The 108,171-nt window shown below is 66.7% G+C and carries 98 protein-coding genes and 2 pseudogenes (1 of these 100 only partly in view); 38 read left to right on the top strand and 62 right to left on the bottom strand.

From position 1 onward, the window contains the following. Positions 1 to 10 precede the first annotated feature (10 nt). The 3 genes from RJ1_RS02735 to RJ1_RS02725 all read right to left on the bottom strand — a co-directional run bounded on the left by RJ1_RS02735 (position 11) and on the right by RJ1_RS02725 (position 2,192). On the bottom strand, positions 11 to 541 hold the full coding sequence (locus RJ1_RS02735) for a flavin reductase family protein (protein WP_073358347.1): 531 nt from the start codon (positions 539 to 541) through the stop codon (positions 11 to 13). 137 nt (positions 542 to 678) lie between these two features. Next, entirely contained in the window at positions 679 to 1,902 is a 1,224-nt protein-coding gene (locus RJ1_RS02730; RefSeq protein WP_240319780.1) for a CaiB/BaiF CoA transferase family protein, read from the bottom strand. 5 nt (positions 1,903 to 1,907) lie between these two features. Beyond that, complete coding sequence (locus RJ1_RS02725; RefSeq protein ID WP_073358345.1) at positions 1,908 to 2,192, bottom strand: hypothetical protein; 285 nt, start codon at positions 2,190 to 2,192, stop codon at positions 1,908 to 1,910. Positions 2,193 to 2,694: 502 nt separating this feature from the next. Between RJ1_RS02725 and RJ1_RS02720 the strand changes: the two genes are divergently transcribed. From RJ1_RS02720 to RJ1_RS02675, 8 genes and pseudogenes are all read left to right on the top strand, one after another. Continuing rightward, positions 2,695 to 3,786: an LLM class flavin-dependent oxidoreductase gene (locus RJ1_RS02720; RefSeq protein ID WP_073358344.1), complete on the top strand. Its 1,092-nt coding sequence runs from the start codon at positions 2,695 to 2,697 to the stop codon at positions 3,784 to 3,786. A gap of 530 nt (positions 3,787 to 4,316) precedes the next feature. Further along, positions 4,317 to 5,738 carry an aldehyde dehydrogenase family protein gene (locus tag RJ1_RS02710; protein ID WP_073358342.1) on the top strand — a complete coding sequence of 474 codons (1,422 nt, stop codon included), beginning with the start codon at positions 4,317 to 4,319 and terminating at the stop codon, positions 5,736 to 5,738. A 718-nt stretch (positions 5,739 to 6,456) separates the two neighbouring features. After that, complete coding sequence (locus RJ1_RS02705) at positions 6,457 to 7,188, top strand: sulfite exporter TauE/SafE family protein (protein WP_073358341.1); 732 nt, start codon at positions 6,457 to 6,459, stop codon at positions 7,186 to 7,188. A gap of 155 nt (positions 7,189 to 7,343) precedes the next feature. Then, positions 7,344 to 7,442: a hypothetical protein gene (locus RJ1_RS48770; protein WP_073358340.1), complete on the top strand. Its 99-nt coding sequence runs from the start codon at positions 7,344 to 7,346 to the stop codon at positions 7,440 to 7,442. 276 nt (positions 7,443 to 7,718) lie between these two features. Continuing rightward, positions 7,719 to 7,958, top strand: a pseudogene (locus RJ1_RS47245) (IS3 family transposase); the annotation flags it as partial. Between the two features lie 148 nt (positions 7,959 to 8,106). Beyond that, positions 8,107 to 9,392, top strand: a pseudogene (locus tag RJ1_RS47240) (IS30 family transposase). Between the two features lie 27 nt (positions 9,393 to 9,419). Then, positions 9,420 to 9,929, top strand: a complete 510-nt coding sequence (locus tag RJ1_RS45735; protein ID WP_143048898.1) for a hypothetical protein — start codon at positions 9,420 to 9,422, stop codon at positions 9,927 to 9,929. A 75-nt stretch (positions 9,930 to 10,004) separates the two neighbouring features. Then, complete coding sequence (locus RJ1_RS02675; protein ID WP_073358337.1) at positions 10,005 to 10,697, top strand: hypothetical protein; 693 nt, start codon at positions 10,005 to 10,007, stop codon at positions 10,695 to 10,697. 134 nt (positions 10,698 to 10,831) lie between these two features. On the opposite strand, the gene RJ1_RS02670 is transcribed toward RJ1_RS02675, so the two are convergent. Genes RJ1_RS02670 through RJ1_RS02660 form a run of 3 tightly spaced genes read right to left on the bottom strand, consistent with a single transcriptional unit; the run spans position 10,832 to position 14,353 of the window. Next, a complete protein-coding gene (locus RJ1_RS02670; RefSeq protein WP_083400512.1) occupies positions 10,832 to 12,274 on the bottom strand; it encodes an amidase in 1,443 nt (480 codons plus the stop codon). A 28-nt stretch (positions 12,275 to 12,302) separates the two neighbouring features. After that, positions 12,303 to 13,097 carry a hypothetical protein gene (locus RJ1_RS02665; RefSeq protein WP_073358335.1) on the bottom strand — a complete coding sequence of 265 codons (795 nt, stop codon included), beginning with the start codon at positions 13,095 to 13,097 and terminating at the stop codon, positions 12,303 to 12,305. Beyond that, complete coding sequence (locus RJ1_RS02660) at positions 13,094 to 14,353, bottom strand: YlbE family protein (protein WP_073358334.1); 1,260 nt, start codon at positions 14,351 to 14,353, stop codon at positions 13,094 to 13,096. Before RJ1_RS02660 ends, RJ1_RS02665 begins: the two co-directional genes overlap by 4 nt. 230 nt (positions 14,354 to 14,583) lie before the next feature. Here RJ1_RS02660 and RJ1_RS02655 point away from each other — a divergent pair, with 230 nt between their 5' ends. Further along, positions 14,584 to 15,498 carry a LysR family transcriptional regulator gene (locus RJ1_RS02655; protein WP_083400513.1) on the top strand — a complete coding sequence of 305 codons (915 nt, stop codon included), beginning with the start codon at positions 14,584 to 14,586 and terminating at the stop codon, positions 15,496 to 15,498. A gap of 4 nt (positions 15,499 to 15,502) precedes the next feature. Here RJ1_RS02655 and RJ1_RS02650 read toward each other — a convergent pair whose 3' ends face one another. After that, complete coding sequence (locus RJ1_RS02650) at positions 15,503 to 16,147, bottom strand: FadR/GntR family transcriptional regulator (protein WP_074872977.1); 645 nt, start codon at positions 16,145 to 16,147, stop codon at positions 15,503 to 15,505. A gap of 128 nt (positions 16,148 to 16,275) precedes the next feature. Here RJ1_RS02650 and RJ1_RS02645 point away from each other — a divergent pair, with 128 nt between their 5' ends. Beyond that, the gene (locus RJ1_RS02645) at positions 16,276 to 17,064 is read left to right on the top strand and encodes an IclR family transcriptional regulator (protein ID WP_073358332.1); all 789 of its coding nucleotides are present in this window, start codon (positions 16,276 to 16,278) and stop codon (positions 17,062 to 17,064) included. Between the two features lie 42 nt (positions 17,065 to 17,106). Here RJ1_RS02645 and RJ1_RS02640 read toward each other — a convergent pair whose 3' ends face one another. From RJ1_RS02640 to RJ1_RS02595, 10 genes are all read right to left on the bottom strand, one after another. After that, positions 17,107 to 17,502, bottom strand: coding sequence for a RidA family protein (locus RJ1_RS02640; RefSeq protein ID WP_083400515.1), 396 nt, complete (start codon positions 17,500 to 17,502; stop codon positions 17,107 to 17,109). Positions 17,503 to 17,505: 3 nt separating this feature from the next. After that, positions 17,506 to 18,273: a cyclase family protein gene (locus RJ1_RS02635; RefSeq protein ID WP_073358331.1), complete on the bottom strand. Its 768-nt coding sequence runs from the start codon at positions 18,271 to 18,273 to the stop codon at positions 17,506 to 17,508. 77 nt (positions 18,274 to 18,350) lie between these two features. Beyond that, positions 18,351 to 19,586 (bottom strand): MFS transporter, encoded by a 1,236-nt coding sequence (locus tag RJ1_RS02630; RefSeq protein WP_143048900.1) that lies wholly within the window; start codon positions 19,584 to 19,586, stop codon positions 18,351 to 18,353. 202 nt (positions 19,587 to 19,788) lie between these two features. Beyond that, positions 19,789 to 21,027, bottom strand: a complete 1,239-nt coding sequence (locus RJ1_RS02625; protein ID WP_073358329.1) for an NAD(P)/FAD-dependent oxidoreductase — start codon at positions 21,025 to 21,027, stop codon at positions 19,789 to 19,791. Further along, complete coding sequence (locus RJ1_RS02620; RefSeq protein WP_073358328.1) at positions 21,020 to 21,217, bottom strand: ferredoxin; 198 nt, start codon at positions 21,215 to 21,217, stop codon at positions 21,020 to 21,022. Before RJ1_RS02620 ends, RJ1_RS02625 begins: the two co-directional genes overlap by 8 nt. A 113-nt stretch (positions 21,218 to 21,330) precedes the next feature. After that, positions 21,331 to 22,119: an SDR family NAD(P)-dependent oxidoreductase gene (locus RJ1_RS02615; protein ID WP_073358327.1), complete on the bottom strand. Its 789-nt coding sequence runs from the start codon at positions 22,117 to 22,119 to the stop codon at positions 21,331 to 21,333. Continuing rightward, the gene (locus tag RJ1_RS02610; RefSeq protein ID WP_073358326.1) at positions 22,116 to 23,099 is read right to left on the bottom strand and encodes an ornithine cyclodeaminase family protein; all 984 of its coding nucleotides are present in this window, start codon (positions 23,097 to 23,099) and stop codon (positions 22,116 to 22,118) included. The genes RJ1_RS02615 and RJ1_RS02610 overlap by 4 nt, the downstream gene beginning before the upstream one ends. Next, entirely contained in the window at positions 23,087 to 23,401 is a 315-nt protein-coding gene (locus RJ1_RS02605) for a dihydrodiol dehydrogenase (RefSeq protein WP_338049570.1), read from the bottom strand. Before RJ1_RS02605 ends, RJ1_RS02610 begins: the two co-directional genes overlap by 13 nt. Further along, positions 23,401 to 23,943, bottom strand: a complete 543-nt coding sequence (locus tag RJ1_RS02600) for an aromatic-ring-hydroxylating dioxygenase subunit beta (protein WP_073358325.1) — start codon at positions 23,941 to 23,943, stop codon at positions 23,401 to 23,403. The genes RJ1_RS02605 and RJ1_RS02600 overlap by 1 nt, the downstream gene beginning before the upstream one ends. Continuing rightward, a complete protein-coding gene (locus RJ1_RS02595; protein WP_073358324.1) occupies positions 23,937 to 25,205 on the bottom strand; it encodes an aromatic ring-hydroxylating oxygenase subunit alpha in 1,269 nt (422 codons plus the stop codon). Before RJ1_RS02595 ends, RJ1_RS02600 begins: the two co-directional genes overlap by 7 nt. A 473-nt stretch (positions 25,206 to 25,678) precedes the next feature. On the opposite strand from RJ1_RS02595, the gene RJ1_RS02590 reads away from it, so the two are divergent. From RJ1_RS02590 to RJ1_RS02580, 3 genes are all read left to right on the top strand, one after another. Further along, the gene (locus RJ1_RS02590; protein ID WP_073358323.1) at positions 25,679 to 26,695 is read left to right on the top strand and encodes a dihydrodipicolinate synthase family protein; all 1,017 of its coding nucleotides are present in this window, start codon (positions 25,679 to 25,681) and stop codon (positions 26,693 to 26,695) included. Between the two features lie 63 nt (positions 26,696 to 26,758). Then, entirely contained in the window at positions 26,759 to 28,204 is a 1,446-nt protein-coding gene (locus RJ1_RS02585; RefSeq protein ID WP_073358322.1) for an NAD-dependent succinate-semialdehyde dehydrogenase, read from the top strand. Positions 28,205 to 28,243: 39 nt separating this feature from the next. Continuing rightward, positions 28,244 to 29,176, top strand: a complete 933-nt coding sequence (locus RJ1_RS02580) for a VOC family protein (protein WP_073358321.1) — start codon at positions 28,244 to 28,246, stop codon at positions 29,174 to 29,176. A 16-nt stretch (positions 29,177 to 29,192) separates the two neighbouring features. On the opposite strand, the gene RJ1_RS02575 is transcribed toward RJ1_RS02580, so the two are convergent. After that, the gene (locus RJ1_RS02575; protein WP_073358320.1) at positions 29,193 to 32,624 is read right to left on the bottom strand and encodes a serine/threonine-protein kinase; all 3,432 of its coding nucleotides are present in this window, start codon (positions 32,622 to 32,624) and stop codon (positions 29,193 to 29,195) included. 178 nt (positions 32,625 to 32,802) lie between these two features. On the opposite strand from RJ1_RS02575, the gene RJ1_RS02570 reads away from it, so the two are divergent. Next, complete coding sequence (locus RJ1_RS02570) at positions 32,803 to 35,127, top strand: ATP-binding protein (protein ID WP_073358319.1); 2,325 nt, start codon at positions 32,803 to 32,805, stop codon at positions 35,125 to 35,127. On the opposite strand, the gene RJ1_RS02565 is transcribed toward RJ1_RS02570, so the two are convergent. Together RJ1_RS02565 and RJ1_RS02560 are read right to left on the bottom strand one after the other, a co-directional pair. Further along, positions 35,128 to 37,260, bottom strand: coding sequence for a S9 family peptidase (locus tag RJ1_RS02565; protein WP_073358318.1), 2,133 nt, complete (start codon positions 37,258 to 37,260; stop codon positions 35,128 to 35,130). It abuts the gene before it with no gap. 3 nt (positions 37,261 to 37,263) lie between these two features. Further along, positions 37,264 to 38,148 carry a phosphoribosylaminoimidazolesuccinocarboxamide synthase gene (locus RJ1_RS02560; RefSeq protein ID WP_073358317.1) on the bottom strand — a complete coding sequence of 295 codons (885 nt, stop codon included), beginning with the start codon at positions 38,146 to 38,148 and terminating at the stop codon, positions 37,264 to 37,266. A gap of 133 nt (positions 38,149 to 38,281) precedes the next feature. Between RJ1_RS02560 and RJ1_RS02555 the strand changes: the two genes are divergently transcribed. Both RJ1_RS02555 and RJ1_RS02550 read left to right on the top strand, forming a co-directional pair. After that, complete coding sequence (locus RJ1_RS02555; protein WP_073358316.1) at positions 38,282 to 39,727, top strand: MDR family MFS transporter; 1,446 nt, start codon at positions 38,282 to 38,284, stop codon at positions 39,725 to 39,727. Next, positions 39,724 to 40,764, top strand: coding sequence for an NAD(P)-dependent oxidoreductase (locus RJ1_RS02550; RefSeq protein WP_073358315.1), 1,041 nt, complete (start codon positions 39,724 to 39,726; stop codon positions 40,762 to 40,764). Before RJ1_RS02555 ends, RJ1_RS02550 begins: the two co-directional genes overlap by 4 nt. A 16-nt stretch (positions 40,765 to 40,780) precedes the next feature. Here RJ1_RS02550 and RJ1_RS02545 read toward each other — a convergent pair whose 3' ends face one another. The 3 genes from RJ1_RS02545 to RJ1_RS02535 all read right to left on the bottom strand — a co-directional run bounded on the left by RJ1_RS02545 (position 40,781) and on the right by RJ1_RS02535 (position 43,635). Continuing rightward, a complete protein-coding gene (locus tag RJ1_RS02545) occupies positions 40,781 to 42,124 on the bottom strand; it encodes a diacylglycerol/lipid kinase family protein (RefSeq protein ID WP_073358314.1) in 1,344 nt (447 codons plus the stop codon). 94 nt (positions 42,125 to 42,218) lie between these two features. After that, a complete protein-coding gene (locus RJ1_RS02540; protein WP_073358313.1) occupies positions 42,219 to 42,533 on the bottom strand; it encodes an amphi-Trp domain-containing protein in 315 nt (104 codons plus the stop codon). Between the two features lie 187 nt (positions 42,534 to 42,720). Further along, positions 42,721 to 43,635 carry a LysR family transcriptional regulator gene (locus RJ1_RS02535; protein WP_073358312.1) on the bottom strand — a complete coding sequence of 305 codons (915 nt, stop codon included), beginning with the start codon at positions 43,633 to 43,635 and terminating at the stop codon, positions 42,721 to 42,723. Positions 43,636 to 43,847: 212 nt separating this feature from the next. Between RJ1_RS02535 and RJ1_RS02530 the strand changes: the two genes are divergently transcribed. The 4 genes from RJ1_RS02530 to pyk all read left to right on the top strand — a co-directional run bounded on the left by RJ1_RS02530 (position 43,848) and on the right by pyk (position 49,170). Continuing rightward, the gene (locus RJ1_RS02530) at positions 43,848 to 44,942 is read left to right on the top strand and encodes a tartrate dehydrogenase (RefSeq protein WP_073358311.1); all 1,095 of its coding nucleotides are present in this window, start codon (positions 43,848 to 43,850) and stop codon (positions 44,940 to 44,942) included. Between the two features lie 129 nt (positions 44,943 to 45,071). Further along, positions 45,072 to 46,502 carry a C4-dicarboxylate transporter DctA gene (dctA, locus tag RJ1_RS02525; protein WP_073358310.1) on the top strand — a complete coding sequence of 477 codons (1,431 nt, stop codon included), beginning with the start codon at positions 45,072 to 45,074 and terminating at the stop codon, positions 46,500 to 46,502. Positions 46,503 to 46,555: 53 nt separating this feature from the next. Then, positions 46,556 to 47,686: a glycerate kinase gene (locus RJ1_RS02520; protein ID WP_073358309.1), complete on the top strand. Its 1,131-nt coding sequence runs from the start codon at positions 46,556 to 46,558 to the stop codon at positions 47,684 to 47,686. Further along, positions 47,683 to 49,170, top strand: coding sequence for a pyruvate kinase (pyk, locus tag RJ1_RS02515; protein WP_240319782.1), 1,488 nt, complete (start codon positions 47,683 to 47,685; stop codon positions 49,168 to 49,170). Before RJ1_RS02520 ends, pyk begins: the two co-directional genes overlap by 4 nt. Positions 49,171 to 49,330: 160 nt before the next feature. Here pyk and RJ1_RS02510 read toward each other — a convergent pair whose 3' ends face one another. From RJ1_RS02510 to RJ1_RS02495, 4 genes are all read right to left on the bottom strand, one after another. Further along, entirely contained in the window at positions 49,331 to 50,758 is a 1,428-nt protein-coding gene (locus RJ1_RS02510; protein ID WP_073358308.1) for an amidase family protein, read from the bottom strand. After that, positions 50,755 to 52,227, bottom strand: coding sequence for a sodium:solute symporter family protein (locus RJ1_RS02505; protein WP_073358307.1), 1,473 nt, complete (start codon positions 52,225 to 52,227; stop codon positions 50,755 to 50,757). The genes RJ1_RS02510 and RJ1_RS02505 overlap by 4 nt, the downstream gene beginning before the upstream one ends. After that, a complete protein-coding gene (locus RJ1_RS02500) occupies positions 52,227 to 52,502 on the bottom strand; it encodes a hypothetical protein (protein WP_073358306.1) in 276 nt (91 codons plus the stop codon). The genes RJ1_RS02505 and RJ1_RS02500 overlap by 1 nt, the downstream gene beginning before the upstream one ends. A gap of 151 nt (positions 52,503 to 52,653) precedes the next feature. After that, positions 52,654 to 53,604 (bottom strand): Lrp/AsnC family transcriptional regulator, encoded by a 951-nt coding sequence (locus RJ1_RS02495; RefSeq protein WP_073358305.1) that lies wholly within the window; start codon positions 53,602 to 53,604, stop codon positions 52,654 to 52,656. 262 nt (positions 53,605 to 53,866) lie between these two features. On the opposite strand from RJ1_RS02495, the gene RJ1_RS02490 reads away from it, so the two are divergent. The 3 genes from RJ1_RS02490 to RJ1_RS02480 are packed head-to-tail and all read left to right on the top strand — an operon-like array spanning position 53,867 to position 57,460. Further along, positions 53,867 to 55,009: an isochorismate synthase gene (locus RJ1_RS02490; RefSeq protein WP_073358304.1), complete on the top strand. Its 1,143-nt coding sequence runs from the start codon at positions 53,867 to 53,869 to the stop codon at positions 55,007 to 55,009. Then, positions 55,006 to 55,776, top strand: a complete 771-nt coding sequence (locus tag RJ1_RS02485; protein WP_073358303.1) for an SDR family oxidoreductase — start codon at positions 55,006 to 55,008, stop codon at positions 55,774 to 55,776. Before RJ1_RS02490 ends, RJ1_RS02485 begins: the two co-directional genes overlap by 4 nt. 31 nt (positions 55,777 to 55,807) lie before the next feature. Beyond that, the gene (locus RJ1_RS02480; protein ID WP_073358302.1) at positions 55,808 to 57,460 is read left to right on the top strand and encodes a (2,3-dihydroxybenzoyl)adenylate synthase; all 1,653 of its coding nucleotides are present in this window, start codon (positions 55,808 to 55,810) and stop codon (positions 57,458 to 57,460) included. A 10-nt stretch (positions 57,461 to 57,470) separates the two neighbouring features. On the opposite strand, the gene RJ1_RS02475 is transcribed toward RJ1_RS02480, so the two are convergent. Genes RJ1_RS02475 through RJ1_RS02465 form a run of 3 tightly spaced genes read right to left on the bottom strand, consistent with a single transcriptional unit; the run spans position 57,471 to position 59,591 of the window. Beyond that, positions 57,471 to 58,289 (bottom strand): ABC transporter permease, encoded by an 819-nt coding sequence (locus tag RJ1_RS02475; protein ID WP_073358301.1) that lies wholly within the window; start codon positions 58,287 to 58,289, stop codon positions 57,471 to 57,473. Then, entirely contained in the window at positions 58,249 to 59,094 is an 846-nt protein-coding gene (locus RJ1_RS02470; protein ID WP_073358300.1) for an ABC transporter ATP-binding protein, read from the bottom strand. The genes RJ1_RS02475 and RJ1_RS02470 overlap by 41 nt, the downstream gene beginning before the upstream one ends. Continuing rightward, positions 59,091 to 59,591, bottom strand: coding sequence for a MarR family winged helix-turn-helix transcriptional regulator (locus RJ1_RS02465; RefSeq protein ID WP_073358299.1), 501 nt, complete (start codon positions 59,589 to 59,591; stop codon positions 59,091 to 59,093). Before RJ1_RS02465 ends, RJ1_RS02470 begins: the two co-directional genes overlap by 4 nt. A gap of 98 nt (positions 59,592 to 59,689) precedes the next feature. Here RJ1_RS02465 and RJ1_RS02460 point away from each other — a divergent pair, with 98 nt between their 5' ends. Then, a complete protein-coding gene (locus tag RJ1_RS02460) occupies positions 59,690 to 60,454 on the top strand; it encodes an NRDE family protein (protein WP_073358298.1) in 765 nt (254 codons plus the stop codon). Positions 60,455 to 60,482: 28 nt separating this feature from the next. Here RJ1_RS02460 and RJ1_RS02455 read toward each other — a convergent pair whose 3' ends face one another. The 3 genes from RJ1_RS02455 to RJ1_RS02445 all read right to left on the bottom strand — a co-directional run bounded on the left by RJ1_RS02455 (position 60,483) and on the right by RJ1_RS02445 (position 63,047). Beyond that, positions 60,483 to 60,896 carry an HIT family protein gene (locus tag RJ1_RS02455; protein WP_073358297.1) on the bottom strand — a complete coding sequence of 138 codons (414 nt, stop codon included), beginning with the start codon at positions 60,894 to 60,896 and terminating at the stop codon, positions 60,483 to 60,485. Positions 60,897 to 60,973: 77 nt separating this feature from the next. Further along, the gene (purB, locus tag RJ1_RS02450; RefSeq protein ID WP_073358296.1) at positions 60,974 to 62,395 is read right to left on the bottom strand and encodes an adenylosuccinate lyase; all 1,422 of its coding nucleotides are present in this window, start codon (positions 62,393 to 62,395) and stop codon (positions 60,974 to 60,976) included. 22 nt (positions 62,396 to 62,417) lie between these two features. Next, complete coding sequence (locus tag RJ1_RS02445; RefSeq protein ID WP_073358363.1) at positions 62,418 to 63,047, bottom strand: TetR/AcrR family transcriptional regulator; 630 nt, start codon at positions 63,045 to 63,047, stop codon at positions 62,418 to 62,420. A gap of 99 nt (positions 63,048 to 63,146) precedes the next feature. On the opposite strand from RJ1_RS02445, the gene RJ1_RS02440 reads away from it, so the two are divergent. Further along, positions 63,147 to 64,682 (top strand): alpha/beta hydrolase, encoded by a 1,536-nt coding sequence (locus RJ1_RS02440; RefSeq protein WP_083602234.1) that lies wholly within the window; start codon positions 63,147 to 63,149, stop codon positions 64,680 to 64,682. On the opposite strand, the gene RJ1_RS02435 is transcribed toward RJ1_RS02440, so the two are convergent. The 6 genes from RJ1_RS02435 to RJ1_RS02410 all read right to left on the bottom strand — a co-directional run bounded on the left by RJ1_RS02435 (position 64,669) and on the right by RJ1_RS02410 (position 69,102). Then, the gene (locus tag RJ1_RS02435; RefSeq protein WP_073358295.1) at positions 64,669 to 65,346 is read right to left on the bottom strand and encodes a DUF998 domain-containing protein; all 678 of its coding nucleotides are present in this window, start codon (positions 65,344 to 65,346) and stop codon (positions 64,669 to 64,671) included. The genes RJ1_RS02440 and RJ1_RS02435 overlap by 14 nt on opposite strands. Before the next feature lie 93 nt (positions 65,347 to 65,439). Further along, positions 65,440 to 66,036: a PepSY domain-containing protein gene (locus tag RJ1_RS02430; RefSeq protein WP_073358294.1), complete on the bottom strand. Its 597-nt coding sequence runs from the start codon at positions 66,034 to 66,036 to the stop codon at positions 65,440 to 65,442. 107 nt (positions 66,037 to 66,143) lie between these two features. Then, positions 66,144 to 66,560: a DUF1707 SHOCT-like domain-containing protein gene (locus RJ1_RS02425; RefSeq protein ID WP_073358293.1), complete on the bottom strand. Its 417-nt coding sequence runs from the start codon at positions 66,558 to 66,560 to the stop codon at positions 66,144 to 66,146. Positions 66,561 to 66,614: 54 nt separating this feature from the next. Continuing rightward, complete coding sequence (locus RJ1_RS02420) at positions 66,615 to 66,902, bottom strand: PLDc N-terminal domain-containing protein (protein ID WP_073358292.1); 288 nt, start codon at positions 66,900 to 66,902, stop codon at positions 66,615 to 66,617. A 101-nt stretch (positions 66,903 to 67,003) separates the two neighbouring features. Beyond that, entirely contained in the window at positions 67,004 to 68,170 is a 1,167-nt protein-coding gene (locus RJ1_RS02415) for a pyridoxal phosphate-dependent aminotransferase (RefSeq protein WP_073358291.1), read from the bottom strand. 23 nt (positions 68,171 to 68,193) lie between these two features. Next, complete coding sequence (locus tag RJ1_RS02410) at positions 68,194 to 69,102, bottom strand: LysR family transcriptional regulator (RefSeq protein ID WP_073358290.1); 909 nt, start codon at positions 69,100 to 69,102, stop codon at positions 68,194 to 68,196. Between the two features lie 131 nt (positions 69,103 to 69,233). Here RJ1_RS02410 and RJ1_RS02405 point away from each other — a divergent pair, with 131 nt between their 5' ends. Together RJ1_RS02405 and RJ1_RS02400 are read left to right on the top strand one after the other, a co-directional pair. Next, positions 69,234 to 70,607 (top strand): MFS transporter, encoded by a 1,374-nt coding sequence (locus RJ1_RS02405; RefSeq protein ID WP_073358289.1) that lies wholly within the window; start codon positions 69,234 to 69,236, stop codon positions 70,605 to 70,607. After that, positions 70,604 to 71,356, top strand: coding sequence for a 3-hydroxybutyrate dehydrogenase (locus tag RJ1_RS02400; protein WP_073358288.1), 753 nt, complete (start codon positions 70,604 to 70,606; stop codon positions 71,354 to 71,356). The genes RJ1_RS02405 and RJ1_RS02400 overlap by 4 nt, the downstream gene beginning before the upstream one ends. Positions 71,357 to 71,427: 71 nt before the next feature. Here the strand turns inward: RJ1_RS02400 and purD are convergent, their stop codons facing one another. Then, positions 71,428 to 72,681, bottom strand: coding sequence for a phosphoribosylamine--glycine ligase (gene purD, locus RJ1_RS02395; RefSeq protein WP_073358287.1), 1,254 nt, complete (start codon positions 72,679 to 72,681; stop codon positions 71,428 to 71,430). Positions 72,682 to 72,819: 138 nt separating this feature from the next. On the opposite strand from purD, the gene RJ1_RS02390 reads away from it, so the two are divergent. Beyond that, positions 72,820 to 73,905, top strand: a complete 1,086-nt coding sequence (locus RJ1_RS02390) for a serine hydrolase (protein WP_073358286.1) — start codon at positions 72,820 to 72,822, stop codon at positions 73,903 to 73,905. Further along, positions 73,902 to 74,375: an ArsR/SmtB family transcription factor gene (locus RJ1_RS02385; protein ID WP_073358285.1), complete on the top strand. Its 474-nt coding sequence runs from the start codon at positions 73,902 to 73,904 to the stop codon at positions 74,373 to 74,375. The genes RJ1_RS02390 and RJ1_RS02385 overlap by 4 nt, the downstream gene beginning before the upstream one ends. Before the next feature lie 21 nt (positions 74,376 to 74,396). On the opposite strand, the gene RJ1_RS02380 is transcribed toward RJ1_RS02385, so the two are convergent. Continuing rightward, positions 74,397 to 75,725 carry an FAD-dependent oxidoreductase gene (locus RJ1_RS02380; protein WP_073358284.1) on the bottom strand — a complete coding sequence of 443 codons (1,329 nt, stop codon included), beginning with the start codon at positions 75,723 to 75,725 and terminating at the stop codon, positions 74,397 to 74,399. A 190-nt stretch (positions 75,726 to 75,915) separates the two neighbouring features. On the opposite strand from RJ1_RS02380, the gene RJ1_RS02375 reads away from it, so the two are divergent. Further along, positions 75,916 to 77,076, top strand: coding sequence for an ABC transporter substrate-binding protein (locus tag RJ1_RS02375; protein ID WP_073358361.1), 1,161 nt, complete (start codon positions 75,916 to 75,918; stop codon positions 77,074 to 77,076). Positions 77,077 to 77,151: 75 nt separating this feature from the next. Here RJ1_RS02375 and RJ1_RS02370 read toward each other — a convergent pair whose 3' ends face one another. From RJ1_RS02370 to RJ1_RS02355, 4 genes are all read right to left on the bottom strand, one after another. After that, complete coding sequence (locus tag RJ1_RS02370) at positions 77,152 to 77,949, bottom strand: SDR family NAD(P)-dependent oxidoreductase (RefSeq protein WP_073358360.1); 798 nt, start codon at positions 77,947 to 77,949, stop codon at positions 77,152 to 77,154. 95 nt (positions 77,950 to 78,044) lie between these two features. Further along, complete coding sequence (locus RJ1_RS02365) at positions 78,045 to 80,594, bottom strand: branched-chain amino acid ABC transporter ATP-binding protein/permease (protein WP_073358283.1); 2,550 nt, start codon at positions 80,592 to 80,594, stop codon at positions 78,045 to 78,047. 4 nt (positions 80,595 to 80,598) lie between these two features. Further along, positions 80,599 to 81,468, bottom strand: coding sequence for a branched-chain amino acid ABC transporter permease (locus tag RJ1_RS02360; RefSeq protein ID WP_073358282.1), 870 nt, complete (start codon positions 81,466 to 81,468; stop codon positions 80,599 to 80,601). A gap of 105 nt (positions 81,469 to 81,573) precedes the next feature. Next, positions 81,574 to 83,508, bottom strand: coding sequence for an oxidoreductase (locus tag RJ1_RS02355; RefSeq protein WP_073358281.1), 1,935 nt, complete (start codon positions 83,506 to 83,508; stop codon positions 81,574 to 81,576). Between the two features lie 109 nt (positions 83,509 to 83,617). Here RJ1_RS02355 and RJ1_RS02350 point away from each other — a divergent pair, with 109 nt between their 5' ends. The 6 genes from RJ1_RS02350 to RJ1_RS02325 all read left to right on the top strand — a co-directional run bounded on the left by RJ1_RS02350 (position 83,618) and on the right by RJ1_RS02325 (position 90,036). Beyond that, positions 83,618 to 84,313, top strand: coding sequence for an alpha/beta fold hydrolase (locus RJ1_RS02350; protein ID WP_073358280.1), 696 nt, complete (start codon positions 83,618 to 83,620; stop codon positions 84,311 to 84,313). 87 nt (positions 84,314 to 84,400) lie between these two features. Beyond that, entirely contained in the window at positions 84,401 to 85,438 is a 1,038-nt protein-coding gene (locus RJ1_RS02345; protein WP_073358279.1) for an ABC transporter substrate-binding protein, read from the top strand. Further along, positions 85,435 to 86,211, top strand: coding sequence for an SDR family NAD(P)-dependent oxidoreductase (locus RJ1_RS02340; RefSeq protein ID WP_073358278.1), 777 nt, complete (start codon positions 85,435 to 85,437; stop codon positions 86,209 to 86,211). Before RJ1_RS02345 ends, RJ1_RS02340 begins: the two co-directional genes overlap by 4 nt. A 148-nt stretch (positions 86,212 to 86,359) precedes the next feature. Next, a complete protein-coding gene (locus RJ1_RS02335) occupies positions 86,360 to 87,526 on the top strand; it encodes an ABC transporter ATP-binding protein (RefSeq protein ID WP_073358277.1) in 1,167 nt (388 codons plus the stop codon). Beyond that, entirely contained in the window at positions 87,526 to 89,226 is a 1,701-nt protein-coding gene (locus tag RJ1_RS02330; RefSeq protein WP_073358276.1) for an ABC transporter permease, read from the top strand. The genes RJ1_RS02335 and RJ1_RS02330 overlap by 1 nt, the downstream gene beginning before the upstream one ends. Positions 89,227 to 89,271: 45 nt before the next feature. Beyond that, complete coding sequence (locus RJ1_RS02325) at positions 89,272 to 90,036, top strand: SDR family NAD(P)-dependent oxidoreductase (RefSeq protein WP_073358275.1); 765 nt, start codon at positions 89,272 to 89,274, stop codon at positions 90,034 to 90,036. Positions 90,037 to 90,103: 67 nt separating this feature from the next. Here the strand turns inward: RJ1_RS02325 and RJ1_RS02320 are convergent, their stop codons facing one another. The 15 genes from RJ1_RS02320 to RJ1_RS02250 form a co-directional block, all read right to left on the bottom strand. Continuing rightward, complete coding sequence (locus RJ1_RS02320) at positions 90,104 to 91,135, bottom strand: NADP-dependent oxidoreductase (protein ID WP_073358274.1); 1,032 nt, start codon at positions 91,133 to 91,135, stop codon at positions 90,104 to 90,106. A gap of 68 nt (positions 91,136 to 91,203) precedes the next feature. After that, on the bottom strand, positions 91,204 to 92,220 hold the full coding sequence (locus RJ1_RS02315; protein WP_240319784.1) for an MBL fold metallo-hydrolase: 1,017 nt from the start codon (positions 92,218 to 92,220) through the stop codon (positions 91,204 to 91,206). After that, positions 92,217 to 92,552, bottom strand: coding sequence for an EthD family reductase (locus tag RJ1_RS02310; RefSeq protein WP_073358272.1), 336 nt, complete (start codon positions 92,550 to 92,552; stop codon positions 92,217 to 92,219). The genes RJ1_RS02315 and RJ1_RS02310 overlap by 4 nt, the downstream gene beginning before the upstream one ends. A gap of 75 nt (positions 92,553 to 92,627) precedes the next feature. After that, a complete protein-coding gene (locus tag RJ1_RS02305) occupies positions 92,628 to 93,236 on the bottom strand; it encodes a TetR/AcrR family transcriptional regulator (RefSeq protein WP_083400518.1) in 609 nt (202 codons plus the stop codon). An 87-nt stretch (positions 93,237 to 93,323) separates the two neighbouring features. Then, positions 93,324 to 94,826, bottom strand: a complete 1,503-nt coding sequence (locus RJ1_RS02300; protein ID WP_073358270.1) for a class I adenylate-forming enzyme family protein — start codon at positions 94,824 to 94,826, stop codon at positions 93,324 to 93,326. Positions 94,827 to 94,901: 75 nt separating this feature from the next. Next, positions 94,902 to 95,933, bottom strand: a complete 1,032-nt coding sequence (locus tag RJ1_RS02295; RefSeq protein WP_073358359.1) for an NAD(P)-dependent alcohol dehydrogenase — start codon at positions 95,931 to 95,933, stop codon at positions 94,902 to 94,904. Positions 95,934 to 95,954: 21 nt separating this feature from the next. After that, the gene (locus tag RJ1_RS02290; protein ID WP_073358269.1) at positions 95,955 to 96,716 is read right to left on the bottom strand and encodes an SDR family NAD(P)-dependent oxidoreductase; all 762 of its coding nucleotides are present in this window, start codon (positions 96,714 to 96,716) and stop codon (positions 95,955 to 95,957) included. A 35-nt stretch (positions 96,717 to 96,751) separates the two neighbouring features. Next, the gene (locus RJ1_RS02285) at positions 96,752 to 97,513 is read right to left on the bottom strand and encodes an SDR family NAD(P)-dependent oxidoreductase (protein WP_073358268.1); all 762 of its coding nucleotides are present in this window, start codon (positions 97,511 to 97,513) and stop codon (positions 96,752 to 96,754) included. Continuing rightward, positions 97,510 to 98,712, bottom strand: coding sequence for an acyl-CoA dehydrogenase family protein (locus tag RJ1_RS02280; protein ID WP_073358267.1), 1,203 nt, complete (start codon positions 98,710 to 98,712; stop codon positions 97,510 to 97,512). The genes RJ1_RS02285 and RJ1_RS02280 overlap by 4 nt, the downstream gene beginning before the upstream one ends. Positions 98,713 to 98,728: 16 nt before the next feature. After that, the gene (locus RJ1_RS02275) at positions 98,729 to 99,691 is read right to left on the bottom strand and encodes a phosphotransferase family protein (protein WP_073358266.1); all 963 of its coding nucleotides are present in this window, start codon (positions 99,689 to 99,691) and stop codon (positions 98,729 to 98,731) included. Next, the gene (locus tag RJ1_RS02270) at positions 99,688 to 100,893 is read right to left on the bottom strand and encodes an acyl-CoA dehydrogenase family protein (RefSeq protein WP_174694935.1); all 1,206 of its coding nucleotides are present in this window, start codon (positions 100,891 to 100,893) and stop codon (positions 99,688 to 99,690) included. The genes RJ1_RS02275 and RJ1_RS02270 overlap by 4 nt, the downstream gene beginning before the upstream one ends. Before the next feature lie 9 nt (positions 100,894 to 100,902). Continuing rightward, the gene (locus RJ1_RS02265) at positions 100,903 to 102,051 is read right to left on the bottom strand and encodes a thiolase family protein (RefSeq protein WP_073358265.1); all 1,149 of its coding nucleotides are present in this window, start codon (positions 102,049 to 102,051) and stop codon (positions 100,903 to 100,905) included. Then, positions 102,051 to 102,428, bottom strand: a complete 378-nt coding sequence (locus RJ1_RS02260; protein ID WP_073358264.1) for a Zn-ribbon domain-containing OB-fold protein — start codon at positions 102,426 to 102,428, stop codon at positions 102,051 to 102,053. The genes RJ1_RS02265 and RJ1_RS02260 overlap by 1 nt, the downstream gene beginning before the upstream one ends. Positions 102,429 to 102,465: 37 nt before the next feature. Then, positions 102,466 to 103,254, bottom strand: a complete 789-nt coding sequence (locus RJ1_RS02255; protein ID WP_073358263.1) for an enoyl-CoA hydratase/isomerase family protein — start codon at positions 103,252 to 103,254, stop codon at positions 102,466 to 102,468. A gap of 122 nt (positions 103,255 to 103,376) precedes the next feature. After that, complete coding sequence (locus RJ1_RS02250; protein WP_073358262.1) at positions 103,377 to 104,516, bottom strand: acyl-CoA dehydrogenase family protein; 1,140 nt, start codon at positions 104,514 to 104,516, stop codon at positions 103,377 to 103,379. Between the two features lie 106 nt (positions 104,517 to 104,622). Between RJ1_RS02250 and RJ1_RS02245 the strand changes: the two genes are divergently transcribed. Both RJ1_RS02245 and RJ1_RS02240 read left to right on the top strand, forming a co-directional pair. Next, positions 104,623 to 105,006 carry a nuclear transport factor 2-like protein gene (locus RJ1_RS02245; RefSeq protein WP_073358261.1) on the top strand — a complete coding sequence of 128 codons (384 nt, stop codon included), beginning with the start codon at positions 104,623 to 104,625 and terminating at the stop codon, positions 105,004 to 105,006. After that, positions 104,990 to 105,388 carry a hypothetical protein gene (locus RJ1_RS02240; protein WP_073358260.1) on the top strand — a complete coding sequence of 133 codons (399 nt, stop codon included), beginning with the start codon at positions 104,990 to 104,992 and terminating at the stop codon, positions 105,386 to 105,388. The genes RJ1_RS02245 and RJ1_RS02240 overlap by 17 nt, the downstream gene beginning before the upstream one ends. Before the next feature lie 60 nt (positions 105,389 to 105,448). Here RJ1_RS02240 and RJ1_RS02235 read toward each other — a convergent pair whose 3' ends face one another. Together RJ1_RS02235 and RJ1_RS02230 are read right to left on the bottom strand one after the other, a co-directional pair. Beyond that, positions 105,449 to 107,536, bottom strand: a complete 2,088-nt coding sequence (locus tag RJ1_RS02235; RefSeq protein ID WP_073358259.1) for an ArnT family glycosyltransferase — start codon at positions 107,534 to 107,536, stop codon at positions 105,449 to 105,451. Beyond that, positions 107,533 to 108,171 carry the 3' portion of a bifunctional glycosyltransferase family 2/GtrA family protein gene (locus RJ1_RS02230; RefSeq protein WP_073358258.1) on the bottom strand. It continues 606 nt past the right edge of the window, so the window shows 639 of its 1,245 coding nt (coding positions 607–1,245); its start codon lies beyond the right edge, outside the window — the gene reads right to left on this strand; it ends in the stop codon at positions 107,533 to 107,535. The genes RJ1_RS02235 and RJ1_RS02230 overlap by 4 nt, the downstream gene beginning before the upstream one ends.

The following is a 108,171-nucleotide window of genomic DNA, read 5'->3' as shown; positions in this document are numbered from 1 at the left end:
TGAAGCGTGGTCATTGTTCGCTCCTGACCGAGGGGAGTGGCGCACAAGAGAGGTCGGAGCCGTCGAAGAACTCGCCCGCACGGTAGACGAGCGCGGGTCGATCCGAGTAAACGGCGCCCACCACCTGGGCGATGAACGCGGTGTGGGTGCCAAAGTCCAGTCGCTCACAGACTTCCGCTTCCATCCACGCGCAAGCGCCGGTGAGAACGGGTGACCCGTGCTCGGCCCGTTCCCAGGCAATGGTCGCGAACTTGTCGGCACCCTTGCTCGCGAACACTGCTGCCGTCGAACGTTGATCCGCGGCGAGGATGTTGATGCCCAAATGGGTGGAGTGCAACAGCGGGTCGTGAGTGGCGGAGGACTGCTGGACACATACCATGACCAGCGGTGGTTCCAGCGAGATGCTCGTGAAGGCGTTGACCGCCAGGCCTTTCGGTGTGTCCTGATCTGTGGTTGTCACGACGGTGACGCCGGTGACGAAGGTGCGGTGAACGCCGCGCATGGTGGCGTCGTCGACAGTGGGGGCGGGTTGGGTGATCATTTCTGCTCCTGGCGTGCTGGGTGTGGGCGGGGAAGTCGACCAGCCCGCACCCTCGGGTGCGGGTCAGTCCCTCGGTGCGATTCAGACCGACTTCTCTTCGGTGAACTCGTCGAGTCCGGAGCCGCCGAGAGGGTCGATCATGAAGGGATCCTTTTCGGGGAACGTCGATGGACTGCGGACGCGCCTGCGGCGCGGCTGTCGAGGAGGTCGGCGACTTCGTTGTCGGTGTAGCCGAGTTCAGAGAGGACGGCGACGGTGTGCTGGCCCACGAGGGGCGCCGCGACGGAGGTGGTGCGGCGACGGCCGTCGAGGGTGAAGGCCAGGCCCGGACTGGTGTACGAGCCGTCGCCGTCGGTTGCGGCGACGTCGACGAGGATCTCGGACGCCACGACGTCCTTGTCCTCCGCGATATCGTCGAACGATCGAACTGCGCCGCAGACGATCTGGGCGGAGAGCAGTCGCTCGATCGCCTGGGCCCTGGTCATCGCACCGAACGCCTCGGACAGAGCAGCCAACAGCTCCGGGCGGTGCGCCACCCGAGCAGGATTGTCGACGAACCGCGGGTCGTCGATCATCTCCGGACGGTCGATGAGAGTGCACAGCGCAGACCATTTCTCGGTGGTGTAGGCCGACAGCACGATCTTCCCGTCGGCCACGGTGACGATGTCGGCGGCGGGCGCGGCGAGGGCCTGGCCGTTGCCCTTGCGCCGTGGAGCCCGGCCGGTAAGCGCGTACTCGCCCCAGTTGAAAGCCTGCATCGACAACGTCGCCTCCATGAGCGAGGTCTGGACGTGCGCCCCGCGCCCGGTCGACGTCCGTTGGTACAGCGCCGCAAGGATTCCGGTGGCGAGCGCGTTGGCCGCGGTGACGTCGGCGACGGGCAGACCCAGCCGTTGCGGTTCCCCGTCCGCTTCACCGTTGGCGTGCATGAGCCCGAACTCCGCCTGAGCGGCGATGTCAAGTCCCGGACGGGCACTCGACGGCCCGTTGGTCCCGAACCCGGTCACGCTGGCGTACACCAGCCGGGGGTAGCGCCTACTCAGCTCGTCTGGGCCGATGCCCAGGCGTTCGGCCGAGCCGTGGCGAAAGTTCTGTACCAGCACATCCGATTCCGCCAGCAGCTTGTGCAGGATCACCCGGGCTTCGTGGTGGCGGAGATCGAGGGCGATGCTGCGTTTGTCCCGGTTGTAGGCGTGCACCATCGCTTCGCCGAACGTGCCGATGGCACGGGCCTGGTCGCCGCTCAGGCTCTCCACCTTGAGCACGTCCGCGCCGAGGTCCGCCAGGGTCTGGCCCGCGCTGGGGCCGGCGATGTACTGGCCGAGATCGAGCACCCGGATGCCGGTCAGAGGTCCGCACATTGTGTTCACCGTGCCTCTCGTGCCGCGCGCTCGGCGGTCAGCTGCTCGGCCCGCGCCTTGGCCTTCTCCGGGTTGCGCATCAGGCTGCCGATGACGCCGAGCACACACACCGTGATGCCGACGAACATGAAGCCGGGCGAATAGCCCAGCGCCGCGCTCGGTGCATGCTCGACGATGAACCCGATAACGTACGGCGCCAGGATGACTGCGCCGCTGGTGATGGCGAACGCGGAGATCGCTAAGACCAGCTGGTGTCCGGTATCGCCCGGACGTGTTTCGATGGTGACCATAACTATCCTCCGGAATGAGTTCTCGGGCAGCGAATGCCCTGGGGTGTCGGGCCGGGAACAGGCCTTCCGGCAGACGGACGACCACGCCGTAGTCGACCAGGGTCTGGGCCAGGCGGTACACCGGTGGACCCGGGGGCAGGTTCAGCGCTTGTGCTGCCTCTGCCATGCCGATGGGCTTCTCGGTCTGCGCGATGAGAACAGCAGGTCCAACGCGCGCACCGCTGCCTGGCGGAGCCATCGGGATCGACGTCGTTCATGCGGCTGCACCTCTCGCAATGTCCATCATGTGGACGTATGTCTACCTACTGGACATCGACTCTCGTCACATCACGGGGGGTTGTCAAGCCCTAGCGCCGTTGCAGTGCAACATTCGTCGCATGACGCCCGGGGGTTGCGGACGTACGGTTCAACGCTTTATGGTTCGTCCATGCTACAAACAGTTGTCCACTGAATGGACAGGCCGAGGGGCACTCGCCCCACCCCCGACCAACAAGGAGCTCGTATGTCGACACCGACTCACCACCCGGACCTTCACTTCGGATGGTTCCTCCCGACCAACGGGGACACCACTGCGTTCGGGGATCCGGACAAGTCAACTGCCCCCAGCCTGGAACTCTTCGAGAGGGTCGCCAAGGCCGCCGAGGCGGCCGGTTTCGAATACGCCCTGGTGCCCGTGCAGACCGCGTGCTACGAGGCGTGGATCTCCTGTGCGATGGTCGCGGCTCGTACCGAGCGCCTCACGCTTCTCGTGGCCGCCCGCCCCGGCGTGATCGCGCCGACGGTCACCGCCAAAATGATCAGTACCTTCGACCAGCTCTCCGGCGGGCGCGTCGCGATCAACCTAATCGCCGGCGGTTCCCCCACCGAAATGGCCGGTGACGGACTCTTCCACGATCACGACGCGCGTTACCGGCTGATGGACGAGACCGTCGAGATCATGAAGCGGGTGTGGACCGAGCGCAGTCCCGTCACCCACCGCGGTGAGCACTTCACGGTGGAGGGCGCCGTCGTCCGGCCCCGCCCGTTGCAGAAGCCGTACCCCGAGTTCTACCTCGGTGGCATGTCCGACGCCGCCGTCGACGTGTGCGCGAAACACGCAGACGTGTACCTCTTCTGGGGTGACCGACCCGAGTCGATCGCGCAGAAGATCGCCGAGGCCAAAGAGCGCGCCGCGCTGTACGGCCGCGAGGATCAGATCCGTTTCGGCATGCGCCTGCAGGTCATCGTCCGCGACACCGAGGCCGAGGCGTGGAATGCCGCCGAGGCGCTGATCGCCAACGCCGACAAGCAGAACGCCCGCACCGACGACTGGACGGAGTCGAAGGCACAAGACCGCATGCAGGAACTCGTGCAAGCCGAGAATTACCGTCTCGGCGACCACCTCTGGAGCGGGATCACCACCGTGCGGCCCGGTGCCGGCGTCGCAGTCGTGGGCGACCCCCAGCAGGTCGCCGACACCTTGTCGAAATTCGTCGACGTCGGCTGCACGTCGTTCTGCCTCTCCGGCTACCCGCACGACGAGGAAGCCACCCGGTTCGGCCGGGATGTCATGCCACTCATGCGCCAGCGTGCTTCGGTGGTCGCGGCGGGCTGACTCGGCCAGGCAACGGGATCGAACCGGAGGAAACGGACAGGGGTGAGCGCACGAGGCGCGACATCTCATAAGCACCCATCCCCGATCTAGAAGTTTTGACCGACGTGAGCGACACCGCCAAGATCAAGGTGATCATTCTCCCGATGGGAACCATGCACGCCGATCTCGTGTGGTTGCTCATCGACCCGAGCCGAATGGCGACTCGCTCGACCCCACAGATACAACGTGACTGGGTCGAACTCCACCCACCTACTCGGTCCAATTTGAGCACCCGGACGGCAGAAGTTGCTCTGGGGCGCGGGCATGCCCCGTGACTGGAAATCGCGTTGGGCACCTCCCGGACTGAACGAGGCATTCCCGGTCGACACGGTAACCGAAGATATGCGGCTCGATTCCCAGACAGTCTCGGCAACCGGACCATAGTGACGCTGCTCTGTCCTGAGACTTCACCACACAGCGAGAGCGACCGCGCCCTTTGTCCGCCCGTTGGCGTGCGATCGACCCCACCCTGCATTGAGCGAGGAATACAAGTGAGCAAAAAAATCCAATGGTTCGTCGACGGCGGCTGGGTTGCGCCGGATACAACAGACCAGACCATCGAGATCTACAATCCGACGACCGAAGAGCTGATCGGAACGGTGCCGGCGAATACCGCCGAGGACGTGGACCGTGCAGTGCAGTCGGCGAAGGCAGCCTTCCGAACTTGGTCTCAGACGACGTACCCCGAGCGCGCCACATACCTGCGGAAACTCCGTGACGGGTTGGCTGCCCGCGCGGAAGAGATCGCGAGCGCCATCACCGCCGACGTCGGCACGCCTCTTCGCATCGCCACGCGCATTCAGGCCGCCCTCCCGGTCACTGACATCGAGACCTACATCGAACTCCTCGAGGCAGGCATCGGCGACAGTAGGGTCGGAAACTCAGTCGTCGTGGCCGAACCGATCGGGGTGGTCGCCGCAATCACCCCGTGGAACTATCCGCTTCACCAGATCACAGCGAAGCTGGCGCCGGCGCTTGCCGCGGGCTGCACCGTCGTGCTCAAGCCCAGCGAGGTGGCGCCGATGGTGATCGAGCACCTCGGGGAAGCGCTTATCGAGGCGGGGCTGCCGGCGGGAGTGGTCAATATCGTTCACGGGTATGGATCAGAGGCCGGCGAAGCACTCGTGACACATCATGACGTGGACGCGGTCTCGTTCACCGGTTCGGTAGCCGCCGGCGCTCGCGTGGCTGCGCTTGCCGCCGCGTCCATCAAGAAGGTCACGCTCGAACTCGGCGGCAAATCCGCGAATGTCGTGCTCGCCGACGCGGACCTGAAGACCGCCGTCAAGGTCGGTGTGTCCAATGCCTTCCTCAACAGCGGCCAGACGTGTATCGCATGGACTCGGCTGCTGGTGCCTGCGAATCGACACGACGAGGCCGTCGAACTCGCGGTCAATGTCGCCGAGGCGATGACCGTCGGCGACCCGGCCGATCCGGGAACCAAGCTCGGCCCGTTGGTGTCCGCCGCCCAACGCGACAGGGTCCGCGCGTACATCGACAAGGGCATCGCTGAAGGAGCCCACTTGGCCACCGGAGGTGTCACCGTTCCAGACGGCATCGACAAGGGCTTCTTTGTCGCACCAACCATTTTCGCCAACGTGGACCCGGACTCTACGATCGCCCAGGAAGAGATCTTCGGCCCGGTACTCTCGATCCTTCCGTACGTCGACGAGGAGCAGGCACTCGAGATCGCGAACGGTACCAACTACGGCCTGCACGGCTGTGTGTGGTCCGCAGACCCTGCACGCGCCGAAGACTTCGCGCGTCGGATGCGGACCGGTCAGGTTGACGTCAACGGTGCCCCACACAACCCCAGAGCACCGTTCGGTGGCTACAAACACTCCGGGGTGGGCCGTGAGTTCGGTCGCGAAGGGCTCCTCGAGTTCCAAGAGATCAAGTCGATCCAGCTCTAATCACTTCACGATGGATCGCGCTGCTGCCAGTGGCGCGATCCGGTCCTCCCATGGCCGCTCGCCACCCCAAGCAACACTGCATGAGCGTCCAAACAGTCCCAACTATGCCAGGGGAGGCTTCGGGCTCGGCGGTCGAGCGACATTCTCGAGAAGAGTGGCGCTAAGCGAATCCAAGGAGAATGGTTGCGGCGCGGTAGGTGATTGCCGCCACATTCGATACCGAGTAGGCCGCATACAGGTAATTAATCGTGCGCACACTTAGCAAGATGATCTCCCACGCAGTCGCGAACCCGAAACTGATTAGCCAGTTCCTCGTCCGGTGCCGCTGGGCGGCCCGGCAGTGAGGGGGACGCCGCGAGCGCTGCGACCTTCCTGTCGCCCCGGCCCGCACCTTCCCTGAGCAGCTATTGAAACTGTTCCACGATGTCGTTCCCCGTGGGCCGCTCAATGCGGAAGTCGGACGAGGGTCTGCAAGTCGCGAGACTGATCGTGAATTCCGATGTGGCGATGGAGGTCTAACGACCGCGTGTCGCCGAACGACCAGGGCGCGAACGTGAGGATCTGCGAACACAGCATCCGACGATGATCACCGCACCGGTGCCCGTTCTGATGTCGCGAACTTCGCGACGGAGGAGTCGCTACGTACCACCAGGGCGAGGACGGGATCACCAACCGCGGCAGTTCATTTCACCAACCGATCCGAACGAAAGGACTCTCGATGACGATGCTCGTCATGGGTGCCGTATGTATCGGCTTTGCCTCGGTCATCGGTGGCGCCACCGGTTTCGGAGCCGCACTCATGGCGACGCCCGCCATGTTGATGGTCGGATTCGATGTTCCCGAAGTCGTGTTCGTCAACCTGGTCGCCGGCCTGGTCACCCGCCTCAACATGGCGTACCAACTTCGGAACCAGATCAACTGGCGCCGAGTGGCGCTACTGGGCGGTGGCAGCCTGCCCGGCGCTTGGCTCGGTGCGGTGACGCTGAACATGCTGCCGGAGCAGTACTTGAAACCGGCGGCGGGGGCGCTGGTGATGCTGTGCGGAATCGCCATGACTCTCCCGGTCCGGACGACAACGCCCCGAAATCCACCCGCTGCAGCGCAGGCACTCACCGGCGTCGTCGGCGGCTACCTCGCAACCACGACATCCCTCAACGGTCCGCCTCCGGTTCTGCTCCTGATGCGTGCGCGGGTGCCACCACTGTCTTTCATCGCTGATCTCGCAGGCTATTTCATCGCTGCCAACATCACGGCGGTCGGGATACTGTGGATACGCGACGAGATCACAGAGTCGATGATCTGGCCGCGTCTACCAATCTTCGTGGTGGCCGCGGTGGTCGGCAACCTCGTCGGACTGTCGATCGCCCGCCGGCTGCCAGCAGAGGTGTTTCGGACTGCCGTCATCGTGTTAGTGATCGCCGCCGGCGCGGTGACTCTCGCCGCCGGATAGGAATCCGGCAGAGAGGGAGCGGTTAGCATTTTATCCTCCACTCGACGCATGAGGGGTACCAGTTCGCGCAAGCCGCCGACCGATTCGGATATCCACCGGGACTGATCGAGTCGGGCTGCCTCGCCAGCATTGATGTGCGGTAGACGGAGTACTTTCTGGCGGTGGTGGACAACGTAGGCATCAACAGGGCAGCGGTGGCGCTCCGCGTCGCTCAGCCATCACATTCTCAATCCATTCGCAAAGCTCGAGAGTGAGTTGAAGACGGAGCTGCTCCAGGGTCGGCCGGGGGCTCGCGCTCGCTCCGGCCAGGCGAGTGGGTTGAGGGTGATGAAGACCGCACAGGCGGCACTTCGTGAGGCCCGCGAGGTCAGACGGGTACGGATCGACATCGCCGCGCTCTCGGACATGTTGACCGGCCGACTTCCTCGTGGGACACGCGTTTTCGCGGCAGACTTCTTCACGTGCGCGTGCGGGCGGAGGAGCACGATGTTGTGCCCCGACCCTGGTGGAGGCTTTCATCACACGGAAGGATGAAAGTCATGGTTGCACCGAAGAAGTACCCGGACGAGTTGCGGGCACGAGCGACGAGGACGCCGTCGCGCCGGACCATCCGTCACGCCGAGCTCACGAAACGGATCGTCCGCACTCATCGCGACAACTACGGGGTCTACGGCGCCCGGAAGGTGCACGCGACCTTGCAGCGGGAAGGCGTACCGGTCGCTTGGTGCACCGTCGAACGGTTGTTGCGCGCCGCCGGTCTGCGCGGGATCTCCCGTCGTCCGGGGCCTCGCACCACCCGGCGGGCACCGCCGCAGCACCATCCCGGCGACCTGGTGGGCCGTCGCTTCCGCGCCGATCGACTGAACAGGTTGTGGGTCGCCGACATCGCGTACTGCCGAACGTTCTCCGGGTTCGTCTATGCGGAGTTCGTGCTCGATGTGTTCTCCCGGAGGGACCGCATGCGGCGTGTCGGGGCCGGTGGCGACCCGGTGGTTCCGCCACGCTGGTGGATGCCACCGATCGAGTTGACCCCGGTCTCGGGGAGGTACCTGTCGTTCACCGAACGCGAGGATATCGCGCTGTTGGGAGCCAAGGGTATGAGTATGCGCGGCATCGCTGACCAGATCGGACGATCCCCGTCGACGATCTCGCGGGAGTTGCGGCGCAACGCCGCCACCCGCAATGGGCGGCTCGAGTACCGGGCGTCGACCGCCCAGTGGAAGGCCGACCTCGCCGCGAGGCGCCGATGCCGGCGAAGCTCGCCGAACACGATCGGTTACGAGAATATGTGCAGCACAATCTGTCCGGAGTGATTCGTGCCGAAGATGGAACCGTGGTGGCAGGACCGGATACAGGCTGGACGGGCCGAAACAAGCCTCGGCGCGGTGATCGTCGGTGGGCGACCGCGTGGAGTCCGGAGCAGATCTCGAATCGCCTGCCGATCGACTATCCGGATGACATGTCGATGCGCGTTTTGCATGAGGCGATCTACCAATCGCTCTACATCGAGGGTCGCGGCGGCTTGGAGCGGGAGCTCGTCGCGTGCTTGCGCACCGGCCGGGCGCTACAAAGGCCTCGTGCCCGAGCGTGGAACAGCGCACCGGATTCATCACCGACGAGGTGACCATCAGCGCCCGTCCCGACTAGGTCGAGAGCCGGAAGACGCCGGGGCATTGGGATGGCGACCTCATCATCGGTCTGACTCAGTCCGCGATCGGCACGCTGGTCGAGCGCACCAGCAGATCTACTACCCTACTACACCTGCCGCGCCTGAAAGGCGATGGAACATCGGCGATGGTGAAGAACGGGCCGGCACTGTCCGGATATGGTTCGGAGTCCGTCCGCGATGCGCTCGCCACAACACTGACACCGCTGCCCGAACACCTACGCAAAACCGTGACATGGGATCGCGGAAAGGAACTCGCGCGCCATGCCGAGCTGACCGCCTCTACCGGTATTCGTGTCTACTTCTGCGATCCGTACAGTCCATGACAGCTCGGAACGAATGAAGACACGAATGGTCCGCTGCGGCAGTATTTTCCGAAGGGAACTGATCTGTCCCGACACAACTTCCGTGAACTTCAGGCGGTCGCCGATGCGCTCAACAACCGGCCCCGAGAAGTCCACGGTTGGAAACCTCAGCGGAAGTCTTTGCCGAACAGGTACACTCGTCCTCACGGCACGGTGTTGCGACGACCGGTTGAATCCGCTCCGCGGTGGCGTGGGCGAACGTGTCACTGCACCAGTCCGCCGCGGCGCAGGCGGCGCTGAACCGTATCGACACCTTCCTCGCCCGCACACCACCACCCGAGGCGGAGAAGATGCTGGCCGGAGGCGGACGTGCTCCGCGGCGTCCTCGCCGACCACACCGACGGGGTGGAGGAGTTGGTCACCCCACGCCTGACCAGCCGGATGACCACAGCCCATGGCTGGTCTCGGTGGCGGCGAATCTGTCTTCCTTTGTGAAGATCCACCGATTCGAGTTCGACGAGGCGCGAGCGCTGCAGCGGTGGGCGGCTCCATACCATCACCGTTCCAACGGCCCGTTCAGTGCGGTCTACGGATCCTCCTATGCAGGCCTGGCTGCCACCGAGCAACTCGCCGGCGCCGAGGAGAGCTATCAGCACGCGTTGCAGGTCGCGAGGGAATCGATGGGCACCCGATCGCATGCGGGACGGATGGCCAGCGCCCTGCTCGGTGGCGTGCGCTATGAGCAGAAAGCTCGATGGTGTGGGCATTGAGGATCGGATAGCGTACCGGAAAGGCTCAGGCCTTGACATGCCACAGTCAAGCACCGCCTGGACGAGGCGGAGCGCTTGCTCGACGAGAGCCGCGAGTTGGGATCGGAAATCGCGCTCGTCGACGTCATGATCGCCATCTATGTCATCGGTTCTCGTGTCAAGCACCTCACCGGCGACACGGCGTCGGCGACCGCCCTGTTGACCCAAGGGGGCGACATCGCACAGACCATGTCACTTCCACGACTCGCGGCCCGAGTCGACGACGAACGAGTCCGGCAGGCTCTCACTTCCGATCTCCCCGAGGGGTTCGACGTTCGGGAACAGGGCCAGCCCCCGCCGGCGACAGCCCCACGAACCGCCCAGGCGAACGGAATCGCGACGATCACGGCACGGACGAAAGAGGCCTCCGCGATCCGGCTGTTTCTCGCCGACCACACCAACGCCCAGGCGGAGGTTACCGGTTCCCGGGCTCGGGCACTGGTGCAGGCCACCACCGCACAGGGTCGGCCGCGGGCACTGGTGCAGGCGAACGTGCTGTTGACGGCGTGCCTCGCCGCAGCCGGAAGGATGCCCGAGGCAGAACAGGTGCTCGCTCCGGCCGCGGCGACCTGCTCGAGGCTGCATCTTCCCCGACTCCTGCTGGACGCGAGTCCGCCCGTACGATCGGTGGCTGCATCCCTTCGCGACGCCCAACGCGGCGGCCGCTGGCGGGCGCAGTGGCCGACCATTGCACCCGAATTCCTCGACACGGTGGCGCACCCGGTCTGAGGGTTCTCGCGGCGGGTTCTAATTCTCGGGGGGAGGGTTGGGCCGCCGACGCAGGGGTCCACCGATTCCGAAATATAGTGAATTCCAACCGAATACCTTGATCATTCGAGGTGACTCGCTACCGCACGGTGCCTTCAGTCGCCCGGTGGCCGACCCGGGGGAATGGCCAGCGTGGGTCTGATCGAAGCGTGCTGAGTTCTGTGTTCGAAATCCTTGGCCATGCCGAGCAATTGGTCCTCGGCGCGGTGCCGCCCGACGAGCTGGACTCCGAGTGGGGTCCCGGATTCGCTGAAGCCCGCCGGCAGCGCGATGACGGGATGGCCGGTCACCGTGACGTGGCAGGCCGTCTCCATCCATCCGAGGTAGTCCGGCTGCGGTACGCCGCACACGGACTCGGGGTACTGCAGGGTGACGTCGAATGCGGGTAGCGGTGCCACCGGGAGAAGCAGTCCGTCGTACGTGTCGAGGAACTCGCGCATTCGATGGAAGAGTCCGGTTCTGAGCAGTGCCGCCCGGCCGACGTCGCGCCCGGCCAACTGCCGGCCAGCGATCATGTTCTCGTACAGGCTGGGCCGGACCAGATCCTTGTTCGCATCGAAGAGTTCACCGAACGCCGCTTCGAACTGCCACGCCCGAAGGATTCGGAAGCACTCTCCGGCCCCGTCGAAGCTCGGACATGCCTCCTCGACGACCGCTCCGGCCTCCTGGCACGTGCGCGCGGCCTGTTCGACCACTCGACGTACCTCCGGTTCCACCGGGACGCTACCGCCCAGATCCACGGAGAACGCAATTCTTCGACCGTGCAGACCGTCTTCGGCGACGGTGGCGAACCGGGATCCGTCCTCCTCCAGGCTGATGGGTGACCGGCGGTCGGGGCCCGCGAGGACGGACAACAACAACGCGACGTCGTCGACGCAGCGCGCCATCGGCCCTGGAACGGACAGCCCGCACCACCCGTCCGCCGCCGGGTACGTGGGTACACGCCCCGCGCTGGGACGCAGCCCGACCACGTTGCAATATCCGGCGGGCAGACGAAGTGATCCGCCCATGTCGTTGCCGTCCGCGATCGGATGCATCCCCGCGGCGAGTGCCGCTGCGGCGCCGCCGGACGAACCACCCGCGGTAACCTCGAGATCGTACGGATTCCTTGTCGCACCGAAGAGTTCGTTGAAGGTATGCCCACCGGCGACGAACTCCGGAACATTGGTCTTACCCAGCGTCACGACTCCGGCCGCTTTCATGCGTTCCACGACGAGATCGTCACGGTCGGGAACATACTGTGCACGGATGCGCGACCCGAAGGTTGTCCGCACTCCCCTGGTGAGGTGGTTGTCCTTGTGCGCCACTGGAATGCCGTGCAGAGGGCCGTCCCACCCCCCGGCCGCGAAGCGTTCGTCGGCAGCTGCCGCCTGTGTCATCGCGAGGTCGGGAATGTACGTCACGACGGCGTTGACGGCAGGGTTGACCTCCTCGATCCGCGCAAGATGCGCTGACACGGTTTCACGGGCGGACAGCTCACCTGCACGCATGAGCCGGGACAGCTCGGTCGCACTGCGGTAGTACAACGGCTCCGACATCAAGGACCTTTCTTCACAGTCTGGGGCATCAACGCGGGCCATCCGAGATGTCCAGGTTCGCGATCAGATCTCGCGCTTCCCGGGACAGCACCCCGGCTTCTCCCGGTTCCGGAAGTTCGAACCACAGTTGCAACAGTCCTTGTTCCACAATCAATCGATAGGTCCGTGGGCGATCCGGAACCGGTGAGCGCTGAGGACGGCGGTCGACGAAGCCGGCGTCCTGTGCGGCGCCGCAGTCGTCGAACAGCCTCGCCGTCCGACGACCGTGCGCCCAGTCGGGCAGATCGACCCGGTCGAGTTCGCGTGCAATCATCTGGCCGATCTTTCCCGCGCCGGGTCGCGGTGGTGCTCCCGCCTGCAGAAGGCTGTTCCGGAGATTGTCCGAAGTGACACGCAGGACCCAGGATGCGCCGATCCTCGTAGGAGTGTGGAGCTGAAACCCCGGCCAATCCGCATGCGCGATGGAGTGCAGCACCGTACTGCCGTCGCATCCCAGCTGGGTAACCGACCTTCGCGAATAGGCGATCCCTCGGGCCACCGGATCACTCAGGCCCAACTCGCCGAGCAGTGTCAACGCCCGGCTCGGCGCCGCTCCTCCGTATCCGACGTCCACTTCGTCGACCGCAATGACGTCTCCACTGTCCACTTCCCACAGCATGTGCGGAACGATCAGAGATCCCGATGTATTGGTGAGGAACCACCCCGGGTCACAACCGGACGACCAGAAGACGTCGCTTGCCGCGAAGCCGGCAACGATGCGAGTGACTCGTGCCTCGAGCTTCTCGACGTGGCGCAGGGCGTTCGCAGGCCGCGCCCAGATCATTCACCCCACCGCCTTCCCGCTGAAGCCATCCAGTCGCCCGCACCCAGATCCAGTAGGGCGTTGTGCGCGGCGACGAAGGGTTCGATGGGAAGTCTCGTGATTCCCGCACCGACCTGCCCGATTCCTGCGGACCGGTGCGCAAATCCGTTGTTCACGACCGGAGCGATTCCTGTTCGCGCGACAGCTTCGACGTCAATTCCCATCGGCGTGCCCCGAAACTCCTCGTCCGGGATGAGGAACCGACTACTGCCGCCCCGGGTGATCTGCCGCATCTCCGCCACATAGTCCTTCAGCGCGCTGGGATTGCCTCCGATATAGGAGCTGATTGCCGGCGCGGCGGACAATGCGAAGGCACCGAGACCGATCACCTCGGTCACGAGGGAATCACCCATCATCGGACAGGCATCATCGAAGGTGAATCCATCGAACAACTTCGGATCTCCCACCGGCGCGGGCGCCGTGATCCACGAGTCGAGACCGCTCACGCGAATCCCCATCCGCCGCCCGTTCCCTGCGATCGCGGTCACCAATCCCCTTGTTCCACAGCGGTGGGCGGCATCGGCGACCAGTTTCGCGCCCGCCATGGAGAACGACAGGAAGGAGTGTGGATTGCCGCCGAGGAACTCGATGATCGCCGCCGCGGTCTTCGAGTCCGGGGCATGTTCGATCACTCTGGGTGCAAGCCTGATCGTGAGCGCTGCCGTCGACGCGACGTTCCGATTGTGGCATTCATCGCCCCGCCGAAGCCCCTCCGCCTGCAGCGCAGTGATGTCGATACCGCCCATCGACCTCAGAGCGTCGTCGAGTACCGGCGCCAGAACGACACTCATCCACCGAAGGCGCTCGATGACCCCGGCGTCGTTGGCACCGAATCGAAGTGCCCGGCCGAGTCCTTCGTTGAGCGGTGCGAATGCCTTGTGACCGTTCTCCGCTTCGACAACCACCACCGGGGTGCTCGGAGAGACGACACCGGCCATCGCCCCCACGGCGGACGCCGAATGACACGGCCGCAGATCGACCTCCCCGGCGTCGAAAAGTTCGGCTGCAGCGTCGAGATCGGGAGCCTCCCCCTCGAGCACCAACGCCCCGAGAATCGCGCCCCTCATCGGACCGACGACCTCGCCGGGCTCTACCTGCGGCCCGGCGTGCAGATACGAGCGCCGACCCACCGCATCGATGACGTCCCCCGCCCGTCTCACGCCGACGGCGTTCGCCGTCGCGGTGTCGAGCACCGCCCAACCATCCCTTACAGTCATGACAACTCCAATGAAAGTCGCGAACGACGCGTCCGGCCGGTTGGATGACCGGCCCACGGACGGCGTCTACAGATCGTGGTGAGCCGGCGTGCGCATCGACTCACCTGATTGCCCCAAAGATACCGAGACACAGCCCATTCAGCGAGATCAGGCTGGCCACATCTTTCCGATGGCAGGTATCATTTCGAATGATGATCGACTGCCGGCGACGGCGGGAGAGGTGACGAGAGTTGCGAACGAAACTGAACCGAATCGACTTGAACCTTCTCGTCGGCCTGGACGCCCTCCTGTCGGAGCGAAGCGTGTCGCGCGCCGCGAAGCAACTCTCCGTCGGACAACCGGCGATGAGTGGCACTCTGTCCCGGCTACGAAAATTGTTCGACGACCCCCTACTCGTCCGTGACGGGTCATCGATGACGTTGACGCCACTCGCAGAGTCCCTCACCTACCTGGTCCACGACATACTCGGATCGATCGAGACACTGGTGGCCGTTCGTGCCCCGTTCGACGCGGCCACTGATACCCGCACCTTCACGATTCATGCAAGCGACTACGTCACGCTCGTGCTACTTCGTTCGTTCATCAGAACGGCCGCCGACCAAGCGCCGAACGTACGGATCAATATCGCTCCCCCGCAGGCGAATTACTTCGATCCACTGCGTGAGGCGCAGGCCGATCTGGTGATCATCCCGCGAGAGATCGTCGGTCACGGGGGAACCGCCTACGCCGGCACTCCCCTCTTCACCGACCGGCACATCTGTGTGGTGGCGACGGACCATCCCGTTGTGGGTGACGTGATGTCGAGAGAGCAGTTCAGCGCGCTTCCCCACCTGTCCGCCACCGGCGGCATCCCGCCGTCCTTCGCAGAGACCCAGCTCGACGCCATCTCGCTGCCCTTACGTATCGAAGCGTCGACGACCAGTTACCTCGCCGCACCGTTCCTACTGGAAGGAACGCAGATGGTCGCGGTGCTGTACGAGCGTCTGGCACGAGCGCTCCGCGACAGCGCAGGTATTCGACTGCTCGAGCCGCCGGTCCCGCTGGCTCCGATCACCGAGATGATGTACTGGCATCCACGCCATTCCGACGATCCCGGGCACCGATGGCTTCGCCGCGAAGTTCGCCGACTGGCGGAGCAACTGTGAGTCGTCATCGATCCGGCGAGTGGTCGGCAGGGCACATCAGCGATGCACCTTCCCCCGCCACCGCGATGCGGTCACCGGAGAACAGCGCTGTCAGCATTCCCTGAAATGCGCGCTCGATTTCCCCTGTCGGCGAGATCCACAGTTCGCGGTCGGAAATGTACGGTAATTCGTCGAACACGCTCAGCGTCGCCTGATTGCGGGTACTCACAACAATTGCTCGAGATAGTATGTCACCGGCGTCCGCTACCGGATGAATAACTTCGATGGACGCCGCCCACTCCGTATATATTCGACGGAGTGTTTCGATATTCTCGGTAACTCCGCGCATCGCGTTCGCCACGCACGCCGAATAGACGAGAAGCCGTTTCAATTCCCGGACGTCCCCGGGTGGTGCCGCGCCGAATCCCGGCGCCGTTGCCGGCATGCATCGTCGGGGCGACAACACGTAGGTGCCCGAACCCTGCCGTCGCTCGAGGATCCCCGAATGCGCCAGAACTTGCACGGCCTCCCGCACGGTGTTTCGGCCGGTACCCACCATCTCGGCCAATGCCGGCTCGGGTGGGATCCGGCTTCCTACCGCCCACCGTCCCGAGACGATCTCGTCCTCGAACCGATCGATCAGCTGAGCGACCAACCCCTTACGGTCCACCGTTTTCAATTCTTTTCTCTTTTCTCGAACACAGCGCCCCACCCGGAGCGGATATTCACGTGGTCGATTAATCCCCGCCCTAGTGAACCGGGGCCGATTCCGAAACCCGGGCATGGTATATTTCGGGTGTGAGCAGCGCGCACGAGCCCGAGAAAAAGTCCGAGAACTCCACGATGCAGAGCATGCATCGTGGAATGCAGATGCTCGAATTACTCGCGGAACAACCGATGCGCGCGAAAGAACTCGCCGAAGCCACCGGGGCGAAATGGGCAACCGCGCACCGCACGCTGACGTATTTGCGTGACAATGGCTTCGTCCGTCGTGACGACACAACCGGTCTGCACTACGTCGGCCGTCGGATGTTCGCCATCGGGTCCGCCTACCTCGGCGATCATCCCCTGTTCACGACGAGCGAACCGCTGATGCGGACGGCGGCCGACCGGATCAGCGGCTTCGTTCAGATCGCCGAGCGTGACGGGCATTCGTCGGTGGCCATTGCCAGCGTCGAACCTCGTGTTCCCGTTCCCACCCTGTCCTACGCGAATACGTACCGTGCCTATCCTCTCCACACGGGGGCCCGCGGACTGGTTCTGCTCGCATACTGCCCCGACGAGTTCATCGACTCCTACGTAAAGGGACCGCTTCGTTCGTTCACCGAGTACACGATCACGGACCCCGACGCGTTGCGGGCCAAGCTGAACCAGATCGTGGCCGATGGCTATGCCTCCAGCGACCGGGATGTCACCACCGCCACGTGTGGAATTGCGGCCCCGATCCGGAATGCGGCGGGCGAGGTGACGGCGTCGGTGTCGATTGCCAATTACCGCGAACAGATGCCGCCGCGGGACCTGGTTCTCCACGAGGTTCTCGGGCTCGCCCAGTCCTTGTCCCAGCTGATGGGCTGGCGAAACCGGTAGGTCTTCTCCGTGTCGCCGAGGGGAAAGACCTACCGGCATCGTCTAGCTCTTGACCGCGATCGCTTCGAACTCGATCAGCATCCGCGGATCCACCAGGCCGGCGACGTAGACGAACGTCGACGGCGGACGGTTCGGAATCCATTTGTCGCGGACGGTGCGGATCTCCGGCAGAGTCTCCGGGTCGGTGAGGTAGCCGGTGATCTTGACGATGCGGTCCATCGAGCTTCCCGCCGCGCGCAGGGCACGCTCGAGGTTCGCAAACGCCCTGTCCGCCTGAGCCGCGGCAGAAAGATCCTCGCCGATGTCACCCGACTCGTCGTGGGGAACCGCACCCGAGGTGAATACGAGATTCCCGGCTTCCGCCGCCCAATGCCATGCAGCATCTGCTTGTAGCCCCGGCACGGTCACGTACTTCATGTCGTCGCTCACTGTGGTCATCGGTCAGTCCTCGTCGACGATGGCGACAGCGCGAACGAATCCCGCCGTGCCGCCGGCGATCTTGATGGGCAGCGCGATGACCTTGAACCCGTGTGGGGGCAGCTGGTCGAGATTGGCGAGCTTCTCGATGTGCGCGTACTCGATCTCGAGGCCGAGGAGATGGCAGGGCCACAGGTACTTCGGGTCCTTGCCGTGCCTGTGGTAATCGGCGGCCCATGCGGCGTACGGACGGTCGTAACTCCACGCATCCGTTCCCACGACCGTGACGCCCTGCTCGAGGATCCATTTGAGCGCCTCACGGCTGGGTCCGCCGCCACGGGTGGTGTACTCCGGCTTTCCCCAGTACTTGTCGTTTCCGGTCATCGTGAGGACGATGTCGCCCGGCTTGATCGTGTAGTCCATGTCCTTCAGCTTCTGCTGAATTTCCGCGAGGGACACCTCCGAGCCATCTTCGGCATCACTGATGTCGATGACGACCCCGTCACCCATGCACCGTTCGAGGGGCCACTCCTCGATGGTCTTCGGCTTCGACCCGTCCGCCATCACCGGGCCGAAGTGCCACGGTGCGTCCATGTGTGTGCCGGTGTGCGAGTTCATGTCGATATGTTCGACCGCGAACGCGGCACCAGGGGTGGGCCAATGATTCGGATCGATGTCGTAGTGCTCTTCGTTGTACTGCGCCCCGAGGACGTGGGGCTCGAACACCACTCCCTTGCCCTCCAGGGTGGGGTCACCGTCGGTGACCATGGAGATGTCGATGATTCTGCTCATCTGCTTACTTCCTCATTTCTTTCGATTGGTCGCACTCTGGATCTCACAGTGCGACAGTGGAGGTGGTAGGTGCACAGTCAGCTGACTGTGAGTTTCCGGTCTTCCTCGACCGGCTCGGCGGCGCGCTTCATGCCCAGCAGGCCCACGAGGGCAGTGAGCACCGAGATCGCTCCGACCGCAATCCAGCCGGCCGCGAAACCGTGAGCGGGGACGATGTTCCCGAACACCACGGGGACGACGAACCCGCCGACCGCGGCGAGGGTGAGCATCACGCCGACCGCAGTGCCGACCTGTTCGGGATCGATCTTCGACAGGTCCGCGGGCACTCCCAGCCAGGCCGGGTAGCTGAAGACGAAGAGGAACCCGATCGCGAAGGAGATGAACCACAGCAGGGCATCGGGGGCGACGGGGATCGCGGCGATCAGTGCCCCCATCAGAAGGAGGGGAACGACGATGACGGTTCGGTAGTTGCGGACCAGGTCCGCGACCTTGCCGCCGACCAGACTTCCGGGGATTCCCGCCAGGGCCAGGATCGCGGCGAGCAGACCGCCCTGGCCGGGGGTGAAGCCGCGTTGCGCGACCGCGTACTCGCTGAACAGCTGCGATGCTGTGAAGTAGGCGCCGTACACGCCGAGCATCGCGATGCCGTAGATCCACAGCTGCTTGTCGACCAGCGCCCGAACCAGGCCGGCGCGGCTGATCCGGCCGCCGTGGAGTCCATCGACGCCGCGCGGGGTGTGGAACCACAGGGCAACCGCCGCCGCCAGAACGATATTGACGATGCCGCAGATCGCAAGCATGCCGCGCCATCCCGCGAGGTCGGTCAGGTAGATGCACGCGTAGAGACCCAGGGCGACACCGGTACTGAACGCCGCACCGCACGCGATGCCCAGGGCGAGGTTGATCTCGTGGCCGCGGAACCACACACTGACCGCGGCGACAGCGACGGCGATGAAGATGGACGCGCCGACACCGGCGATCACCCGGTACAGGGCGAGATCGAGAAAACCGACCGCGACACCCGACAGCGCCGCACCGGCCCCCTGCAGCACCATTCCGAGGACCAGCGTGCGTTTCATCCCGAGCCGGGCCGCGATGATGCCGCCCGGGACGTGGGCGACCCCGTAGCCGAGGACGAACAGCGCGATCAGCAGGGCGAGCTGCTCGAAGCTCACGCCGAGGTCCTCACTGATGGGTGTGAAGGCCGACGCGATGTTGAACCAGTTCAACGTCAGGCTGACGTAGCCGAGGACAAGCAGGGCGAGCATTCGCCATCGGGCCTGGTAGACATCGCTACCGTCAATTGTCGACAATGGGGGTTCCTTCCATCGGTACACACGCCGCCGGGCACGGCGGCTGTGCAGGGGGAGAGCAGATACCTCAGATCACCCGAGGCGATGGCAGTTCGTAGATCGCTACGAACTCGTGAGCCACGATGTGACTCAGGTCTCTGCCGGGTAGTCCGAATCTATCCTTTCCCAACAGGATTGGGCAGATGGAAGGACCCGACCATCGTCAATATCGGGTATCAGTCGGAATGATGTTGTCCGGCAACGCTGTGGACGCGGACCACGACGCACCTTCGGCGACGAGATGCTGGTACTTGATCAACCCACGCGGCGAGTTGAACGAGATGACGCCGGTGACCCGGTCGTCACGACCGTAGAGTGCGACGAATCGTTCCTCGCCCGGTCCGCCGCTGACGAAACACACCTCGTCCGTGGGCCGCGGGCAGCCGACCATCTGAGTTCGCTTGCGGTATTGGTCCGACCAGAAGCTGGGGACGGCGCACAACGTCGACTTCTTCGCGGCGGCAACGATGTTCTCCGCCACGACAGTCGCCTGGAGGGTGGCATTGTTCCAGTGCTCGCTGCGTACCTGCGTCCCGTAGTAGTCCGAGTACCAGCGGGCAGCGTCACCGACCGCGTAGATCCCCGGCACGTTGGTGTGCCCGCCGTCGTCACAGAGGACGCCGTTGTCCACCTCGACGCCGGAACCGTCGAGCCATTCGGTCACCGGCGCACCGCCCACGCCGACCACGACCAGGTCGGCAGGGAGAAGTCGTCCGTCGGTCAGCCTGACTCCGCTGACGCGCCCGTCCCCCACCAGTTCCTGGACACCCACCCCGAGTTCGAGGTCGGTGCCATGACGTGTGTGCAGGTCCGCGAAGTGGGATCCGACGATGGGTCCGAGGACGGTTCCCAAGGGGGTCGGTTGCGGGTCGACCAGGGTCACCGACTGCCCGCGACTGCGCACACTCGCTGCCACCTCCGCACCGATGAACCCGGCACCGACGACGACGATGTTTCGGGCACTGTCCAATTCGGCTCTGAGTGCGAGAGCATCCGGCAGCGTCCGAAGAACGTGGACACCCGCGAGGCCTCCCATGAATGCGGGTCGCCTCGCCCGCGAACCCGTGGCCACGACGAGCGCGTCGAATTCGAGAATCGTGGCGTCGTCGAGGGTCAGAGTGTGTCGCGACGGGTCGAGCGACAGTGACGTCGCCCGGCGTCCGAGGCGAAGATCGAGATCGAGTTCGTCGATCTCCTCCGTGGTCAGTAGATACAGATCATCCGGATCGATTGTGCCGGTGAGCAACTTCTTCGACAGTTCCGTGCGGTCGTAGGGCGATTGCACGTCCTCTTCGCCGACGAGGGTGAGACCGCCTGCGTATCCCAGGCGCCGCAGTTCCTGGATCACATTCATGCCGGCGAGGGAGCCGCCGACGACAACGATGCGCTGGAACCTACTCATCACGGGTTCCCAACGCTTTGGCGGGGCAGGATCGAATCGCCCTGCCGGTCTTCGTGTGCAAGGACTCGGGCGGGTTCTCCTGCAGCAGGATCACCTTGTTCTCGTCTTCGTCCAGATCGAAGACCTCAGGGGCTTCGAGCATGCAGCTACCGTAACCACGGCACTTGCCGGCATCGGCGGTGACACGCATGATTACACCTCGCTGTTCCGGTCGGCCGCAACTACCGGCGGGCGGGATTGGTTTCGTGACAACATTGTTCGTTCCTTCTCGAGTGGTGCCGTGCAGCACGGCACAGGGGGCGCTCAGCCGACGAGGTATCCGCCGTCGATAGGCAGTACGACACCGGTGATGTAACCGGCCTCGGCGGAGGCGAGGAACGCCACTCCGGCCGCTACCTCGTGTACATCTCCCGGCCGATCCATCGGGATGTTTCCCCCGACGGGTGAGGGATCGTCGGGGACGGATCCCCCGGCTCGCCGGAGTGCGGCCGCGCTGGTGGTGAACAGGTCGGTGGGAATCCACCCGGGGGCGACGGCATTCACACGCACGCCTCGACCGGCATACTCCGCAGCAACTTTCAGGGTCAGACCCACGACCGCGTATTTCGAGGCGATGTAGGCGGACCCGCCTCCGCGGGGCACCAGCCCGGCCGACGAGGCGACGTTGACGATCGCCCCGCGGCCACGTTCCGCCATGAGCGTTCCGACCGCGCGGATCAGATTTGCCGTACCCAGGACGTTGACACGCAGGACCCGTTCCCAGGTGGCGGATGTGAGCTCGCCGAAGTCCAGGTTCTGGTCGAAGATTCCGGCGGCATTGACCAGGACGTCGATCTCTCCCAGGTCACAGGTGATCTCTCCGATCACCGAACGGACTCGCTCCTCGTCGGTGATGTCCGCGGCGTAGGCGATGCTGCGACCGCCCGTCCCGGAGACTATCTCGGCCGTGCGTGTGGCGCCCACGTCGTTGGCGTCGATCACCGCGACCGCATATCCGTCGTCGGCCAGTCGGGTGGCGACAGCGCGCCCGATTCCGCTGCCGCCACCAGTCACCACGGCTACGCGTTCGGCCCAGTTCGCCATGGCGCTCATGCTCCCGCGGGCTTCTTGGTGCGGAGTAGATCCACCGACGTCCCGATTCCGTTCTGCACGGCCCGGTCGTAGACCACCTTGGCCGCGATCAGGTCCTGCAGCGCGGTGCCGACCGACTTGAACACGGTGATCGCGCCTGCGTCGAGGGCGGGCGCCTTGCCCACAGCGAGGTCGGCGAGGGTCACGAATTTGCCTTCGAGGAGCCCCTTCTCGTCGGCGGCGATCAGATCCCCGGACTCGATGCGGGCCTGTTCGGGCGCGTCGCTGACCACGAATGCGGCGCGGTCGACGACGTCGGTGTCGATCTCCCGCAACGAAGGCATGGTGGATCCGATCGACAGGACGGTGGTCCCGGGCGCGAGCCACTTGCCTTCGAGGGCGATGCGTCCGGTTCCGACACCGGTGTTGGTGGCGACCACGACGACCGGCGCGGCGGCCGCCTCGGCCGGCTCGGACACCGGGACGACGTCCACGTCGAGGCGTGCGGCCATCCGCTCGACAAATGCGTTCCGCCGCTGCGGGTTCGGGCTGAAGACCCGCACCCGCTTGACGTCGAGGGCCGCGAACACTCCCTCGAGGTTCGTCTCCGCCTCCAGGCCGGAGCCGATCACCCCGATCTCGACGCCGGTCTGCGGAGCCAGGAACCCGGCCGCCACACCGGTGGTCGCTCCGGTCCTGGCAGCGGTGAGGTATGCCCCGTCCAGCTGAGCGAGTAACTCACCGGTCCGCTCGTCGAACAGGCCGATCAGGTACTGGACCCCGCCCTCGGCGACCTGGTTGAAGACCTTGAACCCCATCAAGCCCGCGCCGTCCGCCACGCCGGGCATCAGCCGGAAGAATCCCGGTGTCGACTCCAGATTGATGCGGTCGGGCAGTTGTGCACCGCCGCGGGCCTGTGTGCGGTACCCCTCGCGGATGGCGCTGACGAGGCCGGGCATCTGCGTGAGGCCTCGCACGTGCTCGTCGGTCAGTAGCAGCATTGGTTGTTCTCTCTTCCGATTGGGGGCGTGGGGGCATCCTCGGGGCCGAACGGCTGGTCGAGGTACGCGGAGATGGTGTCCTCGTTCTGCCAGCTCAGTCCCTCGAGTGCCAGGGCGTCGAGACGGATCCGGTGATCCAGCCGGAGCGAAGTGATCTCGAGCCGTTGCCCGTTGCGGGTCAGGATCTTCCGCACCCGCACAGCGGTGAACTCGTTGACGACGGTGAACTCGGCGGCGACGGTACCGTCACCGGCGTTCGGTGCGGGCGAGTCGCCCTGGGTTCGCGTGCAGGGAACGGTCATCAGATCACCATTCGCAGGTGCGGCAATCTGACCACGCTCTCGTCGAGATGGACCGTCCGTTCCACCAGGCCCCAGCCGTCGCCTCGGCGACGCAGGATGTCATGCCGCCCGGCCGCCGTCATGACCACTGGATCCGATTGGTGGACAACGGTGACGAGCACATTCGACGTGACCGCAACCTCGCCGGTTCGCCCAGCGTCGGTGACGGACAAGACCGAGACGAATCTCCGCGCCCGCTGGAGCGGCACCTCCCCCCAGGAGAAGTCGATGTGATCCGGTTCGAGGCGCCTCGCCCATAGGTTGGCCAGGGAGTCGCGGGACTCGTCGAGCAGATATGCGCCGGCCACGAAAGGTGACTGTGACGGGTCGTCGCGGGTCACGGTGACGGGAATCCGGTAGACGAACTCGGGCTCGAGCAGCGGAATCCACCGCGCGTAGTCGTGTGCGTCGAGCAATGCCGTCTCCCGGCCGTAGAATCTTCTCACGCTGGTAAAGGTGGCATCGTCCGTATCCGCGACGTCGATACGTTCGCCGGTCAGCATCGGTCCGCCTTCCCGGCCGTGCGGGCGCAGGTTCTGTCGTCGTCGAGCAGTTCGGACCACCTGCGGAACATTTCCCGCTGGTTGACCTCCGAGTGATCGGCGTCGTAGACGGCGCCGGGCCAGTCGACACCGTCGGCCGGTTCGATACCGACACCGCCTGCGTAGACGAAATCGGTGGACTGCGAGACCCGACCGCGGCTCATGTCTGCGACGGATGTCCAGTTCTGGAAGTCGTCGGTGTCGAAGATCCCGGCGAGACCGACCATTCGGAGGTTCGCGCGCTGCGAGTGCTCGCGCTGCTGCTCGTCGTACCACCCCGGGACCAACGCGAACATGACCAGTTCGCAGTGCATCTCGTCGACCGGCTGCCACTGGCGGAACTGCACGTACGACACCGCCGGGGTGTCGTCACCGGAGGTGAGCGCTGCGGCGTCGATGAAGGACAGGTTGGGAAATACATTGCCGTGCAGCACAGACATTCTCGACATGAGATCTGCCTGCCTCGGGTCGAGTCCGGCCGCAATGTCGGACCAGCGGTCCTCCGGATAGCCGAGAAACACCGGGGCTTCGGACTCCAGTCCGTAGTGTTGGACCCGGAGCGTATGCCCGTTGCCGGCGACGATGCATCGCCCACGCATCGCATCCATCGAGACGCCGTCGAGCTGCGGAAAAGCCTCGGTGTTCAGATACGTGCCCAGGTCGATCGGGCTCTTGTGCGTCGTTCCCAGGTGATAGCCGTCGCCGGCGAAGTTCTCCGCGCCGAGCTTCCAGTTGGTTCGCACCAGGGCGCGCGCCGGCGGACCGACGACCTGCAGATCACCGGCCTTGTCGAGCACGGCTTCGAGATACCAGGCCATGTCGCCGAGTTCGTCGAGCAACGTGGGTGCGTCCGGGTCCCAGCTGGCGAAGATCAGCCCGTGAAAGACGTCGACGTTCGGCGGCCCGACCAGGTTGTACTCGCTCTTGTCGAAATCCGCGTCGAAGACCTGCTTTCGCTCGGGCACTCCACGCAGCGTGCCCTTGTTGGAGAAAGTCCAGCCGTGGTAGCTGCACCGAAAGTGCGATGAGTTGCCCATGTCGGCACGACACAATTGATTGCCTCGGTGTGTGCACGAATTCAGGAAGATCCGGACGTCGCCGGTCTCGTCCCGGACAACGATGACGTCCTCGCCTCCCAGCTTCCTGGTGACGTAATCGCCTGGCGACGGAATCTCGCTCTCGTGGGCGACGAACAGCCAGCACCGGCCGAATATTCGTTCCATCTCGGAATCGAATTCGTCTCGGCCCCAGTAGGAACGGCGGCTCACGCGAGTGACGTCCGCGGTAACACGTGTCATCTGGATGACCCCTATCAGGAGTGGATTGATACACCAACGAAATGTCCACATAATGGATATTGGGTCCGTCTGGTGGATGTGATGACGGTAACAACGGCGTGCCGCAGATGTCAAAGGGGTGCCGCAAAGTCGCGCGGCGCCACGTCATCGACCTTCCATGCACCCCCGCCACACAACGAATTCGAGAAACCGTTGACGCCGGGCGCGGCCGGTGTTAGCGTCCAGGAATCCACATATCGGTCCACATATCCACTATTTGGATATCGATACGGGATTACCACCTTCCTGCGTGCCGCCGTCAAGCGTCCTGCTGGGCACGGGCCACAGCCGACACCGTCCCTGCTCCTGCTCCTGCTCCTGCGCACCGCACACAGAATCCGACGAACGGAGTTCCCTTCATGAGCTATTCCCGATCCGACGCCCGCGCCTGGGCCCAGGCGAACATGAAAGGCATCTGCGGATGCCTCCTGCCCACCTTCACCAGCGATCTGAAGGGAATCAACGAACGCGCGATCAGGCACGACATCGCTCGCGAGAAGGAGCTGGGAATCTCGGGCGCACTGCTCGTCGCCGAATGTGGCACGACTTTCGACGAGCTACTGCAGGTCACGGAGATCGCTGTCGACGAAGCCGCCGGCGGACTCCAGACTGTCGTGCACGCTGTGCTTCCCACCCTCGAAGACAACATCGCACTGGTGCGCGAGTCCGAGCGTCTGGGCGCGGACATCGTCCTGGTCTCCTACCCGCTCACCTTCTACCCGAAGTCCGAGGAAGAAGTCTTCGAGTACACCCGCGCGATCGCCGAGAGCACCGATCTGGGAATCATCGTGTTCGCGATGCACTTGTGGAACTTCCGCCGTTTCCACCCCAGTCACTTCTCGCCGGACCTGATCGGCCGGATGATCAACGAGATTCCGAACGTCGTGGCCGTCAAGACCGAGGTGGGCGGTCCGGGAGTCGGCGGCATCGCGCAGATCTTCGAGCGCTACCGGAACGACGTGATCGTGATGGACCCGATCGAGTCGAACTCACCCGCCTGGCACGCCGCGTACGGCATGCAGTGGATGGGCACCTCCAACTACGAGGCTTACGGCCCCTGGGTTGCCCGCTACTTCGACTTGATGCGCGACGGCAAGTTCGAGGACGCGATGGAGATCTACTGGAAGCTCCACCCGATCCGGGAATCCGACGCGGTCGTGGTCGGTCAGGCACTCGCAGGCACCGCCATGGTGCCGAGGTACCTGTGGAAATACCAGGGGTGGCTCAACGGATTCAACGGTGGACCGCTGCGAGCGCCTCAGGCCCGGATCAACGACGGGCAGATGAAGCAGTTGCGGGCCGGTGCCGTCGCCGCCGGACTCGACGTGACCACCTCACTCGACGAGGAATTCCTGGTGGGTCGCAACCCGGCCTGACCCTCGTTCCACACCAGACAGCCACCGGACCCTGGCCGGACCCAGAAAAAGAAGGAATGTCTCATGTCGCTCAACTCGGCCACCCTGCCCCGCGAGTTGGTGATCGGCGGAAGCCCGGCCGAACGCACCCGGGCGTCGATCGACGTCCTGAATCCGTCCACCGGTGCGCTGATCGCCACGGTCCCGGACGGCACCGTCGAGGACGGACTGGACGCGGTCGCCGCCGCGGCGGCGGCCCTTCCCTCCTGGCGCGCCACCAGTCCGCGCGAACGCGCGGAAGTCCTCCGCCGATGCTGGGAACTGATGACCGACCGCGCCGAGCACATCGCCGAACTGATCTCCACCGAGAACGGGAAGACTCTCGCCGATTCGCGGGCCGAAACCGCATACGCCGCCGAATTCTTCCGGTGGTACTCGGAGGAGGCGGTCCGTGCGGTGGGACAGCTCAGCACCTCGCCGAACGGTGCCAACCGCATACTCGTCGAGTACGAGCCGATCGGCGTCGCGGTGCTCGTCACCCCGTGGAACTTCCCGGCTGCGATGGCGACGCGCAAGATCGCGCCGGCCCTGGCGGCGGGCTGCACCGTGGTACTCAAACCTGCAACCGAGACCCCACTCACCAGTCTGCTCATCGCGAAGATCTGCCGTGAAGCCGGCGTTCCGGACGGCGTGATCAACGTGGTGACGACCTCACGCGCGGGCCAGGTCGTCTCCGCGATGCTCCACGACTCACGCGTACGGGCGTTGTCGTTCACCGGCTCCACCGAAGTCGGCCGCACCCTGCTGCGCGAGTCGTCGGACTCGATCCTCAAGACGGCGATGGAACTCGGCGGCAATGCGCCGTTCCTGATTCTCGAGGATGCCGACATCGACGAGGCGGTCGACGGACTGATGATCGCCAAGATGCGCAACGGGGGCCAGGCGTGCACCGCGGCCAACCGCATCTACGTGCACAGGTCGCTCATAGACGAGGTCGCCGGTCGTCTCGGACAACGCATGGGCACACTGCGTGTCGGCGCCGGCACCAGCGAGCGTTCGGAGTGCGGACCACTGATCAACGACAAGGCCGTCGACAAGGTGGAGCAACTCGTCGACGCCGCCGTCGCCGACGGTGCGTCGGTGCTGACCGGCGGCCAGCGGCCGATCTCGAGTGGCTCCTTCTACTCCCCCACCGTCCTGGTCGGTGTCGACCCGCAATCGGCGATCGTGCGCGAGGAGATCTTCGGACCGGTCGCATCGTTGATCGCCTTCGACACCGACGACGAAGCGGTCGCCGCGGCCAACAGCACCGACCTCGGGCTCGCGGCCTATGTCTACAGCGGCAATCTGCAGCGCGCCCTGTCCGTCGCGAGCCGGGTGGAAGCCGGCATGGTCGCCGTCAATCGAGGTTTGGTGTCCGACCCCGCGGCACCGTTCGGCGGCGTCAAGCAGAGCGGACTCGGCCGCGAGGGCGCGCACGAAGGCCTGCTCGAGTTCATGGAAGCGAAGTACATCGCCACCAACTGGTGACGACACCGCTCATTTCCCAGTTCAGCTCCAGGAGAAGACATGTCCTTTCCCTCAGTCCATCCCATCACGCACGTCCGCTCGGTCACCATCGCCGTCGAAGAACTCACCACCGCGTCGAACTTTTACCGCGACCTCTGGCAACTCGATCTCGTCACGAATGATGACGGCAAGGCCTACTTCGGAACCGGATGCGCCGACAACTACGCCATCAAGCTCCGCGAAAACGATGTCGCCGGAATCGAACTGACCACGTTCAATGTGACCGACCGCGCCGGAGTCGACTTCCTAGCCAAGCGGGTCGCCGACAGCGGAGCCCAGATCATCCGTGAACCCGGCGACCGCGGCGACTTCGGCGGCGGCTATTCATGCATCTTCTTCGACTGCGACGGGCGCGCCATCGAACTCGCCGCCGAGGTCGACCAGCGAATCTTCCGCGAAGTCGAAGCCGGCGAGTCCCGACCGAAGTTCATCAGCCACGTCGTGTTCAACACCGCAAACCTGCAGAAGACGATCACATGGTACGGCGACGTCCTCGGCTTCAAGATCTCCGACTGGCTCCAGGACTTCTTCTGCTTCATGCGCACCGGTCGCTGGCACCACATCATCGCCTTCGCCCAGTCGAAGAACACCAGCCTGAACCACGTCTCGTTCGAACTGTACGGAATCGACGAGTTCATGCGCGGCACCGGCCGTATGATGCGGGCCGGACACCAGCCACTGTGGGGCCCCGGCCGCCACGGCGCCGGTGACAACACCTACTCGTACTTCCAGGAGCCGTCGAGTGGCTTCGTCATGGAGTACACGACCGCCCTCCAGGTCATCGACGAAGAGCACGGATGGACTCCCAAGGTGTGGGGCACCAGTCTCGAGGAACAGGATCAGTGGGGTACCGCCAACGTCTTCGACGAGGTGATCCTCGCCAAGATGGCCCCCTCGGACGATCCCGTTCTGTGGACGCCGCCGCAACTGTGAGTCGCACCAGCCGGCATCAGGCACCGGTGACGACCGCGTTCAGAAAGGCGGGCGGAACCGTCGGCCATTCCGCACGCCATCGCGTCGTGCGTTGCCGTTCGAGGAGTCGAGAGGCCACTGCCACCACCCTCGGTCCCGCGTCGCACATCGGACGAACGAGACCCAACTCGGCGCACTGCGCGGCAAGTGGCACGAGTTCGCTCTCGGCGTCGTCGTCCCTGCCCGACGCGGACAGGCAATCGGTGAACAGAAGTCGTGCCTGCAGGAGCGCCCGCGGCCGATTCTGAGCAGCGACCGCCTGCACCAGGGCGCCCGCCCTGGTGCAGGCGAGGTCGACCCGTTCAGTCGACGGCTCGGCAAGCAGTCGGCGAATGGCACCGGACTCTGTCAGCTGCACAGTGATTGCCTCGATGCCGGTAGACGGACCCTGATCGGGTTTCACCGACGAAGGGGGCACACCACCGCCCTCACTACCCTGGTGCCCCCGAGCGTCGGACGGGACGGGGAGCCCGAGTCGACTCCTCTCGTCGTCGATCCGTGCCGACAATCGCGGCAGCGACATCGTTCGGGCAATTCGATCTCCTTCATTCAACAATGTTGTTGCAGAATCCATGTCACCCGTCAGGACCTTGACTCGGTACCCGGTGGCATAGATCGCGATCATGAAGTCGACCAAACCGATCTCGGATCCGAGCGCACGACCCTCGTCGAGTAGGCCTTCGGCTTCGTCGAGTCGGTTCTGCTCATACATCAGTTCGCCGAGCAGTGCACTGGCCATCCGGGCGGCATGGGAATGGATCCCCATCGATTCTCTCGCGACTCGAAGTGCTTGCCGATAACTTTCTTCGGCTGCCACGACGTCCAGTTGCTCATTCGCGGCGAGACCGGCGTAGCAGTGTCCATACACCGCGCTGAAGGGACCGGTGGATCGTCGGTGATAGTCGGCGGCCCATTCCTGGAGATTTCGCGCCGCGTCGAACTCGAACCGGCAGATCCTCACGAACGACACCAGATTCGCTGCCACCGACACGATCCACGGGTTCACTGCTTCCGGCTCGACCAGGCAACCCGACACGAGATCGCCCACCCGGTCGATACGATCGGCGGTGACGTCCAGGACCGCGCGGACGAGGTCTGATTCCAGCACCAGGTCGGAGTCGGTGGTCGGAAGCGATTTCTGTGCGAGACAGGCTTCGGCACGGTCCAATGCCTTCTGCGCGGACGCCGAACGATGCAGCGACACATCGGCCCACGCGACGGCAATCTGCAATCGCGGGCGCGCCAGGATCACCTCCCGCGGAAGCTTCGCGACCAGACCGAGGAGTGTGGCCAGCTGCCCGTGCGTCACCAGGACCATGCCGTGGGTCTCCACGAGTTCGACCGCTTCATCGATCTCGCTCGCCGCAAGGGCGTGATCGACCGCCTCGCTCAGCAGATCATGGTCGGCGAACCAACGAGATGCGATTCTGTGCAGTTCTCGCATCCGCTCGGGTTGGTCTCGTTCCAGCCGGGCACGCAGAAACTCTGCAAACACACTGCTGAACCGACACCACTCCCCGTCGTCGTCCACCCGGTACAGAAACAGGTCTCGATTCTCGACGTCCTCCAGCATCGCGCGACCATGCTCGCTACGGGTGAGCGACGAGGCGAGGTCCCCGCAGATCCGCTCGGGAACGGAGATCGACAGCAGGAAGTTCACGGTCCTCGGTTCGAGGGAACTCAGGACATTCTCCACGAGATAGTCACCGACCCCCCGGTGGCGGCCCGACAGCTTCTCGACGAACGTCGCAAGGTCTCCCTTGCCGCGCAGCGCGAGCGAAACCAGTTGAAGCGCGGCCACCCACCCGTCGGTCGACCTCACAATCGAGGCGACCTGTGCGTTCTCGAGCGCCAGCCCACTCAACTCCACGAGAAACTCTGTCGACTCCGCGAGGTCGAATCTCAAATCCGTGGAGTCTATTTCGACCAGCTCGTCACGAACCCGGGTCCGGCTCATCGGGAGGCCGGACTTGTTTCTGCTCGTCACGATGAGCTGCAGATGGTGGCAGCCGTTGTCTATCAAGTACTCCACAGCGGCGACGGCGGCGTTGTCCGTGACACGATGCCAGTCGTCGATCACGATCGCCACACGCTCACCCCCCTCGTGGATCTCGTCGATCAACGATGCGAGGACGAACCGCTCGACGTCGTCTCCGTGTTCTTCCAGCACCCGGCCCAACTCTTCGGCGAGGGTCGGCCGGACCTGCCTGATCGCCTCGATCAGATGGGCAAGGAACCAGACCACGTTGTTGTCGTCGTGGTCGACCGCGAGCCATGCCACCGCGATTCCGTCCGCGCTCAACTGCTTTCGCCATTGGGCGGCCACTGTGCTCTTGCCGAATCCCGCAGGACCGTGAATCACGATCAGGCGACGACCTCGGCCCGCGCGAAGAAGCCCGCTCAGCCGGGTGCGGTCGACCAACGGGCGGACGGAAGTCGGCGGTCGGTACTTGGTCCGAGGGGTGGGCGGCGTCAACCGTGGACGGCGCCCGTCACCCCTCCCCCGCTCGCCCGGCAGGGCCATATCGTCGATGGTGAGCGAGTGCCGACGCTGGACGAGACGGAGTTCGTCGCCGAATTCGACAGCGGATCGCGGGCGGTCGGCCGGATCCTGTTCCATCGCGTGCTCGATGGCGGCGCAGAGATCATCCGGAATCTCGTCGCATCGCAGGTCCGGGACCGGTTGACGCGCAACGCGAAGGAATTGAGCTACGACACTCTCCCCGGACCGGCGCTCGAACGCAGCGTGGCCGGTGACGAGGCAGAACAGTGTCGCTCCGAGAGCGTAGACATCAGAGGCTGCTGTCGGAGTCTGCCCGTGCAGCACCTCGGGAGCAGTGAATGCAGGTGAGCCGGTGATGATGTTCTCGGACGTTTCGAAGCCACCCTCGATCCGTGCGATCCCGAAATCGGTCAGGGCAGGTTCACCGTAATCGGTCAGCAGGACGTTGGACGGTTTGATGTCGCGGTGAAGAATGCCGGCCCCGTGCGCAACTTCGAGGGCACCTGCCAGCCGGACTCCGATGCTGACCGCTGCTCGCCAGTCGAGAGGCCCGTCGCCACGAATCCGGGCATCGAGCGAACCGCGCGAGTGGTAGGGCATGACCAGGTACGGATGCCCCGTCGCCGTGACCCCGGTATGGAAGACGGCGACGATATTGGGATGCCCGGACATAGCGCCCATAGCCCGCTGCTCGCGGAGGAATCGCTCCCTGTTCTCACGATCGACATCCGACCGAAGGACCTTGATCGCGACGGTGCGGTTCAGGTTGGGCTGGTCGAGCCGATACACCGTGCCGAAGCCGCCTCGGCCCACAACCTGGGCGTTCTCGAAGCCTTCCGCCTCCAGTTCGGGCACGATCCCCGCGGCCGCGTCTCGCTGAGTGGCTAGCGGATCGAATTCGGCCATCGCCGGCCTCGACTTCCGGATCGACTGTCTGCACTGTCTGCACTGCCCGCGCCTGACGCGGCACGATCAGCATAGTGCCTGGTGAACGGCGAAACTACTGACACATTCTCGGCCGAAGACCCCGTTGTGAGCGAGTACGGTTACACGAGGGCCCCGGGATAGGAAGGCGACAGTTCTCATGTCCGCCGCACAACGCAAGTCGGGAAATTTGCCGTGCGAGCTGACGAGCTTCGTCGGCCGGCGCCGTGAAGCCGCCGAGACGAAACGCTTGCTGTCCGTGTCGCGGCTGGTGACGCTGACCGGCATCGGCGGCGTGGGTAAGACACGGCTCGCACTCCGAGTCGCCGACGACGCTCGCCGCGCGTTCGCCGATGGGGTCTGGCTCGTCGAACTCGGCGAACTGCGAGCGCCGGAGTTGGTCGAAGAGACCGTTGCTACCGCGATCGGCGTGCGGGAGCAGTCGGCGCTGGGAACGTCGGCGATCCTGCAGAGACATCTGGCCGACCAGCAGCTGCTATTGGTCCTGGACAACTGCGAGCACCTGGTGGCTGCCGTCGCCGCGCTGGCCGCGACACTGCTGAAGAACTGCCCGAATCTTCGGATCCTCGCAACGAGCCGAGAGGCACTGGGAATCGACGGCGAAGCTGCCCTCCGTGTCCCTCCGATGCCGGTTCCGGAATCGACCCGATTCTCGGTTCCCGCGGGGCTGGCGCAGTACGACTCCGTGACTCTTTTCGCCGAGCGGGCGTCCAGGGCTGTCCCCGGCTTCGCGATCACGGACGACAACGGATCAACCGTCGCCAGAATTTGTGAACGCTTGGAAGGATTGCCGCTACCGATCGAGTTGGCAACCGCTCGGCTGCGGGCGATGACGGCGCACCAGATCCTCGACCGGCTCACCGACCGATACCGGTTACTGACGTTGAGCAGCCGCGGCGCTCCGTCTCGCCAGCAAACACTACGGCTGTGCATCGACTGGAGCTATGACCTGTGCACTCGGAGCGAACGTGAAATGTGGTGCCGCCTGGCGGTGTTCGCCGGTGGATTCGAGCTGGATTCCGCCGAAGGCATCTGTGCGGGTGGCCTCGAACCGGAGGCATTGCTCGATGTGATCGCTTCGCTGGTCGACAAATCGATCCTGATTCGTGAGGAGGCCGGCGACGTCGTCCGCTATCGGCTGCTCGACACCCTTCGCGACTACGGCCTGGAACGGTTGCGTGCATCGGGCGAAGTCGACGAGATGAGGCGGAGGCACCGCGACTGGTACGAGCGTCTGGCATCGGATGCTCGATCCGGGTGGATCGGCCCCCGACAACTGGAATGGGTCGCCCGGTTGAATCGCGAACAGCCGAATCTTCGTGACGCACTGGAATATTCCGTGTCCGAGCTAGCGGAGGCCGAGTCCGGTCTACGGATCGCGAACGACATGTATCTGTTCTGGCGCTCGTTCGGTCTACTGAACGAGGGTCGACGCTGGTTCGACCGTGCGCTGGCCCATTCGTCCACGATTCAGACCACCGACAGGATCACCGCCTTGCATGCCGCAGGCATGTTGGCGGGGGCGCAGGGCGACCTCGAGGCTGCGAGTGCCCTCGTGAGCGAGGGCCGAGATCTCGCCGACGAATCGGGCGACACCGCGATGACGGCACTCGTGACTTCGGCCGAGGGATTCGTCTCCCTCTTCCGCGGCGACGACCTCCGCTATGCGGTCGAGTGCTTCCAGACGGCCCGGGACGTCTTCCATGCGCACGGCGATCCCCTTCAGGAGATGTGGGCACTCCTCGGCCTGGCCCTGGCGAGTGCACACCTCGGAGACGTCACACGAGCAGTGGAATGCCAGCGGGCGATCCAGGAAATCAGCGAGGCGCACGGCGAATCCGTGTACCGCGGGTGGTCACTGTGGACCGCGGCGCTGGCGATGTGGCAGCGCGGAGACCACGAGCGGGCCGGCAGCTTCCTGGAGGACGGGCTACGACAGACGCGTCGCGCGGACGACGTCGTCAACTCGGCGTGGTGCATGCAGATCCTGGCCTGGATCGCCGCCGACAATCACCTGCCGAAACGTGCCGCGACCCTCATGGGTGCGGCCGAAGCACTGTGGCAGGGTGTGGGCGGCCCGGCAGCGGTCTTCCCGCAACTCGCCGGCCACCACGACGAACTCGAACGACGAACGCGCCGTGACCTCGGCGAACGGGAGTTCGACACCGCCTTCCGGCACGGGTCGGGCCTCGACTTCGAGGACGCCGTCGCGTTCGCCCTGAACGAGCAACCACGAGCGATCACGAATTCGCCCAGCGACCACCCGTCCCTGAGCCGGCGCGAGCAGCAGGTCGCCGAACTCGTCGCAGAGGGACTCACCAACAAGGCGATCGCGACCAAGCTGGTCATCTCGCAACGCACAGCGCAGGGCCACGTCGAACACATTCTCGTCAAACTCGGGTTCACGTCTCGGTCCCAGATCGCCGCCTGGGTCGTCGAGCAAGGTCGGATCAGCCGGCCCTGATCAGCCCTTGCCGACCAGGTCGAGCACCCACGCGAATTCGAACGCTACTTCTTTCCACTTCTCGTAGCGTCCGCTGACGCCGCCGTGTCCGGCGCTCATCTCGGTCTTGAGGAGCAGGGGCGTGTCGCCGGTCTTGGTGGCGCGTAGTTTCGCGACCCACTTGGCCGGTTCGACGTAAAGGACCCTGGTGTCGTTGATGCTGGTGATCGCGAGGATCGCCGGGTAGTCCTTGGCCTCGACGTTCTCGTACGGACTGTACGAGCGCATGTATTCGTAGACGTCGGGGTTCTCGAGCGGGTTACCCCATTCGTCCCATTCGATGACGGTGAGCGGCAGTGACGGGTCGAGGATCGAGGTGAGCGGGTCCACGAAGGGAACGTTGGCGAGGATGCCGGCGAACAGTTCGGGTGCCAGGTTGGCCACCGCACCCATCAGCAGGCCGCCTGCGCTGCCGCCGTCGGCGACCAATTGCTGCGGCGTGGTGCGTCCGGTGTCGATCAAATGCCGTGCGCTCGAGACGAAGTCGGTGAAGGTGTTCTTCTTGGTGAGGGTCTTGCCGGTCTCGTACCAGTGCCGGCCCATCTCGCCGCCACCACGCACGTGCGCGACCACGAACACCACGCCGCGGTCGAGGAGGGACAGTCGCGCGACGGAGAACGCCGGGTCCATGCTCGCCTCGTAGGAGCCGTACCCGTAGAGGAGCGTGGGGGCGGGACCGTCGGCGCCGTTCGTCTTCCGGCGGACGATCGACAGCGGGATGCGCGTCCCGTCGTCGGCGACGGCCCAGTCGCGTTGCTGCTCGTAGTTGGCGGCGTCGAAGTCGCCGAGCACGGGTTGCGACTTGCGCAGGGCGAGTTCGCCCGTCGTCAGCACGTAGTCGTAGACCTGGCCGGGCGTGATGAACGAGGTGAACGCCATCCGCAGTGTCGGCTGCTGCCATTCCGGATTGGCCCCGAGCCCGACGCTGAACAGTTCCTCGTCGAACTCGATCTCCGTGAACTCGCCGTAGCCGTTCTCGCCGAGCGGCCAGATGGCCAGCCGGGTCAACGCTTCCCGGCGGTATCCGAGCACCAGGTGATCGGCGAACGCGTCGACCTCCTCCAACCGCACGTCGGACCGGTGCGGGATGAGGGTGGTCAGCGATGTCGGGTCGGACACCGGCGCCTCGGCGAGCACGAAGTTCTCGGCCTTCTCGCCGTCGACGACGTCGTTGTGCATGATCAGGAAGCGGTCTTCACCGGCGACGACGGCGTGCTCGACTCCGTACTCGACACCTTCGCGCCGCGGCAGCACCACCCGGAACTCGCCCTCGGGGTTCGCCGACTCGAGGACCCAGCCTTCGCTGGTGATCTTCGACCCCACCCAGATCATGAGGTACTTCTCGCTGCGTGTGGACCCGACCGACACCCAGAACCGCTCGTCGGGCTCGTGGAACACGGAGACGTCCTGCTCGCGGTCGGTGCCGAGCTTGTGCCGCCACACCGTGTCGGGTCGCCAGGACTCGTCGACGGTGAGGTAGAAGACGTGACTGTGGTCGATGGCCCAGGTGACGCCGGGCGCGGTGTCGGTGATCTCGTCGGGCAGCAGTTCGCCGGTCTCGAGGTTCTTGAAACGCAGCGTGTAGCGCTCGTCGCCGACGACGTCCACGGAGTACGCGAGGAGCGTGCCGTCGTGGCTGAGGGAGAAGGCACCGACGGAGAAGAAGTCGTGGCCTTCGGCCTCGGCGTTGCCGTCGAGCAGAATCTGCTCCCCGGTGAGTTCCACACCCGGGGTCAGCTCGGGCGGGGTCCAGTCGTCGGGGCCGCTGATCGGGGCCCGGCACTGGACGCCGTACTGCTTGCCTTCGATGGTCCGGGCGTAGTACCACCAGTCGCCCATCCGGGTGGGAACCGACATGTCGGTTTCCTGCGTGCGGGATTTGATCTCCTGGAAGATCTGGTCGCGCAGCGGTGCGAGGTGCGCCGTCTCCTGCTCGGTGTACGCGTTCTCGGCCTCGAGGTACGCGACGACCTCGGCGGCTTCCTTGTCGCGCAGCCACTCGTACTCGTCGACGAACGTGTGACCGTGGTGGACGCGTTCGGTGGGGACGGTCTTCGCGACCGGCGGGGTGAGTTTCTGCCCTTCGGAGGTCATGGCTCAGCCCACCCACTCCGCGAACGACAGACCCGAGATCCGCTCGTACGCCTCGATGTACCGCTCACGGGTCGCCTCCACAATCTCCGCGGGCAGCGGCGGCGGCGGGGTGTCGGACGCGCGGTCCCAGCCGGATTCGGGGCCGGTGAGCCAGTTGCGGACGAACTGCTTGTCGAAGCTCGGCTGCACCTTCCCTGCCTCGTACCCGTCTGCGGGCCAGTACCGGGACGAGTCGGGGGTCAGGACCTCGTCGGCGAGAACCAGGTTGCCCTTCGGGTCCAGCCCGAACTCGAGCTTGGTGTCGGCGAGGATGATGCCGCGGTCGGCGGCGAAGTTGGACGCCCGACCGTAGATGTCGAGGGTGTCGTCCCGCAGCTTCACGGCCAGATCCTGGCCCACCTTGTCGACCACGGCCTGGAAGCTGATGTTCTCGTCGTGCTCCCCCAGCTCCGCCTTGCTGGCGGGCGTGAAGATCGGGTCGGGCAGCTGGCTCGCCTCCACGAGACCCTCGGGCAGTGCGACTCCGCACACCGCGCCGGTCTCGTTGTAATCGATCAGCCCCGACCCCGTGAGGTAACCGCGGGCCACACACTCGACGGGGACCATGTTCAGCGTGCGGACCACCAGCGCGCGGCCGAGGACCTCTTCGGGGATCCGGCTGTCGTCGGGCTCACCGGCCAGGTGGTTGTTGCCGCCGAGAACGCCGAAGAAGAAGACGCTCATCGCGGTGAGCACCCGCCCCTTGTCCGGGATCGGGGTGCTGAGGACGTGGTCGTAGGCGGAGATCCGGTCGCTCGCGACCAACAGGAGGTGCTCGTCGTCGATCGTGTAGAGGTCGCGGACCTTGCCACCGGCCAGATGGGCGTATGAATCGAGTGAGGGGCGCACGGTGATCCAGCCTATCGGTCGGGGCGGACACGACGGGACGGGCACCGATCAGGGCCCGGAATAGCACTGGAACCGATGTCGTTAGCCTTGAAAGAGAGTTCTGTGATCTGTACGACGACACGACGGGTGGGTAATGGCGACGGACACGACCCCGGTCGACGTCGGGTTCCGTTCGGAACGCGGACCGATTCTCGTGTCGCTGATGCTCACGACGTCACTGGTCGCGCTCGATGCGACCATCATCTCCACCGCGGTCTTCACCATCGTCGGGGATCTCGGCGGCTTCACCCAGTTCCCGTGGCTGTTCTCGATCTACCTGCTCACCCAGGCCGTGTCGGTGCCCATCTACGGCAAGCTGGCAGACATCTTCGGCCGTAGACCGGTGATGCTCCTCGGCATCGCCCTGTTCGGTGTCGGCTCGGTGCTGTGCGGGATCGCGTGGAGCATGCCCGCGCTCATCGCGTTCCGGGCGGTGCAGGGTCTCGGCGCCGGGGCCGTCCAGCCGATGAGCATGACCATCGCCGGCGACATCTACACCCTCGCCGAACGCGCCAAGGCCCAGGGCTACCTGGCCAGCGTGTGGGGCATGTCCGCGGTGGTCGGGCCGACGCTCGGCGGCGTGTTCTCCGAGTACCTGTCGTGGCGATGGATCTTCTTCGTCAACATTCCCCTGTGCCTGCTCGCCGCCGTGATGCTGATCCGCAACTTCGACGAGACGCGGGTGCGCACCCGGCGGTCCGTCGACTACGCCGGCGCCGGAGTGCTCGCCGTCGGGGCGACGTTGCTCATCCTCGGGCTCCTCGAGGGCGGGCAGGCCTGGGCGTGGAGTTCGCCGATCAGCCTTTCGATCTTCGCGGCGGGACTCGTGTTTCTGATCGTCTTCGTCCTCGTGGAACGGCGCGCCACCGAACCGGTGTTGCCGCTGTGGGTGTTCACCCGGCGCGTTCTCGCGGCGAGCAGTCTCGTGTCACTGCTGGTCGGGGCCATCGTCCTCGGTCTGACCACCTACGTCCCGACCTTCGCCCAGGGCGTGCTCGGGACGGGCGCACTCGTCGCCGGGTTCGCACTGGCCACGCTGACCATCGGCTGGCCGATCGCCGCATCCCAGTCGGGGCGCGTGTACCTGCGCTTCGGCTTCCGCGTCACGGCCACCGCGGGCAGTCTGCTGGTCGTCGCCGGTACCGCCCTCACGCTGAGCCTGTCCCTCGAGTCGGCGATCTGGCAGGTGGCGCTCTGCTGCTTCGTCATCGGCGGCGGTATGGGCCTGGTCGCGAGCCCGACGCTCATCGCGGCGCAGTCGAGCGTCGACTGGTCGGAGCGCGGCGTGGTCACCTCCACCAACATGTTCGCGCGGTCCATCGGCAGCGCCGTGGGTGTGGCCCTGTTCGGCGCCCTCGTCAATGCGCAACTGGGCGGGGCCGACAACCCTGCCCCGGCCGACCTCGCCGGCGCCCTGCACCTCGTGTTCGTGGCCGCCCTCGGCGCCGCCGTCGTCCTCGTACTCGCCGCGGTGGCGATGCCGAAATCCGCCTCCGCAGCCGAGGTCGAGCCGAGCGAATCGACAGCTGTGAAGGAGTGACCGTGCCCGATCCGTGCGTCGACGTGCTCGTCGCGTCGTATCTCGAGCAGGACCTGGTCGAGCGGATCGCCCGCAGCGACCCTCGGGTCCGGGTGGCGTACGCACCCGAACTGCTGCCTTGCCCGCGGTGGCCCAGCGACCACGTCGGGGTGCCGCGCGAGCTGACCGCCGACGAGCACGACCGGTGGACGTCGATGCTGCACACCGCCGACGTCATGTTCGACTTCGACTGGCGCCACCCCGACCGCACGCTCGAGCAGTCGCCGAATCTGAAATGGATCCAGGCGACGTCCGCGGGCGCCGGACAACTCGTCGAGAAATTCGGGTTGTCCTCCGCTCCGCTGACGGTGACGACCGCCGCGGGAGTGCACGCCGACCCGTTGGCGGAGTTCGCGCTCGCCGGCATTCTCCATTTCGCGCGTGGACTCCCCCGGCTCGTCGCGGACCGGCACACCCGCACCTGGCGCAAACAGGAGACGACCGAGCTCGCGGGACGTCACGCGCTGATCGTCGGCGCCGGCAAGATCGGCTCGCGCACCGCGGAACTCCTCCGATGCTTCGCCGTCACCTCGACCGGGGTGGCCCGCACCCCCCGACCCGCCTGCGCACCCTTCGACGCGACGACCACCACGGACCGGATCGCCGAGCATCTGCCCACGGCAGACATTCTCGTGATCTCGTGCGCGCTCACCGACGCCACCCGCGGACTGATCGGACCGCGAGAACTCGACGCCCTCCCCCGCGGGGCACTCGTCGTGAATCTCGGCCGGGGACCGATCATCGACGAGGACGCTCTCGCAGAAGCACTGTCGACGGGCCGGGTGGGCGGCGCGGTCCTGGATGTCACCACCACCGAACCCCTTCGGGAGGACTCGCCGCTGTGGACGGCCGACAACGTCCTCCTCAGCCCGCACAGCGCCGCCAACGTGCCGTCGGAGAACGGGAAGATCGTCGACCTGTTCGTGGAGAATCTCGGACGCTACCTGTCGGGTGAGTCCGCGCTGATCAACGAGTTCGATTTCGACGCGGGATACTGACCGCGCCGAGGGATCCTCAGCTCTCGCCCTCGCGCGGCTCGGTGCCGGCCGCCAGTCGGCGGAGGCGAACCCAGTCCACGGGTCGGACGGGCCTGCGGACACCGGGCCGGTTCCGCGGGACCACCACCCGCAGCGCCCCGGGAGTGATGGTGCACCGCACCGGTGCCGGGACCACGAGCGCCTCGCCGTCGATGCCGGCGGGAATCTCGGGCACGTCGGCTTCGATCACGACCTCGTGACCGGAGTGTTGGACCACACCGTCCTGGCGGGCACGCCGGAGCAGGCCGACGGCCTGTCGTGTGCTGCTCACCGAAATCGTCACCACGCCGAGTGTGCCGTGATCGATTCGCGGTCGGCGTCCGAGACCGGCCAGATCATGGGTCTCGTACGGCCCGTTGCTCACCAGAACGGCCTGGGGCCCTTCAATCGTCCTGTCGCCGAGACGAGCGAGTAGCCGTGCCCCGTGCTGCCCCTCGATCAGGTCCGGGAGCATCCGCAGAATCGTTCCGGTCTTGTCGTCGCGGTAGGCGGGGCTCTGCACCACCTCGGCGTAGGCACCGAACGAGGCGTTGTTGACGAAGGTGCGCCCGTCGACCTGTCCGAGGTCGATCCGGAGCTCGACTCCGTCCGACAGCGCGTCGAGGCATCGGGACGGATCGTCGCGGTCCAATCCGAGATCCAACGCGAAGTGGTTGCGAGTCCCCGCACTGATCACCAGGAACGGGAGGTCGTGTTCGGCGGCGATGCCCGCGACCAGAGCCTGCGTGCCGTCGCCGCCGGCCACTCCGAGCAGGTCGGCCCCGCGAGCCACGGCGTCCCTGGCCAGCGCTTCGACATCGACCGTCCCCGGGCCTTCGAGCAGCGCCACCTCGGCCCCGAGTTCCTCGGCCCGCCTCTTCAGATCGAACTTCCCGACCTTCCCGCCACCGGAATGGGGATTCATCACCAGGAAGGCACGTTTCGGCGGGACGGACGGGTGTTCGGGCATCATCCAGTCGGCGCGATCACGGCTGAGTGCGGCGCGGGCACAACCGACGGCGAGCACGGCGAGCGCCGCGGCGAGCAGCACCACCCACAACAGACTGGCGCGAACGAGAAGTGCGAGCACGACGATCGGAGTCAGAACCAGCACGACCAGCGCGATCCATCGAAGCGCACCACGGCTCGTGAGGAACCAGAACAACGCTGCGACCTCCACCACCAGGGCGCCGACCGCCACGATCAACAGCGTCAGGGTGTGCAGCCCGGCGAATACCACCAGCACGGCAACAGAGCTGAAGATCGCCAAGTATGCGGCCCGGGCCAACCAACGCCGGCGCGTGCTCGCCGAGTCCGTAGAGCCGCTCTCGTGGAGTGTCATTGCCGCCACCTCGCCATTCCGGGCGTCCCTCTTCAGTATCCACCCGCCACGCTGCCACCCGAGGGGATTCAGATTCGGTGGCGCGGTATGCAGATCATTTCGCGGTGGTCTTGCGCGGCCGGCCGCGTCGCGCCGCCTTGGCGGGAGGCGGAGTCGGTGTCTCGGCATCCGAGGCGCCGGACGGATCGTCGCGCCAGCTGATCTCGATTTCGATCTCGGTCTCGTCGCCGTCGACCTCGATTTCGAGTTCCCACCGGACTCGATCGGCCACGACGACGGCGATCGACTCGCCGCCCGAGCCCAGTTCCACCTCGGACCCGCTTGCCAGGGCCTGCCCGAGCGCGATGAGCCGGTCGGACACCTCTTTCCTGGAGAGCTCGGACGTCTTCTTGATCTCCAGCTTGGGCACGGCGACTCCTCACCTCGGTGCTGCGTCTCATCACCGTAGCCGCCGGGGCGCACGTGACCGGATCGAACCGGGAACAAACTACCTGATCGGCAGTTTCACACGGATTTGCCAGACGCTGAGGCAATTGTGTGTGCGTCTGACAATTCGATGGGTAGACGTCTTCGATCCTCACGGGTGTGGCTGTCGTTCAAGGGGTTTGCGCTTCCCAGGCGGTCGGTGTTCGCGCCGCGTACTTCCGTGCCTCGTCCATGAGTGTGCGCGCGGGGGGTGTGAGGTGACCCCGACGGCAGACGGCGGCGACGTGGAGGTAGGACTCGGGGACGATGCGGTGCACGGTGGCGCCGGCCTGACGCGCCGACGGTGCCCACGACGACGGCATGACTGCCTGCCCGAATCCGCTGAGCACCATGGGCAGGATCGAGGTCCGGTGGGCGACCTCGGCGACGATGGTGGCGTCGACACCGCTGGCGAGAACCTCGTCGACCAGCGTTCGCATCAACGATCCACGCTGCGAGACGATCAACCGAAATCCGGACAGTTCCGATCTCCGAATCTCCGGGCGGGCCGGTGTTTCGGCGCCCGGACCGGAGAGGAGGATCAGCGGCTGGCTTTCGAGCGCGACGACGTCGAGTTCGGGGGCACGCATCACGGCGGGTGAACCCAGGATCCCGACCTCGCAGACACCGGTGCGCACGGCGTGCAGAACCTCTTCGGGAGTGAACGCCGCCTCGGCATTGACGGTGACCGCAGGATAGGTGCGGCTGAAGCTGGTGAGGATCGTGGTGAGGGGTTCGATGCCGGGTGAGGGCATCGTGATCAGGTCCACGCGACCGGCGCGCAGCCCTTTCAACGCATCGACGGACGCCTTCGCATCCTCGAGATCGCGCAGCACCACACGGGCGGGACCGACGAGGGTGTCACCGGCATCACTGAGCACCAGCCGCCGTCCGACGCGGTGGAAGAGCGGCACCCCGAGCTCCCGTTCGAGCGCGGATATCGACTGGGAGAGCGACGGCTGCGCGATCAGCAGTGTCTCCGCCGCGCGGTTGATGCCGCCCTGATCGACCACAGCGAGGAAGTACCGCAGCTGACGCGCGTCCATCCGAACCCTCATCTCCCTCGATGTGCGCCGGACCGTGGGGTGTGGGTGCCGGTGACCACTTCCTGGAGCACTCAGCCTACCTGCGTAAATGCGCTTCGATTAGGTGAAACCTATAAGCCGGATCGACTCTTGGTCATGGACGCCCCGGTGCTGTGACGGGTTAATGGATGCATCACACACTGTGATCCGCACAACATGATGGAGGCCCTGACATGGCACCGCAGACGTTCACGATTGCATCGATCCCCGCCGACGGCGTCGGCAAGGAGGTCGTCGCTGCCGGACGGCGCGTGCTCGACGTCCTCGCAGCACAGTCCGGCGGGCGTTTCGCCTTCGAGTGGGAAGAGTTTCCCTGGGGATGCGGGTACTACGAGCAGACCGGGAAGATGATGGCCGACGACGGCCTCGACACCCTGAAGGCATTCGACGCCATCTACTTCGGCGCAGTCGGCTGGGAGAACGTCCCCGACCACATCAGCCTGTGGGGGCTGCGGCTCAACATCACCCAGAACTTCGACCAGTGGGCCAACGTGCGGCCCGTGAAGTTCCTCCCCGGCGTGCAGTCCCCGCTGCGCAAGGCCGACGACACCGAACTCGACTGGGTCGTCGTCCGGGAGAACAGCGAGGGCGAGTACGCCGGCCTCGGCGGACGTAACCTCAGCGGTCGCGGACCGGGCAACGAGGTCGCACTGCAGACCGCGCTGTTCACCGAGAAGGGCTGCGAGCGCATCATGCGCTTCGCGTTCGACCTGGCCCGCACCCGCACGGTGAAGAAGGTGTCCAGCGTCACCAAGTCCAACGCCCAGCAGTACGGCATGGTCCTGTGGGACGAGGTCTTCGACCGCGTCGCCCTCGACTACCCCGACGTCGCAACCGAAAGCGTCCTCGTCGACGCCATGAGCGCGAAGTTCATCCTGCATCCGGAGGATCTGTCGGTGGTGGTGGCGTCGAATCTCAACGCCGACATCCTCTCGGACCTCGGTTCCGCGCTGGCGGGCAGCCTCGGTGTCGCGGCGAGCGCGAACCTCAACCCGGAGCGCCGCTTCCCGAGCATGTTCGAACCCGTCCACGGTTCCGCCCCCGACATCGCCGGGCAGGGCATCAGCAACCCGATCGGCGCGATCGCCAGTGCCGCCCTGATGCTCGACCACTTCGGGCTGCACGACGAGGCACGCCGCGTCGAAGCCGCCATCGAAGCCGCCACCGCGAGCGGTGCACTGACCCGCGACATCGGCGGATCGTCGGACACCGACGCCGTCACCGAGGCGATCGTGCACGCTCTGCAGACCGCTCTGACCCTCGCCTGACCGCGATTCACCGCGCAGCCGGCCCGACTCGGCAGGATCTGCCGGGTCGGGCCCCCACCCCCTCGAACGGTCGGTAACTCTCGGCCGCCCCGTCTTCATACCTGAACACTCTCACCCGAGGTGAATGTCATGGAAACACCCAGCAGCGCAGCGAGTTACCCACCGGCGACCGTGAAGAAACCGTGGTACAGGCAACTGTACTTCTGGGTTCTCATCGCGATCGTGCTCGGCATCCTGGTCGGGTGGCTCTGGCCGGACACCGGCGAGGCGATGGAACCGATCGGCACCACGTTCATCACCGCGATGAAGATGCTGATCTGCCCGATCGTGTTCCTGACGATCGTCGGCGGCATCGCGAGTGTCGCGGACCTGAAGAAGGTCGGGCTGACCGGAATCAAGGCGCTCACGTACTTCCAGGTCGGGACGATCCTCGCGCTGTTCACCGGTCTCGTCGCGATCAATCTGTTCCGTCTCGGGGACGGGGTGAATGCCGACGCATCGTCCCTCGAGACCACCGAGTCCGCGAGCAAACTCATCCAGGCGGGCGAAGAGAAGCAGTGGTGGGAGTTCATCACCCACCTGGTCCCGGACAGCGTGTTCGGACCGTTCGTCGAGGGCGACATCCTCCAGGTCATCTTCCTGGCCGTCATCTTCGGTGTCGCGATCAATGCGGTGGGACAGATCGCCGCGCCGATCCGGGACGCCGTCGAACGCCTCACCGCGGTGGTCTTCAAGGTCCTCAGCTTCATCATGAAACTCGCGCCGCTCGGTGCGTTCGGTGCCATGGCCTTCGCCATCGGCAAGTACGGTGTCTCGACCCTGACCAGCCTCGGCAGCTTGATCCTGCTGTTCTATGCAACATCCGCGTTCTTCGTGTTCGTGGTTCTCGGATCGGTCATGGCGTATCTGCGGCTCAACATCTTCCGCATGCTCGGCTTCTTCAAGGAAGAGCTTCTGCTCATCCTCGGAACGTCCACCGCCGAGCCTGCGCTGCCCGGCTTGATGCGGAAGCTGGAGTACGCGGGAGTCAAGAAGACCACGGTCGGGCTCGTCGTCCCCACCGGCTACAGTTTCAACCTCGACGGCGCCGCCATCTACCTCTCCCTCGCCGCGCTCTACATCGCTCAGGCCACCAACACCGACCTGTCCATTCCGCAGCAGGTCGGCCTGCTCGGGGTCATGTTGCTGACCTCGAAGGGCGCCGCTGGTGTGGCCGGAGGCGGATTCATCGCTCTGACGGCGACATTGAGCACCCTCGGCACCATCCCCGCCGCCGGCATCATGCTCATCTTCGGCATCGACAAGTTCATGTCCGAATGCCGAGCCCTGGTGAACTTCATCGGCAACGCCGTCGCCACCCTGTTCGTCGCCAAATGGAACCACGAACTCGACGTCGATCGAGCCCGCCGCGTGTTCTCCGGCGAAGCGCTTCCCCCGGTCGAGGGTGAGGTCGAGAACGACTTCGACCTGGAGATCCTGGAACAGGAACCGGCAGCGTTACGCATCGACCACGAACGGCTCGACGCTGTGGCGACGCCCGCACAGTCCACCCGGCGATGACCTCATCCGCATTGCGCACCGACAGAACTGCACACGAAGAGAGAGGAAGGCCGATGAGGGTTCTGGTTGCCCCGGACAAGTTCAAGGGCTCGCTCTCCGCAGCGGATGTCGCCGAACATCTCTCGGCCGGACTCGCCTCGGCGGGAATCGTCAGCAGGCAACTTCCCCTCGCCGACGGCGGCGACGGCAGCGTCGACGCGGCGGTGGCCGTCGGATTCACTCCGCACCCGGTCACGGTCGCCGGCGCAACCGGTATGCCGCAACGCGGTCGCATCGCCATCGACGGCAGCACTGCCGTCGTCGAGGTCGCCAACACCTGCGGACTGTCCACCCTCCCGGGCGGCCGCAGGGCTCCGCTCGACGCCTCCAGCCTCGGAATGGGGCAGGCCGTCGGGCACGCCCTCCGCCATCGCCCCACCCGGTTGGTCCTCGCCCTCGGCGGCAGCGCCGCAACCGACGGCGGCACGGGGATGCTCGCGGCGTTGGGATTCACCTTCCACGACGCCGCAGGCAGACCCCTCCGGGCGTGCGGGCGAACCCTTCCCGAGGTCGCGACGATCGACTCCTCCCGCGCAGTGAACCTGTCCGGAATCGAGATCGTGATCGCCGGCGATGTCACCAACCCGCTGACCGGCCCGAACGGTGCCGCCGCGGTGTACGGACCCCAGAAGGGCGCCGACCCCGCAGCCGTGCGCTACCTCGACGCCGGCCTCGACACCCTCGTCGAGGCGTTCACCCGCAGCGGCTACCCGCAGGCTCGTGCGGTGGCCGCCTCCCCCGGCGCCGGAAGCGCCGGCGGGATCGGTTTCGCCGCCATGCTGCTCGGTGCGCGCATGGTCTCCGGCGCCGACTACTTCCTCGACCTGCTCGATTTCGACGGCTACCTCGCAGGTATGGACCTGGTGATCACCGGCGAGGGCAGCATCGACGAGCAGACCGGACACGGCAAGCTCCTCGCCGTCCTCGCCGAACGCGCCCACCCCGTTCCCGTCGTCGCGATCGCCGGCCGCAACAGCCTGCCCCGACACCGTTGGCAGCAGTCCGGTTTCAGCCGGATCTGCGCGCTCGGCGACTACACCGACCGAGACACCTCGACAGACCCCGACCTGACGGGCGAGCTCCTCACCCGCATCGGGCGGGAGATCGGCGCCGGCTCACTTCTGCACAACGAAGGATCACGATGACTCTCACGGACCTCCAATCGTCGCGCACGGCGGACGTCGATTCGTCTTCACTGTTGACGCCGCGCAGGGCGAAGATCGTCTGCACGCTCGGGCCGGCCACGGCCACCGACGACCGCATCCGCACCCTCGTCGAGACCGGGATGGACATCGCCCGACTGAATTTCAGCCACGGCGACCACACCGACCACGAGGACAACTACCGGCGCGTGCGCGCCGCAGCCGACAGCACCGGCCGGGCCGTGGGCATCCTCGCGGACCTGCAGGGACCGAAGATCCGCCTCGGCCGCTTCGCCGGCGGTGCGACGGTGTGGGCCGCCGGGGAACAGGTCCGGATCACCGTCGAGGACTGCGAAGGCACCCACGACCGGGTCTCGACCACCTACACCCAGCTCGCCGAGGACGCCCGGCCCGGTGACCGTCTGCTGGTCGACGACGGCAAGATCGCCCTGATCGTCACCGACGTCGACGGCAACGACGTGGTGTGCCGGGTGACCGAGGGCGGCCCGATCAGCAACAACAAGGGTGTCTCCCTGCCCGGGATGAACGTCTCCGTTCCCGCGCTGTCCGACAAGGACATCGACGACCTCGAATTCGCCCTGCGGCTCGGGGTGGACCTCATCGCCCTGTCGTTCGTGCGGTCACCGTCGGACATCGACCGGGTCCACGACGTGATGGACCGGGTCGGCCGGCGGGTGCCGGTGATCGCGAAGATCGAAAAACCGGAGGCCGTCGACGACATCGAAGCGATCGTGCGTGCCTTCGACGCGGTCATGGTCGCGCGCGGCGACCTCGGGGTGGAAGTCCCGCTCGAGCAGGTGCCGTTGGCGCAGAAGCGGATCGTGCAGATCGCGCGGGAGAACGCGCGACCGGTGATCGTGGCGACGCAGATGCTCGAGTCGATGATCGAGAACTCCCGGCCCACCCGGGCCGAGGCGTCGGACGTGGCCAACGCCGTCCTCGACGGCGCGGACGCGGTGATGCTCTCCGGCGAAACCTCCGTCGGCGCATACCCGACCGAGACGGTCGCGACGATGGCCCGGATCCTCGGCGCCGTCGAACACCAATCCACCACCGTCCCCGCCCTGACCCACATTCCCCGCACCCACGGCGGGGTTCTCTCGTTCGCCGCCCGCGACATCGGCGAACGCCTGGGCGCCACCGCGCTGGTGGCGTTCACCCAGTCCGGGGACACCGTGCGACGCCTCGCCCGCCTCCACACCCCGCTGCCACTGCTGGCGTTCACCCCGGTACCCCAGGTGCGCAACGAACTAGCGCTCACCTGGGGCACCGAGACGTTCCTCGTCGACCCGGTCGAATCGACCGACGACATGATCCGGCAGGTCGACACCGCCCTCCTCCGCTTGGGCCGCTACCGGCGCGGCGACCTCGTCGTCATCGTCGCCGGCTCACCCCCGCACACCGTCGGATCCACCAACCTCATCCACGTCCACCGCATTGGTGAGGACGACTTCACGAAGGGCTAGGGCGGGTCTCCCAATCCCTCTCGGATGCACCTGGCGAAACAATCGTCGTCCGGCAAGGCGGAGGAGAAGCCGATACCGCTGTTGTATCGGCGCCGACGACAACGCAGCAGGGCGGCGATTGGGCGCCGGGAGCGCCGAAATGGGGATTGGGAGGCATGCCCTAAACGTGTGCGGCCCCGTCGAGCAGGTGCGGGCGGATGGCTCCGACGGGGTTGAGCTCCTCGTACGCCCGCGCCACGTCGAGCAGGAACAGGTCGTTGCCGGGGGCGGCGACGATCTGCACGCCGACCGGCAGACCGTCGGCGCTGAATCCGGCCGGAACGGAGATCGACGGGCACCCCAGGACTGTCACGGTCAACGCCGACGTCATCCAGTCGAGGTAATCGTCGCAGCGGCGTCCGTCGACGGCGGCCGGGTACTCGAGTTCGGCGTCGAAAGGGAGCACCTGGGACACGGGCATCACCAGAACGTCGTGCCGGCTGAAGAATTCGACGGCGCGATACTGGATCTCCGCCTGCGCCACCATGGCCTTCGCGACGTCGTCGGCGGACAGCCGGTCTGCCTGCCGGATGTTGTCGAGGAGCGACGGCTTCAAAATGTCGGGGGTGGCATCCGCCTGCGCGCCGAAGTCGATTTTGAACCGCCACGCCCGCAGCGTGCGGAACACCCACTCGGCGTCGGGAATCGACGGCGCATCCTCGACCACCACCGCTCCCGCCGCGGCGAAGATCGACGACTGACGGTCGTGAATCTCGCGGACCGGTGCGTCCAGGGGGAAGAGGCCGTTCAGATCCGCGGACACCGCGACACGCAGACCCTGCAGGCCGGCGACACCGAGACGAGGGGCGACGGCATCGGCGCTGAGCGAGCTACGGACACGTGCGTCGGGTCCCGCGATCACCGACAGCAGCAGTTCGAGGTCGTCGACGTTCCGGGCCATCGGGCCCTGTGTCACGAGCGAGTCCCAGGGTGCGCTGTTGGGCCAGCACGGGACGCGTCCCGGGGTGGGGCGCAGTCCGACGACGTTGCAGAACGACGCCGGGTTGCGCAACGAACCACCCATGTCGCTGCCGTCGGCGAGCGGTACCAGCCCGGCGGCGAGCGCGGACGCGGCGCCGCCACTCGACCCGCCCGCGCTCTTCGTCGGGTCGTACGGGTTGGTGGTGGTCCCGAACACGGTGTTGAACGTGTGCGAACCGGCGGCGAATTCGGGAACGTTGGACTTGCCGATCGTGACGGCCCCAGCCGTGGTGACGCGTTCGGCGATCAGCTCACTGGCCTCGGGCACGTTGTCGACGAGCAGGGGCGAACCGGCGACCGTGGGGAACCCCGCGACGTCGTGAGTGTCCTTGAACGCGAACGGCAGTCCGTGCAACGGCCCCACCGGGGTTCCGGCGGCCGTCTGATCGTCGGCGGCGGTGGCGGTGGCGTGCGCACGGTCCAGGTCGAGGCTGACGAGCGCGTTGACCGTCGGATTCACCTGTGCGATCCGGTCCGTGTGCAGGCCGAGCAGCTCCCGCGCCGAGATCTCCTTGCTGCGGAGTGCGGCGAGCATCTCTCGCGCGGTCGAGTAGTGATCGATGGTCATGTCGTGGTCTCCAGGATCGGGGTGGCAGCCGGACGGTCGTCCGACGGCGCGGGGGTCGGGATGCGGGGACGGGTGGCACGGACGACGGCCTCCACGACGGCGATCACCGCGAGGTTGAGCACCAGTCCGCAGATGCCGGCGTCGATGTTGGCGAGGTTCAGTTCGAAGACGGTCATCACGATGACGGTGAGCATGCCGACGACGAGTCCGGCGAACACGGACTGCTTGGCCAGCAACGGCTTCTCGGGCAGGGCCAGCGCCAGACCCGGAGCGAGCTGGCTGAGACCGCCGAACGTGAGCAGCAGCAGATTGGCCAGCAGGTCGGGGCGCGTCAGGCCGAGCACCAGGGCCGTGGTGGCGGCGGCGATCACGACGAGGTGGTTGAACCGGAGTTTCGTGCGCTCGCTCTCGATCGTCACCAGGTTGTGCGACGCCAGCGTCGAGATGCCGATGCAGATGGCGCCGGCGGGCAGCATCGCCGCGGACGCGGCAGCAATCGCGATCAGTCCGAGCGCCCAGTTCGGCAGGGCTCCCCCGGCCAGCGTGAGCAGGACGGCGTTGCTGCTGGTGTTGGGGTTCAGCGCGAGGATTCCGACGAAGCCCAGCATGATCGGGAGAATCATGACCACCTGGTACATCGGCAGAAAAGTGTTGTTGGAGCGGATCACTCGACCGTTCTTCGCGGCCAGCAGCGGCGGCCAGAGATGCGGGGTGGTGAGGAATCCGCAGCCGATCGCGGAGATCAGCAGGCTGGTGGTCCACCAGACCCGGTCGTAGTCACCGGGGTTTACGGTCAGCATCTCGCTGTGCGTCTGCGCGATCTGGCCGAACACGTCGCCGATGCCACCGGCGAAGTGCAACGGGATCACGATGGACAGCACCACGACGGCGAGCAGGATCAGGACGTCCTTGACGTAGGCGGTGCGTGCCAGGCCGTGGATGCCGGCCCACAGCACGAACCCGACGACGAGGACGGTCGCGACGATCATGCTGAGAGTGCCCGAACTCGCGCTACCCGTCACGAGGCGGACGATGAGGCCGAGGCCGGTGATCTGCAGCTGCAGGTACGGCAGCAGGAAGATGATGCCGCACAATGCGACGAGGCGGCCGAGCAGCGGACTGCGGTAGCGGTCTGCGAAGAAATCCGCCTGGGTGATGTAGCCGCGATCCTTGCTGAGCTTCCAGATCCGCGGGCCGATGAAATACAGGGCCACGTAGCCGAGCGGGATGTAGGGGATGGCGTAGGTGGCGCCGATGCCCGCGGTGAAGGCGATACCGGCGACACCGAGGAACGTGAACGTGGTGAACGATTCACCGGCCTGCAGGAAGAAACTGGTGACCACACCGAAGTTCCGCTTGCCGACCGTCCACTCGCTCAGGTTCTGAGCGCGTTTCCTGCGTCCACCGACCGCGATCACCGCCAGCCCGATCATGCCTGCCAGGGTGATCCACAGAGCTGAATTCGCCATCAGAGGTTCGCCTTCTCGAGCTGACGGTCGTCGCTCCGCTCCTCGTGCGGCCGGACGAGGCCGAACTCCACCGCGGCCAGCGCGGGCAGCAGGAGGAGCACCCAGGCCGAACACCACACGAGCAGTCGCGGCATCCCGAGCCACAGATCGGCTGTGTTCACAAACGGCAGCCACACGGCGGTGACGAGTGCGAGAACCGGGGCGAGAGGGACGAGCAGCAGCCAACGGCGCTGCGGCGAATCCTCGATCGCCCCGAGAATGGCTTCTCGTTGCATGCTGTTCCTTCTTCCATCCGGGGAGTAGAGGAAGCATGCGTGGTGTGGATCACAGCACTCAACAGCTGGACGAGGTTCGGCGAAATCGGCCACCGGACTGTCGGAGATCGCAATCAGGTGCGCCGGAGGCGCCGTCCGATGTCGAAATCCGTCACATCACCCGGCCGCTGCGCTTGACCGCCTGCACCACCATGTTGGTCTCGAGGGCCATCGCGTCGGCCACCCACGGCGCGGTGGTGATGTAGTCGTAGAGCACCGACTCGTCGGGCGCGGCGATGTTGGCGACCACCTGGTATTCGCCCGCCGTGCCGGCCGCGTACCGCACGTACGGCATCTCGAGCATGCCCCGCACGAGCGGTTCGATCCGGTTGCGCTGGGTCTTGATGAACAGCATCGCCTCGGCGCGCAGCCCGAACAGGGCGGGGTCGACCACCACCCGGAGACTGATCGCGCCCTCGGTGAGCAGCGTCTGGACACGTCGCCGGGCCGTCGCCTCGGACACGCCCGCGGTCCGGGCGAGCGCGGTGGTGCCCACCCGCCCGTTCTGCATCAGCTCGCGGATGATCGTCCGGTCGACGGGGTCCCGGGTGCCGCGTTCCAGGTCCGTGAGGAATGTCGCCGGAGGCGCCACCCCGCCGATCGCTTCTTTCTCGGCGGGAGTCAGGACCCCGGCCTCCCATTCGCGGACCGTGCGGAAGTACCGCAGCACCGGGTCGGTCCAGCTTCGAACGACGCCCATCGTCGCGGGCAGTTCGTCCATGACGAGCTTCGGCAGGCGGTCCCGGGACACGTGGATCTCGGCCACGCAGTCGGCGGTGCCGGTGAGGATGTACACGAAGATGCAGTCGCTGCGCTGGGCGAGGGCGCTCGCCGCCACCCGCACCGTTCCCGGGGAGCACTGGAGGCGGACGATCGCGGTGCCGCCGCTGTTCGCGACCGCGGTGACCGCCACCCGGCCGGACTCGAGGAGCGCGATGCCGTGCCGGGTCACGTTCCTCTCGGGTTCGCCGAGCGCCTGTGCAATTCGGCTCCAGGAGCATCGCCCGTCGACCTGGAGGGCAGCGACGATCCGCTGATCGAGCGAGAACCTGCGTTCGGTCATTGCAGAAGCCTGCCCTCCATGCCACGTGTGCATGCGATGGTAGGCCAGTCGGTGACGACGAGAACTGCGATCCGGTTGCGGCTCGAGTCGCACCCGCGCACCGGGGGCCGAAACCGCTGGACTGCAGGGCAATACGCAACGGTCGCGGACCGCGGGCCCGCAAGCGGAGTCACCAAAGGTTAGGCTAACCGTATATGGTCGAGGGGTGACGGTGCACATCGCGACCCGCGCCGAAGTTGTCCGCTACGAAAGGTGATCACACATGCAGTCGACGGCCGTTGCCGAGTCCACCGAGACTTCGACGGATCTCCCGCCGGGCGCGCCGTTCGTCCTCTCCCGCCCGCACGGCACCGTGATCGCCGACGGCATCCGCACCGGGTACGGCTCCGCCCGTGACGCCGCCGCGGCCCTCCGCAACGGTGCCGTGACCTCCGTGGTCGGCGCGCTCGCCTTCGACCCGTCCCACCCCGCCGCGCTGATCGCACCACAGACGCTGCGCCACTATCCGGGCAGCTGGACCCCTCGTCTACAGGCCCTCCCACAGGTCCGCGCGGGCGAGTCGATTCCGCCGGAGGACGAGCACGTCGCCCGCGTCGCCGCCGCGCTCCACGTACTGCGGGAACCCGACGCCGCCCTGCACAAGGTGGTGCTCGCCCGATCGGTCGTCCTGCACGCCGACACACCGGTGCCCCCGCACGCACTGCTCGCCCGACTTGTCGCGAACGACCTCGGCGGCAACGGCTTCAGCGTCGATCTGAGCGCCGCAGGCACCGGGTGGTCGGGACGGCACCTCGTCGGCTCCAGCCCCGAGGTTCTCATTCGCCGCCGCGGCGACACCGTGACCTGCCATCCGCTGGCCGGTTCCGCGCCCCGACACACCGACCCCGAGATCGATCGCCGGACCGCGGAAAACCTCGCCTCGTCGGAGAAGAATCTGCGCGAGCACGCCCTCGTCGTCGACGCGCTGCGGGCGAGCCTCGAACCCTTCTGCACCGAACTCGACATCCCCGACCGGCCCACCCTCACCAGCACTCCGCAACTGTGGCATCTCGGCACACCCGTGTCGGGACGGCTGCGGGACCGCTCGGTGACCGCGCTGGACCTCGCCGTCACGGTGCACCCGACCCCCGCCGTCTGCGGCACTCCCACCGACGCCGCACGCGCGCTGATCGGCGAACTCGAGGGCGACCGCGGCTTCTACGCCGGCGCCGTGGGCTGGGCCGACGCCGACGGTGACGGCGAATGGATGGTCACCATCCGGTGCGCGCAGATCGACGCCGACGGCACCACCGTCACGGCGTATGCCGGCGGCGGCATCGTCGCCGCATCCGAACCGGACGACGAACTCGCCGAGACCACAACCAAACTGGGCACCGTCCTCGCCGCACTGGGACTCCCCCGATGAGCGGCACGACTCTGGTGGTCGGGGCGGCCCAGGGCATCGGACGGGCCACGGCCGTCACGCTGTCGCGGTCCGGCCACCGCCTGGTACTGCTCGATCGCGACGCCGACGGCCTCGCCGCCACCGCCGCCCAGCTCGACACCCCGCCGCTCGGAACGGCCGTCACCGACATCCGCGACACGGCCGCCGTCACCGACACCGTCCGCCGGATCGAGGACGAGCACGGTCCCGTCACCGCACTCGCGCACGTGGCGGGGGTGCTCGAAATCGGATCGGTGCTCGACGCCGACCCCGCGAGCTGGCAGCGCGTGTTCGACGTCAACGTCACCGGACTCGTCAACGTGCTGCGGGCCGTCGGCACCGGAATGCGGGAGCGTGCAGCCGGTTCCATCGTCGTGGTCGGCTCCAACGCCGCCGGCGTGCCCCGCACCGGAATGGGCGCGTACGGCGCGTCCAAGGCCGCTGTCTCCATGATCGTCCGGGTTCTCGGTCTCGAACTGGCCGAATACGGGATCCGCGCCAACATCGTCGCCCCCGGCTCGACGGACACCGCGATGCAGCGTTCGCTGTGGTCGGACCCCGCGGACGACTCCGGAGCGCGCGGAGCGATCGACGGAGACCCGAGCACGTTCAAAGTCGGTATCCCGCTGGGCCGCATCGCCGACGCCGCCGACATCGCGGACTCCGTCGAGTTCCTCCTGTCGGATCGGGCCCGTCACATCACCATGCAGGCGCTCTACGTCGACGGCGGCGCTACCCTCCGAGCCTGACACCCGTGAACAGCCCGCGAAAGGACTTTCGATGACAACGAGCGTTCGCGCTCCCCTGGAGACGACCACCGGCTACCCGGCCGACCTCGCCGCACGGTACCGCGACGCCGGGTACTGGACGGACGAGACGTTCCAGCAGTTCCTGTCCACCCGTGCAGCCGCTTTCGGGGACTCCGTCGCCGTGGTCGGACCCGACGCCGCGGGAATCGACCGCTCGCTCACCTACCGGGAGCTGTCGGACCGCGCCGACCGGATCGCCACCGGGCTGCAGTCGTCGGGGGTGCAGCCCGGTGACCGGGTGGTGGTGCAGCTCCCCAACATCGTCGAGTACGTCGAGGTGATCTTCGCGGTCTTCCGCCTCGGGGCGCTGCCGGTGTTCGCGTTGCCCGCGCACCGCGCCCAGGAGATCTCCTACTTCTGCAGCTTCGCCGATGCCGCAGCCTACGTGATCACCGATACGCACGCCGGATTCGATTACCGGGGTCTCGCCCGCGACGTGGTGTCGTCGGCGGAGAATCCGCCGCGGGTCATCGTGGCCGGGGACGCGGAGGAGTTCACGTCACTCGACGAACTCCGCGCCGCGGAACCGCTGTCGGACGAGCCGGCGGCAGGCCCGGAATCCGTGGCGTTCCTGCAGCTCTCGGGCGGGACCACCGGCGTGTCGAAGCTGATTCCGCGGACCCACACCGACTACCTGTACTCGGTGCGTGAGTCCGACCGCATCTGCGGTATCGACGAGAACACCCGCATGCTCGTCGTCCTCCCTGCGGCGCACAACTTTCCGATGAGCTCACCGGGCATCCTCGGCGTCCTGCACGCCGGCGGTCGCGTGGTGCTCGCGCCGGATCCGAGTCCCGACACGGCGTTCGCGCTCATCGAGCGTGAGGGCGTCACGATCGCGTCGCTGGTGCCGCCGCTCGCACTGGCGTGGCTGGCCGCCAGTGGCCGCACGGAACGGGACATCTCGAGCCTCGAGGTGCTGCAGGTCGGCGGCGCCAAGTTCAGCGCCGAGGCCGCCAAGCGGGTGCGTCCCGAACTCGGGTGCACGCTGCAGCAGGTGTTCGGGATGGCGGAGGGACTGGTCAACTACACCCGGCTCGACGACCCGGAAGACACGATCGTCACCACGCAGGGCAGGCCGATCAGCCCCGACGACGAGGTCCGGGTCGTCGACGACCACGGCGAACCCGTCCCGGGCGGCGCGTCCGGTCATCTGCTCACCCGCGGCCCGTACACGATTCGCGGGTATTACCGGGCCGCCGAACACAATTCGACGGCCTTCACCGAGGACGGTTTCTACCACACCGGCGACATCGTCCGGCTCACCGACGACGGCTACCTCGTGGTCGAGGGCCGCGCGAAGGACCAGATCAACCGCGGCGGCGAGAAGGTGGCCGCCGAGGAGGTCGAGAACCACCTGCTCGCGCACCCCGCCGTCGCCGACGTCGCGGTGGTGTCGATGCCCGATCAGTATCTCGGCGAACGCAGTTGCGCGTTCGTCGTGGTCCAGGGCGAGCAGCCGAAGGCCGTCGAACTCAAGAAGTTCGTCCGCGGCCGCGGACTCGCCGAGTACAAGGTGCCCGACAAGGTGGTGTTCGTCGACGAGTTCCCGGTCACCGGTGTCGGCAAGATCAGCAAGTCCGAACTGCGCCGGGCACTGGAGAAGACGTTCGTGACCTCGTGACCCGGCGTGATCATCGGGACAATCTCCCGAGGAGCGCCGACGCGACGGCGATGCCGAGCACCGCGGCCGCGACGAGCACCCCGAAGTCCAGCCAGTAATTGGTGGGCTGGCCGATCAGCAGCCCCCTGAGCGCGGACACCTCGTAGCTCAGGGGGTTCACCCGGCTGATCGCCTGGACCCACCCCGGCATGAGTTCCACCGGGTACAGTGCATTCGACGCGAAGAACAGCGGCATGGTGATCGCCTGTCCGATTCCCATCAGCCGGTCGCGTTTGAGCACGATCCCCGCGATGGCCACGGACAAGCAGGAGAAGAACGCGGCTCCCAGCACCACGACCACCACCACTCCCAGCAGGCGCACCGGATTCCACGTCATTCCGACGCCGAGGAGTGCCGCCACGATCACGACGACCACGGCCTGAGCCACCGCGCGGACACCCGCCGCGAAGGCCTTGCCCGTCACGAGAGCCGCACGCGGAGTGGGTGTCACGAGCAGTTTCGTCAGGACCCCGGCATCGCGCTCCCAGATGATCTGGATGCCGTAGAAGATCGCGACGAACAGGGCCGACTGGGCGATGATGCCCGGCGCCAGGTAGTCCAGATAGGGGACGTCGCCGGTCGGGATCGCGCGGATGCGGCTGAACGTCTCACCGAAGATGACGAGCCACAGAATCGGCTGGATCGCACGGGTCACCAACTCCGAACGGTCGTGGCGCAGCTTCTGCAGCTCGATCAGGCAGAACGTGGCGATCCGCGACAACAACCGGAGCACACCCCGGATCGGCGGTTCAACCCATACGGCGGGCGGTGCGGCGGGCGCTACGGACATCGCGGAGCCCTCCCTTCTCGTCGGCGGTGAGACTGTCACCGGTGTAGTGGCGGAAGACGTCGTCGAGCGTCGCGTCGGGGCCCAGCTCGGCGACGAGACCGGACGGGGAGCCGACCGCCCGCAGTTCGCCGCGGTGCATCAACGCGACCCGATCACACAGCGCCTCGGCCTCTTCCATGTAATGGGTGGTGAGCAGGACCGTCATTCCGTACTGCTTCTGCATCTCGGTGACGCGGGTCCACACCGAATCCCGCGCGACCGGATCGAGACCGACCGTCGGTTCGTCGAGGACCAGCAGCGACGGCCGGTTGACCAACGCCTGCGCGAGTTCGAGGCGCCGGACCATGCCGCCCGAGAAACTCGATGCCACCCGGTCCGCGACGTCGGTGAGATCGACCATCTCCAGCACCTCGTCCACGCGGTGTCGGCGCTCGGACCGGGGCACGTCGTAGAGCCGGGCGAACCAGGACACGTTCTCGCGGGCGGTGAGTGCGCCCTCGATCGACAACTGTTGGGGCACATACCCGAGCAGTCGGCGGACGGCCATGGCCTGAGTGCGCACGTCGCACCCGAAGATGCTCACGTCGCCGTCCTGCAGCGGAAGGAGCGTGTTGAGGAGTCTGATCGTGGTGGTCTTACCCGCCCCGTTGGGGCCGAGCAGTCCGAAGCACTCCCCCGCCTCGATCGTGAGGCTCAGGTCCTTCACCGCGGTGTAGTCCCCGAACCGGTATGTCACGTGGGACAGTTCCAGCGCATCGTGGGACGGTCGCGGTCGTGCGGCGGCCTGCGCCCTGCGAAACATCATCTGACGACCTCCTGATCGCTCTCCCCGGCCTGGTCCGGGTGCAGCGCCCCGGCGAGGCGGGTGATGGCGGGAATGGCGGATTCGATGGCCTCCCGGTCCTCGGCACTGAGGCCGTCGAAAGCGGCGGCGACCTCCAGGTTGCGACGGTCGCGCCAGCGCTCGACCTGTGACCGCGCGTCGTCGGTGAGCGCGAGGCGGGCGACGCGTCGGTCGGACTCGTCCCGCACCCGTTCGATCAGTCCGGCGTCGGTGAGTTGCCGGACGAGCGTGGAGACAGTGTTCGCGGCGAGTCCCAACGCTGCCGCGGCTTCCGCGACGGAGGTCCCGGGCCTGCGGCGGAGCAGTCGCACCAACTCGACCTGTGACCCCGTCAACGGCGTCTCCGGCCACGGGCGCCCGACTCTTCGGCGGGTGTGCCGGCGCAGCAATCCGATTGCGGTGAAGAGTTGTTCGGCAGGCGCCATCCCCGAGTGGTCGGGTGCCTCGTTGTGTGCCATGTTCTCAATATAGCTCTGCTTCAGAGGTATTACGAGGGCGGCTACGCTCGGGCGTGCAACCGTGTTCGGATGACCGAGGGTGACGAGGAGACGTCTGTATGTGCCTGGTCCTGTTCGCCTGGCATACCCGCCCCGATCTTCCCCTCGTCGTCGCAGCCAACCGGGACGAGTTCTACGCCCGCCCCACCGAGCCCCTCCAATGGTGGGACGACGGCTTCCTTGCAGGCCGCGATCTCCTCGCCGGCGGAACGTGGATGGGTGTCACCGACACACTGAGGTTCGCGGCCGTCACCAACGTCCGCAACGGCACCCCGTCCACCGGGGCCCGGTCCCGCGGGGCGCTGCCCGTCGACTACCTCCGAGACCGGATGTCACCCGCCGACTACGCCGCACAGGTGGCCACGACCGGCGCCGACTACGGCAGCTTCAACCTGCTCGCCGGCGACCCCGGGGAACTGTGGTGGGCCACCAACCGGCCGCACGGTCGCCGGCAACGGGTGGAACCCGGCGTCCACGGCCTGTCCAATGCCGAACTCGACACTCCGTGGCCGAAGGTGACAGCCGGCACACAGGCGTTCGCCGCCGCGCTCGCCGCCGACGACGGCAGCCCCGAGGCCGATCCGGAAGCGTTTTTCGACGTCCTCGCCGACAGCGACCCCGCACCGTGGGAATCGCTACCCGACACCGGCATCGAACCCGAACTCGAACGCGCCCTGTCGTCCCGGTTCATTCACTACGGCGACTACGGGACGCGGGCGTCCACACTGCTGCGGGTCCGGTCGGACGGCACCTTCGACATCACCGAACGACGCTTCGACGAGAATGGCCCCACCGGCGAGGTCCGCTTCCCCCCACGTGAGTGACAATGTGTGCTCCCGCACGCATTGTCACTCACGTGAGGGAGGACCGGATGACGCCCGCCGTCTGATCGAGCGCGATCCGGCTCGGCGACTTCGGCATTCCACGTAACCCGAAACCGTCACCGGCGGTGCGGGGAACCACATGCAGGTGAACGTGGAATACCTCCTGGCCGGCGGCGATCCCGTCGGCCAGGAACAGGTTGACGCCCTGAGCACGCATCGGCCCGCGCCGCAGCGCGGTCGCGATGCGCTGCCCCACCGCGAACACCGCCGCCCCGTCCCCGGCGTCGAGGTCGGCGAGCCCGCTCGCGTGCCGCCTCGGGACCACCAGCAGGTGTCCGGACGTCCACGGCCGGATGTCCATGAACGCCATCACGTCGTCGTCCTCGTACACGACGCTGGCGTCGGATCGGCCCGAGACGATCTCGCAGAAAATGCACTTCACGGGGTAGGCACCTCCGGTGCTTGTGCGTGGTTGACGAGTGCCTGCACTCGTTAACCACGCACGGGCGGCGAAGCCGCCTACAGGATCGGGGACGGCTGGTAGGCGGCCGCCTCGGGGTTGGCGTCGACGAGCTTCTGCACCTGCGCCACGACTGTCGCGACCTGCGACTCGGCGGCACCGATGAACGCCTTCTTGTCGGCGAGGGCCTCGTCGAGCGCGGCACGGTCGAGGGGCAGCCGGTCGTCGGCGGCGAGGCGGTCGAGGAGGTCGGGTTCCTTGCCCTCCTCGCGCATCGCGAGTGCGACGGCGACGGCGTGTTCCTTGATGACCTCGTGCGCCGTCTCCCGGCCCACTCCCGCGCGCACCAGGGCCATCAGGACCTTGGTGGTGGCCAGGAACGGCAGGTACCGGGTGAGCTCCTTCTCGATGACGGCGGGGTAGGCGCCGAATTCGGCGAGCACCGTCAGGAACGTCTCGATCAGTCCGTCGATCGCGAAGAACGCGTCCGGCAGCGCGACGCGGCGCACCACCGAGCAGAACACGTCGCCCTCGTTCCACTGCGCGCCCGCGAGCTCGGCGGCCATGGACGCGTACCCGCGCAGCACGACCTGCAGTCCGTTGACGCGCTCGCAGGAACGGGTGTTCATCTTGTGCGGCATCGCGGACGATCCGACCTGGCCGGGCTGGAAGCCCTCGGTGACCAGTTCGTGGCCGGCCATCAGGCGGATGGTGTGCGCGAACGACGACGGCCCGGCCGCCACCTGAACCAGCGCGGACAGCACGTCGTGGTCGAGGGACCGCGGGTACACCTGGCCGACGCTCGTGAACACGTGGGAGAAGCCGAGGTGCTCGGCGACCTTCTGCTCGAGCGCCTCCAGCTTCGACGCGTCGCCGTCGAGGAGGTCGAGCATGTCCTGCGCGGTGCCCATGGGTCCCTTGATGCCGCGCAGCGGGTAGCGGTCGATCAGCTCGCGCAGCCGGGTGAGCGCGACGAGCAGTTCGTCGGCGGCGGACGCGAACCGCTTGCCCAGCGTGGTGGCCTGCGCCGCGACGTTGTGCGACCGGCCGGCCATGACGAGGCTGCTGTACTCGGCGGCGCGCTCGGCCAGGCGGGCGGCGACGGCGACACCGTGCGCGTGCACGTGTTCGAGCGACCGCAGGATCTGCAGCTGCTCGACGTTCTCGGTGAGGTCGCGGCTGGTCAGCCCCTTGTGCACCTGCTCGTGACCGGCGAGGGCGTTGAACTCCTCGATGCGGGCCTTCACGTCGTGACGGGTGACGCGTTCGCGGTCGGCGATGGAGTCGAGGTCGACCTGCTCGAGTACTCGCTCGTAGTCGGCGAGGGCGTCGGCCGGCACGTCGATCCCGAGTTCCGCCTGGGCGCGCAGCACGGCGAGCCACAGTTGACGCTCGAGGACGATCTTGTGCTCGGGCGACCACAACTCGACGAGTTCGGGGCTGGCGTAACGGTTGGCAAGGACGTTCGGGATGCGGCTCACGAGTCCTCAGTTTACGGCGGAGCTAGAGCTGAACGTGGTCCGGCCGGTCGAGGGCGGGCGCGACGACGTCGACGACGTCGAGCAGCATCGCCCGGGCGAGTGCCCGCAGGTCGGGGTCGTGCTCGCCGAGCGCGGTCACCACGGCTCCGTCGACGACGGCGACGAGCCGCCGCAGCTGCTCCTGCCGGACGTCGCGGTCGGAGCGCCGCAGGGCCTCGGTGAGGACGTCGTCGAGTTGCGCGCGCAGCCGCAACTGGACCTCCCGCAGTTCGGGACGACGCGCGCACGCGGTGAACCGCTCGTATCGGGAGATCAGCCGTTCTCGGCAGTCTTCGCTGATCAGGGCCGGTCCGACGAGGAGGTCGAGGAGGAGGTCGACGGTGGATTCGCGGCCGCGGCGGCGGTGGGTGACGTCTTCGACGCGACTGCGCATGACGGCGAGGTCGCGGTTGCCGTTGCATTCGACGGCCTTCGCGATCAGGTCGTCCAGTGACTCGAAGTAGTACGTGGTGGACGCCAGCGGAAGGTCGGCGCGGGTGGCCACCGAGCGGTGCCGGACGGCGTCGAATCCGCCCTCGAGAAGCAGATCGGCGGCAGCCTTCACCAGCGCCTGTCGGCGCCGTTCGCCCTTCGGAGTTGCCGCTGATGACACCAATTCATCCTGCCAGCCGGGGGCCCCGAACCAGGGCAAATTGGACGACAGACCGCGAAGTATGTGGACGGTGGAGCCCACCCGCGTAGCGTCGGATCGGTGCGGGTGTCGGTGCGGATGCTGGCTCTGGGATGTGCGGCCGTCATGCCGATGGTCCTCGCGTCTGCGTGCGGGTCCGAGAGCGATCCGGCACCGGATCCCGGCACCTCGAATTCGGTCACGTACAGCGACGCTGCCTGCCCGTCGCCGAACGTGCCTGCCTTCCCGCAATTGGACCTCGGCCCCGAGTTCACGTGTGGCACCCTCACCGTGCCGGAAGACCGGTCGCGCCCGGACGGCCGGCAGATCGGGCTCGCCGTCGCACGACTGCCCGCGGCCTCTCCCACCCCGCGACCCGACCCGCTCGTCTATCTCACGGGTGGTCCCGGTGGGCCCGCGCTCGCGAGCGCGGCACAGCTCGCGGATCTCGGGCTCAACCGCGACCGCGACGTCCTCTTCCTCGCCCAGCGCGGCACGATGCACGCCGACCCGTACCTGTCGTGCCCCGAGATCGACGAGTTCCAGACGACTCAAACCGGCCTGAGCCCCCTCGACCCGGCGACCGCTCCCCTCGACGTCGAGGCCACGCAGACCTGCCGGAACCGCCTGGCCGGCGGCGGCTCGGACCTCGGCGCGTACGACACCGCCGAGAACGCCGCCGACGTGGCGGATCTGCGGGTGGCGCTCGGTCTCGACGAGTGGAACGTCTACGGCGTCTCCTACGGCAGCGACCTCGCGCTGTCGGTGCTCCGCGACCACCCCGACGGCGTCCGCAGCGTCGTCCTCGACTCGGTCGTTCCGACGCAGAGCAACATCATCGGGGAATTCTGGCCGAATGCGGCCGAGGGCTACCGCGCGCTGTTGGACGCGTGCGCGGCACAACCCGGGTGCGCCGGCGCCTACCCCGGGCTCGCGGACGAATTCACCGCGACCGTGAACCGGCTGGCCGCCGCACCGCTGACCGTCGACCTCCCCGGCGGGCGGGTCGTCATCGACGGCTACACGCTCGCGAATCTGGTGATCCAGATGAGCCTGGCGGCCGGGACGTTCGCCGGACTGCCCGCGCTCATCCACGCCATGGCAGGCGGCGACGGCGTCCCGGCCGCCACCGCGCTGGCCGGCACGATCACCCCGCCGAGCCTAATCGGGTACGGCCTGAGCTATGGGGTGTTCTGCGGCGAGGACACCGCGTTCACCGACCGCGAGCAGGTCCGGGCCGACGCGAAGGCCGCGCTGCCGCAGTTCCCGGACACCGTGCTGTCGCTGGTGCCGCAGGCCGCCCGCATCTTCGACGACTGCGACGTCTGGGATGTGCCCGCGGCCGACTCCCGCGTGCACGACACCACCACCAGCGACGTCCCGACCCTGCTGCTCGCCGGGTCCCTCGACGCCGTCACCCCGCCGTCGCGGGCGCGCGCCGCGGCCGAGACGCTGTCGCGATCCGACGTTCTCGTGTTCCCCGGGCTCGGGCACGACGTCCTGCAGTCCTCGCAGTGCGCCCCCGCCGTCACCGTCGGCTTCCTCGAGAGTCCGGGCGGGGACTACGACACAAGCTGCCTCGACCAGGTGCGGGTGCCGACGTTCACGACGCCCTGAGTGTCGGCCGTCGGGCGAGGCGACGGAGCCGCAGCGCGATCGTCACCAGCGCCGGGAACGTCACGAGGAGCAGGGTGCAGCGCTGCAGAAGTCCGGCGACGTCGTGCAGCGCGGAACCGTCGGGCATCGCGAACCGGCCCAGCATCACGAAACAGCCCAGACCGACCACACCGGCGACGGCGACATACGACGCGAGGCTGCGCCACCGCGGATCGGCGGCGAATCGGCGAGACAGCACGACGAGTGCGAGCGCGCTGCACGAGAAGAACGTGACACCCGCGATCACATGGTTGCCGGGGTCGTAGGCGTTCCCGGCCGCGTCCGCACGCAACGGGAACACGGCGGCGAGAACCAGTCCCACCGCCGCGACGCCGAGCAGACCCGGTCCCGCCCAGCCGAACCGCGTCGCCGCGACACCACGGTGCAATCCGATGGCGAAGGTCGTCAGGAGCGCGGCGAAGACCAGGAAGTTCACCTGCTGGATCCATCCGCTCGCGTCGGCCTCGAGAGCACTGATGGGATCGGCGATCGGGCTGTAGCCGTCTCGCCGGAACATCTCCTGAAGGACGAACCCGGCGGTGAACACGAGTGGCCCCGCCGCGCCCGTACGGGCCGCCCAGCACGGGAAGTCGGTGCACGACACGAGAACTGAAGTGGTGGCCATGACATCGACGTTAGAGCGACATCCACGGCCCGAGCATCGGGCAACGTACCCATCTTCCCGAGGCGGGCACATGGGTCGTTCTACCCACTGTGGTCAGTTGTCGGGAAGGACGGCTCCGGTCGACGCGTCGACGTTCACGTCGTAGTCCCAGCCCTTGGCGTCGCGGATGTGAATGTGCCACACCGGCTTACCATCCCGCTGCTGCTGCTCGGCGTTCGCGACGGTGCCGCCCGGGACGGTCGCGACAGCGATCTGCTCCGCCTGCTGCTGGGTCACTGCCCCGCCGGCGGGGGGAGCCGGTGCGGGTGTCGCGGTGGTCTCCGTGTTCTGGCTGTCGGGCACCACCGCGCCGGTCGCCGCATCGACGTTCACGTCGTAATCCCAGCCCTTGGTGTCACGGATGTGGACGTGCCACACCGTCTTACCGTCCCGCTGTTGTTCCTCGGAGCTCGCGACCGTGCCACCCGGGACCGTCGCGAGAGCGATCTGCTCCGCCTGCTGCTTGGTGACCGCCGACGCCACCGCCGTGCCCGTGGTGGTCGGCGCCGCCGTCGTGGCCGTGGCCGACGCGGTGGCACTGGCAGATGTCGACGACGTGTCACTGCTGTCGGAACCGCACCCGCCCAGCAGCAGCGCGGAGGCCGCGACAACCGGGATCAGGCTTGCACATCGCACAATTCTGGTGGTCATCGTGGCTCCTCGATCGCTCGACGGCGTGGACCTGCCTGTCAGAGTACGGGAGCGACAACCGACCTCGCGGTAGTTTTCAGCAGTTCTCGCCGGTCGGAGTCAGAGCGTCACCACGCCCGGCACGACCGCCGTCCGAAACTACGACGGGCCAGCACGAGCCAGACGATGGGCAGGAAGACGAGCGGGGGGACGCGGACCAGGGCGACCCACAGAATCGCGGCGAGGACGGCCACGACGAAGACCAGTGTCCGCAGTGCCGCTGCCTCCCGTCGCGTGTCGCGCCGCCGCATGCGCTCGGGTTCGGGGGCGAAGCGCTGCTTGTCCGGCAGGTCCGCGAAGAGGGGGACCAGGTCGGCGACGGTCTTGGCGAGGTAGGCCTGGCGCACTCGCGCGTCGAACTCGTCCGTCTCGAGCCGTCCGGCAGCGAAGTGTTCGGCGAGTGCCGCCGCGGCTTGCTCACGTTCCAGGGTGCCGATGCGGACCCCTCCAGGAACGGGTGGCTGTGGATGACTGATCTCGCTCATGTCGTCGCCTCATACCCGGTTGTAACACTGTAATCCTAGCCACAGTGTAGGCCGCTACTCCTGGTCGCGCCCGTGGAAACCTTGGCGGCGCTGCTCCTCCGCCCGTTCCCGGCACCGCCGCACGAACTCGGCTTCCTCCGGGTCGGCGGGCAACCGATCGCCCGACTCCTTCTGCGGTCGCCCGGCCACCAGCCACAGCACCGAACCGACGAGCGGCAGCAGCAACACGATCACCAGCCAGCCCTCCTTCGAGAGGTTCCGGAACTGGTCGTCGTCGGTGGTGATGGCGTCGGCGAAACACAGGACCCACAACACGAATGCGAACAACGCGACGTACAGCATCGCCGTTCTCCTTGCCTGGCACGCCCGAACATTCAGTGCGCCCAAGTCCATCGAACAACTGCCGCGGCGGCGCCGCAAGAGCTGTGGTCGGAAACTTCCACCTACAGCCAGCGACCCAGTCGCACGAGCGATTCCCGGACCTCGGCGGTGGATCCGGCGAACGACAGCCGGACGGTCCGGTCGCCGTGGACGGTGTCGAAGTCGATGCCGGGGGCCAGCGCCAGACCGGTGTCCTGCAGCAATCGCGAGCACCATTCGGTCGACGTCGCGCCGTGGGTTCCGCTCAGCAGGTGCCCGATGTCGGCGTACACGTAGAACGCGCCGTCGGCGGGTGCCAGGTCGGTGATGCCCAGTTCCGGGAGACCGGTGAGCAGCAATTCGCGGTTGACGGCGTAGCGCTGCACGTGGCCGTCGAGCTCGACTCTCGATTCCTCGGTGAACGCGGCGATCGCCGCGTACTGGGAGATGGCCGGTGGGCACACCGTCATGTTCGAGGCCAGGCGCTGCAACGGCCGGCGCAGCCCCTCGGGGACCAGCATCCAGCCCAGCCGCCAGCCCGTCATCGAGAAGTACTTGGACACCGATCCGACGACGACGGACTCGCGCGACGTCTCCCACGAACTCGTCATGGCCTGCTCGCCGTATCCGATGCCGTGATAGATCTCGTCGGAGATCAGCAGGGTTCCGTGGGCGTCGCACCAGCGGGCGAGGGCGGCCAGCTCGCCGGGGTCGATGACGGTGCCGGTGGGGTTGGCGGGGCTCGCGACGATCAGTCCGGCCGGCGGTTCGGGCAGGGCGTCGAGCATCGCGACCGTCGGCTGGAACCGGGTGTCGGCGCCGCAGTCGATCTCGATGACGTTGCAGCCGAGCGCGGCGAGCGTGTTCCGGTAGGCGGGGTAGCCGGGGCGGGCCACCACGACCGTGTCACCGACGTCGAACGCGGCGAGGAACAGCAGCGTGAATGCGCCCGAGGACCCGGTGGTGACGACGACGTCCTCGGCGTCGACGTCGATGCCGGACTTGGTGGAGTGGTAGCCGGCGATCGCTTCGCGTAACGGCAGGATCCCGAATGTCTCCGTGTAGCCGAGCAGGTGTCCGTCGAGCACTTCCCGCGTCGCGCGGAGAACCGGCTGCGGGGCGGGAGTGGACGGCTGCCCCGCCGCAAGCGTCAGCACGTCACCGTGGGTGCGCTGACGTTCGGTGGCCGCCTTCCACACGTCCATCACGTGGAAGGTCTGGATGTTGGACCGCTGGGATTCGGGACGCACCCCTTGACGCTAGCGTGAGGCGCTCACTCCCCCGCCAACGCGTCCCGCTGCAACTCCACCGTCTCCCGGATGGCACCCACCACCGCCGCGACCTCCGGCCGGCGCAGCGACTCGGGGCGCGCGACGAGCCAGTACGCCAGCTCGGCCTCGACCTGCCCGGGCAGCACCCGGACGAGGTCGTCGTGGCGGTCGGCCATGAAACACGGCAGCAGTCCGATGCCCGCCGCCGCCCGGGTGGCCTCGACGTGCACGAACACGTTGGTCGACGTCACCGATTCGCGCATCGAGACGGTGAGCCGGCGCGCGAGGTCGAGTTCGTCGACCTGCAGCATCGAGTCGATGAAGTAGACGAGTGAGTGATCGGCGAGATCACCGACCTGCCGCGGTGTGCCGTGCTCCGCCAGGTACGACCGTGCGCCGTACAGCCCGAGGGTGTAATCGGCCAGCCACAGCGCCTCGGCCCGGTGCACCTGCGGTTTGCCCACCACGATCTCGATGTCGAGCCCGGAGCGATGCTGCGAGGCGCGGCGCGTGATCGCGACGATCTCCACGGACACCTCGGGATGCCTGCTGCGGATCAGTGCGCCTGCGGGCGCCGCGATGTAGGCGCTGAACCCGTCGGTCGCCGAGACGCGGACGACGCCCTTCAGGTGGTCGGCCCTGCCGGGTTCGGCGACGAGTCCGTGGACGGCGGCCTCCACGCGTTCGGCCGCGGTCAACGCCTGCCGCCCGAGGTCGGTGAGTTCCCACCCGCCGGCGGCCTTCACGAGGACCCGGCCGCCGAGGCTTTTCTCCAGACTGGCGATCCGACGGGAGATGGTGGTGTGGTTGACACCGAGGTCGTCGGCCGCGGTGTTGAAGCGGCCGGTCCGCCCCACCGCGAGCAGCACGAGCAGGTCGTCGGCGCTGGGCATCGCGGTTCCGGAGGTCATTTCTGCATATTTGCACATGCCGACTGCAGGTTGCGTCATTGTGTGCGCACAAATATGCATCAATACTCGGCAGGACCAATGAACTGTGTCCCCAGTCACAACGGGGTACGGAGTGTAACGAGGAGCGACAGATGAGCGTCGACGAAACCGCGCACGTGAAGGAAGCCCCGCCGTCCGGGCTGAAGAAGGTGGTCGGCGCGTCCATGGCCGGCACCGTCGTCGAGTGGTACGAGTTCTTCCTCTACGGCACCGCGGCGACGCTGGTGTTCAGCAAGGTCTTCTTCGCGGCCGGGGGCAACGAACTCGACGCGATCATCGCGGCGTTCGTCACCTACGCCGTGGGCTTCGTCGCCCGGCCTCTCGGCGGCATCGTCTTCGGTCACTTCGGCGACAAGTTCGGCCGCAAGCAACTCCTCCAGTTCAGCCTCCTCCTCGTCGGCGCGGCCACGTTCCTGATGGGCTGTCTGCCCACCTACGGCCAGATCGGCTACTGGGCCCCCGCCCTGCTCGTCACGCTCCGCTTCATCCAGGGATTCGCCGTCGGCGGCGAGTGGGGTGGCGCGGTGCTGCTGGTGGCCGAGCACAGCCCGAACAAGTCCCGCGGCTTCTGGTCGTCGTGGCCGCAGGCCGGAGTGCCTGCGGGCAACCTCGTCGCGACCGTCGTCCTGCTGATCCTGACGACGACGCTGTCCGATGCGGCGTTCCTGAGCTGGGGCTGGCGCGTCGCGTTCTGGCTGTCGGCCGTGATCGTCCTCGTCGGCTACTACATCCGCACCAAGGTGACGGACGCCCCGATCTTCATCCAGGCGCAGAAGGAAGCGGAGCACATCAAGGAGACGTCGTTCAGCGTCTTCGAGGTGCTCAAGCGCTACCCGCGCGGCGTGCTGACGGCGATGGGCCTGCGTTTCGGCGAGAACGTCATGTACTACCTGGTGGTCACATTCTCGATCACCTACCTCAAGGTGGTCGTTCACACGGACACCGCGCAGATCCTCTGGTGGATGCTGATCGCGCACGCCGTGCACTTCGCGGTGATCCCGCTCGTCGGGCGCCTCTCCGACACCATCGGCCGCCGGCCCGTCTACATGATCGGCGCGCTGACCGCGGGCACCTGGGGCTTCTTCGCCTTCCCGATGATGAACAGCGGGCACAACGCTGTCATCCTCGGAGCGATCATCATCGGCCTCGTGTTCCACGCCTTCATGTACGCCGGCCAGCCGGCGATCATGGCCGAGATGTTCCCGACCCGCATGCGGTACTCGGGTGTCTCCCTCGGCTACCAGGTGACGTCGATCGTGGCCGGTTCGCTGGCGCCGATCATCGCGGCCAGTCTGCTCAGCAAGTACGACTCGTCCGTGCCGATCGCGATCTACCTGGCGATCGCCTGCCTGGTCACCGTCGTCGCCGTCATCGTCGCCCGGGAAACCAAGGGCATCTCGCTCGAATCGATCGACGCGGCCGACGCACGGATCCTCGCCGACGAGAAGGCGGGAGCCCCGGCATGACGGAGCAGAATCTGGCCGGACGTACGGCCCTCGTCACCGGCGGCGCCAGCGGGATCGGCGCAGCCTGCGCCCGGACTCTGGCGGCGCGCGGAGCACACGTCACGGTCGCCGACCTCGACGACGTGGCCGCCAAGACGCTCGCCGACGAAATCGACGGCACCGCATGGCACGTCGACCTCCTCGACACCGACCAGCTCACCGAGCTGCGACTCGAGACCGACATCCTCGTCAACAATGCCGGCATCCAGACCATCAGTCCCATCGAGGAATTCCGCCCCGAGGACTTCCGGCGCATCCAGAAGCTGATGGTCGAGGCACCGTTCCTGCTGATCCGCGCCGCGTTGCCGCACATGTATGCCGCGGGATTCGGGCGCATCATCAACGTCTCATCCGTCCACGGACTCCGCGCGTCGGCGTTCAAGGCCGCGTACGTCACCGCCAAGCACGGCCTCGAGGGGCTGTCGAAGGTGACGGCGCTCGAGGGCGGTCCGCACGGGGTCACCAGCAACTGCGTCAACCCCGGATACGTGCTGACACCGTTGGTGCAGAAGCAGATCGCGGATCAGGCGCAGGTTCACGGCATCAGCGAGTCCGACGTGCTCGAGAAGGTCATGCTCACCGAGAGCGCGATCAAACGGCTGGTGGAACCGTCGGAGGTGGCGTCCCTCGTCGCCTGGATCGCGTCCGACGACGCCGGCATGGTGACCGGCGCGTCCTACACGATCGACGGAGGCTGGACTGCCCGGTGACGTGACGTAAAGGCGTGCACCCCTGGAAATTCCAGGGGTGCACGCCCGTCGGTCACAGGAGTGGTTCGACGTCAGGGGAGCGCGATACGTCCCTCGACGGCGGCAAGGCCGATGTCCTTGCGGAAGTGGCTGCCCGGCAGCTTGATCGCGGAGATCTTGGAGTACGCATCCGCGCGCGCCTCGTTGAGGTCGCCTCCGACTCCGACCACGCTGAGCACACGTCCGCCGGCGGAGACCACCTGATCGTCGACGAGCTTGGTGCCCGCATGCAGGACGCCGTCACCGTCGGCACCGGTGATCACGTCGCCGGTGCGCGGCGTGGCCGGGTAGTGCTCGGCCGCGACCACGACGGTCACCGCCGAGCCGTCCTGCCATTCGAGCGGCGCGACCTGATCGAGCGTTCCGGTGGCCGCCGCGTTCAGCAGTGCGCCGAGCGGGCTCTTCAGCAGCGCGAGCACCGCCTGGGTCTCGGGGTCGCCGAATCGGCAGTTGAATTCGACCACAGCCGGGCCGTCCTTGCCGATCGCCAGCCCTGCGTACAGCAGGCCACTGAAGGCACTGCCGCGGGCGACGAGTTCGGCCGCGACCGGCTTCACCACGTCGTCGACGATCTGCGTGACGGTCTGCTCGGGTAACCACGGCAGCGGCGTGTAGGCGCCCATCCCGCCGGTGTTGGGTCCCGTGTCGCCGTCACCGACGCGCTTGTGATCCTGCGCGGGCAGCAGCGGCACGACGGTCTCGCCGTCGACGACGCAGAACAGCGACACCTCGGGACCGTCGAGGAAGGATTCGAGGAGGACGGGGTGACCGTTCTCGAGGAGTTCGGCCGCGTGGTCGCGGGCGGCGTCCCGATCGGTGGTGACCACGACGCCCTTGCCTGCCGCGAGGCCGTCGTCTTTGACCACCCAGTTGGGCCCGAAGCGGTCCAGCGCCTCGTCCAGCTTGGCGGGGGTGTCGACGATCTCGCTGTGTGCGGTCTTCACACCGGCGGCGGCCATGACGTCCTTGGCGAACGCCTTGGAACCCTCGATGCGCGCGGCGTCGGCGGACGGGCCGAAGCAGGCGATGCCCGCCGCGCGGACGGCGTCCGCGACACCCAGCACCAGCGGAACCTCGGGGCCGACCACGACGAGGTCTGCGTCGAGCTTCTTCGCGAGTGCTGCCACCGCCTCCCCGGACGCGATGTCGACGGGATGCTGCTCGGCGATCTTGCCGATCCCGGCGTTGCCGGGCGCGCACATCAGGGCACTGACACCCGGATCGCGAGCGAGGGCGAGAAGGAGGGCATGTTCACGGGCTCCGGAGCCGATAACGAGTACGCGCACGGGTGTCAGCCTACGGGCCGCCCCGAAGGGGATGTTCGGAGCGTGCGGTCTCGACAGTCCCGCCGGTTCGGGTTACCGTTCTTCTAGAATTCCGCAATTCCGAATTATCGAATTGAACCAGGTAAGGGGACCTTCTTCATGGCCAGGAAGCTGAGCACGATCACAGCAACGGTCGCGGTGGCGGTGAGCCTGGGCGCGTGTAGCGCCGACGACTCCACAGACCGGCAAGGCGAACCGGAGGCTCCGGCCGTGTGCGCACCGCTGCCGCCCGCCGACATCACGACGGCCTCCGGGTGGGTCGGGTACGTCGGCTCCCACCCCGACGACGTCGCATTCTTCGTCGACGACGGTCGCGGCCGAACCGTCGAGCACCGCTCCGGCGACACCGCCCCCCTGGCGTCCGCGATCAAGGTGGTGCACCTCGCCGCCTACGCGCGGGCCGTCGCGGCCGGCGAACTGGACCCGGCCGAGCCGGTGCCACTGACCGAGTGGGAACGGTGGTACCTCCCGAACACCGACGGCGGCGCACACCCGCGGGCCCTGCAGCGGCTCGGGGTCACGGATCCGAACGCCGCGGTCCCGCTCGACCAGATGGTGACCGCGATGATCCAGGAGAGCGACAACGCCGTCCCCGACTATCTGCGCGACCGGCTCGGCGACGACGCCCTCGTCGACGCCGCCGCGCAGGGCGGCTGGACCGACCTCGAGGCACCGACCCTGCTGGGCTCGACCATCGCCCTCCTCGATCCGGGACTGTCGCGGGATGCTCGGTGGGAGGCCGCCCAGCGCTACGCCCACGACCCCGCCTACCGCGCCCAGGTGATGCGAATGTCGCCCGGCGACGACTTTGCGTCGGTCAGCGCCCGGGTGGAGGAGTCCGGAGTGACGGGTTCGGCCGCGGGTCTGGCCTCGCTGCACCGCGCGATCGCGAGCGGCGACTTCGGCCCCGGCTCCGACGTCGCGCGGGAACGTCTCGAATGGCAGCCCGCGCCGCCCGGTCTCGACGGATTGGGTTTCAAGGGCGGCAACCTCCCCGGCGTCGTCACCGAAGCGATGACGATCCGGCGCCCCGACGGCACCGTCGCCACCGCCGTGCTGCTGACGTCGAACCTGTCGAGCGAGGACTACCGGAACGTCATCGGCGGGAACTTCGCGCACCAGCAGCTGCTTCTCGAGGCGATGACCGAACCCGACACGACATCGCAGTTAAGTTGTGCCGTGTGAACGACGAGTACGACGCCCGGCTCGCCGACCTCGAGGCGCGAGTCCACGCCCTCGAATCGGCCACGTCCGCCGAATCCCCGACAGCCGATTCCGGCGAGAGCATCGGCCAGATCGGGTATCAGGGAACCGTCGACCTGGGCGGCGACATCCAGTGGACGATCCGCTACGACGCCGGCGCCACCCTCGACCTGTCCCCCACCGCAGTGTCGAATGTCCTGGCCGCCCTGGGACATCCGACCCGCCTCGAAATCGTCCGCACATTACTGCGCGGTCCCGCCGGCGCGGCGGAACTGCAGACCGCAGTCGGGCTGTCCTCGCCCGGGCAGCTCTACCACCATCTGCGCGCCCTCAGCGGGGCGCGCATCGTCGAGCAGGAGTCGAGGAACCACTACCGCATCCCGGCGGCGAAGGTCGTGCCGCTGCTGGTCATCACCCTGGCCGCCGCCGATGTCGGGGAACACCCCCTGTGAGTACTTGTTAACCGCGGGCGGTTAACAAGTACTCACAGGGGCGGTGAAGTCCGCGGCGGCCAGGCCGAACACCAGGGCGGGGGCGATGCCTCCGGTGTACGCCCGGTTGTAGAGTCCGCCGGTGTCCGATCCCGCAGCGAACAGTCCGCTGATCGTGCCGCCCGCCGAGTCGAGGACACGGCCGTGCTCGTCGATGCGGATGCCGTGGAACGGGAATGTCAGAGCCGGGCACGCCTCGACGAGGTAATACGGACCCTCGTCGAGCGGTGTCGAATCGAAGCGACGCGGAGGCTGCCCCTCCGTACCGGCCGCGTCGAGAGACCGGATCTGATTCGCGATCGCGGCGCCGTCGTAGCCCCACTCCTCGGGAAGGTAGGCGAATTCGTCGAGGTTCTCGGCGATTCCACATCGCCCACCCCGGCGCTGCGCGAGGTCGAACTTGTCGAGCGAGTCGGCGCCTTCGACGTAGCTGCCGGTGATCCATTCGCGGTAGACCCGTGCATCGGCGACGAGCAGCCCTCGCGACTCGGGCTGCTCGAGCAGGTCCATCGTGGTCAGGTGGTCCCCGACGGTCTCATCGGTGAAACGACGGTTGTCGAGGTTGAACAGCAGCGCGTGCTCGCTGTAGTAGAGCGACAGCGCGACAAAATCCGACGGGTCGCGGAAGCGAACGCCCGTCGGTACGAGGTGGCCGTAGAAGCCGGACCGATTGGTGCCGGTTGCCGCGCCGACGGATTCGGCCAGGCGTAGTCCGTCTCCCGCGCTGGCGGGATTGGAGCGCAGTTGCATCCCGGTTGCCGCGGGGTGGATGTGCGCGGCGGCCAATTCGGGACTCGCCTGAAATCCGCCGGTCGCGAGAATCGTCGCCTGGGACCGTATTTCGCATTCGGTACCGTCCGAGAGCCACACCCGGGCCCCGACGACTCCACTGTCCAGCGTGAGCAGCGACAGGGTCTCTGCGCTCGTGTGCAGCTCACCGCCGTGCCTTCTGATTCGCCGACGGCACTCGTCGATGTACCGATTCGTGTCGAACTGATGGCCGGTGCCGTAGCGCAGAACGGTCACCGCGTCCGCGCAGTCGACGCCGAGTGACCGGATCCAGGCTATCCCGTCGGAAAACCCGTCGACGAGCGCTCGACGTAGCGCCGGGTCACCGTCCGGATTGACCTCGTCCATGACGTCATGCGAAGGCGCGGTCCAGGCATATCCGGCGAACTGGGCGGACCCGCCGATCGCCGCCGACTTCTCGACGACGACGACCGATCGTCCGCTGGTCGCCGCCCGCGCTGCCGCAGTCAACCCTGCCATTCCGGCGCCGATGACGAGTACGTCGGTTTCGATTTCTGGCATCTGGTGCTCCTCATCCCCTTCGACAAGCAGATTGCACTACCGGAGACACCGTATCCCCTCAACTGAAGTCAGTTCAAGTAATGCCCCGGGCCGGTTTCCTCGAGTCGTCACATCGCCCGAGGAATGTGATTGCCGACACAACCGTTCCCCTATAGCATTCATTGAACTGAACTCGATTCAAGGAGTGGATGTGCGGAAAATTCTTCTCACGGTCGGCGTGGTCCTCGCCACGACCTTGACAGCCTGCGGAACGCAAGCCGGCGACGGCGATGCGGGCGGCCCGATCAAACTCGGCGCCTGGCTTCCCCTTTCGGGCCCGCAGGCGTCGGGGGGTCTTCCTCAGGAGGCCGGTACCCAAGCGTTCTTCGATCAGCTCAACGACGCAGGGGGGATCCACGGTCGACCCGTCGAGTGGACTCCGGTCGACAACGCATTCGACCCGCAGCAGACGATTCAGGTGGCGCGACAGCTGGTCTCACGCGACCGCGTTGTCGCGATCGTCGGCGCCAACGGCACCGCAACCACGGAGGCGACGTTCCCGTTCGTCCTCGAACAGAACCAGATCCCGGTCTTCGGGACCTACGGCGGCTCCACCGCCTGGTACGACCCGCCGCGGGACGGGCTGTTCGGCAGCCAGACGCTCTACGAGAACCAGGCGCGCGCCGCCGCGCAGTGGGCCCTCGACGAGGGAGCCAAGAAGGTCACGATCATCCGCAACGATCCGGCCGCGTTCGTGAATGTGGGCGCAGTCGCCACGACCGAACTCGAGAAGGCCGGGGCGGAGGTCTCGACGGTGGAGGTCAAGCTCGGTACCACCGACTACAGCCCGTTCGTGTCCCAGATCCGTTCGGCTGCACCCGACGCGGTCCTGACGATCCTGCCGATCCAGGAGGCCGCCGCCTACCTCAACGAGACGGCCCTGCAGGGTGTCAAGATCCCCAGCTATGGCTACTCCCCGACGGTCGGTAACAGCCTTCTCGATCTCGCAGGCGCGAACGCGGAAGGATTCCGCGCCGTGTCGCTGACACTGCCGCCCACCGCCGACAACCCGGAGGTCGAGGAGTACCGGCAGGCACTGGCGAAGTACAAGCCGGGCGAGAAGCCCGATTTCTACTCGCTGGCAACCTATGGCTCGGCGAAAGCGTTCGCTCAGATCCTCGAGAGTATCGACGGCGAGATCACGTCCGAGTCCGTCACCGACGCGATAATCACGAGCGGCACCCTCGACACCGGCGTGATGCCTCCGCTCACGTTCAGCGCGGACGACCACCTCGGCACCGACAGCGTGGTCCGCGTCCAGGTCGAGGGCGGCAAATTCGTCCCCATCGGTGACTTCGTGTCACCGCAGTAACACCTCGAGCGCATCCAGTAACACTCGAGCGCATCCAGGTCGGCAAGTCCAACCTGGATGCGCTCGTATGAACAGTCAGACGGTGAATCGTCCACGGTTGCTGAGCAGCACCGCGCCCACTACGTTTCTGGCCTGTTCCGAAGCGAGGAACAGCACGTTGTCCGCGATCTCGTCCGGTGTCGCATACGGCACCGGTGTGTTGTTGACCCACTGCACTTTGAGTTCTTCCGGTGTGCGAGAGGCCATGCCGGTCTCGGTCGGGCCGGGAGCGACAAGGTTGAGTCGGATTCCGAACGCCACCACCTCCTTGGCGACGGCCTGACAGAAGGCATGGACGGCTGCTTTCGACGCCGCGTAGTGCGGGTATCCCGTCAAGGTATCGAATGCCGAGGACGAGCCGATCACGACGATCGCGCCGCCTTTCGGCTTCATTACCCGCACTGCGGAGCGCACCACGTGAAAAGTGCCGTCCAGATTGACCGACATCACTCGGCGCCATTGCGCGTCGGTGAGGTTCGCCGTCAGGTCGATCGGGGTGCCCGCGGCAGTCGCGTCCGTGATGATCTTCTTGGACTCCGGGTCGTCCACGCCGGCGGCGTGCACGACGACGTCGAGCCGCCCCTCGGCGGCGAGGACCGCCGCCATGACAGCATCGACGGCCTTCGGGTCCGAGACGTCGACGCCCTGTGCGATCGTCGTGGGGTCGTCCCCGCACCGCCGGCGCACTGTCTCGACCACGATGTCGGCCACGTAGACGCGGGCAGCTCCCTCATCGACGAGTTGCGCGACGACTGCCGCTCCGATTCCTGATCCGCCTCCCGTTACCAGGGCGACCGCGCCCTCGAATCTGCCTTGCGCAGCTGTCCGAGACATTTTCATCTTTCTCCGTACTTCCTCTTGTCCGAGTCTGATCGAGTCGATTCCCTTCGCTCCGAAGAGCGTCGGGTTCTCGTCGCGGAATACCCGGTCTAGATGCGAGCAGGGGTCTCTGTACCGAAGTACGCCGCCTCGGCAGTCTCACTGAATCCCGGCGTGCCGCTGTTGCCGCGCGCGACGGCCTCACCTTGACGCAGAACGATCACCTCGCTGCAGGATTCGAGCGCGCGGGTGAGTGACTGGTCGAGCAGGATGGTCGTTATGCCCCGACGCGCCAGGGCATTCACCTGTGAATAGACTTCGTCGACCATCGCCGGGGACAGTCCCAGCGCGGGTTCGTCGAGGATCAGGACTTCGGGGTCGGCCATCAGTGCCCGGGCGATGGCGACAAGCTGTTGTTCGCCGCCGGACAGTGAGCCGGCCGGTACGTCCATGCGCGTGCGGACCCGTTCGGGGAGCCCCTGCTGCAGCCCGTCGAGCCGAGTTCGCAGTGTACGGCCGGAGATTCCGGCGGCGTACGCCGCGACCTCCAGGTTCTCGCGCACCGACAGGGTGCGGAACAAGGCGCGCCCCTCGGGAACCAGGCTGAGCCGCAGGGTGTCTGCGCCATTGACCGTCCGGGTGCCGCCGGTCGACTGCAGACCTCCGTGCAGGATCCGCCCCAGAGTGCTCTTGCCGGCGCCGTTCGCACCGACGATGCCGAGGATTCCGCCGGCATGGACGTCGAGATCGATGCCAGACAATGCGTGCACACCCTCGTAGTGGTGTTCGATCCCCCGCACGGAGATCAACGGCGGCGCCGTTCGATCGATGTCGGGTGCGATCAGGGTGGTGTCGATGTTTCCGAGATACGAGTCGCGGACCTGCCGGTTCTGCAGGACGGTGTCCGGGGTTCCATCGGCGATCAGCTCACCGAAGTCGAACGCCACCACCCGATCTGCGACGGAGAACAGGTCGTCGAGGACGTGGTCGATGATGACTACGGAGGTACCGGAATTCGAGAGCCGGCGGATGTGGTCGGCGAGTGTGTGACGTTCATCGGCGTCGAGGCCACCGAACGGTTCGTCGAGCACGATCAATCGCGGGTTGTCGGCCAGCGCCGCGATCGCCCGGGCGAGATCGACCCGCTTCTGTAGTCCGAACGGCAGTTCTCGGGGGAGCCGGTGCACGTGGTCGGCCAATCCGACACTCGAGAGGACCTGCAACGCAGTGTCGCGATCGGCACGGCGCCCCCAGCGGTTGACGACACTGACATTTTCGAGAACGGTCAGTTCCGCGAAAAGTTCGGCATGCTGAAAGGTCCGGCCGAGTCCGAGCGAGCGTCGGCGAGTCGCCCGCACCCCGTGCAGGGGCCGGCCACCGAGCTCCATCGTTCCTGCGAGTTCACCGCCACCGATCAGGCCACAGAGGGCGTTGACGAAGGTGGTCTTGCCGGCGCCGTTCGGCCCGATGATCGCAAGCACCTCACCTGCATCCACGCGGAGATCGATGTTGTGCACGGCCTGAAGACCCCCGAATCGAACACCGAGTGCCTCCGTCTTCAGCACGACTGCCGTTGCGGTATCGGCCCGCATGTTCGTACCTGATCCCGCAGGGTCGAGAAGGCTGGGTTGGGAGGTGGACAGCGTGGGGCGTCCGAGTGCACGGGTGACCGGGACGAATCGGTGCAACAGCCGCCCGGCCGTCGGGACGATTCCATCGGCGAGAAACAGCAGGGTGAGAATCAGGACACCCCCGATCAGGTACGGCTGGTCGATCGACAGCGACGACGCCAGCGTCGGTGCGGATGCGAGGAACGCACCACCGAGAACGGCGCCGATCACGCTGCCGGTGCCGCCGAGGACGGTCGCCGCAATCAGGTTGACCGCGAAGACCATCGAGAAGCCCTCCGGGCTGATGAAGCCCGACAGCAAGGCGAGTAGCACGCCGGACAGGCCCGCGACACCCGCACTGATCGCGAAGCCGAGGCTCGATTGCAGTTCGGGAGCGATGCCGATCGATCTGCCTGCCAGTGGGTGTGTCTTGGCCGCGACCATGCGCATGCGTATGGTCGTGCGGCGCAGGAACACCGACACCGCGACAGCGAGACCGAGGACTCCGACGGCCAGGTAGGTGACAGCGTCGGACGACGGGACGAGGTCCCCGAACGCGGAGTCGAATGTGTCGACCGGCACTCCTTGGTCACCGCCGGTGACGCTCTTCCATGCACCGATGATTTCGAGGGTCACCAAGGTGAACGCCAAGGTGAGAAGCGCGACGTACAGCACGGAGAAACGGGAGCCGGCGAATCCGAGGAAGCCTCCCAGCATTGCGCACAATGCAACAGCGACAACGGATGTGAATGCCAGTCCCCAACCGTTACTGCTTCCGTAGGCGGTCGTATAGGCACCGATCGCGACCATTGCGGGATGCCCGATCGACCAGATACCCGTCCACCCGGCCAGTAGCGAGATGGAGAGAACGATCAGTCCGTACACCGCGGCGAGTCCGACCGTGTATATCTGGTAGCCCGGCACGAGTCCGGCAGAGAGCACCACTATCGTCAGGATCGCCGCTGCCGGTCCGCCGAGAAGCTGACCGGCGCTGTACAGCCGCTGAGCGGAGCGTCCGGCACGCTGCGCCGAGACGTCTTTCGTGATCATGGAATCAGACCCTCTCGAAGGTTTGGCGGCCGAAGATGCCCTGGGGACGGATGAGCAGCACGAGCACCGCCACGCAGAAGACGAACGTGTCACGGAAGCTGGCGGAGATATAGGCCGCAGCGAGGTTGTCCAGGACACCGATGATGAGCCCCCCGATGACCGCGCCGTACATGCTTGTGAGACCACCGAGCAGAATGCCTGCGAATGCACGGAACAACACTGGGGCTAGGATCACCGGCGAAACCCCGGTTTTCGGTGCGTACAGGAAGACTCCCAGCACCGCCAGCGCCATTCCGAGAGCCCAGGCGATCCGCGCAACCTTGTGCGCGTTGATGCCCATGATCTCCGCGGTCTCAGCGGATTCGGCGACCGCGCGCATCGCAGATCCCACCGGCGTCCGCGTGAACAGATACGCAATGGCCGACACGGCGAGCGCGGCGAGGAGAATCGTGGCGACGTCCTGCAGCATCAGGTTCGAGTTGCCGATCGAGATCGTGCCGTCGATGAGTTGCGGGAATCGTCGCGGCTGCTCTCCCCAGTAGTGGCCGATCAGATGCTCGACAATGATCGACAGCCCCATCGTGACGACGAGCGCAGCGAAGAGCTTCCCTTGCCCGAGCGGACGAATCAGCGCTTCCCGCACCACGACTCCGCTGAGGGCCCCGAAGGCCACCGCGACGACCAGGGCGACCGCAATGCCCACGCCGGCCCCGTACGCGCTGAGGGCAACGTAGATGGCGAGGGTCGACAACGACGCCATTGCGAAATTCATGACGTCGGTGGACCGGAAGATGATGACCAATCCGAGTCCGATGAGACCGTATACGGCACCGTTGGCGATGCCGGTGGTCAAGGTGATGAACAACTGGTCCACGATGCCTCCGAGGGCGGCCGGATCTAATTGAGTTGACTTCAGTTCGAATAACGTAGAGGACCTCGGGTGTGAGCGCAACCACACCGACCCCCCTGTGAGTACTTGTTAACCGCCCGCGGTTAACAAGTACTCACAGGCGACTGCACGACCCTCGGCGACGGCGTGTGCGACTTTGCGTGGCACGAGCGCGTCGCCGATGACGTGCACGCGTGCGCCTTCCGGCGCGAGGAGCGACCAGTCGAGCGAGCGCCGCTCACCGGCGACGACTACGCGGTCGACGTCGAGACGCGTCTTCTCCCCCGACAGGGTGTTCTCGAACTCGACCGAGCCGTCGGTGACCCCGACGAGCGACGACAGCACCCGCACGTCGACCGGTTTGCCCGACAGCCGACGCAGATACTGCACGCGACTCTCCGCGGGGAGACCGGACGCGAAGGCGGCGGCAGGCGTCAGGACGGTCACGAGGTCGGCGCCCGCGGCAAGCGCGGCTTCGACCGAACTCGCCGCGGGCCAGAGCCCGAATCCGTCGTCGACCACCACGATGTGCCTGGCGCCGCGCAGCGACTCCCCTCCCCCGACCAGCGCCTGCGAGGAGAGCAGGGACTTCGCCCCTGCGGCTTCGGAAGGAAGCGTCTCCACGGCACCGACGGCCAGGACTACGTCGTCGAAGGCTTCCAGTTCGGTGGCGGTGACCGTGTGGCCCAGACGGAGTACCACCCCCGGCATGTTGTCCGAGTAGTAGTCGAGGAGGCGGCGCCAGCCGCTGCGGTGTGGCGCGTCCGCGGCTGTCGCGAGCTGGCCACCTATCCGGTCTCGACGTTCGAAGAGCGTGACTGCGTGTTCGGATCCGAGCCGCATCGCGCACTCGAGCCCGGCCGGGCCGGCACCGACGACGGCGATCCGCCGCCGGTGGCCCGACGAGCGGGTCGGGCCCAGGGTCAGCGGATACGCCGGACGTGCGGAATGACCCGGCGGTGCGAGTTCGGGGTTGACCGAGCAGAGCAGCACCGGGTCGAACGCGCGGCAGTCCTCGTTGCACGACACACACGGGCGGATCGAGGCCTCCCTGCCGGTCAGTATCTTCCGGGGAAAGTCCGGATCCGCGATCAGCGGGCGCGCAATGCCGATGAGATCGGCTCCCGATTGCAGCGCGGTGTCGATGGACGCACCAGTGCGGAAGGACTGCGACACCAGCAGCGGTGTCACCGTGGCGGCGCGCAACCGTCCGACCGCACCGAGCAGCGGCGGGTCGGCGACGGCCATATCGCGGACGTAGGTGGTGCGTACCCCGACCGTCACGTTGACATAGTCGAAATCGGAGAGGTGCGGAAGTACTTCACAGAGCCCGTCCATGCTCAGGCCGGCCTCGTCGTCCCCTTCGGCGGAGACGCGAACACCGAGGACGACACCGGGGCAGGCGTCCCGAACCGCAGACGCAATGCGGTCGAGGATCTGCACACGCCCCGCAACCGTCCCAGCGCCTCGGCCGAAGTTGGTTATCGGTGACAGGAACTGCGCCAGCAGATAACCGTGGGCCGCATGCAGTTCGACGACCTGGAATCCGGCGGACCACGCGTGAACGGCGGATGTGCGAAACGCGTCGACGATCCCGTCGACATCGGTGTGGGAGAGGACTCGGGCCCGCGTCGGTTCGCGGGGAGAGCGGACCGCGGCCGGCGCCACGGGATGGCTCCACAGCTCGGCGCCGAGCGTTTCGCGTCCGAGGTGCACCAGCTGGCATGCCGCGACGGCTCCCTCCTCCGTGATCGCTCGTGCCCGAGCCTCCAGGCCGGCGACGACTTCGGGACGCCAGGCCTCGGTGATGTTGCCGTTGCGATTGGTCGAGCTGGGTGACACCACCGTGCCGCCGACGAGGAGCATTGCCGCGCCGCCCGCCGCCCTCCGGCGCCAATAGTCGGCGTCGCCGGGCAACGGGATACCGCCGGCGACGGCTCCCGAGGCGTGAGGCGTACCGACGAGACGGTTTTCCAACCGAAGCGTGCCGAGCTGCAGCGGCCGCGCTGCACGTGGAGTCGTCATACCGACCTCCTAACTGAACTGGATTCACTTCACGCTAGCAGGTGATTGACATCACAGGGCGATTTCCCTAGATTCAAACTGATATCAGTTCAATTTAGTGAGGGGCATCATGTCGTTTGTTCTCGTCCATGGCGCAGGAGTGGGCGCCTCCTGCTGGGAGCCTCTCCTTCCGTTGCTCGAAGGTGACACTCTCGCAGTCGATCTCCCGGGACGGGGTGGACGCCGCTCCGTCGACCCGCGGTCGGTCACCCTCGCCGACTGCGCCGCCGCCCTCGTCGAGGACGTCGAGGCGGCGAACCTCGACGACATCGTTCTCGTCGCACATTCCTTCGCAGGAGTGACGGCCCCGCTGGCCATGTCAGCGCTCGCGGACCGACTACGGCACGTCGTGCTCCTCTCCGCCGTCGTCCCGCCCGACGGCACGCGGGTGATCGACCAGATCGATCCGGACGTCCGCATCGCGGTCGAAGCGTCGATAGAAGGCGGTGTCTATCGCCAGGATCCACTGGGCGCCGCAGCGATGCTCTGCAACGACATGGACGCCGAGCAGACCGACTGGATGATCGACCAGTTGGTCGACGATTCCGGTGCGCTACTCACCGAGTTCGTGGATCTGTCCGGTCTCCGTGCCGACGTACCCCGTACATACGTACGTTTAACGAAGGACACGTGCTATCCGCCCGAGCTGCAGGAGCGTTCGGCTGCCGTCGTCGGCGGCGACACCGTCTTTCTCGAGTCCGGCCACATGGCCATGGTGACGATTCCCGATCGCGTTGCCGCACTGCTCGACAGGCTCGCGTCGTAGGGATTCGCCCCGCATTCGATCTCTCACTCCGCTACCGACTACACAGGTTCGCATCCGGCGAACCGATTCCGGAAGGACTTTCATGCCATGAGAAGTGTGCCGATCAAGCTGATGGCCGTCGCGGTGGTCGCCGCGTTCGCCTCCGCCGCCTGCGGATCCGGTGGTTCCGGTGTCAATCAACCCGTGTCGGGCACGTGGGACGACGTCGTTGCAGCAGCCAAGGGCGAGGGCAGTGTCCTGCTGTACTCGAGCCAGAACCCCGCCAATCTCGAAGCCCTCACAGTGGCATTCGAGCAGGAGTATCCCGAGATCTCCCTCGAGTACGTCCGGGGAACCGACGCCGACATCAACCCGAAGGTCGAGGTCGAGAACAAGACGAAACGCGGCACGGCTGATGTCCACATGCTGACCGACGCCGCCTGGATCGAGAATGCCGCCGAGTCGGGCACCTACTCGACCGACCTCGTCGGCCCGGCATTCGATGCGCCGGAGTACGAACCGCAGAAGAGCATCATGTCCGACAAGTTCTTCCTCACGAGTGCGGCGGTGTTCGCCCTGGGGTGGAACACGACAGCGCTTCCCGGCGGTCTGCAGAAGCCGGCAGACCTGCTCGACCCGGCATTGAAGGGCAAGATCGGCATCGTCAACCCGTCGGGCATCGCCTCGTATGTCGACTTCTACCGATTCTTCGAAAAGAACTTCGGCGACGACTATCTCCAGAAGCTCGCGGAACTGAAACCGCGCATCTACCCGAGTGCACTGGGCGTCGCTCAGGCCCTGACCTCGGGGGAGATCGTCGCGACCCCAGTGGTGCAGCCCCTGGTGCGAGAGAACGAATCGGGTGCACCGGTGGACTGGGCGCTGCCGTCACCCCCGTGGGGAACCCCCTGGTTCACCCACGCCCTGTCCGCGGCGCCACACCCGAATGCAGCTCAGGTGCTGGCGAATTTCATGGTGACACCCGCAGGCCAGAAGGCGTTGTCGCTCGGCTACGCGAGCGCGCTCCCCGATATCGAAGGAAGTGTCGCCCGCGCGCAGGACATCGCGCTGCCCAATCCGTCCGAGCTGACGCCCGAATCGCTCACCGAATACCAGTCCGACTGGGAAAAGCGGTTCATCCAGTGACCACCCACGACGCACGACTGCGTGACACCTGCGCGCTCGTGACCGGTGCTGCACGAGGGATCGGCGCCGCGACCGCGGAACTCTTCCACGCCCACGGGGCGACGGTGTACCTGTGCGATGTCGACGACGAGCTGGGCAACAGTGTGGCGGCGAAACTCGGTGCGCGAGCCCACTATCGGCATCTCGACATCACGGACGAATCTCAGTGGAACCGGGTGACCACCGAGATGGCGGAGCGCGGGCATCCGATGCGCATTCTCGTCAACTCCGCGGGCGCTGCCTCCAAGGCGTCGATCATGCAGACCTCGGTCGCCGAGTTGCGACGCATGATCGACCTCAACCTGGTGGGCACCTTCCTCGGACTGCAGGCGGCCGGCGCCGCGATGACCACCGGCGGTTCGGTCGTCAACTTGTCTTCGCTGCGCGGCGTCCTCGCCACCGCCGAACTCGGTGCGTACGGCGCGTCGAAGTTCGGCGTTCGCGCCCTCACACGCGTTGCGGCGCTGGAGTTCGCGGAATCGAATATCCGGGTCAACGCGGTCTGCCCCGGCAGCATCGATACGGCCATCACCGCGGGCGCCGACTTCGCCGACGACGACATGGACGCGTATGTGAAAAGCATTCCGTTGCAACGCCGGGGTATGCCGCTCGAGGTGGCGAAGGCCATCCTGTTCCTCGCGAGCGACGACAGCAGCTATGTCACCGGCACCGATCTCATGATCGACGGTGGAACGTCCGCGGGCGCCAGGACGCCGAAGCGCTCGTCGCGGTGACGCGCACCGGCCCGACAGCTTCTTGCCCGCCGCCCCGACCCCGGCTATCGTGAGATGAACTGAATTCACTTTATCTCCGTCCTGCTCCGAAGCCAGGAGCCCGACGGACGCTCTCCCCACAAACCACTCGCAACCAAGCAGGTGCCAGGTGACATCGCAATTCAGGGTTTCCAACCTGACCAAGACCTTCGGGTCCAACACCATCGTCGATCAACTCGACCTCGACATCGAGGACGGTGAATTCCTCGTCCTGCTCGGCCCCAGCGGTTGCGGGAAAACGACCACGCTCCGCTGCATCGCCGGCCTCGAGACACCCGAGGGCGGGTCGATCACGTTCAAGGACCACACCGTCTTCGACGCGTCGACCCGTGCCAACGTTCCGGCCTACAAGCGCAACATCGGCATGGTCTTCCAGTCCTACGCACTGTGGCCCAACATGACGGTGCGAGAGAACATCCGATACCCGCTGAAGGTTCGACGGATGAAGAGCGCCATCGCCGCCGGGCAGGTCGAAACCGCAGCAGGAATGGTGGACTGCGGAGCCCTGCTCGACCGGTATCCCTCCCAACTCAGCGGTGGGCAGCAACAGCGAGTCGCGGTGGCGCGCGGATTGGTCGCACAACCCGATCTGGTGCTGTTCGACGAACCCCTGAGCAATCTCGACGCACGACTGCGCGATCAGGTGCGGTCCCAGATTCATCAACTCCATCAACGTCTGGGCTTCACGGCCGTATTCGTCACCCATGACCAGGCCGAGGCGTTTGCGCTCGGCGACCGACTCGCCATCATGAAGGCGGGCAGGATCGAGCAGTACGACACCCCGGAACGGGTCTACGAGTCCCCGTCCTCCGACTATGTCGCCGCGTTCATCGGCATGGCGAATCGACTCGAACTCGTCCGGCGGCACGAGGGTTGGACGACGCGAGCGGGTACTCCGGTAGATCTCGGCGCGGCCGGCGTCCAGGGCGGACACATCAGCGGCGACGCGGCGTTGGGACGAATGCGTCCCGACGACCTCGCACTTCATCGTTCGCTCGACGAGGTCGCCCCGGGTGATGTCGGCCTGACGGGCGAACTCGTCACCTCGGAGTACGGGGGTCGTCATTTCGACGTGACGGTCAACGCCGGTGGCGAGCGGTTGTACCTTCGCGCGGATGCGGCACGACACGGGGCCTGGTTGCGTGGCGCCTCCACGGGATCCCCCCTGGTGGTCAGCTTCTCCCCCACCGCACTGCGGGTGTTCCCGCACCCCGACGGGCACGTCGATCTGCAGGTTCCCGTGCTCGCCCAGGCCACCGCCCGATCGGAGGCATGATGGCTACGGTTGCCGTACACCGCGACGCGCGTCCGCTCGTCGTCAGCACGGTGTGGCGAACCCGCCTCGGGTACGGCGCACTGATGGTGGTTCTCGCATACCTCATCGTGCTCCCGCTCTTCCGGCTGCAGTCGCTGGCGTTCGAAGACGGCGCACGCGGATATCAGGCCCAGTACGGGCGGTACGACATCGGTCAAACCATCCGGACGACCATCGCCCTCGCCGTCACCTCACTCGCTATCGCGATGGTTCTGGGCACGGTGCTCGCGTTCGCGGCCACCAGGCTGCCACGACGGCTGAGTTTCCTCCGGATCGTCCCCATCCTGCCCATCGTGATGCCCGCGGTCGCCAATGTCGTCGGGTGGGCATTCCTCCTCTCTCCGGGACCCGGGTACCTGAACGCACTACTGCGGAAACTTCCCTGGTGGAATCACGTGGATTCCGGACCGGTCGATGTCTACAGCACGCCGTGGATCATCATTCTCACGGGTTTCGGACTCACCTCCTTCGTCTACCTCTTCGTCAGCGCGGGAATGCAGAACATCAGTTCCGAGCACCTCGAGGCCGCACAGATCAGCGGTTCGTCGACGCTCGGAGTGTTCTTTCGCGTGGTCCTTCCGCTACTTCGCCCGTCCCTCGTGTACGGCGGTGGAATTGCGCTGCTCCTCGGATTGGGCCAGTTCACCGGACCGCTCCTGCTGGGTCAGAACACCGGCGTCAAGGTGCTGACCACCGAAATGTATCGGCGTGTGTCCGAGTCGCCTGCGGACTTCGCGGCGGCCGCGGCCGCGGGTTCACCGCTCGTCATCTTCGGAGTCGTCGTCGTGATCGCGCAGAAGATGCTTCTCGGCAATCAGTCGCGCTTCGTCACCCACGGGGGAAAAGCGTTCGCACCGAACACCGGTCGCTCGGCCTGGGCCGCGGTGGCGATCTCCGTGTACGCGATTCTCGCACTCGTCATTCCGCTGATCGGACTGGCCATCGTGGCCGTGTCTCCGTACTGGTCGGAATCACTGTCCTGGAATCTGTTCACCCTCGACAACTTCCGGGCACTCTTCCAGACGGCGAGCATCGTCGACTCGGTATACACGAGTCTCCTCACCTCCGTCGTGGCGGTCGTGATCTGCGTGCCGATCGGCTACCTCACCGCCACCCTGCTCGTGCGAGGTCGCAAACACCGGGTCCTCGGGACTGTCGGTGACGTCATCACAGCCCTCCCCCTGGGCATTCCAGCGGTGATCTTCGGTGTCGGGTTCCTGCTGACCTACACTCAGCCTCCGCTGATCCTCTACGGCACCAAAGCGGTCATCATCCTCGTCTACGTCGTGCTGATGGTGCCCTTCTCCACTCGCATGCAGATGACGGCGATGCTGTCGCTCGGGGAGACCTACGCCGAGGCGTCGGCGACGAGCGGCGCGAGCCCGTTCGTCACCAACGTCCGGGTGATCCTGCCACTGATGAGGCCGACCGTGCTCAGTGCCGTCGCCCTGATGTTCATCCTGCTGACCCACGAGTTCGCCGCCTCCCTGCTCGTCCGCGCCGCCACGACCCAGGTGATGGGTACGCTGCTGTTCGACCTGTGGGAGAACGGTTCCTACCCGCTGGTGGCCGCGATGGCGCTGCTCATGACGGCCGTGACCAGTATCGGCGTCGTGATCGCGATGCTCGTCGGTGGCCGAAATGTACTGAGCAATCTGTGATGTCGATCTGCCCTGCCAGATCCGAACGAGTGACAAGGAGTCAAGATGACTGTCGGCCCTGACCGACTTCGCGACAAGGTCGTCCTGTTGACGGGTGCGACCGGTGGAATCGGCGTCGAGATCGTCCGCAGGCTCGCCGACGAAGGCGCTCACGTCGTCGTGACCGATCTCGACGAGGCGGCCTGTAGCGATCTGCTCCGCACTGTCGCCCGGCCCGAGCGACACGCCGCGCACGCCTTGGACGTCTCGTCCGAGGAACAGTGGGAGGCGGTCGTCGCAGCAACCGAGGGGACGTTCGGTGCATTGCACGCCCTGGTCAACAACGCGGCCATCGGCAGCGTCGCCACGGCCGAGGACGAAACCCGATCCCACTGGGATCGCGTGATCGGGGTCGGCCAGACCGGCACTTGGCTGGGCATGAAACATGCCGGACCACTGATCGAGCGCAGCGGCGGCGGTTCGATCGTGAACATGTGCTCGATCCTGGGCACCGTGGGCGGTCTGGGTAACAGCGTCGCCTACGCGGCGGCCAAAGGCGCCGTCCGCACGATGACCAAGAACGCCGCCCTGCACTGGGCGAAAGCGGGAGTACGGGTCAATTCGCTACACCCGGGGTTCATCGGTACCGCCCCGCTGCTCGAGCGCTGGGAGGGCAGCGAGCGTCATCGCGAGATGCTGGCCGGCACGCCGATGGGACGACTCGGACGCGGTGAGGAGATCGCGGCCGCGGTCGCCTTCCTCGCCGGCGACGACTCCAGCTTCGTCACCGGTTCCGAGATCTACGCCGACGGTGGGTGGACGGCGGCCTGAGCTGCGCAGAAGAACATGGCCTCCGCGTGATGCGGAGGCCATGTTCGTCGGTGTAGCCGCCGGAGCATCACCGCAGACGGCACAGCGTCTTTCCCACGGTGCGGCCGCGCAGCATCGCGACGATGGCATCCGGTGCCGACTCGAGGCCGTCGAACACGGTTTCCGCGGCAACGAGCCGGCCGTCGCGGAGGTAGTTCCCGACCTCGGCCCGCATGTCGCCAAGCAGATGGTCGTATGCACCGGCCCGGAACCCCCTCACCGTGAGGTTCTTTGCCACGATCTGAAAGAGATTGTTCGGGCCTGCAGCCGCCGTCTCCGCGTCATAGGACGCGACGGCGCCCGCCATGGCAACCCGGCCTCCTCGCCGGAGGTGGTACAGCGCGGCCTCGAGATGCGCTCCGCCGACGTTGTCGAAATACAGATCGATGCCGTTCGGTGCCGCGCTTTCGAGAGCTCCGATCAGGTCCGGCGTGTGGTAATCGAACACGGCATCGAGTTTCAGTTCCTCCGAGAGGAACCGGGCCTTCTCGGCGGATCCCGTGCTGCCGACCACGTAGTGACCTCTGAGCCGCGCAATCTGCGCAGCGAGGCTACCGACCGCTCCGGCCGCCGACGAGATCCAGACGACATCGTCATCCGTGAGTTCACCGATGCACTGCAACCCCACATAGGCGGTGAGCCCGGAGCTGCCCAGTGCTCCGAGATACGACTGCGGCGAATGCTCGGTCGTGTCGAGTCGTGTCACACCGCCCGCCCCTGCCAGGGTGTCACCGTCCTGCCGGATCACAGCGAACTCACGAAAGCCGTTGATATGCAGCACCATGTCGCCCGGCTCGAAGCCGGGGGCACGGGACTGGACCACCTCGCCGACGGCCAACCCGGTCAGCGTCTCCCCGATGCGGAACGGGGGCAGGTAGCCGGCGGGGCCGGTGGGACCGAGGCGCATCCTCACGGACGGGTCGATCGACAGCCACGAGTTGCGAACGAGAATGTCACCGGGACCCAAGCCCTCGGGAACGCTCACCACGTCGAGAGAGAAGTCGTCCGACCGAACCCTCCCCTGGGGATGGCGTGCCAGTTTCAGCTCACGACTCTGCACGGAAATCCTTCCATCGAAGTAACGGACCGTCGGGTGCCCGAACGGTCGACCGTCGCCCGGAGTTCCGCTCAGGCAACGGCGAAGACGTCGCGGTCGCCTCGGCTCCGGACCGTGATCTGGCCGCGGTCGACCAAGGTGTCGAGGTGCGCGAGCGTCTCACAGGTGGCGATCATCCGGTTGAACGGGTCCAGCGTGGCGAACGGCCGTTCGCGACGGGTCCACGGGATGGCCTCCGCAACGGCCGACGCAGTGACCGGTCCCAGCGTGGCCAGGGCGTCGCGCATGGCGGCGAATCGCCGGTCATGATGCACGAGAAGCTCTTCGACGCGAACGTGAACGCTCGGCGTCGGATCTCCGTGTGCCGGCAGGAGTTGCGAATCGGGGCGGTCGAGCAATCCGGACAGTGAGTCGAGATAGCGCCCCAAGGGCAGGTCCCACTCACCGAGTTCGAAGCCGATCGACGGGGTGATCGAGGGCAGTACGTGGTCTCCGCTGAAGAGCAGTCCGCGCTGCGTATCATGAAAGACCATGTGCCCCTTGGTATGGCCCGGCGTGTGCACGACATCGACAGCGTGCTGCCCGATCCGGAGCGGACCCGCGGCGAGCCAGTGGTCGGGCTTTTCCCAGTCCGAGGGGTAGAACGGTTCCGCGGCGGTCAGCGCCTCGACGGTGTCGGCCAGGACGGGGGCTCCGGCGCGGCGGAGTTCGTGGAGCGAATTCGTCGGGACGTTGCTGCCGAGTGCACCGACAGCCGCCAATCCGTCCGCCTCGGCGACACCGAGATGGACGCGTGAACCGTGACGGCGGCGGAGTTCGACGGCGAACGTGTAGTGATCGCGGTGCACGTGGGTGACGTAGATGTCGTGAATCTGCTCGGTGCCGTGACCGATCCGGCGTAGTGCGCGTTCCATCTCCCCGAAGGTCGTGTCGACTCGCCAGCCACCGTCGACGAGGGCCAGGCCGTCCGGAGTCTCGAGAGCGTAGACGTTCACCGCTCCGAGACCGTCGGCAGGCATCTGGAGCGGCACTCGGTGCACGCCGGGCGCCACCTCGTAGCAGCCCGGCTCCATCCACCGGGCCCTCATGATGTGCCGCTGTCCACTTCGACCATCGTTTTCTCCTCGCCCATGACGAGGATGCGCTTTCCGCGCATCTGGCCGACGTTGTCCACCGCTGCTTGCCACTGCGGGCTGGCGAGCGCGGCATCGAGGTCCTCGCGGGAGTCGAAGCTCAGGATCGACACGCCGTCCCATTCCCGGGACCTGTCGTCCATCGCGTCGAGCACTTCGGTGTGCTGCCATCGCCGCAGGCCGGGGAGCGGATAGGTCACGTCGGCATGTTCCCCGCGCCACCACTCGATGAACTGCTCGTGGCTCCAGTCGTGGGGACGGGCGGCCAAGACGATCAAGTTGTACATTCATCACTCCAATACTGACCTGAATTAAGTTCAATTAGTGAGCGCGCGCGGAAGCCACTCCACGAACGCCGCGCGTTATGCGCGGACGATACGCAGAGTGGTGTCGCGGACGTGTCGGTTGAGCTGGTCGAGACTCATGTCGCCATCGGGCCGGTACCAACGCCACACGCTGACGACGAGTCCGAGGACCAACCGGGCCATCAGACGTGGATCGGCGTCGGCGAAGACTCCGGCGCCCATCCCCTTCGCAATGAGGAGAGACCACGCTTCTTCGATCGAGTTCACCAGCGCACGTGAGGTCTGGCGCTCGGCTTCTTCCTTCTCGGACTGGCGTGGGGTGGCGAGCAGATCCATGTGGCTCTGGAGGATGCGACGCTGCAGGGCGTCCCGCGGGGTCGCTTCCAGCGCACTGGTGACGGCAGCACCCAACGCCTCCACCGGATCGTCGACGCCCTCGATCGCGGCCGTGAATCGCTCGAGGGACTCCGCCAGTTCGAGACGCATGATGGTCAGCAGGCAGTGAGCCTTGGACTCGAAGTAGTGGTAGAGCGCCGTCTGGCCGATACCGACCTCGTCGGCGATCGACGCCCACTTCGTGTGCTCGAAGCCCACTTCCCCGAAGCGTTCGATCGCGGCCGTGAGGATGAGCCCGCGCTTGGAACGCGGACCATCGCGGAGCGTCATGGCTTCTACAGACACGGGATCCCCATCCATCTGTTGTCGGGTCGGTACCGGTAAGACTACCTGAACTGAGGTCAAGTCGGGTCGAGATCAGTGGCTCTCGGTACCGGCGAGCAGGCGCGTTGCAAGGTCCACCGCATCCGGTCGAGACAGTTTCCCGACGCGGTTCTGCGGCAGATCGTCGATCGTGAAGACGAACTCCGGCCACTTGAACTTCGGGAACTCGACTTCTCCGAGGTGCGCGGTCACCTCACCGAGGGTAATCGGTGCACCCGTGCTCACGACCAGGGCTGCGGCGCGTTCACCGAGGAGCTCGTCCGGCACCGGTACCACGCACACCTGGGAGACGGTCGGGATGCCCGCGATGGCGGCCTCGACCTCGTTGATATCGATGTTGCGGCCCCCGCGAATGATGATCTGCTTCTGCCGCCCCATCACCCGGATGCTCCCGTCCTCCGCGACTTCGACGAGGTCGCCGGTGGGCAGGAATCCGTCCGCCGTGAGTTCGGGCGGTGCGGGAGCCCCGGCTCGGGCATAACCGACGAAGAGGGACGGTCCGGCGACCTCGGCATCGCCCACCCGCCCCGGTGGCAGTGGCGCGCCCTGTTCGTCGACCGCTCGGACAACGGTGCCGGGGAACGGACGACCGTCCCGGCCCAGGCGTACGGCCGGCTCGTCCGAGGGCAGCGGGGTGGTGTGCCCGAGGCATTCGGACATACCGAACACCCGCAGAAACGTCGTCCCGAGCGTCTGCTCGGCGCGACCGAGCGCGCCGGCATCCATCGGGCCGCCGCCGACGGTCATCGCTCGCAGAGAGGTCAGCGCGCCCGCCGCGTCCGGCGCGACAGCCAGCTGGAGCGCCATGGTCGGGACGAGCATCGTCCACGCAACCTGGTGTTTCCTCACCACCTCGAGGGCGGTTGCAGGCTTCCAGCCGTCCATGCAGACCATCGGCGCGGCCAGCATCGCGGGGAGGTAGAGCCCGAAGCAGAATGCGGCCACCGACGAGAGCGGGACGAATGCGGCAATCGGATCCCCGGGTTCGAGGCCGACCGCGTCGATCGTGCAACGGCACGCGTACCGGATCGCAGATTCCGACTGCACCACGCACTTGGGATGCCCGGTCGACCCGGACGTCATCGCGATCGCGATCCCGCCGTTCCACCGCCTGACATCGCTGACCGGTGATCGCGACCAGCGCACCGCCCAGCCGCCCAGTGCGGTCGACTCTTCACCGAAGCGGTCGTCCGGTACACCCCAGTGGGCAAGAGACTCCCGGTCCGCGATCACCACGTCGGGCGCGATGTCGTGGAGGGCCACAGCGAACTCCGACGGGGTGGCATGCCTGCTGAACACGGCGACGACACCGCCCCGCAGACCGACCGCGAGTGCCGCGGTCAGTGTCCGCCAACTGTTGTCCGCTTGCACGAGCACGGTGGGCGATCCCCCGGGGGTGGTGTCCAACAGTGCGGCGAGCTCGGTCGCCGCCGCGACCACGCTCGCAGCGGTGTACTCGCCCGAGGCGTCGACGACCGCGATCTCATCCGGCGAATTCTTTGCGCGAGCAACGAATTCGCGAGCCAACTCCCACATCTCGCAGACCTCCTGTTTACCGAACCACTGTCATTCTCAGTCATCACACGCAGCATCGCGCAATCTTTTCTCCGGTCACGGCACGAGGACGGCGCGCCCGCGGATCGCTCCGCGGCGCAGCCGGTCGTATACGTCGAGGGCGTCGTCCAACCGGTACGCCGTCGATTCGACGCTCAGCAACCCTCGATGCGCGAGGTCGATCACCGCCTCGAGATCCGCGCGCGTTCCCCAGAACGGGGCGCTGACCTGCCAGCCGTTGGGTAGTCCGAGGTCTTTGCCGACCGTCAGCCGGCCTCCCCCGCTGCCCACGGTGACCAGGCGGGCACCGGGACCGAGCAACTGCGCAGCCGCCTCCGTGGTGGCCGGTGAACCCACGAAATCGAAGACCACATCAGCGTCGATCGACTGAGTGATCCGGGCGATGTCGGCGAACACCGCGTCGGCTCCCAGCCGCATCGCGAGCGCGCGGGATTCCGGACGCGGATCGACGGCGAACACGGTGCCTGCGCCGAGGGCACGAAGAATCTGGACGGCGAGGTGGCCCAGTCCACCGACGCCGACCACTACCGCGACGGAGTGGCCGTCGACGAGATCCCGGTTCGTGCGGATCGCGTGGTAGGCGGTCAGGGCCGCATCGGCGAGCGGGGCGGCACTCTCGGGAGCAAGCCCCCGGGTGCGCACCACGAACCGTTCCGACGGAACGATCATCGCCTCGGCCAGACCGCCGTCGTAGCCGAGACCGTTGCCGATCGCCGGAAGCCGGCCGTCCGCCCGCCGACGCAGTTCGTGACAGTAGTTCTCCCGGCCCCGACTGCAGTTGCGGCACGCCCCGCAGGACCAGACGCCGTGGATCACCACGGACTCGCCGATCCACGACCTGTCGGCGTCGGGGCCCGCGCCGACAACGGTTCCGGCCACCTCGTGCCCGAGCGTGAGGGGCAGCGGATAGTCGAACACACCGGCGGGTGCGTCCATGACGTGCAGGTCGGATCTGCAGAGCCCCGCCGCCCGGACCTCGATCAGCAGTTCGGCGCCCTGCGGTTCTGGGACCCGGACAGGCAGGACCTGCGCGGGTTCGCCCCAGGCGGTCAACCGCACGGCTCGCATCGTCTCGATGGCCACTGTCCTCTACCTGGCTGCCCAGCCGCCGTCGACGACGAGCGTCTGTCCGGTGACATACGACGACGCATCAGATGCGAGGAACAGCACGGCACCGTCCACTTCACCCGCCCGGCCACCGCGGCCGAGCATCGTGTTGCGGCGCACCCAGTCGGCTGAACGCTGATTGCTGAACAGTCCGTCGGTCATTTCGGTATCGAACCATCCGGGAACGACGGCGTTGACACGGACGCCCCGCCTGCCCCACTGACCCGCCAGTTCGCGGGTCAGACCGAGGATGCCCGCCTTCGACGCCGCATAGCTCGCACCGCCGATGGGAGCGGTGGACACCAACCCGATCACCGAGGAGATGTTGATGATCGAGATCCCCGCGTCCTCCGGAACGGCCGACGCGGCGTACGTGGCGAGATGGAAACCCGCCGCGAGGTTGACGTCGAGAATCGACGCGAACCCGTCGGCGGTTTCGTCCTCCGCGTTCGGAGGTCCGGGCTTACCGGCATTGTTGACGAGGACGTCGACGTGGCCGGTTCGCTCCCGGGCGCGGTCGACGAGCCGGCGGCGGTCGGCGTCGACGGTGATGTCGCATTCGACCGGGACCACGGTGTCGACCTCCTCGGCCAGTGCCGCGAGCCGATCGACTCGGCGAGCGGCCGCAAAGACCGTGGCGCCGGCCGAGGCCAGCGTCCGCGCGAATCCCATTCCCAATCCGGAGGACGCACCCGTGACGACGGCGACGCGACCGCTCAGCTGGAACAGCTCGGGTACCTGCATGTGGTTGGCTCCTACTCGTGTTCGTGGCACCCGCGTCAGTAGACGGCGGTGCGTCCGCCGTCTACCGGGATGATCGCGCCCGTGGTGTAACCGGCACGGTCACCGGCCAGATGCACGACGAGGCCGGCGATTTCATCCGGACGCCCCAGACGTCCGGCCGGGAGCCGGTCGACGATCTTCCCGACGAACTCGTCGTCCCAGTCCGCCGCCATGTCGGTGGCGAATCCGCCCGGCATGATGCAGTTCACCCGCACCCGGGGCGCGTATTCCTGCGCGAAGGCCATCGTCAGCGCATTGAGCCCGTTCTTCGACGCCGCATACATCGCCTCGGGTGGGCTGGGCCGCAGCGCGCCGATGCTCGAGATGTTGATGATCGAGCCGCCTCCGGCGGCGCTCATCCTGGCACCGGCCACCGCCATGAGCCGGAACGGGCCCTTGAGGTTGACTTCGATCGTCTTGTCGAACAGCGACTCCGACACCGACTCCAGGGTCGGGGACAGGGGCGCGATTCCGGCGTTGTTCACGACGACGTCGAGACTTCCGAACCGCGTGAGAATGTGGTCGACCGCGAGTTCGATCGCGTCCCACCTCCCGACGTGCAGTGCCAGCGGTTCGGCGATTCCACCGGTGTCCTTCGTGATCGCGCGGGCCGCGGAGACGCATGCCTCCTCCTTGCGGCTCGACACGATCACGGTGGCTCCCGCGGCGGCCAGCCCACTGGCGATGGCGTATCCGAGCCCCCGGGTGGCGCCCGTGACCAGTGCGACCTTGCCCTTCAACTCTTCAGTCGTGTTCATGCGTACTTCTTCAGTTCGAGGCGCGCGACCGTGCGCAGATGGACTTCGTTCGGGCCGTCGGCGATCTGCAGTGCACGGGTGATGGCGTAGAGCCGGGCCAGGATCGTGTCGTCACTCACTCCTGCGGCGCCGTGCGCCTGGACGGCGCGGTCGACCACGCGATGAGCAATCTCCATGGCGGCCACCTTGATCGCGGCCACTTCCGAACGGGCAGCGGCGTTGCCGCGGGTATCCATCAGCCACGACGACTTCAGGACCAGCAGCCGGATCTGATCGATCTCCACCCGGCTACGCGCAATCCACTCCCGCACCACACCGCGGTCGGCGAGCGGTGCGCCGAATGCAGTGCGCTGCAGCACTCGTCGGCACATCAGTTCGAGGGCGCGTTCGGCCATGCCGATCGCCCGCATCGCGTAGTGCATGCGTCCCGGACCGAGTCGGCCCTGCGCGATCGCGAACCCGTCGCCCTCGGCGCCGAGCATGTGGTCGGCCGGCACCCGCACGTCCGTGAACTGGACCTCGCCGTGACCGAGCCGGTCGTGGTAGCCGAACATGGGCAGATCGCGGAGCACCTCGATGCCGGGGGCATCCGCGGGCACCAGGATCATGCTCTGCTGCCGGTACGTCGGAGCCTCGGGATCGGACTTGCCCATGAAGATGACGAGCTTGCAGTCGGGGTCGAGAATGCCCGAGGTGTACCACTTCCGGCCGTTCAGGACGTACTCGTCGCCCTCGCGGCGGATGGTCGAGGTGATGTTCGTGGCGTCCGAACTCGCCACGTCCGGCTCCGTCATCGCGAACGCCGACCTGATCGAGCAGTCGAGGAGCGGCTCCAGCCAGCGCGACTGCTGCTGCGGGGTGCCGTACATGGCGAGAATTTCCATGTTGCCGGTGTCGGGTGCCGAGCAGTTGACGGCCTCGTTGCCGATCATCGAGCGGCCGACCATCTCGGCGAGGGGGGCGTACTCGAGGTTGGTCAGCCCGGCGCCCCACTCGCCGTGCGTCATGAAGAGGTTCCACAAGCCGAGTTCTCGTGCCTTCGCCTGCAGGTCCAGCATGACCTTCGGCTGCTCATGGGGGTTGGCATTTGTACGGATCTGCTCGTCGTACACGGCCTCGGCCGGATAGACGTGCTCTTCCATGAAGGTCCGTAGCTGCTCGAGCAGTCGCTCGGTGCGTGCGGAATATCCGAAGTCCACGTGTCGTCCTTTCTGATCAGGCGAGTAGCGCAGTGCCAGTGCGAATGAGCTGTGAGATGGTGTCGGGCAGCCGTTCCTGATCGGGGTCGTGGTGGCGGCCCTCACGGTGCCGCCGCAGGTTGTGCCCCATGATCGCCGCCATCTTCAGACGGCCGAGTGCGTTGAACCAGTGCATGTCCGGCAGTGCCGGGTCGTCCCCGGTGTAGATGTCGATCAGTTCGTCCTCGGACGGCAGATCCGGCACCGCGCGCCCCACTCCGGGAAAGTTCGCACCGTCGGCGAAGACGAGGAACCAGCCCAGTTCGACCCGCGGATCACCCAGGCTCCAGATCTCCCAGTCGATCAACGCCGCCGGCTCCGTGTCACGCGCGATGATGTTGCCGAGCCGGTAGTCACCGTGCACCAGCGTCGGCGCGAGCGCCTCGGGGAGTTCGGCGGCGAGTAGACGCAGCAACTCGTCGCCCCCACTGACGAGCTCGGGGGGAACGGCGTCCAGGGTGCGTTGCCACCGGGCCAGCTCCGCGCCGGGCGACAACGGATCTCCGGCGGCCGGGATCGTGTCGACGGGCACCGCGTGCAGCAGCGGCAGCACCGCCGCGGCCCGGCGCATCCGCGCGGCCGCGACGGCCGGTTCGACCGGCGGCGTATCGAGCACCGGCTCGAGTGATTCCCCGGCAACGCACTCCATCGCGAACCACGCGGGGCCGCTCTCGTCGACGGCGACGATGCGCGGCACGGGAACCTCTGTGGCCCCGAGCGTTTCCATGATCCTCGCCTGGCGCACCATGTCGTGTCGCCCGATGGGGCGTTGCCCTTCGGGTACGGCCTTGACCACGAGGTCGCCGTCACCGGTCCGGACTTTGTAGGTCAGCCCGGAGTGCCCTCCGAGCAACGGCTCGAGCGGGCCGACGTCCAGGCCCGGGTTCTGCTCGCGCAGCCGATGCGCCACACGGTCGTCGAGGATGATCGTCGTACTCACGGGCGGGGCTCCCTCGGCAGGCCGAGCACGCGCTCGGCGAGAATGTTGCGCTGGATCTCGTCCGTGCCGCCGGCGATGCGGTATCCGGGGGCACCGAGCACGTGCTCGGTCCACGCGAACGTGCCCCACTCGCCCGAGTCGGCGATCAGGTCGCGACCCAGCAACAGCCGGACGACTTCCGACGTTCGCGCCATGGTGTCGGTGGCGAGCAACTTGCCCACCGATGCCTCCGGGCCGGGGTCCTTGTCGGCGACCACGGCGGCGGCCACCCGCATTCCGGTCACCCGCTGGACGTAGCTGCGCGTCACCAGATCCGCGACCTTGTCGCGCTCGATTTCGGACAGTTCGCGGCCCAGGTGACGGGCGAGTTCGACAGCCTGATCCGCGTTGGCCAGGCCGAGATTCCCGGCGTCGAGGCGCTCGGCTGCCAGTACGGTCAAGGCAACCGGCCAGCCCTTGCCCACCGGCCCCAGCCGGTAGTCGTCCGACAGTTCGACGCCGTCGAGGTAGACCTCGTTGAAGGAACTGCCCCCGGTCATCTGGCGGATCGGCCGGACGGTGACTCCCGGGGCATCCATCGGGACCAGGAAGACGGTGAGGCCTGCGTGTTTGGGCGCGTCGGGGTCGGTGCGGCACACCGCGACCCCCACGTCGGCGACCCGGGCGCCGGACGTCCAGACCTTGTGTCCGGTGATCGTCCACCGGCCGTCCCGTTCGACCGCCCTCGTCCGGACCGCCGCCAGATCGGATCCGGCTTCGGTTTCGGAAAACAGCTGACAGGCAATGATATCGGTGCGCAGCATCGCCCGCACGTACCGCTCGCGCTGTTCGGGCGTTCCCCACTGGGCGATGGCGGGCGCGACCAGTTGCTGGGTCACCGAGAACATTTCGGTGCGGCGTGGCACGTCGAACGCGTTCTCCTCCCGCCGGAATGCGAGCACACAGGACATCGGCAGAGCGCGCCCACCGTATTCGACCGGCCAGTTCATCGAACCCCAGCCGGCGTCGAATTTCGTCTGTTCGTACGTGCGGATGTGGTCGGTCTCGTCGCGCTCCTGCTCCGCGGTCCAATTCTCGAAGACGGCGACCGAGTCGGATCCCACCCCCCATTTGATCTGGGTGCGCGGTTCGGCGACCGTCCTCAGCCACGCTCGCGCGTCGTCCACGAACTGGTCCATGTCGGGCATCGTTGCTTGATTCATGGCTCTTCCTCAGACTGACAGGACGGTGCAGGCGCTGATCCCGGGGGCACCGTAGACATGGGTGAATCCGATGCGCGGGCTTCCGGGGACCTGTCGGGCACCGGCCTCCCCGCGCAACTGCGTGACGATCTCGTGTATCTGCCGGAGGCCGGACGCGCCGATCGGTTCCCCGTTCGCGATGCAGCCACCGTCGGTGTTGATCGGGATCCGCCCGCCGATCTCCGTCTCGCCCGCGGCAATCAGCTTTTCCTGCTCGCCGTGCTCGCAGAATCCACATTCGGCCATGTGCATGATCTCGGCGCCGCTCTCCGTGTCCTGGAGTTGCGCCACATCCACGTCGGACGGGCCGAGTCCGGCCTGCTCGAACGCCGCGGTGGCGGTGGACGTGCTCACGCTGGGTGGGGTTCCCTCGCCCTGTATTGCCGGACCGAACACTTCGAAGGAGCCGAACCGGCGGGTGCCGGCCGCAATCCCCCGCAGTTGCACGGGCCTTCCGCCGAGGCGCCGGACGGCAGCCTCACTCGCCACGACGACAGCCGCACCACCCTCGCCGGGTGAGCAGAACATGTACCGGGTCAGCGGGTCGTTGACCATGTCTGCGGCGGCGATCGCCTCAGCGGAAAGGGCTTCACGCCGCCAGGCATTCGGATTCAACGAGCCGTTGCGATACGCCTTCTCCGCCACGGCGGCCAGGGTGGGCGCGCTGATCCCGTGTTCGCGCATGTACCGCGCGATCTTGATGCCGAAGAATTGGGTGGTCACCATGAGACCTGCCTCGCCGTAGCCGACGGGCAGACCCCAATCCTCCGGCGCCGGGTCGAAGGCGCCGCGCGGATGCTTGTCGAAGCCGACCGCGAGTGCGATGTCAGCGGCGCCCGCGCGGATGGCGTTGACGGCCGACACCAGCGCGCTACCACCGGTCGCGCAACCGTTCTTGACGTTGGTGAACGGGATTCCTGTGAGTCCGAGTTCGGACACCAGGGTGTCGGCGAGCCCGGAACCGTCGCTGCCACCGAATGCGACCTGAACATCGGTCCACGCGATGCCGGCGTCGGACAAGGCGGAGGCGATCGCGTCCAGGGCGAGTCCGCGACCGCTCTTGTCCGGCTGACGTCCGAACTTCGAGAGTCCGGCCCCCATGATCGACACGGTGGACATCAGCGGGTCTCCTTCAGATAGGCGTCGGTGGCGAACCGGGGCACCGGCACCGTGGCGACCAAGGTCACCGGTGCCCCGTCGTCCAACTCGTCGAAGTCGTGGCAGTCGAGCACGGCTTCAATCCTGATTCCCTCGGGGAGTTCGACGTATCCGACCGCGAACGGCGAGAAGCCGTCCGGCGGCGGGACATACGGTGGAGATTTCGGGGCGAACCGCTGAACCGTGTACGCCCAGACCGTTCCGCGTGCACTCACGGTGAACGGCGACATCGCCGTCCCGGCGCACCTCGAGCACACGCGGGTGGCCGGGAACGCGACAGTCGAGCAGTGGGAGCAGCGGCCTGCTTCGAGCGCCGGCGCGGTGTGTGTCTCGCCCATCCTCATTCTCTCCTCGGGATTCGTTGTCGAGCTCGGATCAGCGACCGACCCACTTCGGCTCACGCTTTTCGAGGAAGGCGTTCACGCCTTCTCGGGCGTCCTCCGACTGCAGCGCGTTGCCGACGGCGAGGTGCTCCATCACCATGAGCGACTGGATGTCCGCGTCGAGACCGCGGTCGATGCACATCTTGGTGAGCTTCATCATGAACGGGCTCTTGTCGACGATCGGGGCGATGAACTCGGCGAGAAGCTTGTCCAGATCCTCGGCCGGAGCCGAGGCGTTGATCAGGTCGAACGCCTCCGCCTCCTTACCGGTGAGGAGCTTGCCGGTGAGCATGAGCTCCTTGGTCTTGCGAACTCCGATCATCCGCGGCAGGCGGTAGATCGGGCCCGCCCCACCGAACAGCGCACGGCGGATGTGGAAGTCGCCGATCCGGGCGTCCTCTGCGGCGATCGCGAAGTCGCAGGAGATCATCAGCTCGAAACCGCCTGCGGTGACGAATCCTTCGAGGACCGCGACGGAGGGGGTGTTCATCGAGTACAGGCGGTCGCACACCCGGGCCGACAGCACCGCGACATCCATCGCGGTGGTGGAGCCGACGTACTTTTCGCGCAGCTCGTCGAGGTCGAATCCCGAGCAGAAGGTGCCGTCACGTCCACGCAGGACCAGCACCTTGAGGTTGGGGTCGTTGTCGACCTCCACGATGATCTCGTCGAGGCGATGTAGCAGCTCGACGGTGACCGCGTTCTTCTTGTGCGGGCGGTTGAGCCACACGCGGGCGACGTCGCCGTCCTTCTCGAGCACGATGTGGTCGGTGTCCACCATGTCGGGGTCCTTTCGAAGAATGAAACTGAACTGGATTCACTTCAGTTCTACTGGGTGGAAGCTGGTCCGTCAATAGCGCGGACGAAGAGCTTTCGATTCAGCCGACGGCAGCCGGCCCGATTTCAGAGTCCGACGAGATCCGCGACGCGACTGCGGTGCGCCCGCGAATCCCCCAGCAGCGGTTCGTCTCCGAGGGCGCGGCGAACGTAGGAATGCGCCGCATGTTCCCAGGTGAAGCCCACTCCCCCGTGCAATTGCACAGCTTCCGACGCGGTGGCAATCACGGCGTCAGTGCAGACCGCACCCGCGACAGCGGCCGGAAGTGCCGCGGCGCCCGGGTCTTCCGCAAACACAGCGGCTGCATACCGCGCCGCCGATCGGGCCTTCTCGAGCTCGACCAGAGTGCTCGCCAGCCGATGCTTGACGGCCTGAAAAGAGCCGATCGCTCGCCCGAACTGACGGCGCTGCATCGTGTATTCCTTTGTGCTGTCGAGCAATCGCGCGACGATCCCCACGTGTTCGCAGGCCAGCCCGATCACTCCGAGGCTCTGCAATTCTTCGACCGTGCGCAGTGCGTTCTCAGGTCCGACGAGACGAACCGCGTCCGCTGTGTCGAACAGCAGATTCGCCTGCCGTCGACTGGGGTCGACCACCGGAAGTTCCGTTCGCCGCACCGGCGCGGTCCGCAGATCGACCGCGTACAGGCCGGGTCCGTCTTCGGCATGCCCGAGTACCACGACGACGTCGGCCGCACCGCCCTGCACGACATTCGTTGCACGGCCGGACACCGACCACCGGTCGCCGACGCGGGTGACGTCGACGAAATCGGTCTGCGCGCTCAGGGCGGTCACCGTGGCGACAAGTTCGCCCTGGACGACCCGCTCGAGCAGTTCCTCGACCCGGGACGACCGCTCGGCCGCGAGCAAGGCGTGGACCCCCAATGTCGCGGACGTGAGTACGGGTTCGCAGACCAGCGCGCGCCCACATTCTTCCAGCACGATCCCGAGTTCGACCACGCTGAACCCCAGGCCACCGCGGTCCTCCGGCACCGTCAACGCTGCGACGTTCATCTCCTTGACGAGCAGCGACCACAACTCGGGGGAATAGCCGACCTCGGATCGGGCGGCGAGGCGACTGTCCTCGAGCGTCGAATGCCGGTCGAGCAGTCGGCGAAGCATGTCCCGGATGTCGTCGTGCTCGGCGACGGGGGTCATCGCCGAGGGTTCGGTCTCGGGCCACGGGCGGGAGTGGGAGGACGGCATTGAACTCTCCTATGAATTGACGTGAGTTCAGTTTAGTTTAGGTTCGCAGAACCCGAGTCGGCAAGGACTCTCGACAGACCCGCCCATGTTGAACTAAGTTCATTTCATGACCGATGCACTCGTGATCGAGCAGTACTACGCGATCCTCGACAGCGGCCGGATCGAAGACGCGGTGGCGCTGCTCGACGAATCGATCGAGTTCGCCATAGTCCTTCCCGGTACCGTCCGTCGCGGCTACAGCCGCGCCGACATGCTCAGCTACCTGCGGGGACGACCCCCGGTCGATCGACGGCACGTGCTGCTACGGACGAGCAGCGCCGGCGACGTCCAGTTCGCCTACGGCTCCGTCATCGAAAACGAGACGAAGACAACCGGCTACTTCCTCGCCGCCATGCACGTCGACGACGGCACCATCGATGCCTACGAGGTGTCCTTCGACACGGAGTTCAGCATTCTCACAAAGGAGTTGGCACATGGCAAGCGCGACTGACCTGGATCGGAGAACCTCACCGACCCCCGTCCTGGTCGCGTGGTTCGCGATCATGGATTCGGACGACCCCGACCGCGTCCTGGACATGATCACCGACGATTTCCGGATGTCGATTCAGTTCTCCACCGGAGGCGGTAAGGCCGCCGAGTTCGTCGGCGACCGAGCAGGCCTGGTCGGGTACCTGCAGCAACGCGAGAAGAGTGTGCTGGTGCACGAGATCCTCGCGGGTGCTCGGGTGGGCGAACTCGAGCTGGCTCTGGGACGCACCACCCGGAACGGCGAGTTCGAGGCCTCGTTCAACACTTCGGCGCAACTCGACGATTCGGGCCTCGTACGGAGATTGCTCATCTGCCGCACGCCCGAGATCGCGTTCGACCTCTGAAACCCCCTGTGAGTACTTATTAACCGCCCGCGGTTAATAAGTACTCACAGGGGGTTTGGATCAGGACGTGAGGTCGTACAGGGTCACGCCGTCGACGGTGACGGCGGTGAAGTTCGCCTGCACCCACGTGGAGATTTCCGAGGCCGTGCCGTCGCCACCCATTCCGCCGCCTCGGCCGCCGGAGATGAAGTAGTGGATCTTGCCGTCGGCCACGTACTGCTGGAACTGTTCGAGCGTCGGTGAGGGATCGCTGCCGTTGAAACCGCCGATCGGCATGACCGGGTCCTCGGTGGCCAGCTGGTAGCCGGAGGCGCTGTTCGATCCGATGGCCGCGGCCACCCAGGTGTAGTTGCCGGAATCCTGCTCCAGCAGCGACACCAGTTCCGTGCCGGGGGTGCTGCCGGAGAGAAGTCCCCCGGCAGCGCCGCCGCCCACGGCACCCATGCCGTCGGCGGCACCTGCTGCCGCACCGTCCGTTGCACCCGGTGCCGCACCGCCTGGCATGGCGGGCATCGCCGCACCGGCCGCGCCATCCGTTCGGCCGCCCATGCGTCCGGCTCCGTCCATGCCGGGTCCACCCATTCCGCCGGGACCACCGCGCCCGCCTTCGACGGTGGGTCCCGCCGAGACGATCGAGCCGGTGTGCGGCGTCGCAATGGTGTTCACGGCGTATGCCGTCGGTCCGGCGAGTCCGGTGAACAGCGCGGCCAGCGTGACCACGGCAGCGATCCGGCCGCGGGTCAGTGCCGGGATCAGCGCGGCAACCGCAGCGACAACTCCGACGACGACCACCGCCCACTTCAGCCACGGCACGAACGACGCGCTACGTCCGAGCAGAACCCAGGACATCGCGGCGGTGGCCAGAAGCGTCACGCTGAGAACCGCACGCACCCACAGCGCGTCGCGGCGACGCCACAGTGTCACCGATCCGATCGCCACCAGCGCGGCCACCGCCGGTGCGAGTGCCACGGTGTAGTACGCGTGGAAGATGCCCGCCATGAAGCTGAACGTCAGTCCGGTGACGAGCAGCCACAGACCCCACACGAGGAACGACGCACGCTGGGTGTCGACGCGGGGAGCCCTGCCGCGCAGTGCGAGACCGGCGACGAGCAGGATCAGTGCCGCGGGGATCAGCCACGCGATCTGACCGCCCTGAGCCGATTCGAACATGCGCGTGATGCCGGTGCTTCCCCACATTCCGCCCCCGCCGCCGGGACCGCCCGCGGGCATGCCGCCGCCCGCCATGGCCTCGCCGGCGCCGCCCATGGCAGATGCGGCGTCTCCCCGACTGCCGCCGGGCGTGACACTGCCGGTCTCCTCACCGTTCAACCGGCCGAGGCCGTTGTAGCCCAGCGTGAGTTCGAGGATCGAGTTGTTCTGCGAGCCACCGATCCAGGGCCGCGACGATGCCGGCCACAGTTCGACGATCAGCAACCACCACCCCGCGGAGACGATCATCGCTCCGAGCGCGGCGAAACACTGGGCGAGGCGCTTACCGAACTTCGGTGGCCCCGCGACGAGGTACGTCAGAGCGAGCGGCGGGACGACCAGCATCACCTGAAGCTGCTTCGTCAGGAATCCCAAGCCGACGAACACGCCGGTCAGCACCATCCACCGGGTGCGTCCGTCCTCCACGGCCCGCAGCATCGCCCACACGGAGGCGATCATCAGGAGCACCAGCAGGGCGTCCGGGTTGTTGAACCGGAACATCAGCACCGCGATCGGCGTCAGCGCGAGCACCAGACCCGCGAGCAGACCGGCCGCGGCGCCGAACCACCGCTTCACCGTGGCGTACAGCAGGGCGACGGAACCGACGCCGAGCAGCGCCTGCGGCACCAGCATCGCCCACGAACTGAGGCCGAAGATCCGGACCGACAGCGACATCAGCCACAGCGACATCGGCGGCTTGTCGACGGTGATGGAGTTGGCGGCGTCTGAGGACCCGAAGAAGAACGCCTTCCACGACTCCGATCCCGCCTGCACCGCGGCGGCGTAGAACGAGTTGGCCCAGCCGGAGGCGCCGAGCCCCCAGATGTAGGCCACCGCGGTTCCCACCAGGAGTGCGCCGAGCGCCCACGGTTCCCAGCGCCTCCGCGCGGGCGGTGGTGGGGGCGAATCGACCTTCGGTTCTTCGAGGGTCGTGGTCATGCGTGAGCTCCTTCGGGACGAGCGTTCCGGAACACCCAGCGAAGGGCTATGAAACGACTGATGGTGGCAACGAGATTGGCGAGGACGAGGACGGCGAGTTCGACGTGTTTGGACGCGTCGGGGGCCGCCGAGTGCAGGACGAACAGCGAACCGCTGGTGAGGAACAGTCCGAAGGCGAACACGAACATGCCCTGCAGCTGATGCCGGGCGGCGCCTTCGGAGCCGCGCACACCGAAGGTGAACGCGCGGTTCGCGGCCGTGTTGAGCACGGCGGTGACGAGCAGTGAGACGGCGTTGGCCCACTGCGCGCCGAAGATCGGATGCAGTATCAGGTACAGCAGCGCGTACGCGACGGTGGACGCGACGCCGATCACCGCGAACCGGGCCAGCTGCCCGACCATGCCGCGGGGAACCCCGGGAACCAGGGGTTCGCGACCGAAGCTGTCGCGCAGGCTGCCGATCGGCAGCGAACCGGTGGACAGGGCCCGGCCCACCCGCCACACGCCCTTGAGGTCGGCGACGGCGGTCGCGACGATGTCGACGCGGCTGTCCGGGTCGTCGACCCAGTCGACGGGGACCTCGTGGATGCGGAGGCCTGCCCGCTCCGCCAGCACCAGCAGCTCGGTGTCGAAGAA

Origin of the sequence: Rhodococcus jostii NBRC 16295 (assembly GCF_001894825.1) — a bacterium.
Taxonomy (GTDB): Bacteria; Actinomycetota; Actinomycetes; order Mycobacteriales; family Mycobacteriaceae; genus Rhodococcus_F; species Rhodococcus_F jostii.
Note: the sequence above shows the minus strand (reverse complement) of the source record. Positions and strands in the feature narration are given on the sequence as shown.

Bases quoted from the DNA above. Each gene is read 5' to 3' on its own strand.
- RJ1_RS02420 (WP_073358292.1), bottom strand. From the start codon at position 66,902: ATGCTGTACGTCGCGTTGTTCGCATTCGTGTTGTGGGTCCTGTGTTTC.
- pyk (WP_240319782.1), top strand. From the start codon at position 47,683: ATGACTCTCACGGACCTCCAATCGTCGCGCACGGCGGACGTCGATTCG.
- RJ1_RS02565 (WP_073358318.1), bottom strand. From the start codon at position 37,260: ATGACCTCCGAAGGGCAGAAACTCACCCCGCCGGTCGCGAAGACCGTC.
- RJ1_RS02585 (WP_073358322.1), top strand. From the start codon at position 26,759: ATGTCGCTCAACTCGGCCACCCTGCCCCGCGAGTTGGTGATCGGCGGA.
- RJ1_RS02615 (WP_073358327.1), bottom strand. From the start codon at position 22,119: ATGAGCGCCATGGCGAACTGGGCCGAACGCGTAGCCGTGGTGACTGGT.
- RJ1_RS02480 (WP_073358302.1), top strand. From the start codon at position 55,808: ATGACAACGAGCGTTCGCGCTCCCCTGGAGACGACCACCGGCTACCCG.
- RJ1_RS02605 (WP_338049570.1), bottom strand. From the start codon at position 23,401: ATGACCGTTCCCTGCACGCGAACCCAGGGCGACTCGCCCGCACCGAAC.
- RJ1_RS02410 (WP_073358290.1), bottom strand. From the start codon at position 69,102: ATGACCTCCGGAACCGCGATGCCCAGCGCCGACGACCTGCTCGTGCTG.
- RJ1_RS02735 (WP_073358347.1), bottom strand. From the start codon at position 541: ATGATCACCCAACCCGCCCCCACTGTCGACGACGCCACCATGCGCGGC.
- dctA (WP_073358310.1), top strand. From the start codon at position 45,072: ATGGAAACACCCAGCAGCGCAGCGAGTTACCCACCGGCGACCGTGAAG.
- RJ1_RS02430 (WP_073358294.1), bottom strand. From the start codon at position 66,036: ATGACCACCAGAATTGTGCGATGTGCAAGCCTGATCCCGGTTGTCGCG.
- RJ1_RS02435 (WP_073358295.1), bottom strand. From the start codon at position 65,346: ATGGCCACCACTTCAGTTCTCGTGTCGTGCACCGACTTCCCGTGCTGG.
- RJ1_RS02390 (WP_073358286.1), top strand. From the start codon at position 72,820: ATGGCCAGGAAGCTGAGCACGATCACAGCAACGGTCGCGGTGGCGGTG.
- RJ1_RS02505 (WP_073358307.1), bottom strand. From the start codon at position 52,227: ATGGCGAATTCAGCTCTGTGGATCACCCTGGCAGGCATGATCGGGCTG.
- RJ1_RS02370 (WP_073358360.1), bottom strand. From the start codon at position 77,949: ATGTCTCGGACAGCTGCGCAAGGCAGATTCGAGGGCGCGGTCGCCCTG.
- RJ1_RS02485 (WP_073358303.1), top strand. From the start codon at position 55,006: ATGAGCGGCACGACTCTGGTGGTCGGGGCGGCCCAGGGCATCGGACGG.
- RJ1_RS02255 (WP_073358263.1), bottom strand. From the start codon at position 103,254: ATGGTGGACACCGACCACATCGTGCTCGAGAAGGACGGCGACGTCGCC.
- RJ1_RS02245 (WP_073358261.1), top strand. From the start codon at position 104,623: ATGACCGATGCACTCGTGATCGAGCAGTACTACGCGATCCTCGACAGC.
- RJ1_RS02380 (WP_073358284.1), bottom strand. From the start codon at position 75,725: ATGCCAGAAATCGAAACCGACGTACTCGTCATCGGCGCCGGAATGGCA.
- RJ1_RS02310 (WP_073358272.1), bottom strand. From the start codon at position 92,552: ATGTACAACTTGATCGTCTTGGCCGCCCGTCCCCACGACTGGAGCCAC.
- RJ1_RS02465 (WP_073358299.1), bottom strand. From the start codon at position 59,591: ATGGCACACAACGAGGCACCCGACCACTCGGGGATGGCGCCTGCCGAA.
- RJ1_RS02635 (WP_073358331.1), bottom strand. From the start codon at position 18,273: ATGAGCAGAATCATCGACATCTCCATGGTCACCGACGGTGACCCCACC.
- RJ1_RS02520 (WP_073358309.1), top strand. From the start codon at position 46,556: ATGAGGGTTCTGGTTGCCCCGGACAAGTTCAAGGGCTCGCTCTCCGCA.
- RJ1_RS02250 (WP_073358262.1), bottom strand. From the start codon at position 104,516: ATGCCGTCCTCCCACTCCCGCCCGTGGCCCGAGACCGAACCCTCGGCG.
- RJ1_RS02730 (WP_240319780.1), bottom strand. From the start codon at position 1,902: ATGTGCGGACCTCTGACCGGCATCCGGGTGCTCGATCTCGGCCAGTAC.
- RJ1_RS02495 (WP_073358305.1), bottom strand. From the start codon at position 53,604: ATGACCGAACGCAGGTTCTCGCTCGATCAGCGGATCGTCGCTGCCCTC.
- RJ1_RS02720 (WP_073358344.1), top strand. From the start codon at position 2,695: ATGTCGACACCGACTCACCACCCGGACCTTCACTTCGGATGGTTCCTC.
- RJ1_RS02640 (WP_083400515.1), bottom strand. From the start codon at position 17,502: ATGACCACAGTGAGCGACGACATGAAGTACGTGACCGTGCCGGGGCTA.
- RJ1_RS02315 (WP_240319784.1), bottom strand. From the start codon at position 92,220: ATGAGGGCCCGGTGGATGGAGCCGGGCTGCTACGAGGTGGCGCCCGGC.
- RJ1_RS02460 (WP_073358298.1), top strand. From the start codon at position 59,690: ATGTGCCTGGTCCTGTTCGCCTGGCATACCCGCCCCGATCTTCCCCTC.
- RJ1_RS02610 (WP_073358326.1), bottom strand. From the start codon at position 23,099: ATGCTGCTACTGACCGACGAGCACGTGCGAGGCCTCACGCAGATGCCC.
- RJ1_RS02300 (WP_073358270.1), bottom strand. From the start codon at position 94,826: ATGTGGGAGTTGGCTCGCGAATTCGTTGCTCGCGCAAAGAATTCGCCG.
- RJ1_RS02590 (WP_073358323.1), top strand. From the start codon at position 25,679: ATGAGCTATTCCCGATCCGACGCCCGCGCCTGGGCCCAGGCGAACATG.
- RJ1_RS02235 (WP_073358259.1), bottom strand. From the start codon at position 107,536: ATGACCACGACCCTCGAAGAACCGAAGGTCGATTCGCCCCCACCACCG.
- RJ1_RS02305 (WP_083400518.1), bottom strand. From the start codon at position 93,236: ATGACGCTCCGCGATGGTCCGCGTTCCAAGCGCGGGCTCATCCTCACG.
- RJ1_RS02400 (WP_073358288.1), top strand. From the start codon at position 70,604: ATGACGGAGCAGAATCTGGCCGGACGTACGGCCCTCGTCACCGGCGGC.
- RJ1_RS02535 (WP_073358312.1), bottom strand. From the start codon at position 43,635: ATGGACGCGCGTCAGCTGCGGTACTTCCTCGCTGTGGTCGATCAGGGC.
- RJ1_RS02470 (WP_073358300.1), bottom strand. From the start codon at position 59,094: ATGATGTTTCGCAGGGCGCAGGCCGCCGCACGACCGCGACCGTCCCAC.
- RJ1_RS02595 (WP_073358324.1), bottom strand. From the start codon at position 25,205: ATGGAACGAATATTCGGCCGGTGCTGGCTGTTCGTCGCCCACGAGAGC.
- RJ1_RS02620 (WP_073358328.1), bottom strand. From the start codon at position 21,217: ATGCGTGTCACCGCCGATGCCGGCAAGTGCCGTGGTTACGGTAGCTGC.
- RJ1_RS02345 (WP_073358279.1), top strand. From the start codon at position 84,401: ATGAGAAGTGTGCCGATCAAGCTGATGGCCGTCGCGGTGGTCGCCGCG.
- RJ1_RS02530 (WP_073358311.1), top strand. From the start codon at position 43,848: ATGGCACCGCAGACGTTCACGATTGCATCGATCCCCGCCGACGGCGTC.
- RJ1_RS02290 (WP_073358269.1), bottom strand. From the start codon at position 96,716: ATGCAGGTACCCGAGCTGTTCCAGCTGAGCGGTCGCGTCGCCGTCGTC.
- RJ1_RS02570 (WP_073358319.1), top strand. From the start codon at position 32,803: ATGTCCGCCGCACAACGCAAGTCGGGAAATTTGCCGTGCGAGCTGACG.
- RJ1_RS02660 (WP_073358334.1), bottom strand. From the start codon at position 14,353: ATGACTGTAAGGGATGGTTGGGCGGTGCTCGACACCGCGACGGCGAAC.
- RJ1_RS02670 (WP_083400512.1), bottom strand. From the start codon at position 12,274: ATGTCGGAGCCGTTGTACTACCGCAGTGCGACCGAGCTGTCCCGGCTC.
- RJ1_RS02240 (WP_073358260.1), top strand. From the start codon at position 104,990: ATGGCAAGCGCGACTGACCTGGATCGGAGAACCTCACCGACCCCCGTC.
- RJ1_RS02295 (WP_073358359.1), bottom strand. From the start codon at position 95,933: ATGCGAGCCGTGCGGTTGACCGCCTGGGGCGAACCCGCGCAGGTCCTG.
- RJ1_RS02355 (WP_073358281.1), bottom strand. From the start codon at position 83,508: ATGACGACTCCACGTGCAGCGCGGCCGCTGCAGCTCGGCACGCTTCGG.
- RJ1_RS02705 (WP_073358341.1), top strand. From the start codon at position 6,457: ATGACGATGCTCGTCATGGGTGCCGTATGTATCGGCTTTGCCTCGGTC.
- RJ1_RS02600 (WP_073358325.1), bottom strand. From the start codon at position 23,943: ATGCTGACCGGCGAACGTATCGACGTCGCGGATACGGACGATGCCACC.
- RJ1_RS02425 (WP_073358293.1), bottom strand. From the start codon at position 66,560: ATGAGCGAGATCAGTCATCCACAGCCACCCGTTCCTGGAGGGGTCCGC.
- RJ1_RS02500 (WP_073358306.1), bottom strand. From the start codon at position 52,502: ATGCAACGAGAAGCCATTCTCGGGGCGATCGAGGATTCGCCGCAGCGC.
- RJ1_RS02330 (WP_073358276.1), top strand. From the start codon at position 87,526: ATGGCTACGGTTGCCGTACACCGCGACGCGCGTCCGCTCGTCGTCAGC.
- RJ1_RS02475 (WP_073358301.1), bottom strand. From the start codon at position 58,289: ATGTCCGTAGCGCCCGCCGCACCGCCCGCCGTATGGGTTGAACCGCCG.
- RJ1_RS02285 (WP_073358268.1), bottom strand. From the start codon at position 97,513: ATGAACACGACTGAAGAGTTGAAGGGCAAGGTCGCACTGGTCACGGGC.
- RJ1_RS02270 (WP_174694935.1), bottom strand. From the start codon at position 100,893: ATGAATCAAGCAACGATGCCCGACATGGACCAGTTCGTGGACGACGCG.
- RJ1_RS02725 (WP_073358345.1), bottom strand. From the start codon at position 2,192: ATGGTCACCATCGAAACACGTCCGGGCGATACCGGACACCAGCTGGTC.
- RJ1_RS02350 (WP_073358280.1), top strand. From the start codon at position 83,618: ATGTCGTTTGTTCTCGTCCATGGCGCAGGAGTGGGCGCCTCCTGCTGG.
- RJ1_RS02580 (WP_073358321.1), top strand. From the start codon at position 28,244: ATGTCCTTTCCCTCAGTCCATCCCATCACGCACGTCCGCTCGGTCACC.
- RJ1_RS02545 (WP_073358314.1), bottom strand. From the start codon at position 42,124: ATGACACTCCACGAGAGCGGCTCTACGGACTCGGCGAGCACGCGCCGG.
- RJ1_RS02490 (WP_073358304.1), top strand. From the start codon at position 53,867: ATGCAGTCGACGGCCGTTGCCGAGTCCACCGAGACTTCGACGGATCTC.
- RJ1_RS02265 (WP_073358265.1), bottom strand. From the start codon at position 102,051: ATGTCCACCGTGTCGATCATGGGGGCCGGACTCTCGAAGTTCGGACGT.
- RJ1_RS02510 (WP_073358308.1), bottom strand. From the start codon at position 50,758: ATGACCATCGATCACTACTCGACCGCGCGAGAGATGCTCGCCGCACTC.
- RJ1_RS02575 (WP_073358320.1), bottom strand. From the start codon at position 32,624: ATGGCCGAATTCGATCCGCTAGCCACTCAGCGAGACGCGGCCGCGGGG.
- RJ1_RS02665 (WP_073358335.1), bottom strand. From the start codon at position 13,097: ATGATCTGGGCGCGGCCTGCGAACGCCCTGCGCCACGTCGAGAAGCTC.
- RJ1_RS02260 (WP_073358264.1), bottom strand. From the start codon at position 102,428: ATGGGCGAGACACACACCGCGCCGGCGCTCGAAGCAGGCCGCTGCTCC.
- RJ1_RS02405 (WP_073358289.1), top strand. From the start codon at position 69,234: ATGAGCGTCGACGAAACCGCGCACGTGAAGGAAGCCCCGCCGTCCGGG.
- RJ1_RS02625 (WP_073358329.1), bottom strand. From the start codon at position 21,027: ATGAGTAGGTTCCAGCGCATCGTTGTCGTCGGCGGCTCCCTCGCCGGC.
- RJ1_RS02555 (WP_073358316.1), top strand. From the start codon at position 38,282: ATGGCGACGGACACGACCCCGGTCGACGTCGGGTTCCGTTCGGAACGC.
- RJ1_RS02325 (WP_073358275.1), top strand. From the start codon at position 89,272: ATGACTGTCGGCCCTGACCGACTTCGCGACAAGGTCGTCCTGTTGACG.
- RJ1_RS02365 (WP_073358283.1), bottom strand. From the start codon at position 80,594: ATGATCACGAAAGACGTCTCGGCGCAGCGTGCCGGACGCTCCGCTCAG.